Origin of the sequence: Bradyrhizobium sp. CCBAU 53351 (assembly GCF_015291745.1) — a bacterium.
Classification (GTDB): domain Bacteria; phylum Pseudomonadota; class Alphaproteobacteria; order Rhizobiales; family Xanthobacteraceae; genus Bradyrhizobium.
In genome coordinates this window covers 169,619-281,172 of record NZ_CP030059.1, presented here as the reverse complement: position 1 = coordinate 281,172, position 111,554 = coordinate 169,619, and the positions used below count along the sequence as shown (strand labels likewise).

Annotated in this window: 107 protein-coding genes, 1 tRNA gene, 1 pseudogene and 1 riboswitch (2 of these 110 running past the window's edge); of the genes and pseudogenes, 56 read left to right on the top strand and 53 right to left on the bottom strand. The window is 64.9% G+C overall.

The window, feature by feature from the left end; all coding sequences use genetic code 11:
* Nucleotides 1-322, top strand: the 3' end of a protein-coding gene (gene cysD / locus XH83_RS01350; RefSeq protein WP_194405320.1) for a sulfate adenylyltransferase subunit CysD. It extends 641 nt beyond the left edge of the window; the window shows 322 of its 963 coding nt (coding positions 642-963); the start codon falls outside the window, past its left edge; it ends in the stop codon at nucleotides 320-322.
* On the top strand, nucleotides 322-2,217 hold the full coding sequence (gene cysN / locus XH83_RS01345; protein WP_194405319.1) for a sulfate adenylyltransferase subunit CysN: 1,896 nt from the start codon (nucleotides 322-324) through the stop codon (nucleotides 2,215-2,217). The genes cysD and cysN overlap by 1 nt, the downstream gene beginning before the upstream one ends.
* Nucleotides 2,218-2,256: 39 nt before the next feature.
* On the opposite strand, the gene XH83_RS01340 is transcribed toward cysN, so the two are convergent.
* A complete protein-coding gene (locus XH83_RS01340) occupies nucleotides 2,257-2,460 on the bottom strand; it encodes a DUF1674 domain-containing protein (RefSeq protein WP_194405318.1) in 204 nt (67 codons plus the stop codon).
* 189 nt (nucleotides 2,461-2,649) lie between these two features.
* Here XH83_RS01340 and XH83_RS01335 point away from each other — a divergent pair, with 189 nt between their 5' ends.
* The 3 genes from XH83_RS01335 to purH all read left to right on the top strand — a co-directional run bounded on the left by XH83_RS01335 (nucleotide 2,650) and on the right by purH (nucleotide 7,631).
* Complete coding sequence (locus XH83_RS01335) at nucleotides 2,650-3,996, top strand: RsmB/NOP family class I SAM-dependent RNA methyltransferase (RefSeq protein ID WP_194405317.1); 1,347 nt, start codon at nucleotides 2,650-2,652, stop codon at nucleotides 3,994-3,996.
* A 158-nt stretch (nucleotides 3,997-4,154) separates the two neighbouring features.
* The gene (locus tag XH83_RS01330; protein ID WP_194405316.1) at nucleotides 4,155-5,873 is read left to right on the top strand and encodes a heparinase II/III family protein; all 1,719 of its coding nucleotides are present in this window, start codon (nucleotides 4,155-4,157) and stop codon (nucleotides 5,871-5,873) included.
* Between the two features lie 59 nt (nucleotides 5,874-5,932).
* A riboswitch (ZMP/ZTP riboswitch) is annotated at nucleotides 5,933-6,014 on the top strand.
* A 24-nt stretch (nucleotides 6,015-6,038) separates the two neighbouring features.
* Entirely contained in the window at nucleotides 6,039-7,631 is a 1,593-nt protein-coding gene (gene purH, locus XH83_RS01325; RefSeq protein ID WP_194405315.1) for a bifunctional phosphoribosylaminoimidazolecarboxamide formyltransferase/IMP cyclohydrolase, read from the top strand.
* A gap of 128 nt (nucleotides 7,632-7,759) precedes the next feature.
* Here purH and XH83_RS01320 read toward each other — a convergent pair whose 3' ends face one another.
* Nucleotides 7,760-9,145, bottom strand: coding sequence for an MFS transporter (locus tag XH83_RS01320; protein WP_194405314.1), 1,386 nt, complete (start codon nucleotides 9,143-9,145; stop codon nucleotides 7,760-7,762).
* A 103-nt stretch (nucleotides 9,146-9,248) separates the two neighbouring features.
* Between XH83_RS01320 and ggt the strand changes: the two genes are divergently transcribed.
* Together ggt and XH83_RS01310 are read left to right on the top strand one after the other, a co-directional pair.
* Nucleotides 9,249-10,997, top strand: a complete 1,749-nt coding sequence (gene ggt, locus XH83_RS01315) for a gamma-glutamyltransferase (RefSeq protein WP_194405313.1) — start codon at nucleotides 9,249-9,251, stop codon at nucleotides 10,995-10,997.
* Between the two features lie 96 nt (nucleotides 10,998-11,093).
* Nucleotides 11,094-12,389, top strand: a complete 1,296-nt coding sequence (locus tag XH83_RS01310) for an MFS transporter (RefSeq protein WP_194405312.1) — start codon at nucleotides 11,094-11,096, stop codon at nucleotides 12,387-12,389.
* A 119-nt stretch (nucleotides 12,390-12,508) separates the two neighbouring features.
* Here XH83_RS01310 and XH83_RS01305 read toward each other — a convergent pair whose 3' ends face one another.
* Nucleotides 12,509-13,174 carry a glutathione S-transferase family protein gene (locus tag XH83_RS01305; protein ID WP_194405311.1) on the bottom strand — a complete coding sequence of 222 codons (666 nt, stop codon included), beginning with the start codon at nucleotides 13,172-13,174 and terminating at the stop codon, nucleotides 12,509-12,511.
* Nucleotides 13,175-13,320: 146 nt separating this feature from the next.
* Between XH83_RS01305 and XH83_RS01300 the strand changes: the two genes are divergently transcribed.
* From XH83_RS01300 to panE, 4 genes are all read left to right on the top strand, one after another.
* The gene (locus XH83_RS01300) at nucleotides 13,321-13,917 is read left to right on the top strand and encodes a DUF2239 family protein (RefSeq protein ID WP_194405310.1); all 597 of its coding nucleotides are present in this window, start codon (nucleotides 13,321-13,323) and stop codon (nucleotides 13,915-13,917) included.
* An 88-nt stretch (nucleotides 13,918-14,005) separates the two neighbouring features.
* Nucleotides 14,006-15,355 carry an MATE family efflux transporter gene (locus XH83_RS01295; protein WP_194405309.1) on the top strand — a complete coding sequence of 450 codons (1,350 nt, stop codon included), beginning with the start codon at nucleotides 14,006-14,008 and terminating at the stop codon, nucleotides 15,353-15,355.
* A 96-nt stretch (nucleotides 15,356-15,451) separates the two neighbouring features.
* Nucleotides 15,452-16,066, top strand: coding sequence for a 2-hydroxychromene-2-carboxylate isomerase (locus XH83_RS01290; protein ID WP_194405308.1), 615 nt, complete (start codon nucleotides 15,452-15,454; stop codon nucleotides 16,064-16,066).
* A 97-nt stretch (nucleotides 16,067-16,163) separates the two neighbouring features.
* Nucleotides 16,164-17,087, top strand: a complete 924-nt coding sequence (panE, locus tag XH83_RS01285; protein ID WP_194405307.1) for a 2-dehydropantoate 2-reductase — start codon at nucleotides 16,164-16,166, stop codon at nucleotides 17,085-17,087.
* 36 nt (nucleotides 17,088-17,123) lie between these two features.
* Here the strand turns inward: panE and XH83_RS01280 are convergent, their stop codons facing one another.
* From XH83_RS01280 to XH83_RS01265, 4 genes are all read right to left on the bottom strand, one after another.
* Nucleotides 17,124-17,717 carry a c-type cytochrome gene (locus XH83_RS01280; RefSeq protein WP_194405306.1) on the bottom strand — a complete coding sequence of 198 codons (594 nt, stop codon included), beginning with the start codon at nucleotides 17,715-17,717 and terminating at the stop codon, nucleotides 17,124-17,126.
* 210 nt (nucleotides 17,718-17,927) lie between these two features.
* A complete protein-coding gene (locus tag XH83_RS01275) occupies nucleotides 17,928-19,196 on the bottom strand; it encodes a sorbosone dehydrogenase family protein (RefSeq protein ID WP_194405305.1) in 1,269 nt (422 codons plus the stop codon).
* Nucleotides 19,197-19,546: 350 nt separating this feature from the next.
* Nucleotides 19,547-20,533 (bottom strand): NAD(P)-dependent oxidoreductase, encoded by a 987-nt coding sequence (locus XH83_RS01270; RefSeq protein WP_194405304.1) that lies wholly within the window; start codon nucleotides 20,531-20,533, stop codon nucleotides 19,547-19,549.
* Between the two features lie 76 nt (nucleotides 20,534-20,609).
* Nucleotides 20,610-20,684: transfer RNA gene (locus XH83_RS01265), tRNA-Gly, on the bottom strand.
* 275 nt (nucleotides 20,685-20,959) lie between these two features.
* On the opposite strand from XH83_RS01265, the gene trxA reads away from it, so the two are divergent.
* Entirely contained in the window at nucleotides 20,960-21,883 is a 924-nt protein-coding gene (gene trxA, locus XH83_RS01260) for a thioredoxin (protein ID WP_194405303.1), read from the top strand.
* Nucleotides 21,884-21,916: 33 nt separating this feature from the next.
* On the top strand, nucleotides 21,917-22,594 hold the full coding sequence (locus tag XH83_RS01255) for an LON peptidase substrate-binding domain-containing protein (RefSeq protein ID WP_194405302.1): 678 nt from the start codon (nucleotides 21,917-21,919) through the stop codon (nucleotides 22,592-22,594).
* A 32-nt stretch (nucleotides 22,595-22,626) separates the two neighbouring features.
* Here XH83_RS01255 and XH83_RS01250 read toward each other — a convergent pair whose 3' ends face one another.
* The 7 genes from XH83_RS01250 to XH83_RS01220 all read right to left on the bottom strand — a co-directional run bounded on the left by XH83_RS01250 (nucleotide 22,627) and on the right by XH83_RS01220 (nucleotide 28,963).
* Entirely contained in the window at nucleotides 22,627-25,128 is a 2,502-nt protein-coding gene (locus XH83_RS01250; protein WP_194405301.1) for an EAL domain-containing protein, read from the bottom strand.
* A 200-nt stretch (nucleotides 25,129-25,328) separates the two neighbouring features.
* Nucleotides 25,329-25,907, bottom strand: coding sequence for a cytochrome b/b6 domain-containing protein (locus XH83_RS01245; protein ID WP_246776395.1), 579 nt, complete (start codon nucleotides 25,905-25,907; stop codon nucleotides 25,329-25,331).
* Nucleotides 25,908-25,998: 91 nt separating this feature from the next.
* Nucleotides 25,999-26,277, bottom strand: a complete 279-nt coding sequence (locus XH83_RS01240; protein ID WP_063198686.1) for a PepSY domain-containing protein — start codon at nucleotides 26,275-26,277, stop codon at nucleotides 25,999-26,001.
* Between the two features lie 241 nt (nucleotides 26,278-26,518).
* On the bottom strand, nucleotides 26,519-27,331 hold the full coding sequence (locus XH83_RS01235) for an SDR family oxidoreductase (protein ID WP_194405299.1): 813 nt from the start codon (nucleotides 27,329-27,331) through the stop codon (nucleotides 26,519-26,521).
* 3 nt (nucleotides 27,332-27,334) lie between these two features.
* Nucleotides 27,335-27,781: a PaaI family thioesterase gene (locus XH83_RS01230; protein WP_194405298.1), complete on the bottom strand. Its 447-nt coding sequence runs from the start codon at nucleotides 27,779-27,781 to the stop codon at nucleotides 27,335-27,337.
* On the bottom strand, nucleotides 27,778-28,581 hold the full coding sequence (locus XH83_RS01225) for a crotonase/enoyl-CoA hydratase family protein (RefSeq protein WP_194405297.1): 804 nt from the start codon (nucleotides 28,579-28,581) through the stop codon (nucleotides 27,778-27,780). The genes XH83_RS01230 and XH83_RS01225 overlap by 4 nt, the downstream gene beginning before the upstream one ends.
* A gap of 31 nt (nucleotides 28,582-28,612) precedes the next feature.
* Nucleotides 28,613-28,963 carry a hypothetical protein gene (locus XH83_RS01220; protein WP_194405296.1) on the bottom strand — a complete coding sequence of 117 codons (351 nt, stop codon included), beginning with the start codon at nucleotides 28,961-28,963 and terminating at the stop codon, nucleotides 28,613-28,615.
* Nucleotides 28,964-29,068: 105 nt separating this feature from the next.
* On the opposite strand from XH83_RS01220, the gene XH83_RS01215 reads away from it, so the two are divergent.
* Together XH83_RS01215 and XH83_RS01210 are read left to right on the top strand one after the other, a co-directional pair.
* Nucleotides 29,069-29,599, top strand: a complete 531-nt coding sequence (locus XH83_RS01215) for a TetR/AcrR family transcriptional regulator (RefSeq protein WP_194405295.1) — start codon at nucleotides 29,069-29,071, stop codon at nucleotides 29,597-29,599.
* Between the two features lie 59 nt (nucleotides 29,600-29,658).
* A complete protein-coding gene (locus tag XH83_RS01210; RefSeq protein ID WP_194405294.1) occupies nucleotides 29,659-29,856 on the top strand; it encodes a Trm112 family protein in 198 nt (65 codons plus the stop codon).
* 102 nt (nucleotides 29,857-29,958) lie between these two features.
* On the opposite strand, the gene XH83_RS01205 is transcribed toward XH83_RS01210, so the two are convergent.
* Entirely contained in the window at nucleotides 29,959-31,179 is a 1,221-nt protein-coding gene (locus tag XH83_RS01205; protein ID WP_194405293.1) for a ubiquinone biosynthesis hydroxylase, read from the bottom strand.
* 205 nt (nucleotides 31,180-31,384) lie between these two features.
* Here XH83_RS01205 and tesB point away from each other — a divergent pair, with 205 nt between their 5' ends.
* Nucleotides 31,385-32,248 (top strand): acyl-CoA thioesterase II, encoded by an 864-nt coding sequence (gene tesB / locus XH83_RS01200; RefSeq protein WP_194405292.1) that lies wholly within the window; start codon nucleotides 31,385-31,387, stop codon nucleotides 32,246-32,248.
* A gap of 40 nt (nucleotides 32,249-32,288) precedes the next feature.
* Here tesB and XH83_RS01195 read toward each other — a convergent pair whose 3' ends face one another.
* On the bottom strand, nucleotides 32,289-33,179 hold the full coding sequence (locus tag XH83_RS01195) for a DUF4339 domain-containing protein (protein ID WP_194405291.1): 891 nt from the start codon (nucleotides 33,177-33,179) through the stop codon (nucleotides 32,289-32,291).
* 247 nt (nucleotides 33,180-33,426) lie between these two features.
* On the opposite strand from XH83_RS01195, the gene XH83_RS01190 reads away from it, so the two are divergent.
* From XH83_RS01190 to XH83_RS01155, 8 genes are all read left to right on the top strand, one after another.
* On the top strand, nucleotides 33,427-33,765 hold the full coding sequence (locus tag XH83_RS01190; RefSeq protein WP_027535359.1) for a P-II family nitrogen regulator: 339 nt from the start codon (nucleotides 33,427-33,429) through the stop codon (nucleotides 33,763-33,765).
* 129 nt (nucleotides 33,766-33,894) lie between these two features.
* Entirely contained in the window at nucleotides 33,895-35,196 is a 1,302-nt protein-coding gene (locus XH83_RS01185; RefSeq protein WP_194405290.1) for an ammonium transporter, read from the top strand.
* 307 nt (nucleotides 35,197-35,503) lie between these two features.
* Complete coding sequence (locus XH83_RS01180) at nucleotides 35,504-35,842, top strand: P-II family nitrogen regulator (protein ID WP_008142813.1); 339 nt, start codon at nucleotides 35,504-35,506, stop codon at nucleotides 35,840-35,842.
* 38 nt (nucleotides 35,843-35,880) lie between these two features.
* Nucleotides 35,881-37,329: an ammonium transporter gene (locus tag XH83_RS01175; protein ID WP_194405289.1), complete on the top strand. Its 1,449-nt coding sequence runs from the start codon at nucleotides 35,881-35,883 to the stop codon at nucleotides 37,327-37,329.
* Nucleotides 37,330-37,546: 217 nt separating this feature from the next.
* Nucleotides 37,547-37,951, top strand: a complete 405-nt coding sequence (locus tag XH83_RS01170) for a GFA family protein (protein ID WP_194405288.1) — start codon at nucleotides 37,547-37,549, stop codon at nucleotides 37,949-37,951.
* Between the two features lie 282 nt (nucleotides 37,952-38,233).
* On the top strand, nucleotides 38,234-39,448 hold the full coding sequence (locus XH83_RS01165; RefSeq protein WP_194405287.1) for an aminotransferase class I/II-fold pyridoxal phosphate-dependent enzyme: 1,215 nt from the start codon (nucleotides 38,234-38,236) through the stop codon (nucleotides 39,446-39,448).
* 8 nt (nucleotides 39,449-39,456) lie between these two features.
* Complete coding sequence (locus tag XH83_RS01160) at nucleotides 39,457-41,937, top strand: DNA translocase FtsK (protein ID WP_194405286.1); 2,481 nt, start codon at nucleotides 39,457-39,459, stop codon at nucleotides 41,935-41,937.
* A 154-nt stretch (nucleotides 41,938-42,091) separates the two neighbouring features.
* Nucleotides 42,092-42,850, top strand: a complete 759-nt coding sequence (locus XH83_RS01155) for an outer membrane lipoprotein carrier protein LolA (protein WP_194408125.1) — start codon at nucleotides 42,092-42,094, stop codon at nucleotides 42,848-42,850.
* On the opposite strand, the gene XH83_RS01150 is transcribed toward XH83_RS01155, so the two are convergent.
* Nucleotides 42,822-43,838 (bottom strand): transposase, encoded by a 1,017-nt coding sequence (locus XH83_RS01150; RefSeq protein WP_246776394.1) that lies wholly within the window; start codon nucleotides 43,836-43,838, stop codon nucleotides 42,822-42,824. The two genes, XH83_RS01155 and XH83_RS01150, sit on opposite strands and share 29 nt — an antisense overlap.
* A 295-nt stretch (nucleotides 43,839-44,133) precedes the next feature.
* On the opposite strand from XH83_RS01150, the gene xth reads away from it, so the two are divergent.
* On the top strand, nucleotides 44,134-44,949 hold the full coding sequence (xth, locus tag XH83_RS01145) for an exodeoxyribonuclease III (protein ID WP_194405285.1): 816 nt from the start codon (nucleotides 44,134-44,136) through the stop codon (nucleotides 44,947-44,949).
* 25 nt (nucleotides 44,950-44,974) lie between these two features.
* Here xth and XH83_RS01140 read toward each other — a convergent pair whose 3' ends face one another.
* Together XH83_RS01140 and XH83_RS01135 are read right to left on the bottom strand one after the other, a co-directional pair.
* The gene (locus XH83_RS01140) at nucleotides 44,975-45,418 is read right to left on the bottom strand and encodes a cyclic nucleotide-binding domain-containing protein (RefSeq protein ID WP_194405284.1); all 444 of its coding nucleotides are present in this window, start codon (nucleotides 45,416-45,418) and stop codon (nucleotides 44,975-44,977) included.
* A 58-nt stretch (nucleotides 45,419-45,476) separates the two neighbouring features.
* The gene (locus XH83_RS01135; RefSeq protein ID WP_007598630.1) at nucleotides 45,477-46,163 is read right to left on the bottom strand and encodes a response regulator transcription factor; all 687 of its coding nucleotides are present in this window, start codon (nucleotides 46,161-46,163) and stop codon (nucleotides 45,477-45,479) included.
* Nucleotides 46,164-46,400: 237 nt separating this feature from the next.
* On the opposite strand from XH83_RS01135, the gene XH83_RS01130 reads away from it, so the two are divergent.
* Both XH83_RS01130 and XH83_RS01125 read left to right on the top strand, forming a co-directional pair.
* Nucleotides 46,401-46,937 (top strand): L,D-transpeptidase, encoded by a 537-nt coding sequence (locus XH83_RS01130; protein ID WP_246776393.1) that lies wholly within the window; start codon nucleotides 46,401-46,403, stop codon nucleotides 46,935-46,937.
* A gap of 5 nt (nucleotides 46,938-46,942) precedes the next feature.
* The gene (locus XH83_RS01125; RefSeq protein ID WP_194405282.1) at nucleotides 46,943-47,728 is read left to right on the top strand and encodes a 2-keto-4-pentenoate hydratase; all 786 of its coding nucleotides are present in this window, start codon (nucleotides 46,943-46,945) and stop codon (nucleotides 47,726-47,728) included.
* 162 nt (nucleotides 47,729-47,890) lie between these two features.
* Here the strand turns inward: XH83_RS01125 and XH83_RS01120 are convergent, their stop codons facing one another.
* Nucleotides 47,891-48,580, bottom strand: coding sequence for a YggS family pyridoxal phosphate-dependent enzyme (locus XH83_RS01120; protein WP_194405281.1), 690 nt, complete (start codon nucleotides 48,578-48,580; stop codon nucleotides 47,891-47,893).
* Nucleotides 48,581-48,688: 108 nt separating this feature from the next.
* Here XH83_RS01120 and XH83_RS01115 point away from each other — a divergent pair, with 108 nt between their 5' ends.
* Nucleotides 48,689-50,386, top strand: a complete 1,698-nt coding sequence (locus XH83_RS01115) for a diguanylate cyclase domain-containing protein (protein WP_194405280.1) — start codon at nucleotides 48,689-48,691, stop codon at nucleotides 50,384-50,386.
* On the opposite strand, the gene XH83_RS01110 is transcribed toward XH83_RS01115, so the two are convergent.
* The 3 genes from XH83_RS01110 to XH83_RS01100 all read right to left on the bottom strand — a co-directional run bounded on the left by XH83_RS01110 (nucleotide 50,383) and on the right by XH83_RS01100 (nucleotide 53,039).
* Nucleotides 50,383-51,093 carry an HAD hydrolase-like protein gene (locus tag XH83_RS01110; RefSeq protein WP_194405279.1) on the bottom strand — a complete coding sequence of 237 codons (711 nt, stop codon included), beginning with the start codon at nucleotides 51,091-51,093 and terminating at the stop codon, nucleotides 50,383-50,385. The genes XH83_RS01115 and XH83_RS01110 overlap by 4 nt on opposite strands.
* A 59-nt stretch (nucleotides 51,094-51,152) precedes the next feature.
* Entirely contained in the window at nucleotides 51,153-51,872 is a 720-nt protein-coding gene (locus tag XH83_RS01105) for a hypothetical protein (RefSeq protein WP_194405278.1), read from the bottom strand.
* A gap of 120 nt (nucleotides 51,873-51,992) precedes the next feature.
* The gene (locus XH83_RS01100) at nucleotides 51,993-53,039 is read right to left on the bottom strand and encodes a GGDEF domain-containing protein (protein ID WP_194408124.1); all 1,047 of its coding nucleotides are present in this window, start codon (nucleotides 53,037-53,039) and stop codon (nucleotides 51,993-51,995) included.
* Between the two features lie 191 nt (nucleotides 53,040-53,230).
* On the opposite strand from XH83_RS01100, the gene leuS reads away from it, so the two are divergent.
* The 3 genes from leuS (at nucleotide 53,231) to holA (ending at nucleotide 57,562) form a co-directional block, all read left to right on the top strand.
* Nucleotides 53,231-55,867 carry a leucine--tRNA ligase gene (gene leuS, locus XH83_RS01095; RefSeq protein WP_194405277.1) on the top strand — a complete coding sequence of 879 codons (2,637 nt, stop codon included), beginning with the start codon at nucleotides 53,231-53,233 and terminating at the stop codon, nucleotides 55,865-55,867.
* Nucleotides 55,854-56,405, top strand: a complete 552-nt coding sequence (gene lptE / locus XH83_RS01090; RefSeq protein ID WP_194405276.1) for an LPS assembly lipoprotein LptE — start codon at nucleotides 55,854-55,856, stop codon at nucleotides 56,403-56,405. The genes leuS and lptE overlap by 14 nt, the downstream gene beginning before the upstream one ends.
* A 128-nt stretch (nucleotides 56,406-56,533) precedes the next feature.
* Complete coding sequence (gene holA / locus XH83_RS01085) at nucleotides 56,534-57,562, top strand: DNA polymerase III subunit delta (protein WP_194405275.1); 1,029 nt, start codon at nucleotides 56,534-56,536, stop codon at nucleotides 57,560-57,562.
* A 142-nt stretch (nucleotides 57,563-57,704) separates the two neighbouring features.
* Here the strand turns inward: holA and XH83_RS01080 are convergent, their stop codons facing one another.
* The 7 genes from XH83_RS01080 to hemJ all read right to left on the bottom strand — a co-directional run bounded on the left by XH83_RS01080 (nucleotide 57,705) and on the right by hemJ (nucleotide 66,508).
* A complete protein-coding gene (locus XH83_RS01080; RefSeq protein WP_026312464.1) occupies nucleotides 57,705-58,592 on the bottom strand; it encodes a ParB/RepB/Spo0J family partition protein in 888 nt (295 codons plus the stop codon).
* A gap of 154 nt (nucleotides 58,593-58,746) precedes the next feature.
* Nucleotides 58,747-59,607, bottom strand: coding sequence for a ParA family protein (locus XH83_RS01075; protein ID WP_194405274.1), 861 nt, complete (start codon nucleotides 59,605-59,607; stop codon nucleotides 58,747-58,749).
* 27 nt (nucleotides 59,608-59,634) lie between these two features.
* The gene (gene rsmG / locus XH83_RS01070; RefSeq protein ID WP_194408123.1) at nucleotides 59,635-60,267 is read right to left on the bottom strand and encodes a 16S rRNA (guanine(527)-N(7))-methyltransferase RsmG; all 633 of its coding nucleotides are present in this window, start codon (nucleotides 60,265-60,267) and stop codon (nucleotides 59,635-59,637) included.
* Nucleotides 60,268-60,431: 164 nt separating this feature from the next.
* The gene (mnmG, locus tag XH83_RS01065; RefSeq protein ID WP_194405273.1) at nucleotides 60,432-62,312 is read right to left on the bottom strand and encodes a tRNA uridine-5-carboxymethylaminomethyl(34) synthesis enzyme MnmG; all 1,881 of its coding nucleotides are present in this window, start codon (nucleotides 62,310-62,312) and stop codon (nucleotides 60,432-60,434) included.
* 575 nt (nucleotides 62,313-62,887) lie between these two features.
* A complete protein-coding gene (mnmE, locus tag XH83_RS01060) occupies nucleotides 62,888-64,246 on the bottom strand; it encodes a tRNA uridine-5-carboxymethylaminomethyl(34) synthesis GTPase MnmE (protein ID WP_194405272.1) in 1,359 nt (452 codons plus the stop codon).
* A gap of 312 nt (nucleotides 64,247-64,558) precedes the next feature.
* Nucleotides 64,559-65,824 (bottom strand): transcription termination factor Rho, encoded by a 1,266-nt coding sequence (gene rho, locus XH83_RS01055; RefSeq protein ID WP_008133567.1) that lies wholly within the window; start codon nucleotides 65,822-65,824, stop codon nucleotides 64,559-64,561.
* A 249-nt stretch (nucleotides 65,825-66,073) separates the two neighbouring features.
* The gene (gene hemJ / locus XH83_RS01050; RefSeq protein WP_194405271.1) at nucleotides 66,074-66,508 is read right to left on the bottom strand and encodes a protoporphyrinogen oxidase HemJ; all 435 of its coding nucleotides are present in this window, start codon (nucleotides 66,506-66,508) and stop codon (nucleotides 66,074-66,076) included.
* Nucleotides 66,509-66,965: 457 nt separating this feature from the next.
* Between hemJ and XH83_RS01045 the strand changes: the two genes are divergently transcribed.
* The 4 genes from XH83_RS01045 to dnaQ are packed head-to-tail and all read left to right on the top strand — an operon-like array spanning nucleotide 66,966 to nucleotide 69,816.
* Nucleotides 66,966-67,805, top strand: a complete 840-nt coding sequence (locus XH83_RS01045; RefSeq protein WP_194405270.1) for a pyruvate, water dikinase regulatory protein — start codon at nucleotides 66,966-66,968, stop codon at nucleotides 67,803-67,805.
* A gap of 8 nt (nucleotides 67,806-67,813) precedes the next feature.
* Nucleotides 67,814-68,422 (top strand): Maf family nucleotide pyrophosphatase, encoded by a 609-nt coding sequence (locus XH83_RS01040; protein ID WP_194408122.1) that lies wholly within the window; start codon nucleotides 67,814-67,816, stop codon nucleotides 68,420-68,422.
* Between the two features lie 23 nt (nucleotides 68,423-68,445).
* Entirely contained in the window at nucleotides 68,446-69,045 is a 600-nt protein-coding gene (gene coaE, locus XH83_RS01035; protein ID WP_194405269.1) for a dephospho-CoA kinase, read from the top strand.
* A gap of 54 nt (nucleotides 69,046-69,099) precedes the next feature.
* Nucleotides 69,100-69,816: a DNA polymerase III subunit epsilon gene (gene dnaQ / locus XH83_RS01030; RefSeq protein WP_194405268.1), complete on the top strand. Its 717-nt coding sequence runs from the start codon at nucleotides 69,100-69,102 to the stop codon at nucleotides 69,814-69,816.
* A gap of 9 nt (nucleotides 69,817-69,825) precedes the next feature.
* Here the strand turns inward: dnaQ and secB are convergent, their stop codons facing one another.
* The gene (secB, locus tag XH83_RS01025; protein WP_194405267.1) at nucleotides 69,826-70,317 is read right to left on the bottom strand and encodes a protein-export chaperone SecB; all 492 of its coding nucleotides are present in this window, start codon (nucleotides 70,315-70,317) and stop codon (nucleotides 69,826-69,828) included.
* Between the two features lie 412 nt (nucleotides 70,318-70,729).
* Between secB and XH83_RS01020 the strand changes: the two genes are divergently transcribed.
* The 3 genes from XH83_RS01020 to XH83_RS01010 are packed head-to-tail and all read left to right on the top strand — an operon-like array spanning nucleotide 70,730 to nucleotide 73,552.
* Nucleotides 70,730-71,437, top strand: coding sequence for a Tim44/TimA family putative adaptor protein (locus XH83_RS01020; RefSeq protein WP_194405266.1), 708 nt, complete (start codon nucleotides 70,730-70,732; stop codon nucleotides 71,435-71,437).
* The gene (locus XH83_RS01015) at nucleotides 71,415-72,953 is read left to right on the top strand and encodes a murein transglycosylase A (protein WP_194405265.1); all 1,539 of its coding nucleotides are present in this window, start codon (nucleotides 71,415-71,417) and stop codon (nucleotides 72,951-72,953) included. Before XH83_RS01020 ends, XH83_RS01015 begins: the two co-directional genes overlap by 23 nt.
* On the top strand, nucleotides 72,950-73,552 hold the full coding sequence (locus XH83_RS01010) for a Smr/MutS family protein (protein ID WP_194405264.1): 603 nt from the start codon (nucleotides 72,950-72,952) through the stop codon (nucleotides 73,550-73,552). Before XH83_RS01015 ends, XH83_RS01010 begins: the two co-directional genes overlap by 4 nt.
* Here the strand turns inward: XH83_RS01010 and XH83_RS01005 are convergent.
* The 5 genes from XH83_RS01005 to hslV all read right to left on the bottom strand — a co-directional run bounded on the left by XH83_RS01005 (nucleotide 73,549) and on the right by hslV (nucleotide 77,899).
* Nucleotides 73,549-74,673 (bottom strand): hypothetical protein, encoded by a 1,125-nt coding sequence (locus XH83_RS01005; protein ID WP_194405263.1) that lies wholly within the window; start codon nucleotides 74,671-74,673, stop codon nucleotides 73,549-73,551. The two genes, XH83_RS01010 and XH83_RS01005, sit on opposite strands and share 4 nt — an antisense overlap.
* Nucleotides 74,674-74,701: 28 nt before the next feature.
* Entirely contained in the window at nucleotides 74,702-76,006 is a 1,305-nt protein-coding gene (gene hslU, locus XH83_RS01000) for an ATP-dependent protease ATPase subunit HslU (RefSeq protein WP_194405262.1), read from the bottom strand.
* A gap of 53 nt (nucleotides 76,007-76,059) precedes the next feature.
* Nucleotides 76,060-76,677, bottom strand: a complete 618-nt coding sequence (locus XH83_RS00995) for a DUF2585 domain-containing protein (protein ID WP_194405261.1) — start codon at nucleotides 76,675-76,677, stop codon at nucleotides 76,060-76,062.
* A complete protein-coding gene (locus tag XH83_RS00990; RefSeq protein ID WP_194405260.1) occupies nucleotides 76,674-77,159 on the bottom strand; it encodes a GNAT family N-acetyltransferase in 486 nt (161 codons plus the stop codon). The genes XH83_RS00995 and XH83_RS00990 overlap by 4 nt, the downstream gene beginning before the upstream one ends.
* A 179-nt stretch (nucleotides 77,160-77,338) precedes the next feature.
* Nucleotides 77,339-77,899 carry an ATP-dependent protease subunit HslV gene (gene hslV, locus XH83_RS00985; RefSeq protein ID WP_194405259.1) on the bottom strand — a complete coding sequence of 187 codons (561 nt, stop codon included), beginning with the start codon at nucleotides 77,897-77,899 and terminating at the stop codon, nucleotides 77,339-77,341.
* Nucleotides 77,900-78,092: 193 nt separating this feature from the next.
* On the opposite strand from hslV, the gene hisB reads away from it, so the two are divergent.
* The 8 genes from hisB to XH83_RS00945 all read left to right on the top strand — a co-directional run bounded on the left by hisB (nucleotide 78,093) and on the right by XH83_RS00945 (nucleotide 83,180).
* Nucleotides 78,093-78,686 carry an imidazoleglycerol-phosphate dehydratase HisB gene (gene hisB, locus XH83_RS00980; protein ID WP_194405258.1) on the top strand — a complete coding sequence of 198 codons (594 nt, stop codon included), beginning with the start codon at nucleotides 78,093-78,095 and terminating at the stop codon, nucleotides 78,684-78,686.
* Nucleotides 78,687-78,743: 57 nt separating this feature from the next.
* Nucleotides 78,744-79,274, top strand: a complete 531-nt coding sequence (locus XH83_RS00975) for a DUF2628 domain-containing protein (protein ID WP_194405257.1) — start codon at nucleotides 78,744-78,746, stop codon at nucleotides 79,272-79,274.
* Entirely contained in the window at nucleotides 79,271-79,921 is a 651-nt protein-coding gene (hisH, locus tag XH83_RS00970; RefSeq protein ID WP_194405256.1) for an imidazole glycerol phosphate synthase subunit HisH, read from the top strand. Before XH83_RS00975 ends, hisH begins: the two co-directional genes overlap by 4 nt.
* A complete protein-coding gene (gene hisA, locus XH83_RS00965; RefSeq protein ID WP_194408121.1) occupies nucleotides 79,918-80,655 on the top strand; it encodes a 1-(5-phosphoribosyl)-5-[(5-phosphoribosylamino)methylideneamino]imidazole-4-carboxamide isomerase in 738 nt (245 codons plus the stop codon). Before hisH ends, hisA begins: the two co-directional genes overlap by 4 nt.
* A 10-nt stretch (nucleotides 80,656-80,665) precedes the next feature.
* Nucleotides 80,666-81,439, top strand: coding sequence for an imidazole glycerol phosphate synthase subunit HisF (gene hisF / locus XH83_RS00960; protein WP_194405255.1), 774 nt, complete (start codon nucleotides 80,666-80,668; stop codon nucleotides 81,437-81,439).
* Nucleotides 81,440-81,528: 89 nt separating this feature from the next.
* Nucleotides 81,529-81,855, top strand: a complete 327-nt coding sequence (locus XH83_RS00955; protein WP_194405254.1) for a phosphoribosyl-ATP diphosphatase — start codon at nucleotides 81,529-81,531, stop codon at nucleotides 81,853-81,855.
* Nucleotides 81,856-81,882: 27 nt separating this feature from the next.
* On the top strand, nucleotides 81,883-82,839 hold the full coding sequence (gene coaA / locus XH83_RS00950; RefSeq protein WP_194405253.1) for a type I pantothenate kinase: 957 nt from the start codon (nucleotides 81,883-81,885) through the stop codon (nucleotides 82,837-82,839).
* A 101-nt stretch (nucleotides 82,840-82,940) separates the two neighbouring features.
* Nucleotides 82,941-83,180 carry a hypothetical protein gene (locus XH83_RS00945; RefSeq protein WP_194405252.1) on the top strand — a complete coding sequence of 80 codons (240 nt, stop codon included), beginning with the start codon at nucleotides 82,941-82,943 and terminating at the stop codon, nucleotides 83,178-83,180.
* Nucleotides 83,181-83,184: 4 nt separating this feature from the next.
* On the opposite strand, the gene XH83_RS00940 is transcribed toward XH83_RS00945, so the two are convergent.
* From XH83_RS00940 to XH83_RS00920, 5 genes and pseudogenes are all read right to left on the bottom strand, one after another.
* Nucleotides 83,185-84,243, bottom strand: coding sequence for an AI-2E family transporter (locus tag XH83_RS00940; RefSeq protein ID WP_194405251.1), 1,059 nt, complete (start codon nucleotides 84,241-84,243; stop codon nucleotides 83,185-83,187).
* Between the two features lie 125 nt (nucleotides 84,244-84,368).
* Nucleotides 84,369-85,013 (bottom strand): annotated as a pseudogene (locus XH83_RS00935) (histidine phosphatase family protein).
* A gap of 104 nt (nucleotides 85,014-85,117) precedes the next feature.
* Entirely contained in the window at nucleotides 85,118-87,343 is a 2,226-nt protein-coding gene (locus XH83_RS00930) for an ATP-binding protein (protein ID WP_194405250.1), read from the bottom strand.
* Between the two features lie 116 nt (nucleotides 87,344-87,459).
* Nucleotides 87,460-87,927, bottom strand: a complete 468-nt coding sequence (locus XH83_RS00925) for a hypothetical protein (protein WP_194405249.1) — start codon at nucleotides 87,925-87,927, stop codon at nucleotides 87,460-87,462.
* A gap of 109 nt (nucleotides 87,928-88,036) precedes the next feature.
* Nucleotides 88,037-89,575, bottom strand: a complete 1,539-nt coding sequence (locus XH83_RS00920) for a YifB family Mg chelatase-like AAA ATPase (RefSeq protein WP_194405248.1) — start codon at nucleotides 89,573-89,575, stop codon at nucleotides 88,037-88,039.
* Between the two features lie 228 nt (nucleotides 89,576-89,803).
* Here XH83_RS00920 and XH83_RS00915 point away from each other — a divergent pair, with 228 nt between their 5' ends.
* Both XH83_RS00915 and XH83_RS00910 read left to right on the top strand, forming a co-directional pair.
* Complete coding sequence (locus XH83_RS00915; RefSeq protein WP_011083489.1) at nucleotides 89,804-90,049, top strand: PilZ domain-containing protein; 246 nt, start codon at nucleotides 89,804-89,806, stop codon at nucleotides 90,047-90,049.
* Nucleotides 90,050-90,129: 80 nt separating this feature from the next.
* Nucleotides 90,130-90,906 (top strand): tetratricopeptide repeat protein, encoded by a 777-nt coding sequence (locus tag XH83_RS00910; RefSeq protein ID WP_194405247.1) that lies wholly within the window; start codon nucleotides 90,130-90,132, stop codon nucleotides 90,904-90,906.
* 14 nt (nucleotides 90,907-90,920) lie between these two features.
* Here XH83_RS00910 and XH83_RS00905 read toward each other — a convergent pair whose 3' ends face one another.
* From XH83_RS00905 to rsmI, 7 genes are all read right to left on the bottom strand, one after another.
* Nucleotides 90,921-92,210, bottom strand: coding sequence for an AAA family ATPase (locus XH83_RS00905; RefSeq protein ID WP_194405246.1), 1,290 nt, complete (start codon nucleotides 92,208-92,210; stop codon nucleotides 90,921-90,923).
* Nucleotides 92,207-92,941: a CpaD family pilus assembly protein gene (locus XH83_RS00900; protein ID WP_194405245.1), complete on the bottom strand. Its 735-nt coding sequence runs from the start codon at nucleotides 92,939-92,941 to the stop codon at nucleotides 92,207-92,209. Before XH83_RS00900 ends, XH83_RS00905 begins: the two co-directional genes overlap by 4 nt.
* Nucleotides 92,942-92,993: 52 nt before the next feature.
* Nucleotides 92,994-94,511: a type II and III secretion system protein family protein gene (locus XH83_RS00895; RefSeq protein WP_194408120.1), complete on the bottom strand. Its 1,518-nt coding sequence runs from the start codon at nucleotides 94,509-94,511 to the stop codon at nucleotides 92,994-92,996.
* Between the two features lie 10 nt (nucleotides 94,512-94,521).
* Nucleotides 94,522-95,334, bottom strand: coding sequence for a Flp pilus assembly protein CpaB (gene cpaB / locus XH83_RS00890; RefSeq protein ID WP_194405244.1), 813 nt, complete (start codon nucleotides 95,332-95,334; stop codon nucleotides 94,522-94,524).
* Nucleotides 95,335-95,615: 281 nt separating this feature from the next.
* On the bottom strand, nucleotides 95,616-96,560 hold the full coding sequence (gshB, locus tag XH83_RS00885) for a glutathione synthase (protein WP_194405243.1): 945 nt from the start codon (nucleotides 96,558-96,560) through the stop codon (nucleotides 95,616-95,618).
* Between the two features lie 10 nt (nucleotides 96,561-96,570).
* The gene (locus XH83_RS00880; protein WP_194405242.1) at nucleotides 96,571-96,972 is read right to left on the bottom strand and encodes a YraN family protein; all 402 of its coding nucleotides are present in this window, start codon (nucleotides 96,970-96,972) and stop codon (nucleotides 96,571-96,573) included.
* A complete protein-coding gene (gene rsmI, locus XH83_RS00875; protein ID WP_194405241.1) occupies nucleotides 96,959-97,909 on the bottom strand; it encodes a 16S rRNA (cytidine(1402)-2'-O)-methyltransferase in 951 nt (316 codons plus the stop codon). The genes XH83_RS00880 and rsmI overlap by 14 nt, the downstream gene beginning before the upstream one ends.
* Nucleotides 97,910-98,249: 340 nt before the next feature.
* Here rsmI and XH83_RS00870 point away from each other — a divergent pair, with 340 nt between their 5' ends.
* Nucleotides 98,250-99,482, top strand: coding sequence for a penicillin-binding protein activator (locus XH83_RS00870; RefSeq protein ID WP_194405240.1), 1,233 nt, complete (start codon nucleotides 98,250-98,252; stop codon nucleotides 99,480-99,482).
* A 4-nt stretch (nucleotides 99,483-99,486) separates the two neighbouring features.
* Here the strand turns inward: XH83_RS00870 and hemW are convergent, their stop codons facing one another.
* Genes hemW through rph form a run of 3 tightly spaced genes read right to left on the bottom strand, consistent with a single transcriptional unit; the run spans nucleotide 99,487 to nucleotide 101,987 of the window.
* Nucleotides 99,487-100,641, bottom strand: a complete 1,155-nt coding sequence (hemW, locus tag XH83_RS00865) for a radical SAM family heme chaperone HemW (protein WP_194405239.1) — start codon at nucleotides 100,639-100,641, stop codon at nucleotides 99,487-99,489.
* The gene (gene rdgB, locus XH83_RS00860; RefSeq protein WP_194405238.1) at nucleotides 100,628-101,263 is read right to left on the bottom strand and encodes an RdgB/HAM1 family non-canonical purine NTP pyrophosphatase; all 636 of its coding nucleotides are present in this window, start codon (nucleotides 101,261-101,263) and stop codon (nucleotides 100,628-100,630) included. Before rdgB ends, hemW begins: the two co-directional genes overlap by 14 nt.
* 10 nt (nucleotides 101,264-101,273) lie before the next feature.
* On the bottom strand, nucleotides 101,274-101,987 hold the full coding sequence (gene rph / locus XH83_RS00855; RefSeq protein WP_194405237.1) for a ribonuclease PH: 714 nt from the start codon (nucleotides 101,985-101,987) through the stop codon (nucleotides 101,274-101,276).
* Nucleotides 101,988-102,192: 205 nt separating this feature from the next.
* On the opposite strand from rph, the gene hrcA reads away from it, so the two are divergent.
* Together hrcA and grpE are read left to right on the top strand one after the other, a co-directional pair.
* Nucleotides 102,193-103,281, top strand: a complete 1,089-nt coding sequence (hrcA, locus tag XH83_RS00850; RefSeq protein ID WP_063198796.1) for a heat-inducible transcriptional repressor HrcA — start codon at nucleotides 102,193-102,195, stop codon at nucleotides 103,279-103,281.
* A 95-nt stretch (nucleotides 103,282-103,376) separates the two neighbouring features.
* Nucleotides 103,377-103,994: a nucleotide exchange factor GrpE gene (grpE, locus tag XH83_RS00845; protein ID WP_194405236.1), complete on the top strand. Its 618-nt coding sequence runs from the start codon at nucleotides 103,377-103,379 to the stop codon at nucleotides 103,992-103,994.
* A 120-nt stretch (nucleotides 103,995-104,114) separates the two neighbouring features.
* On the opposite strand, the gene pncA is transcribed toward grpE, so the two are convergent.
* On the bottom strand, nucleotides 104,115-104,837 hold the full coding sequence (gene pncA / locus XH83_RS00840) for a bifunctional nicotinamidase/pyrazinamidase (protein WP_194405235.1): 723 nt from the start codon (nucleotides 104,835-104,837) through the stop codon (nucleotides 104,115-104,117).
* A 175-nt stretch (nucleotides 104,838-105,012) separates the two neighbouring features.
* On the bottom strand, nucleotides 105,013-105,954 hold the full coding sequence (locus XH83_RS00835; RefSeq protein WP_194405234.1) for a hypothetical protein: 942 nt from the start codon (nucleotides 105,952-105,954) through the stop codon (nucleotides 105,013-105,015).
* A gap of 395 nt (nucleotides 105,955-106,349) precedes the next feature.
* On the opposite strand from XH83_RS00835, the gene dnaK reads away from it, so the two are divergent.
* From dnaK to pyrF, 5 genes are all read left to right on the top strand, one after another.
* On the top strand, nucleotides 106,350-108,251 hold the full coding sequence (dnaK, locus tag XH83_RS00830; protein WP_092251376.1) for a molecular chaperone DnaK: 1,902 nt from the start codon (nucleotides 106,350-106,352) through the stop codon (nucleotides 108,249-108,251).
* Between the two features lie 245 nt (nucleotides 108,252-108,496).
* The gene (dnaJ, locus tag XH83_RS00825; protein WP_194405233.1) at nucleotides 108,497-109,624 is read left to right on the top strand and encodes a molecular chaperone DnaJ; all 1,128 of its coding nucleotides are present in this window, start codon (nucleotides 108,497-108,499) and stop codon (nucleotides 109,622-109,624) included.
* 88 nt (nucleotides 109,625-109,712) lie between these two features.
* A complete protein-coding gene (locus XH83_RS00820; RefSeq protein WP_027534962.1) occupies nucleotides 109,713-110,312 on the top strand; it encodes a class I SAM-dependent methyltransferase in 600 nt (199 codons plus the stop codon).
* Nucleotides 110,313-110,369: 57 nt separating this feature from the next.
* The gene (locus tag XH83_RS00815; RefSeq protein WP_194405232.1) at nucleotides 110,370-110,948 is read left to right on the top strand and encodes an NADPH-dependent FMN reductase; all 579 of its coding nucleotides are present in this window, start codon (nucleotides 110,370-110,372) and stop codon (nucleotides 110,946-110,948) included.
* Nucleotides 110,949-110,954: 6 nt separating this feature from the next.
* Nucleotides 110,955-111,554, top strand: partial view of an orotidine-5'-phosphate decarboxylase gene (gene pyrF, locus XH83_RS00810; RefSeq protein ID WP_194405231.1) — the 5' portion only. 111 nt of this gene lie beyond the right edge of the window; the window shows 600 of its 711 coding nt (coding positions 1-600); the start codon lies at nucleotides 110,955-110,957; its stop codon lies off the right edge, out of view.

The window sequence follows — 111,554 nt, the reverse complement described above, 5'->3', positions numbered from 1 at the left end:
CTACATCCTGCTCGAAGACATCCCGATCGTTCCGCTCTATCTGGCGGCCTCGCGTCCGGTGGTCGAGCGCGACGGCGCGTTGATCATGGTGGACGACGAACGGATGCCGCTGCTTGCAGGCGAACAGCCGCAATGGCGCTCGGTCCGGTTTCGGACCCTGGGCTGCTATCCGCTCAGCGGTGCCACGATCTCGACGGCGGCAACCCTGCCCGAGATCGTGCGGGAGATGACGGCCTCACGCACCTCCGAGCGGCAAGGACGCATGATCGACCGGGACAGCCCGGCATCGATGGAGCGCAAGAAAGCGGAAGGCTATTTCTGATGTCCTATCACGAGGCCCCCACGATCGCCGCCTCCGGTGCGCCGCGGCTGGATCAGGACGACCGCCCGACGCTGCGTTTCGTCACTTGCGGCAGCGTCGACGACGGCAAGAGCACGCTGGTCGGCCGACTGCTCTACGATTCGAAGACACTGCTCGACGACCAGCTCGACGCGCTGGCGTCCGAGAGCAAGACCGTCGGCACCACCGGCGGCGATCTCGATTTCGCGCTGCTGGTCGACGGCTTGCAGGCCGAACGCGAGCAGGGCATCACCATCGACGTGGCCTACCGCTTCTTTGCCACCAAGCTGCGCCGCTTCATCGTCGCCGACACGCCAGGCCATGCGCAGTACACGCGCAACATGGCCACCGGTGCATCCAACGCCGAGCTCGCCGTGGTGCTGGTCGACGCCCGCAAGGGCGTGATCACGCAGACGCGGCGCCATAGCCACATCCTGTCGCTGCTGGGTATCCGTCACGTCGTGCTCGCCGTGAACAAGATGGACCTGATCGGATTCGACGGGGATCGCTTTGCGGCCATCACCGCCGAATATCTCACCATGGCCGGACAGCTCGGAATCTCGCAGGTCCAGTGCATTCCGATCGTCGCGCCCGACGGCGACAACATCGTCGCGCCGAGCGCGCGGATGCCCTGGTACAGCGGCCCGACCGTCACGGCCTATCTGGAATCGGTTGACGTCTCCGGCGCGGTCTCGCAGCAGCCGTTCCGGCTGCCGGTGCAATGGGTCAACCGGCCGAACGCCGAATTCCGCGGCTTCTGCGGGCGGATCGCCAGCGGAACGATTGCGACCGGCGAGACGGTCGCGGTGCAGCCCTCGGGCCGTCAGACGCGCGTCGCGCACATTCTCACGCCTGGTGGCGAGCGCGAGCGCGCGGCGGCGGGCGAATCGGTCACGCTCACATTGGCCGACGAGATCGACGTCAGCCGCGGCGACGTGCTGACGGCGGGAGCCGCGCCGCAGGTCTCGGACCAGTTGGCCGCCCATCTCGTCTGGTTCGACGACGAGGCCATGGTCGCGGGCCGGCGCTATTTGCTGAAATGCGGCGCGGCCTCGACCGGAGCGGTGATCACGACGCTCAAGCACCGCATCGCCATCGACACCATGGCGCAGGAAAGCGCCGAGACGCTCGGTGCCAACGAGATCGGCTACGCCCATCTCAACCTCGACCGTCCATTGGTGTTCGAGGCCTATCGCGACAACCGCGACATGGGCAGCTTCATTCTCATCGATCCGATCAGCCACCGCACGGCCGCCGCGGGAATGATCGACCTTTCGCTCCGCCGCGCCACCAACATTCATTGGCAGCGGCTGGCCGTGGACAAATCGGTGCGGGCGCGGCTGAAGCAGCAACGGCCCTGCGTGCTCTGGTTCACGGGGCTGAGCGGTGCCGGCAAATCGACGATCGCCGATCTCGTCGACCGCAGGCTTGCCGAGCTCGGCCGCCACGCCGCGCTGCTCGACGGCGACAACCTTCGCCACGGCATCAACCGCGATCTCGGCTTCTCCAGCGCGGACAGGGCGGAGAACGTCCGGCGTGCCGCGGAGATCGCCGCGCTGTTCGTCGACGCCGGCATGATCGCGCTGGTCGCGCTGATCTCGCCGTTCCGCAGCGAGCGCGAGCTGGCACGCCAGCGGGTCGAGGCGGGCGAATTCATCGAGATCCACGTAGCGACCCCGCTCGCCGAATGCGAACGCCGCGATCCCAAGGGACTCTATCGCAAGGCACGGGCAGGCGAGATACCGGCGTTCACCGGCATCGACGATCCCTATGAGAGGCCGCAAGCGCCGGAGATCACCATCGACACCTCGGAGCTGTCGACCGACGCGGCCTGCGATCGCATCATCCGTTACCTCCGCGACAATCACTATCTGTAGCGTCCGGAGGCAGGCACGATCGGCGGGATCGGCAACGGCTCAGAAGTCGGAGGCGATGCCCTTGCGCTCCCAGTCGCCGTAGCGGGTCGGCTCGGGTCCCTTCGGTCCCTGCAGCTCCTTCGCCTTGGCCTCGCCGTTGGCCTCCGCGGCGGCAGCCTGCCGGCGTGCCTCGGCTTCGGCCAGCGCGCGCTGGGCGGCCGGCGACAGCTGCTTGCGATCGGGGACGGGAGGCTGGTCACTCATCGTCCGGTCTTCTAGCGCAGGACGCGCCCCATTGCGACGGGCAATAACGCATTCCTGAAATCAGGCCCGGAGGGCTGAAAAAGCCGGAAGGGATTCTTACATTTGGCATATTCGCGTGCCAGAGATCGCTTTCTCAAGGCATGCGCCCATTGCGGCGGAACTGCCGCTCGCTCAGAACCTTGCTTCCGCATGCCATCTCAACGTTTTGCCCCTCCGTCCGAAGTGCCAGGCCTTGCGGCACGTCGGATCGCCGCCGATATCGTCGACGGCGTGCTGCACAAGCACCGCACGCTCGACGATCAGCTCGACGGCGGCGGCGCCCATCCCGGACTGAAGACGCTGGCCGACCGCGACCGCGCGCTGATGCGGCGTCTGGTCGCCACCGTGCTGCGCCGGCTCGGCACGCTCGGCCACGTGCTGTCGCGCCTGCTCGACAAGGGCATTCCCTCCGAAGCGCCGCGCGCACAGAGCGCGCTGCTGATCGGTGCGGCGCAGATCCTCTGGATGGACGTGCCGGATCACGCGGCCGTCGACCTCTCCGTTCGCCTTGTGCAATCCGACCGGCGCGCCGCGCGCTATGCCGGCCTCGTCAACGCCGTGCTGCGCCGCTGCGCGCGCGAGGGCAAGGCGCTGGTCGAGGAGGTCGCCACGCAATCGCTCGACCTACCGCCGTGGTTGCTCGCGCGCTGGAGCGCGCATTATGGCGAGGCGACCGCGCGCGAGATGGCGCTGGCGCTCGGCCACGAGCCCTCGCTCGATCTCACCGTGAAGTCGGATCCCGCGCAATGGGCGAGCCGCCTGCACGGCGAGACGCTGCCGACCGGGACGGTGCGGATGCTGCTGCACGGCGCGGTGACCATGCTGCCAGGCTTCGCCGAGGGACAATGGTGGGTGCAGGACGCCGCCGCCGCGCTGCCGGCCCGGCTGTTCGGCGACGTCAAGGGCAAGTCCATCGCGGATCTCTGCGCCGCCCCCGGCGGCAAGACCGCGCAACTGGCGCTGGCAGGCGCGCATGTCACGGCGATCGACCGCTCGCCGGCCCGGGTGGCGCGACTGCGCGAAAACCTGGCGCGGCTGTCGCTCCAGGCCGAGACCGTCGTCGCTGACGCCGTCGAATGGGCCGGTCCCGCCGAGGGCTTCGACGGTATCCTGATCGATGCGCCCTGCACCTCGACCGGCACGATCCGCCGCCATCCGGACGTGGCCTGGCTGCGGCAGGAATCCGACATCGCCGCCCTGACCGCGCTCCAGCAAAAACTGCTGCGAAAATCGGTGTCGCTGCTCAAGCCGGGCGGGACGCTGATCTACTGCACATGCTCGCTGGAACCCGAAGAGGGCGAGCAGGCCGTGGCAACGCTGCTGGCGGCCGAGCCTGCGCTTCGCCGCGTCCCGATCACGGCGTCGGAGGTCGCGGGCCTGGACGAAATCCTCACGCCGGAGGGCGATCTGCGCACCCTGCCCAGCCATCTGCCGAACGCCGATCCCAAGCTCGGCGGTCTCGACGGATTTTTCGCGGCCCGGCTCGTTAAATCCTGATTTTGCACTGGATTTTGCGACCACGGCGCTGATTCGCACACGTTCAAGGTGGTGTCAGGCGTCCGATTTTGGGATTAATAGGGATTCGTCGGAATCCCTCTCCCCCTTCAAGGCAAGGCGTGTCGGTCGCTCAACGCAGACGTATCTCGACGCTCGTCATGAACCGCTTCGCGCGGAACATGCTCGCGCGCGCGAGCGGCGGTTCCGTTGCGCTGTCGCGGGTCTGGCCCGGCCGCACCGACCGCCTGATCATCGCGCCGCACGATCTGCGCACCGCGGATGCGACCCGCGCCGCCGAAATCTATGCCGGCCGCTTCGTCTTCGCCGGCAAGATCGTCAATTGCCACGGCCGCTCGATCTTCGATCTCGAGCCGCCGTCGGAGGACTGGGAGGTCGCGCTGCTCGGCTTCGGCTGGCTGCGCCATTTGCGCGCCGCCGACACCGCGCTGACACGCGCGAATGCGCGCGCCCTGATCGAGGACTGGATCGCCAACCCCGCCAACAAGCGCCGCCCCGTCGCGCGCCGCGCCGACGTGCTGGCGAGGCGCGTGATCTCGCTGCTGTCGCAGGCGCCGCTGGTGCTGAACGAGACCGACAACAAATTCTACCGCCGTTACCTGCGTGCCCTCGCACGCGAGATCCGCTTCCTGCGCTTCGCCATGGTCGACATTCCGGATGGGGTGCCGAAGCTGCAGGTGCTGATCGCGCTGTGCTATGCGGCGCTGTGCCTTGCCAACCAGGCGCGCCACATCCGCAGCGCATCGAAAAAGCTGTCGGACGAATTGCAGCGGCAGATCCTGCCCGATGGCGGACACATCTCCCGCAACCCCGGCGCGCTGATCGAGCTCCTGATCGACCTCTTGCCGCTGCGGCAGACCTTCGCCGCGCGCAATATCGCGCCGCCGCCGGCGCTGCTCAACGCGATCGACCGCATGATGCCGATGCTGCGCTTCTTCCGGCACGGCGACGGCAATTTCGCGCTGTTCAACGGCATGAGCGCGACATCCTCGGATCTGCTCGCCACGCTGCTCGCCTATGACGACACCCACGGCGCGCCGATGGCGAACATGCCGCATACCGGCTTCCAGCGCCTCGACGCCGGCCAGACCACCGTGATCATCGACACGGGGCCGCCGCCGCCGGCCGGCGTCAGTCACGATGCCCATGCCGGCTGCCTGTCGTTCGAGCTGTCCTCCGGCATCAGCCGCATCGTCACCAATTGCGGCATGCCGACCACGGGCCGCGACAATTGGCGGCCGTTCGCACGCAGCACGGCGGCGCATTCGACGCTGACCTATCACGACACCTCGTCCTGTCAGTTCGTCGAGATGTCGGCGATGAAGCGGCTCCTGCACGGCTCGCCCGTCACCAGCGGGCCCGTTGAGGTCGAGAGCTACCGCGAGATCGTGCAGAACGGCACGCTGCTCACGGCCTCGCATGACGGCTATATCTCCAAGTTCGGCGCGATCCATCGCCGCGTGCTGATGATCGCCAATGACGGCGCGCGCATCGATGGCGAGGACACGCTGTCGCCGCCGCAGGGTGGACGCTTCAAGGGCGCGGATGCCGATTTCGCGCTGCGCTTCCATCTGCATCCGGCCGTGAAGGCGAGCCGGTTGTCGGATGCCCGCGGCGTCATGCTGGTGCTGCCGAACCGCGACGTCTGGACCTTCGAAGCATTGGACGACAAGGTCGACCTCGAGGACAGCGTGTTCCTGGCCGGCAATGACGGCCCGCGCCGCACCGCGCAGATCGTGATCCGGCAGGATGCACGCCAGGCGCCCTCGATCCGCTGGAGCTTCGTGCGTTCCACGGCCTCGCCGGCGGTGACCAATGCCCGCCGTAACGCGCGGCGGGAGCCGGAATTGCCGCTGTAAACAGCCGCGATTCGGCGTGATCTAGCCGTTGAGAAGAGGGCCAAAAGCTGCTATCGAGCCCTCGCTCGCGCGACTGGCGACCTTGGATGGAGCACCATCGGGAAGCGCGACACATATCTGCCGCGCGCCTGGGCATAGACACTCCCTGAACAGAGGATCTTGCTCATGACTGACCACCCCCGCCGCGTCACCCGCGCTCTGCTCTCCGTCTCCGACAAGACCGGCCTGATCGATTTCGCCAGAGCGCTGGCCGCGCATGGTGTCGAGCTGGTCTCGACCGGCGGCACCGCGAAAGCGATCGCCGCGGCCGGCCTCGCAGTGAAGGACGTCTCCGACCTCACCGGCTTCCCCGAGATGATGGACGGCCGCGTCAAGACGCTGCATCCGAAGGTCCACGGCGGGCTGCTCGCGATCCGCGACAACAAGGAGCATGCGGAGGCGATGAAGGCGCACGGCATCGCGCCGATCGACCTGCTCGTCGTCAACCTCTATCCGTTCGAGGCGACCGTCGACAAAGGCGCGGGCTTCGAGGATTGCATCGAGAATATCGACATCGGCGGCCCCGCGATGATCCGCGCCGCCGCCAAGAACCATGACGACGTCGCCGTCGTGGTGGAAGCCGAGGACTACAAGGCCGTGCTCGACGAGCTTGCCGCCAACAAGGGCGCGACCACGCTGAAGCTGCGCCGGCGGCTTGCCGCAAAGGCCTATGCGCGCACCGGCGCCTATGACGCCGCGATCTCGAACTGGTTCAACCGGCAGATCGAGATCGACGCGCCCGACTTCCGCGCCTTCGGCGGCAGGCTGATCCAGTCGCTGCGCTACGGCGAGAACCCGCATCAGACCGCTTCGTTCTACGCGACGCCGGACAAGCGCCCGGGCGTCTCGACCGCGCGGCAGCTCCAGGGCAAGGAGCTCTCCTACAACAACATCAACGATACCGATGCCGCCTATGAATGCATCGGCGAGTTCGACACCAAGCGCACCGCGGCCTGCGTCATCGTCAAGCACGCCAATCCCTGCGGCGTCGCGGAAGGCGCGAACCTCGTCGAGGCCTATCGCAAGGCGCTGGCCTGCGATTCCACCTCGGCCTTCGGCGGCATCATCGCGATGAACCGCGCGCTCGACGCCGACACCGCACGCGAGATCACCAAGATCTTCACCGAGGTGATCATCGCGCCCGACGCCACCGAGGAGGCGATCGCCATCATCGGCGGCAAGAAGAACCTGCGCCTCTTGCTCGCCGGCAGCCTGCCCGACCCGCGCGCGCCCGGCCTCACCGCCAAGACGGTTGCCGGCGGCCTGCTCGTGCAGAGCCGCGACAACGCCGTGGTTGACGACATGACCTTCAAGGTCGTGACCAAGCGTGCGCCGACAGAGGCCGAAATGCGCGACCTCAAATTCGCGTTCCGGGTGGCAAAACACGTCAAGTCCAACACCATCATCTACGCCAAGGATCTCGCCACCGTCGGCATCGGCGCTGGCCAGATGAGCCGGGTAGACTCAGCGCGGATCGCGGCGCGCAAGGCGCAGGACGCGGCGAACGAGCTGAAGCTTCCCGAGCCGCTCACCAAGGGTTCGGTGGTGGCCTCGGATGCGTTCTTCCCGTTCGCCGACGGCATGCTCGCCTGCATCGAAGCCGGCGCCACCGCCGTGGTGCAGCCCGGCGGCTCGATGCGCGACGACGAGGTGATCAAGGCCGCCGACGAGCACGGCATCGCCATGGTGTTCACGGGGACGCGGCACTTCCGCCACTGAGTTCGCCGTCATTCCGGGGCGCGCGCAGCGCGAACCCTGGTGCGCAATTGCGCACCTGAGAATCTCGCGCCACAACTTCTGGATTCCGGGTTCATCGCTCCGCGATGCCCCGGAATGACGATGGGGTGCTACTCCCGCACCCGCATCAACAGCCCCAATCCCGCGACGAAGAACACCACCAGCACCGCCATGCCGGCCTTCTGGCTCGCCGTCGCAGCGGTGATCATGCCGATCAGCAGCGGTCCGATGAAGGACGTCACCTTCCCGGTCAGCGCGAACAGACCGAAATATTGCGCGATGCGATCTCTCGGCGCGAGACGGATCAGGAGCGTGCGTGACGCCGCCTGCAGTGGACCACCGGCCGCGCCGATGAGGCAGCCCAGCACCAGATAGGCGCGTTCCGCGGCGCTCGAGAACATGGCGGCGCCTGCTTGCGGCGGCGCGACCTTGACGAACAACACGCTATCCTTGTCGACGAGGAGAATCGCTGCCACCGACAGCAGCAGCAACAGCAAGCTTCCGGCGATGACGCGCTTCGGCCCGAGATGATCGTCGAGCTTGCCGCCGAGCCATGCGCCGAACGTGCCTGTTATCGCGAGCATGATTCCGAAGGTGCCGATCTGTATGGTGTGCCAGCCGAACGTGCCCGCTGCATAGATGCCGCCGAAGGCGAACAGCGACACCAGGCCGTCGGTGTAGATCATGTTGGCGAGCAGGAATGCCGCGAGCGACTTCTGCTTCGGCAGGCTCTTGATCGACCGCTTCAGCTCCGCCAGTCCTTCGTGCAGCGCTTCGCGCAGCGGACGCTTCGCCGGGTAATCCGGCGTGAACAGGAACAGCGGCGTCACGAAGATCACGAACCACAGCCCGGTTAGCGGTCCGACGATGCGATCGCCCTGATGGCTGACCGGATCGAGCCCGAACAACGGCGTCAGGCCCAGCAATGTGCGGCCGGTCTCGGGATTGGCGGCGAGCAGGCCGAGCACGATGATCAGGCTGACGATGCCGCCGATATAGCCGGTCGCCCAGCCGGTGCCGGAGAGCCGGCCGATCCGCTCTGGCGGCACCAGCGTCGGCATCATCGCATTGTTGAAGACGGTGGCGAATTCCGCTCCGACGCTGGCGAGCGCGACCGCGGTGAGCAGGGGCGGAATGACCGAGGGATCACCGGGCTTGCCGATCCATAGCGTGCACGATGCCAGCACCAGCAACGCGCCGAATCCCGCAATCCACGGCTTCCTTCGGCCGGAGGCATCCGCGATCGCCCCCAGCACCGGCGACAGCAGCGCGATCGCAAGTCCCGCAGCCGCCATCGCAAATCCCCACAGCGATTGGCCGGCTGCGGGGGTCGGTGCAATGCTGGTGGCGAAATACGGCGCGAACACGAAGGTCGTGATCAACGTGAAATAGGGCTGCGCGGCCCAATCGAAGAAGATCCAGCCGACGACGGCGGCGCGTGGCGGATAGGTCCGCTGCGCATCGGCCATGCGCGCATCCGGGGCGATCGTCGTCATCACGCAGTCCTCATCACGAACAGTTTTGCCTCTGTTGGGGCAAACCGTATAGCATTGCAGCGAGGCGTGTGAACCAGTCCGAAGCCCCTGCGGAAACTTGATCATGTCGTCATATTCGACCCGGCGGACGTTTTTCGCCTTCGTAGCCGTTCTGACGTTCGGTCTTGCACCCGCAGCCGCCCAGGACGCACGGCAGGGCTACGTCCCACCCGCTCGCGACGCCGTGCGCGCCGTCGCGGCCGAGCATGGCATGGTGGTCGCGCAGGAGAAGATCTCCGCGCAAGTTGGCGCCGAGATTCTGCGGCGTGGCGGCAATGCGGTCGACGCAGCGGTCGCGACCGGCTTTGCGATGGCCGTGACCTATCCGCGCGCCGGCAATATCGGCGGCGGCGGCTTCATGGTCATCCATTCCGCTGACCGCAATGAAGACATCACGATCGACTACCGCGAGACGGCGCCGGCGGCGACCACACCGCAGATATTCCTCGACGCCGACGGCAAGCCCGATACGGCGAAGTCACGAGATTCCGCGCTCGGCGTCGGCGTGCCCGGCACGATTGCCGGTCTTTCCCTGGCACTGGAAAAATACGGCTCCGGCCAGTTCACGCTGGCGCAATTGCTCGAGCCTGCGATTGCGCTCGCGCGCGACGGCTTCGTGATCAGCGACGACATGGCCGATACGCTGCCGACCTGGTACCGGCGACTGGCACGCTGGCCTTCGTCGGCCAAGATCTTCTCGCGGCCCGATGGCTCGCCGCTTCGTGAAGGCGACAGGCTGGTGCAGGGCGATCTCGCCGAAACGCTCTCGGCCGTCGCCGCACAGGGGCCACGCGGCTTCTATGAGGGCGTGGTTGCGGAAAAGCTCGCCAAGGCGGTGGCTGATGCGGGCGGCATCATGACGCCGGCCGATTTAAAAGCATATCAAGCCGTGATCCGCGCGCCGGTTCGCGGCAGCTATCGCGGCTATGACATCGTCTCGATGCCGCTGCCTTCGTCCGGCGGCATCGTATTGGTGGAAACCCTCAACATTCTCGAAGGCTTCCAGCTTGCCGATTCGAAGCAGGGATCGCCGGCATCGCTGCATCTGCTGGTCGAGGCGATGAAGCGCGCTTATGCGGACCGCGCGCGCTATCTCGGCGATCCCGCCTTCGTCAACGCGCCGATCGAGACGCTCACCGCGAAGGACTACGCCGCCAAGCTGCGCTCCGGCATCTCTGCCGAACGCGCTACGCCGTCGAAAGAGCTCGCATCCGCGGCCCCCTCGCCGCGCGAGGGCAGCAACACCACGCATTTCTCCGTGGTGGATTCCCGCGGCAACGCGGTCAGCAATACGTATACGCTGAACTTCAGCTACGGTGTCGGCCTGGTTGCCGAAGGCACCGGCGTGCTGCTCAACAACGAGCTCGACGACTTCACCGCCGCGGTCGGCGCCTCGAACGCCTATGGCCTCGTTGGCTTCGAGGCCAACCTGCCCGGCCCCGGCAAACGTCCACTCTCCTCGATGTCACCGACCATTGTGCTCCGGGACGGCAAGCCGGTGCTGGTGACGGGTTCGCCCGGCGGCAGCCGCATCATTTCCAGCGTGCTGCAGGTGATCGTCAACGTGCTCGACTACAGGATGGACGTTGCGGCCGCCGTCGCGGCGCCACGGCTGCATCATCAATGGCTGCCCGACGAAGTGCGCGTCGAGCGCGGCTTTCCCGAGGACGTGTTGCAGGGGTTGAAGGCGATGGGCCACACGATCGTCGAGCCGATGGGGCAGACATCGGCGAATTCGATTCTCGTGACGCCGAACGGGCCGCTCGGCGCGCCCGACCCCCGCACGCGGGGCGCAGAGGCGGCGGGGCACTAGCCACACCGTTTGCATGGCACGGGAGCGCCGGCCCGCTAGCTCTCGCGGCCACGCGTGCTACCAAAGGGCAGCCAAAAAAACTGCCGGGGAAACGCCATGACCACGACCGATCCGCTCCAGAACATCGAGCGCGCCGAGATCGAGGACACCAGCCTTCTCGCGTTCTATCGCGACATGAACGCGCCGGAGCGCCGGACGTTCTGGGCCTGCGCGGCGGGCTGGGCGCTCGACGGCATGGATTTCATGATCTATCCGCTGGTGATCGGCACCATCATCGCGCTGTGGAAGGTCGATGCGGCCTCCGCCGGCCTTGCCGGCACGGTGACGCTGCTGGCGTCCGCGATCGGCGGCTGGCTCGGCGGCTATCTCTCCGACCATATCGGGCGGGTGCGAACGCTCCAGATCACCATCATCTGGTTCTCGTTCTTCTCGCTGGTCTGCGCGGTCGTGCAGAATTTCGACCAGCTCCTGATCGCGCGTGCCGTGCTCGGCCTCGGCTTCGGCGGCGAGTGGGCCGCAGGTGCCGTGCTCATGGGTGAAGCCATCCGGCCGCAATATCGTGGGCGCGCGGTCGGCTCGGTGCAGTCTGGCTGGGCAGTCGGCTGGGGCCTCGCGGTGCTGTCGCAGGCGATCCTGTTCTCGGTCTTGCCGCCGGAGACGGCATGGCGCTGGATGTTCGTGATCGGCGCGCTGCCAGCACTTCTGGTGTTCTACATCCGCCGCTCGGTCACCGAGCCGGAGATCTCGGCACAGGCCCGCGCTAGGCAGGCTGCGAGCGGCGACCGCCCGGCGCTGTGGGAGATCTTCTCCGGCCCGATCCTGAAGACCACGATCCTGGCCTCGCTGATGGCGACGGGCTGCCAGGGCGGCTACTACGCCGTCACCTTCTGGGTGCCGCAATTCCTGACCAAGGAGCGGCACCTGTCGATCGTCGGCTCGACCGGATACCTGTCGACGCTGATCATCGGCTCCTTCATCGGCTATCTCACGGGAGCCTGGCTCGCCGACCGGATCGGGCGGCGCAATCTGTTCCTGATCTTCTCGATCGGAGCCATCGCGGTGGTGCTGCTTTATACGCAGATGCCGCTCACCAACGAGATCCTGTGGGTGCTCGGTTTCCCGCTCGGCTTCTTCGCCTCGGGCTATTTCTCCGGCGTCGGTGCTTTCCTGACCGAGCTTTATCCGACGCGGCTGCGCGGCTCCGGCCAGGGCTTCTGCTACAATTTCGGCCGCGGCATCGGCGCGCTGTTTCCCTTCCTCGTCGGCGCGCTGTCGGCGACGACGTCGCTGGCGAATGCGATCGCGATCTTCGCGGTGGCGGCCTACGCGGTGTTCTTCATCGCCGCCTTTGCGCTGCCGGAGACACGCGGACGTGTGCTGCACGCGCATTAACGGAGAGATGTCGTTCCGGGGCACGCGAAGCGTGAACTGTGGTGCGCAATTGCGCACCTGAGAATCTCGAGATTCCGGGTTCGGCGCTGCGTACCGCCCCGGAATGACGGGGCAGATAACTACCGCCCCACCTGGTACGGCCCGCCCTTTTCCAGCGCACGCGCATAAGCCGGCCGCGCGTGGATGCGCTCGAGGAACGCCATCGCCTTGGGATGGCCCTGCTCGAGCCCGCCGCGCGCTTGCGCCGCTTCCAGCGGAAAGCTCATCTGAATGTCGGCTGCGGTAAACTCGTTGCCGGCGAACCACTCGCTTTTGCCGAGCTCGCCTTCCCAGTAATCCATGTGCTGCTTGAGCTGCGGATTGACCAGCGTGGTCAGCGCCTGGTTCGAGACCTTGCGCACCAGCGGACGAAGCAGCGCGGGCGCACGCTTCGGCATCAGCGTGAACAAAAGCTTCAGCAACAGCGGCTGCATCGCAGAGCCCTCGGCATAATGCAGCCAATAGGTGAAGCGCAGCCGCTCCGGTGTATCAGGCGGCGGGATCAGCCGGCCGTTGCCGTAAGTCGCGATGAGATATTCGATGATCGCGCCTGATTCGGCGATGGTGTTGCCGTTGTCGGTGATGACAGGCGATTTGCCGAGCGGGTGGATGGCGCGGAGCTCCTTCGGCGCGCGCATGTCCGGCTGGCGCTGGTAGCGCACGATCTCGTAAGGCACGCCCAACTCCTCGAGCAGCCACAGCACGCGTTGCGAGCGGGAATTGTTGAGGTGGTGAACGGTCGGCATCGGTAGGTCCCCAAAGCTTAGGCGTGGTCAGTCGGCGTTCGTGCCAGCCTGGAAACACAATGTCGAGCCGTCCAGGCAGATATTTTCACCCGGGTATATTGACCTCGCAAATTTACCCGGATATTAAGACGGATAACAACGTCAATATGGCAATGATTCCAATGCAGAAGATTTTCACCGCCTTCCAGGGGCCGCGCCGCCTGGTGTCCGGGCCGGCCGGCGAGGTCGCACTGGTCGTCAAGCGGGTGGCGACCCGGCCGGACGAGCCGATCATCATATTCGAGGACGCCACGGGCCGACCGATCGACTTCGATCTGCGCGGCGGCGATCGCGAGGTCTTGGCGCGATTGGCCAAGCTTGTCCCGCCTCCTGTCGAGGAAAGCACGCCACCGAGCGAGCCGCGCGGCCGCGGGCGGCCGAAGCTCGGCGTGGTCGCCCGCGAGGTGACGCTGCTGCCGCGGCACTGGGAGTGGCTCGGCGCGCAAGCTGGCGGCGCCTCGGTCGCGCTGCGCAAGCTGGTCGACGAAGCCAGGCGCGCCAGCGGCGACAAGGATCGCGAGCGGCAGGCACGCGATGCGGCCTATCACTTCATGTCGACCATGGCCGGCAATCTGCCGCAGTTCGAGGAAGCTTCGCGCGCGCTGTTCGCAGATGACCGGCGCCGCTTCACCGCACTGATCGCGGACTGGCCGACCGACATCCGCGACCATATCGTCAAGCTCGCCTACAGCGACCGGGCGTAAGCCGCGCACCGCTCTTCACAACCCCATCGACGGCCGAACCGCGCCTTGCGCGGTAACGGCGTCGCACGCCCTGATGAAAGGCACATCCATGTCCGCCGCCACGCCACTCTGGAAGACGTTCCTGCGCTTCCTCGCGCCATTGATGCTGAGCAACGCGCTGCAATCGTTGTTCGGCACCGTCAGCAACGTCTATCTCGGCCAGATGATCGGCGTCGATGCGCTGGCGGCGGTCTCGGTGTTCTTCCCCGTGATGTTCTTCCTGTTCGCCTTCGTCATGGGCCTCAGCACCGGCGCAACCGTCTTGATCGGTCAGGCCTACGGCGCGGGCGAGCACGACAAGATCAGAAGCGTTGTCGGCACCACGCTTGCGATCGGCCTGCTGCTTTCCATTTCGGTGGCGTTGATCGGCGGGCTCTTCAGCCGTCAATTGATGATGGCGCTCGCCACGCCAGCGGACATTCTCGCTCCCGCCAGCGCCTGTGCGCGGATCATGCTGTTCACCCTGCCGCTCGGCTTCGTCTTCCTGCTGATGACAGCGATGATCCGCGGCGTCGGCGATGCGCTCACGCCGCTGCTGGCCCTGGCGTTGTCGACGGCGATCGGCCTGATCCTGACCCCGATGCTGATCCGCGGATCGTTCGGACTGCCGGCGGCCGGCATCACCAGCCCGGCCTGGGCGGCGGCGATCGCGAACGCACTCACCTTGATCGCACTGGCCGCCTATCTGCGGCGGAAGAAGCACGCGCTCGCGCCCGACGCGGCCCTGCTGCGCCAGCTGCGACTCAACCGCGCTATGCTCGGCAAGATTCTCGGCATCGGATTGCCGAGCGCCGTCGGCATGGTCGTGATGGCGATCGCGGAGCTGGTTCTGCTCGGCCTCGTCAACGGTTTTGGATCGGACGCCACCGCAGCCTATGGCGCCGTCAACCAGGTGATGGGCTACACGCAGTTCACGGCCATGTCGATTTCGATCGCGGTCTCGATCCTGGGCGCACAGGCGGTCGGCAGCGGCAACAGAGACCGGCTCGACGGCATCGTGCGGACCGGCCTCGCTTTCAACTTCGTCCTGATCGGCGGGCTCGTGACACTGATCTATCTCACGCCGCGAGCCATCCTCGGCATCTTCATCACCGACGCCGCCGTGCTCGATCTGGCGAAGGGCCTGCTCGACATCGCCTTGTGGAGCTCGGTGCCGTTCGGCCTCGCCACGGTGTTTTCCGGGGCGATGCGCGCAGCCGGCGTCGCGCTAACGCCGATGCTGCTCTCGATCCTCGCGATCGTTGCGATCGAGCTGCCCGCTGCGATCGTCCTGAGCCGCATCATTGGCCTTCAGGGCGTATGGGCCGCTTATCCCATCCTGTTCTGCGCCATGCTTGTTTTGCAGATGGGCTATTACTTGCTGGTGTGGCGCAAGCGGGCGATCCGGCGCCTGGTCTGATGCCCAGAGTATTATGATCATCATTAAACGGTGGACCTGTGGACCGCCCTGCGCCACAATAGATCAAAGCCAGATCAAGAAGTCAGGTCAGGGAGAATGAGTTTGACCCGCAAAGAGCCGCAATTCCTGTTCGATTTCGGCAGCCCGAACGCCTATCTCAGTCATCTCGCGATTCCCGCGATCGAGCGGCGCATCGGCGTCAAGTTCGAATACGTCCCGATCCTGCTCGGCGGCATCTTCAAGTCGACCAACAACAAGTCGCCGGCCGAAACGCTCGCCGGCGTCAAGAACAAGCGTGAATTCCTGCAGGTCGAGACCGAGCGCTTCATCAAGCGCTTCAAGGTTCAGCCCTATGTCTGGAATCCGCACTTTCCCGTCAACACGCTGAACCTGATGCGCATGGCGATCGCGGCGCAAGCGGAGGGCGTGTTCGAGAAATACGTCGAGGCCGCTTTCCACCACATGTGGCGCGAGCCGAAGAAGATGGACGATCCTGAAGTCGTCGCGAAGGCGCTGGCGTCCTCGGGGCTCGATGCCCAGAAGCTGTTCACCCGCGCGCAGGAGCCCGACGTGAAGGGCAAGCTGATCAAGAATACCGAGGAAGCCGTGGCTCGCGGCGCGTTCGGCTCGCCGACCTTCTTCGTCGGCAACGAGATGTTCTTCGGCAAGGAGCAGCTCCGCGAGGTCGAGGAGATGGTGTCGGGAAAGTGAAGCGCGCAAATGGCGGGTAGCGAATAGCGAGTGGAAATCGCGCCTGCTATTCGCTACTCCCTATTCGCCATTCGCCAAGAAAAGAACGGAGCATCCCATGCGTATCCTCGTGGTCGGCGCCGGCGCCATCGGCGGCTATTTTGGTGGCAGGCTGTTGCAGGCCGGCCGCGACGTCACCTTCCTGGTCCGGCCGCGCCGGGCCAGCGAGCTCGCGAGCGCCGGGCTCGTCATCAAGAGCCCCAATGGCGATGTGACCTTGACGAATCCGCCGACCGTGCAGGCCGACGCGCTCAAGGACAAGTTCGACGTCGTGCTCCTGAGCTGCAAGGCGTTCGATCTCGACGACGCCATCACATCGTTTGCCGCGGCCGTCGGGCCGGACACCGCGATCATCCCGATGCTCAACGGCATGCGCCATCTCGACATCCTCGACGGCAAGTTCGGCAAGGAGCGCGTGCTCGGCGGCCTCTGCGCCATCGCGGCGACCTTGAACGAGAAGCGTGAGGTGGTGCAGCTCCAGCCGATGCAGGCGATCAGTTACGGCGAGCGCGACGGCAAGCTGTCGGATCGCGTCAAGGCGATCGATGAAGCCTTCAAGAGCGGCATCACCGGCGCCGCCGCCAGCCAGAACATCATGCAGGACATGTGGGAGAAGTGGGTGTTCCTGTCCTCGCTCGCAGCGTCCACCAGCCTGATGCGGACCTCCGTCGGCAACATCCTCGCAGCGCCCGGCGGCCGGGATTTCCTGCTCGGCATGCTGGATGAGACCAGTGCGATCGCCACTGCGTCGGGCTATCCGCCAGGCGGGCCGTTCTTCGAACGGGTGAAAGGCAACCTCACCGCTGAGGGATCGCCGATGACCGCCTCGATGTTCCGCGACATCAAGGCCGGCCTGCCGGTCGAGGCCGATCACGTCATCGGCGACCTCATCGCGCGCGCAGACGCCGCCAAGGTGCCGGTGCCGAAGCTGCGCATCGCGTATACCCATTTGAAGGCGTACGAAAAGCAGCGGGCGGGGTAGTGGCCCGCCACACACTCGGTGTGGCGTTTGCGGCAACTATTTCAAATGCGCGAGATAGTGCGAGACGGCGGTGATTTCCTCGTCGCTCATGTGATAGGCGACGTCGGCCATCGCGGCGACGCCGCCGCCGACGCGCTGGCCCGCCTTGTAGTCATGCAGCGCCTTGACCAGATATTCCTCGCGTTGACCCGCGAGCCGCGCGACTGCCTTGGTGCCGGCGAAGCTGTCCGTGTGACATGAAGCGCAGCGGCGGCCGGCGGCAACTTGCGCACCCTTGTTCGACAGGTCCGGATCGCCGTCGTCCGCTGCCTTCGGCGGCGTCATCTGGGAGAAATAGGCGCCGAAGCTGCGGATGTCCTCGTTGGTGATCTCCTCGACAATCGGCTTCATCTGGTCGTTCTTGCGCGAGCCGGCGCGGAAGAACACCAGCTGCCACTGGATGAATTGATCGGGCTGCCCGGCCAGCGAGGGGATGTTCTCGGTCTGCGAAATGCCGTTCTCGCCGTGACAGCCGGAGCAGACCGAGGCCTTCTCCTTGATCGCGGAATTATCGGCGGCCTGGGCCGGGATGAAGGCTGGCGCTGCGAGCAATAGCGCACCGATAGCGTACGACAAAAACTGACGGCGCATGATGAGGATCCGATTTAACGAGCCCGTCATTCCGGGGCGTGCGGAGGGCGAGCTCCGATGCGCGATTGCGCATCCGAGAATCCATAACCACCAGTCGGGGTTATGGGTTCCGGGGTTGCGCTGGCGCGCGATCCGGAACGGCAGTGAAGGACCTTGTCATGAAAGAGGCTGCGGCCGTCACCCGGTCGCAGCCTCTTCGCAACGTCGCGCTTACTTCTTGCTGTAGCTGATGCGATAGATCGCGCCGGCCCAGTCGTCGGCAACCAGGATCGATCCATCCTTGGCAAGGATGATGTCGTCAGGACGGCCGAGATAACCCTGGTCGCCCTCGATCCAGCCGGAGGCGAACACCTCCTGCTTGGGGTTCTTGCCATCAGGCCCGACGATCACGCGCATGATGCGGCCGCCCTGATATTTGTGCCGATTCCAGGAGCCGTGCTCGGCGATCAGGATGTTGTTCTTGTACTCGGCGGGGAACTGGTCGCCGGTGTAGAACTTCATGCCGAGCGGAGCGACATGGGCGCCGAGATTCAGCACGGGCGGCGTGAACTCGGAGCACTTGTGGCCCATCGCGAACTTGTCGTCCGGCAGATTGCCCTGGTGACAGTAGGGATAGCCGAAATGCTCGCCGATCTTGTTGATCATGTTCAGCTTGTCTGAGGGCAGATCATCGCTGATCCAGTCGCGGGCATTCTCGGTGAACCAGTACTTGCCGGTGCGCGGATCGACGTCTCCGCCGACCGAGTTGCGCACGCCGAGCGCATAGATCTCCGCGTTGCCGGTCTTGGGATCGACACGCCGGATCTGCGAGACGCTGGTCGGCGGGATGCCGATGTTGAAGGGCGGTCCGAACGGAATGTAGAACCAGCCTTCCTTGTCGACCGCGATGTACTTCCAGCCATGCGCGGCATAGGACGGCATGTCGTCATAGACGACCTTGCCCTCGCCGGGATTGTCGAGCTTGTTTTCGATGTCGTCGTAGCGGATCAATTTGTCGACCGCGATGACGTAGAGCGCGCCGTCCTTGACGGCGAGGCCGGTGGGCATGTTCAGCCCCTTGAGGATGGTCTTGACCTCTTTCTTCCCGCCATTGTCCTTGATGGCATAGACGTTGCCGAGGCCGAACGAGCCGACGAACAGCGTGCCCTTGTCACCCCAGGCCATTTGCCGCGCAGCCAGCACACCGGAGGCATAGACCTCCATCTTGAAGCCCGGCGGCAGCTTGACCTTCTTGATGATGTTGGCGAGCTCGGCGTCGGAAGCGCCGGTCGGCGGGCCGGACGGCGGCGCTAGGCCCTTCTGCGCCTCGGTCTCGTCGCCAAGGAACCAGTCATCCGGCGGATGGGTCCAGAACTCCTTGGTGCCGGATTCGTATTTCTTGAGTGGCTTGCTCTTGTCTTGCGCGCTGGCAGCACTGGTCCCGGCAAGAAGGGCCACGGCTGCAAGCGCCAACACGGATCGATGGAACACCGATGTCATCGCGTCACTCCCCTAAGGCAGCCGTCAGGGCTGCGATTTATTTTATTTTGCTAGTCGAGAGGCGAAGTTTTGGGTCCGTCGGGACGACAGACGCAAAAAGGTTAGCACATCTGCGAGCGCTGAGAAGCGCGGCGCACGCACCGCAGTTGCGCCGCATAAAAATTGAGACGGAGTGTCAACAAGCGAACGGCGTGACGACAGGGCTCTCGCTGCAACGCGGAATCAAGGCCGAGAACGGGAAAACAAAAAACGCGAAAACAACCCCATGCACAGTAGAACGGCGCAGGTCGCGCCGCGCGGGGCGAGCCCCGCAGGCAGTTGACTCGTCGGGCAAAACAGCAATCGCGCGCTTACCCGGCGACGGGGTAGGGTCCATCGTCGAACACCATGTCGTGATAGCCTTTCGCGCCGATCTCGCGCGCCAGCCTACTGCGAAAATCGCGGCTCTCGCGCAGGCTGCGCAGCACATGCGCGAAATCATACTCCGGCCGCCAGCCCAGCTCGCGACGCGCGCGTTCGTTGACATAGACACGGTCGATCTCGCGGAACAGGGTCCAGCCCCGCGCCGCATAGAGCTCCGCGCAATCCGGATAGAGCTCACGCACGACACCGGCCGCATCGCGCGCCAGCGCCACGAGATGACGCGGCTCGAACGGGCTGGTGGCCGAGACGATGTAACGGCCAAACCCGATCTTTGCCGCGCGCTCGACGGCGAGCAGATGAGCGCTCACCGCGTCCGCGATATCCAGCCGGCGATAGAGCAGCTCATTGGCCTGCGCGTTGTCCAGCGCGTAAGCCGACCGCATCGCGGGATCATCGTCGTCCTCCGGAAAGAAGCGCGAGGTTCGCAACACGACCACCGGCAGGCCGCGCTCGCGAAAGAACAGCTCGCACAGATTCTCCGCCATCAGCTTTGTGGTGCCGTAGATGTTCTTCGGGACCGACGGCAGATCCTCGGTGACCCAGACCGCAGCCTGTCCGGCCCCGGACCGAAGCTGCGAGCCGAACGCGCTGGTGGTGCTGGTGAAGACGAAGCTGCGCACACCGGCAGAAGCCGCCGCCTCGAGCAGATTGAGCGTGCCCGTGACGTTGGTGTCGACGAAGTCCCGCTTGGTGTGGGTCGCCACATGCGGCTTGTGCAGCGTCGCGGTGTGGATCACCGCGGCAACGCCGGCCATCTGGCCCCACACGAAGCCGGGATCGACGATCGAGCCGACGGCATCGGTGAACCGCGAGGGCTTCAGGTCGATCCCGCTCACGGGCGAGCCGCGCCCACGCAGGGTGCGGATGATGGCTTCACCGAGATGGCCGGCGCTGCCGGTGACCAGGATTGTCATTGCGCCCCCAAGACAGCCGCCAGCCGCGTGGAGAACCACGATTCTGTACGGTTTGGCTGGATGCTCTGGGAAAATTTGGAGCGGGCGAAGGGGCTCGAACCCTCGACCCCGACCTTGGCAAGGTCGTGCTCTACCACTGAGCTACACCCGCATCCTGTGTCGGTCGCGTGACGCGCCGGCAACGGCTGTCGTATGCCAAAAGCGGGAGGGGAATGCAACAGCTACCGGCGGCATCAATTGGCATTCGAGGGCGCTATTTGGGGCCCTCCTGCGGCCAAACGGCCCGAAAAGGTCCCGGAACCGCCGAATCGGCCGCGGTGGATTGAAATTCGGCCCATTCGGCCCAATTTAGGAGCCGACAGCAAAGCACAGGAAGCGGCGACGTGCTAAAGAGCCGCCATTTCGGACATCAGACGAGGGGATCCCGTGACGATCATCGACCAGGGTAACGGAGCCGCGAACCCAGCCGCCGCCGATCTGATCAAGGACACCACCACCCAGACCTTCGTGAAGGACGTCATCGAGGAATCGAAGCGCCAGCCGGTGCTGATCGATTTCTGGGCGGAGTGGTGCGGCCCCTGCAAGCAGCTCACCCCCGTGCTGGAAAAGGCGGTCAGGGCGGCCAAGGGCAAGGTCAAGCTGGTCAAGATGAACATCGACCAGCACCCCGCGATCCCGGGCCAGATGGGCATCCAGTCGATCCCGGCCGTGATCGCCTTCGTCAACGGCCAGCCGGCCGACGGCTTCATGGGCGCGGTGCCCGAGAGCCAGCTTAACGCCTTCATCGAGAAGCTGACCAAGGGCGTGACCGCGCCGGGCGAGCCGAATATCGCCGAAATCCTGCAGGAGGCCGAAGCCGTCCTCGCGGAGGGCGACGCCGCGGCCGCCGCGCAGATCTATGCTGAGGTGCTCCAGTACGATTCGACCAACATCGCCGCGCTCGCGGGCCTCGCAAAATGCTACGCCACCTCCGGCGCGATGGAGCAGGCCAAGCAGACGCTGGCCATGGTGCCGGAATCCAAGCGCAACGACCCCGCGGTGAAGGCCGTGCAGACCACGATCGATCTCGCCGAGCAGGCGCAATCGCTCGGGCCGGTCGCGGAGCTGGAACAGAAAGTCGCCGCAAACCCGCTCGATCATCAGGCCCGATTCGACCTGGCGACCGCGCTCAACGCGAAAGGCGACCGCACGGCTGCCACCGCGCAGCTGCTCGAGATCGTCAGGCGCGACCGCAAATGGAACGACGACGGCGCCCGCAAGCAGCTGGTGCAGTTCTTCGAGGCCTGGGGCGGCACGGATGATGCAACCGTCGAGGGACGCAAGCGTTTGTCGACGATCCTGTTTTCGTAAGGCGCGCTGGCAAGGCCAGGGGGGACCGGGCAGATGCCGATCAACATCGAATATCGCGGGCCCGCCGACCTTCCGGAGATCATTCCGGTGTTTCCGCTGCCGGGCGCGCTGCTGCTGCCCCGCGGCCAGATGCCGCTCAACATCTTCGAGCCGCGCTACCTTGCGATGGTCGACGACAGTTTCCGCGACGGCCATCGGCTGATCGGCATGATCCAGCCCGACGTCGCGCATTCCCCGAAGGATTCCGACAAGCCGACCCTGTTCCGGGTCGGCTGCGTCGGCCGCATCACCCAGCTCGCCGAATCCGGCGACGGCCGCTACATCCTCGAGCTCACCGGCGTCTCGCGCTTCAAGGTGGTCGAGGAGCTCGAGGTGCTCACGGCCTACCGGCAGTGCAAGGTGGATTTCTTCGCCTACGCCAATGACTTCACCGCGCGCATGGGCGAGGAGGAGGTCGACCGCGAGGCGCTGCTTTCGGTACTCGCGGACTTCCTGAAGGCCAACAATCTCAAGGTCGACTGGGAGGGCGTCGAGAGCGCGCCCAATGAAGCGCTCGTCAATGCGCTGGCGATGATGTCGCCCTATGGCCCCGCGGAGAAGCAGGCCATGCTGGAGGCGCCCGACCTGAAGACCCGCGCCGAGATCCTGATCGCGGTCACCGAGATGGACCTCGCCAAGAAGCGTACCAGCGGCGATCCGCCGCTGCAGTGAGGGACGGCGATTCAGCCTGATCGCATCGCGCTTCAGGCTGCGCAGATGGCCGCTTCGGCCTCCCGCTGCGCCGGTTGCGCGATCCCTGAGGCCTGCATGGGCCGGCTGAAATAATAGCCCTGCGCCTCTGCACAGCCCTCCTCGCGCAGAATGGCCAGCTGCTCCTGGGTTTCGACGCCCTCGGCGGTCGTCGTCTTGCCGAGGCTGACGGCGAATGCAACCACGGCGCGGGCGATCCGATGCGCCTCTTCGCCCTCGCTGGCGAGCTCGCTGACGAAGCTGCGGTCGATCTTGACCTTGTCGAACGGAAATTTCTGCAGGAAGCTGAGCGACGAATAGCCCGTGCCGAAATCGTCGAGGGCAATTCGCACGCCGAGCTCACGCAACTGTTCGAGGGCTGCGAACACCGCTTCGCTGTCATGCATGATGACCGTCTCGGTGATCTCGAGCTCGAGCCTTTGCGGACCAATCCCCGAGGCCGCGAGGGCGCCGACGATGATGGAGACGAGCTCCTTGCTCCTGAACTGGGCGGGAGACAGGTTGATTGCGATCGTGAGATCGGAAGGCCAGTTGGCGGCTTCAGTGCAGGCCGCCCTCAAGACCCACTCGCCGATAGGCAGGATCAGGCCGGTTTCCTCCGCGAGCGGAATGAACTCGCCAGGAAGGACCAGACCGCGCTCGGGGTGATGCCACCGCAACAACGCCTCATAGCCGCAGATCCGTCCGCTCTCCACGCTCACGAACGGCTGGTAATGGAGCTCGAATTCGCCCCGCGCCAGCGCTTTCCGCATATCTTTTTCCAGGTTGCGCCGGACGTGGATGAGCTGGTCCAGCTCCGGCTCGAAGAAGCGGAATGCGCCGCGTCCGGCGGCCTTCGCCGCGTAGAGGGCGAGATCGGCGCTCTTGAGAATGACATCGGAATCGACGCCATCGCGGGGCGCAACGGCTATGCCGATGCTGGCTCCCACCGTGACTTGATGGTCGCCAAGATCAAAGGGCTCGCAGAGCGCCGCTTTGATCGTCTCTGCGAGGGTGGCCGCCTCCACGACCGGATTCGTCACATAGTCCACGACGGCGAACTCGTCGCCGCCGAGTCGGGCAATCAACGTCGTTTCTCTGCTGCACTCGCGCAAGCGCGTCGCCACCGCGCGCAACAGCAAATCGCCCGCCGGATGTCCAAGCGTGTCGTTGACCTCCTTGAAGCGGTCGAGATCGAGCATGAGGACCGCCAGATGGAGGTCTCCATTGCGCGTGATGGCAGAGGCCTGGTCCAAACGCGCCCTCATCAGCACGCGATTTGGCAATTCCGTCAGCGCGTCGTGCTGCGCCATATAGGCGATCTTGGCTTCGGACCGGCGTTGCTCCGTGACATCGAGATGGGTTGCCACCCAGCCGCCGCCGGCCATCGGCTGCCGTGTCACGCAGATCAACCGGCCATCGGCGAACTCGTCGATCCGGCTCGACACCGCATTGACGGGCAGGGCATCGAGCTTCGAGATTTGCTGCTCGGCGGCGGCGGCGCTGGTATCGCCCTTGAGTGTGCCGCTGATGATGCGATGCCTGATGATATCGCTATGCGGCGTTCCCGCGCGCAGCAGCTCCGGCGGCAGACGGTACAAATTGGCGTAACGCTCGTTGCAAATCACGAGCCGTTTGTCGGCGTCGAACATGCAAAGGCCCTCGACCATATGGTTGATCGCCGTATCCAGCCTCAGCGTCTGCTCCTGCAATTCGTGCTGCGAATCTTCGAGCTGCTGCCGGGCGTCGGAGAGCTGGCTGATGATCCCCTCGAATTTGGCGGTTCTGCTTGCAAGGCGGCGATCGGCCAGCACGCCGATCAGGCTCATGCCCAGCACGGACAGTGCTACTCCGGCGATGGCCACCGCGAGCACACCCGGAGACAGCGACAGGGCGTCCGTCGCACGCGTCGGATCCGGCGTGATGTGCACGGCACCCATCGCAGTGAAATGATGCGAGATGATGGCTAGCGTCAGCAGGACTGCCGCCGCGAGCGTTCCCTGGTAGTGCCGATACTTGATCGCGACGGCCAGGGCGGCATAGCCGAAGCACACGCCGAGTGTGATCGAGACCAGCACGAGGTCCAGCGACCACGCGACGCGGCCCGGCACTTCAAGGGCCCACATGCCGAGATAGTGCATGCTGGCAATGCCGCCACCGATGATGACGCCGCCTGTCTCCGGGCGCCACCGGCCGGAATCGCCGGCCGCAACGCCGAAGCCCACCGACGTCAGCAGCATTGCGGTCGCCAGCGAAAGCGATGTCAGCACGATGCCGTAGCCGGTCGCGACTCCGGGCTCGTAGGCGAGCATGGCGACGAAATGCGTCGCCCAGATTCCGTATCCGATCGCAGCGCCGGCGATCGCGATCCAGATCAGGCGCGTTCTTGCGCGCGCCGCGATCGCACGGTGGAAAATACTGACCGCGACGATGCTCGCGACGAAGCAGACCAGACCAGCGAGCAGGACCAGCCGCCAATCGTGCTCAACGGTAAGACAGGAGAAAATGCGGAACATCCAGTACCGCTCCATCGTCAATATGGTCGATCGTGGGCCGGCTAAGCGTCCTTTGCGTTAATCCCGTGCAATGTCCGGTTGCATGCTTACCGGCACGTTAATGCTTCGGATTCGATTCGAATTTGCCTGGCATTCCTATGCCTCCTGTCGCAATCCCGCCCAAACTGGGCGAAGGGCGTGCAACGATCGGCAACGAATATCTAGGGACGATTGCGAATGTGCTTGCGGCCGGTGAGCATTGCGCGGATCAGATTCTCGCGCTGGAGAATCCCCATCAGCAGCACGCCGAGCACATGCAGCACGACCAGGACGATGGCCGCGTCCGATGAATAATGGTGGGTGTCTTCGACCCACCAGACGCCGAAGAAGGTGACGGTGACCGACATCGCGCCGGTGACCGCCGAGACGGTGAGCGAGACCAACAGCGCCACCAGCATCAACGTGCCGGCGGGATTGAGTCCGATATAGCGGCCGGTGATGCCGCGGCGCAGATTCCAGAGATAGCCCGGCGCGGCGCGGAGCCGAGCCCTGATCATGCGGAAGCGCGAATAGCGGCTTCCCCAGAAGCCCCAGACGAAGCGGAAGGCGAGAAGGCCGAGCACCGCATAGCCGACGATGCGGTGAAGCCGATCATAGACGGTGGGCGTGAACCACGCGGCCAGGACGCAGGCCGCGAAAGCCCAGTGCCAGAGGCGCAGTGGGAGGTCCCAGACTACGACCGTCCGCGAAGCGGTTCGGTCCGCGGGGGTCCTGTCGGACGCCCCGCGCGCTTCTGGCATCGCTTCTTCAATCAAGCAAAGACCATCCTCGAGCCCTGCTTTGCGCAGATCAATTCGCGCAGCCGATTTACTTGGCTATTTGCTTGGCTATTTACTTGGCGATCGTGTGCTTCAGGCTGAGATCTTCGGGGCTGTAGAACAGCTCGTAAAGCTTGCCTTCCTTGACGCCATAGACCTCGTAGCACGAGCCTTCGATCTTGGAGCGGCGCACTTCATAGCCGAGCGCCTTGGCCTTGGCTTCGGCCTCGCTGGCCGGCTTCCACGACGCCTTGTCGAGCTTGGTGCAGTCCTTGAAACCATCGGCCATGGCCGCCGACCCCATGCCGATCCCGACCGTCAGTGCAATGGCAACAACACGAATGACCTTCACGAACATCTCCTCTTCTGTCGTGCGCGCTACGCGAGGTGCGAAGCGGGAGTGAAGGAAGCAAAGGGGATGATGAAGTCAATCCGGTACGGGCACGCCGCGCTTTAGATAAGTTCTATTGTTGAGTTTAGACTGGTTCTAACATGGACGAAAACGTGAGCGCGCTCTGAGGAGAATGCGGATTCGGCCGACCAGTGCGGCCTTACGCCTCACGGTCCGGATAAACGGCCGGCCTCACCAGCTGTTACGCCGCGCTTCGCATTCCCGGATAGTTGTGCTGCAGCCAGTCCGTCCAACGGAGACGTCCGCGCACACCCTGGCTGACGACGAAGCCCATGTCGCGCGCCTTCGCCTCGGACAGGCCGATTGGCAGGATTTTCCGGTGCAGTTGCCTTGCATCCCGGTATTGGCGGGCGAAGGCAACGAGATCGAGAGCTTCGGGGCCACCAATCTCGGCACGTACGCCGCGCTCCCCGTCGAACGCGCAGGTCATGACGTGATCGGCGACATCCGATGTATCGACAGGATTGAACAGCGTGGTCGGCACCGGCCATACCGGGAGCCAAGCGAGGCTCGAGAGCAATTTGTCGAGCAGGTAATAGAACGGCATCGCGCGAACGATGGACCAGGACAAGGCCGAGGCACGCACCAGCTGTTCGCCGGCGAGCTTGATCCGTGCGTAGGGCAGGATTGCCTGCTCGAGCCCGACGATCGAAACATGCAGAAAATGCCGTGCATCGGCCTCCCTGCAGAGCGACAGCAGCCGCTCCGTTCCCTCGACATCCACGGCGGAAGGCGATCTGAAGAAATCGATCGGACGAACGCCGCCGCGCCGTGCGATCGGCGAATAGGTCGCCGCATTGATCACCGTATCGACGTCATGCAGGGCGTGCCGCAACCCCGCGCCTGTGGCGAGATCGCCTGTGGCCCATTCGACGTCCGTCCGTAGGCCGGGCGATCGTGCAAACACCCGAACGCGACGTCCGTCGCGAACCAGGCGATCGACGATATCCCGACCGAGATGCCCTGTACCTCCGGTGACGAGCGTCAGCGCCATGATTCAACTCCCGTCGGTCTTGCGCGACGGCTCGCCAGTGGGGACGAGCACGGTCTCGCCTGTCGCGACGAGGGTCAACGCATCTTGCTCATCGGCCGCGAACAGTTCGGCGCGGGCGAACACCTGCCTGCGCCCTGTGCGGAGCGTCGTTCCCTTGGCGAGGAAGGAGCGACCGATGGCCGGCCTCAGGCAGTTCATCGAGAAATGCGATGCGGTGACCGCGCCCACGAGCGTTGCTGCGGCGAACCCGCAGGCCGTGTCGAGCAGGGCCGCGATCAGGCCGGCGTGGAGATGCCCGGAATACTGGGTGAGCTCGTCGCGCCAATTCATGCGAATGGTCGCCTCGCCCTTGCCGGCCGCAACAACGTCGAAGCCCGCGGCGCGGTTGAACGCCGCGGACGCGTTGACCGCCTCGAGCGCTGGCAGGTCGAATCCGTGCGGCATGCTCATGCGCGGCTCCATCGTGGGGTACGGCCTTCGAGGTTGCTCCTGACCGCTTCGACATGATTGACGGAGCCGAGCAGCGCCGCCTGTTCGGCAGTCTCGGCGGCGAGACCGGTTGCCACCTGGCAAGTTGCGGACAGTTTGAGCAGCCGCTTGGCGGCACGAATCGCATCAGGGCTGCGGCCAGCCATCTCACGCGCCGTTGCCAGTGCCGCGGCCACGGGATCATCGACGAGCCGCGTTGCAAAGCCGTAGGTTACCGCCTCGTCGGCCGAGAAAACGCGCCCGGTATAGGTCAGCTCACGCACGATATCCTCGCGCGCGAGATGGCGCATCAATTGCGTGCCGCACATATCCGGCACCAGCCCCCATTTCGTCTCGATCACCGCGAGCTTCGTATCGGGCGCGAGGTAGCGCAGGTCCGCGCCGAGCGCGAGCTGGAAACCGCCGCCGAAGGCAATGCCGTGCACCGCTGCGATCACGGGCACCGGCAGCTCGCGCCAGAGCCAGACAAGGTGCTGGGCATAATTCGCGACGCCGTGGGTTCGCTGCGTGAGATCCACGGGCGGAAGCAGCGGCTCGCCTCGCGTCGTGGCGACAAGGCGCTCCAGGTCGAGGCCCGCGCAGAATGCGCGTCCCTCGCCGGAGAGCACGACGGCCCGAATCTCCGGGCTGTCGCGCAGGTCTGCGCCGGCTTCGATGAGCGCCGCGAACATCGCGGGATCGAGCGCATTCATCTTGTCCGGACGGTTCAGGCGGACGTGGGCCACGTCATCCACGACAGTCACACGGACGCGATCAGTCATCGTGCTCCTCCTTTGGCGCGGGCCGGCAGCCTCAATATCCGGCGACGGCCAGCGCGACCACGGCCGCGAGAGCCTTCCAGCCGAAGCCGCGTCCGCGCGACCACCACGCGTTGGCGACGGCCGCAAAGCCGTAGACGGCGACGATGGTCGCAACGATCCAGTGCCGCGCGCTGTCCGATCCCAGCATGGGCGCCGCAAGCAGCAGCACGCCGCCGCCGATCCAGGCGACCGCCCCGGCCTGCCAGACCAGGCGGATCAGCATGCGCAGGCTTTCCGGGGTGATGGTCGCCCTGGCGAACACCTTGGTTTCGCCCAGCACGCCATGGATCAGGGCGACAACGATTCCCGCGACGCCGGCACATTGCAGCAGCAGATCACGCATCGGCAGACCTCGCCTCCTCCGTCCATACAGTACCGTATGGAGAGATAGGCGCTGGTCTGCGTCCTGTCAATACACTAGTGTATGGTCAAATTCCGGGAACCCGACATGACCGACCAGCTTTCAGCCGACGACTGGATCAAGGCAGGCCTCAAGGCGCTCGCCAGCAGCGGCTTCACCGCGCTCAAGGCCGACCCGCTGGCAAAGGCCATGGGGGTGTCGCGCGGCAGTTTCTACTGGCATTTCGCCGATCTCGGCGCGTTCCACGCCGCCGTGCTGAAGCGCTGGCGCGAGATCGCGGCGGAGCAGATCATCGCCGACGTCGAGGCCGCCAGCGACGAGCCGTTGAAGGCGCTGCTGCGCAGGACGTTCGGCGCGCGGCTTGATCTCGAACGCGCGGTGCGCAATTGGGCGGCTTTCGATGCCGCTGCGCAAGGGGCCGTGCGCGCGATCGACCGCCGCAGGCTCGACTATATCGAGCAGCTGCTGGGAAAGCGCGGGCTCGGAGCGGCGACGGCGCAGGCCCGCGCACAGATTCTCTACTGGACGTTTCTCGGCTTCGCGCTTTCAGGCGCGCCGGTGCCGGCGGCACGGCTGCAGCCCATGCTCGACGAGGTCTTAACGATGGTCTCCGCTTGAGCCCGCGATGGGCGGTGGCGAATTTCTGTGCTAGAGGCAGCCGAACGCCGGAGACCAAAATGAATACGCCCACCGAACGTCCCGAAGCCAGCGTCGATCCCAAATTGCTGGAGATTCTCGTCTGCCCGCTGACCAAGGGCCCGCTGGAGTTCGATTCCGCCAAGCAGGAGCTGATTTCGCGCAGCGCCAAGCTCGCTTATCCGATCCGCGACGGCATCCCGATCATGCTGCCGGAAGAGGCGCGGAAGATCGATTGAGTTTCTCGTAGCCCGGATGGAGCGCAGCGCAATCCGGGAATCCTTGCGCTGACGGTGCAGCGACCCCGGATTACGCTGCGCTCCATCCGGGCTACGAAAATCCTACAACGCCTCGCCCTTCAACAGCCGTGGCACCTCGCCCGTGAGCCCGGCGGCCTGGCGGATGAAGAGGTTCTTCAGCGGCGGGGCGCGGTCGACGAGTCCGAGACCGATGTCACGGACGGTGCGCAGCAGCGTCGATTGGTTGGAAAACAGGAAGTTCAGCGAGTTGGTGGCAACGCCCATCGCCATGGTGTCGAAGCGGCGCCAGCGCTGGTAGCGCTCGAGCACGTCGGCGCCGCCGAGATCCATGCCGAGCCGCGCGGCATCGACCACGACTTCGGCCAAGGCCGCGACATCCTTCAAGCCCATGTTGAGGCCCTGGCCCGCAATGGGGTGGATGACATGGGCGGCATCGCCGACCAGCGCGAGGCGGGTGGCGATGAAGGAGCGCGCGACGAAATAGGACAGCGGAAACGCGCGCGGCTTGTCGAGCGCCTTGACCTCGCCGAGATGCAGGCCGAAGCGCTGCTCGAGCTCGGCGTGAAATTCCTCGTCGCTGAGCGCAACGATGCGCGCGGCCTCAGCCCGGCGCTCGGTCCACACCAGCGAGGAGCGCTTGCCGGAGAGCGGCAGGATCGCGAAGGGACCAGCCGGCAGGAAATGCTCCTCGGCGCGGCCCTCATGATCGCGCTCGTGGCCGACCGTGACGACGATGCCGGATTGATCATACTCCCAGCCATGAGTCGCGATGCCCGCGCGTTCGCGCAGCTTTGAGCGCGCGCCATCGGCGGCGACCAGAAGGCCGGCGGCGATCACGCTGCCGTCGCCCAGCGTCACGTCGATGCCTTCGGGCCGCGCATCGTAGGACGCCACGGTGGTGGCACGGAGATCGATGCCCTCGGCTTCCGCACGCGCCGTCAGCGCATCGATCAGCCGGCGGTTCTCGACCATATGCGCAAAGGGCTCGCCCGGCGCGACGTCGCCCGCGAAATTGAGGAAGACCGGACGGGTAGCGTCCTCCAGCTTGGAGTCAGTGACGACCATGTCGAGGATCGGCTGCGCCTCGGCCTTGACGTCCTCCCAGGCGCCGATCGCCTCGAACAGGCGGCGGCAGGCGGCCACGATCGCGGTCGCGCGGGGGTCGCGGCTGGGACGTGTCGCGAGCGCGGGATCGGCGACGATGACGGGGATCTCGGGGCCGAGCCCCTGGCGTAACGCCAAGGCCAGCGCGAGGCCGGCAAACGCGCCGCCGCCAATGACAATGCTTCCCTGTACCGACATACCCAAATTCCCGGTCAATTCTCGGTCTTGCTAGCAGACTTGAGCTGGGCGAAACAGTGCGGTGAAACAAGGGCGGCGAGCCCTTCGTTCCCGTCATTCCGGGGCGCGCAATGCGCGAGCCCGGAATATCGAGGTTATCAGCTCGGGATTCCGGGTTCATCGCTGGCGCGATGTTCCGGAATGACGAGACAATTGAAAGCACCCGATGTCCAAGAGCCTGATCGACCTCATTTCGATCCTCGACCTCGAACAGCTCGAGGTGAACCTGTTCCGCGGCAACAGCCCGAAGACGAGCTGGCAGCGCGTGTTCGGCGGCCAGGTGATCGGACAGGCGATGGTCGCGGCCTGCCGCACCGTCGAGGGGCGGCTGCCACATTCGCTGCATTGCTATTTCATCCTGCCCGGCGATCCGCAGATCCCGATCATCTACCAGGTCGAACGTCTGCGCGACGGCAAGAGCTATTCGACCCGCCGGGTCACCGCGATCCAGCACGGCAACGCCATCTTCTCGATCATGGTCTCGTTCCATGCCGAGGAGGAAAGCGCCTTCGATCACCAGGACAAGATGCCCGACGTGCCACCACCGGAGAAGCTCACGGCAGAGGAGGTGGCGAAGCAGCCGATGTTCAAGGAGATGCCGGAGTTCATCCGCCGCTATTATGAATCGGACCGGCCGATCGAGCTGCGTCCGGTCGAACTCGGCCGCTATTTCGGCCAGAAGATCGACGACGGCCGCATCCATGTCTGGATCAAGACCGCCGCGAAGCTGCCCGACGACCCGGCGCTGCACATGTGCGCGCTCGCCTATGCCTCGGACTTCTCGCTGCTGGATGCGATCATGGCGCGCTATGGCCGCACGCTGTTCGACAAGCGCATGATGCCGGCGAGCCTCGATCACGCCATGTGGTTTCACCGCCCATTCCGCGCCGACGAATGGCTGCTCTACGCCCAGGATTCGCCGAATGCGCGCGGCGGCCGCGGCTTGACCCGCGGCTCGATCTTCAAGCCCGACGGCACATTGGTCGCCTCCGTCGCGCAGGAAGGCTCCGTGCGCGAGCGCAAGGGATGATCACCTCGAACGCGAGGTCTCGCGTTCGAGGCTTTCGAGATCAAGCACCAAGAGACCCGCGCGGAGCGAGCTCGGTCTGCGACGCGAACCAGTTCATGATCCAGCGATACACCCACGGAATCGGGATGATCAGGCTGCTCAGGATCGCAGCGACGATGCCGCGCCAGAGGATGTCGAGGCCCGAGCCCTTGAACACGATCTCGCGCCGCGTGCCCTCGATGCTGCGGCAGAACCAGCGCATCTGGGCTGCGGCGACCCAGGCCCAGCCGATGATGGTGATGATGGAAATCGCAAACAGCAAATTCCAGCCGATATAGGCCCAGACCGAGCCGGTGAAGCTCAAGCCCAGCGGCTGCCCGCTGGAGGCGAGGTTGGCGATCATCCATTTGACCAGCAGCCAGTAGAGCACGATCTGGACGATGAACAGCAGATTGCTCAGCAGCTGGCTGCCGACGAAACCGATCGCGATCGCCAGAACGATGAAGCCGAAGAACCATGGCACCAGCGTCATCGCAGTGCCGGTGAAGCTGAGATTCGGCCGTCCGGGGACCTTCACGCAGGGCACGATCCAGTTCAGGTACCAGACAAATAGCCACGGCACCGGGATGATGAAGCACGAGCCAATCACGAAGACGAGCGTGCGCCAGGTGAACTCGAGGATGCCGAAATCGACGGCCAGCGATCCGCCGCCGGCGTCACCAGCAGAAACACGGGAGCCCATCATCGGCGGGCCGCCCGCCGGGATCATCGGCGGCGCGCCGCCGCCCCCGACCAGGCCGGGGATTTCGGCGGCCTTCTGCCAGCCGGCCATGCCCTCGGTCCACACCAGCGTATCCGGGCGCACCACACCCTGGGCAACGAGGTCGCGGAATTGCCCTTCCGGAAAGGGCCCCTGCTGCTTGCCCTCGGATGCGTAGAACCAACTCGCCATGAAGCGTCCCCTCAAAATACTTATGTACCGCTCGGCCGGCCCGGGTTCACCGTAATCCATGCCAAAAATGCATTGTGAAGGATGAACGGTTGCCCTGTACAGAGGCGGCCGTTCACATGACCGCCCTTGGCCAAACGTTTTTGCGCTTCAATCTGCAAGTTTTTTGTGCCATTTGCCCGGAAAGATGCCAGATTGACGCAGCGCCGGGGACATACGGCGCGGCGCATCCCGGGGAATAGGCCTGACCATGAAACTCGTCGTCGCGATCATCAAACCCTTCAAGCTCGATGAGGTCCGCCAGGCCCTGACGGCGATCGGCGTCCACGGCATGACTGTGACCGAGGTGAAGGGTTATGGCCGGCAGAAGGGCCATACCGAGATCTATCGCGGCGCCGAATATGTCGTGAACTTCCTGCCCAAGCTGCGCATCGAAATCGCGGTGGCCTCCGACATCGCCGACAAGGCCGTCGGTGTGATCACGGCCTCCGCCCGCACCGGGCAGATCGGCGACGGCAAGATCTTCGTCACGCCGATCGATCACGCGCTGCGCATCCGCACCGGCGAAACCGACAGCGACGCGCTTTAGATTCTTGTTTTGACGCGTTTTCTTCACGCGAACCGGTATCCACTTCGCGCGAAAACACTTTGATCTTCTTCGATCGCACCAGCAACGACGCTAGCTTGTGTGACGCCAATTGATGCCGGGGGGAACGATATGGCGGGATTGTTGCGCCGCGCAGCTGTCATGGCTGCGCCGATCGGAATTGCGTTGGTCATGGCCGCGCCGGCGCAAGCCGCGACAAGTGAGATCAACGCCGCCGATACCGCCTGGATGATCGTCGCCACCGCGCTGGTGCTGATGATGACGATCCCGGGCCTCGCCCTGTTCTATTCCGGCATGGTGCGCAAGAAGAACGTGCTCGCCACCATGGCGCAGAGCCTCGCCGCGGTCGCGCTGATCTCCATCCTCTGGGTCGCGTTCGGCTATTCGCTCTGCTTCGTCGGCGATGGCCCGTGGATCGGCACGCTCGACCGCTGGTTTCTCGCCGGCATGACCATGGACAGCGTCAATCCGGCGGCGAAGACCATCCCTGAAGCGCTGTTCATGCTGTACCAGATGACGTTTGCCATCATCACGGTGGCGCTGGTCGCAGGCTCGGTCGCCGACCGGATGCGGTTCTCCGCCTATCTTCTGTTCTCCGTGGCCTGGTTCATCTTCGTCTACATTCCGCTGGCGCATTGGGTGTGGGGCGGCGGCTTTCTCAACAGCATGGGCGTGCTGGATTTCGCCGGCGGCCTCGTGGTGCACCTGTCGGCCGGCACCTCCGGCCTCATTGCGGCGAAGGTGATGGGGCGTCGCCAAGGCTACGGCTCCGAAAATCTCTCGCCGTTCGATCTGTCGCTCGCGGTGATGGGCACCGGCCTGCTGTGGGTCGGCTGGTTCGGCTTCAACGGCGGCTCGGCCGGCGCGGCCAATTCACGCGCGGTGATGGCGATCATCGCCACGCATCTTGCGGCCTGCTCAGGCGCGTTGACCTGGGGTGCGATCGAATGGTCGACGCGGCGCAAGCCCTCCGTGCTCGGCATGATCTCCGGCGCGGTGGCCGGGCTTGGCACCATCACGCCGGCCTCCGGCTTCGTGGCGCCCTGGCACGGCATCGTCATCGGCATTGTCGCCGGTGCGGTCTGCTATTGGGCCTGCACCTGGCTGAAGCACCGCTTCAACTATGACGATTCGCTCGACGTGTTCGGCGTCCACGGCATCGGCGGCCTGACCGGGACCCTGCTCGCCGGCGTGTTCGCAACCAGCGCCATCGGCGGCACCGCCGGCCTGTTCGAGGGCCATCCGCAGCAGGTGCTGATCCAGTTGTACGGGATCGCCGCCACCTTCGTCTGGTCGGCCGGCGTGAGCTTCGTCCTGCTCAAGCTGGTCGGCCTGTTCGTGCCACTGCGCGTATCCCGTGAGCACGAGCTCGAAGGGCTGGATATTTCGCAACACGGCGAAGCCCTGCAATAACGCTGACGCTACGTAATTACCTTTTTGCTGCCCGACACATGAGCAACATTGTGTCGGCAGCCTGTCGTGCACTCCTTTTGAGCAGGCATGACCACGTTTTGGGCGCGACGGAATAGCGCACCGCACTGCAATACCCGCCAAACGCGAAAACCCCCGTTTTCATAGTCCATTAGGCAACGCGCCCGATCTGGCACGGCATTTGATTCTATGGGTCCGGCTGTGCCCGCGTAGTGAACTTCTCCCTCGTGGCGAACCAGTCGAGAACGCCCGGCCATGTCCGGACCGGGCCCAAGCGGGGATAGGACCCATGAAAATTGTTATGGCGATTATCAAGCCATTCAAGCTGGAAGAAGTCCGTGACGCCCTGACCGCCATCGGCGTTCACGGTCTCACGGTGACGGAAGTCAAGGGATATGGCCGCCAGAAGGGCCATACGGAAATCTATCGCGGTGCCGAATATGCCGTGAGCTTCCTGCCCAAGATCAAGATCGAGGTCGCTGTCGCCTCCGACCAGGTCGACAAGACCATCGACGCCATCACGTCCGCCGCCAAGACCGGACAGATCGGCGACGGCAAGATCTTCGTCATCAACCTTGACCACGCGGTGCGTATCCGCACCGGCGAGGCCGATGCCGCGGCCCTTTGATTTCGCGCTCAACCATTATCCAATCAGGAGTGAATAATATGACGTTCAAGCGTCCCTATGGCGCGGGATTGGCGGCTCTCGCAGTCGGCCTGTTCGCTGCGACCGCAGCCTACGCCGAGCCAACGGTCAACAAGGGAGACAACGCCTGGATGCTGACATCGACAGTGCTCGTGCTGTTGATGACGATTCCCGGCCTCGCGCTGTTCTACGGCGGTCTCGTCCGTTCCAAGAACATGCTCTCCGTCCTGATGCAGGTGTTCTACACCGTCTGCGTCGTCACCGTGATCTGGGCCGTGTACGGCTACAGCCTGGCCTTCACCGGCGGCTCCGACTTCATCGGCGGCTTCTCCAAGGCCTTCATGATGGGCGTCACCACCGACTCGAAGGCCGCGACCTTCTCGGTCGACGCCAACATCTCGGAGCTCATCTACATGTGCTTCCAGATGACCTTCGCGGCGATCACCCCCGCCCTCATCGTCGGCGCCTTTGCCGAGCGCATGAAGTTCTCGGCGATCGCGCTGTTCATCCCGCTCTGGGTCACGCTGATCTACTTCCCGATCGCGCACATGGTCTGGTACTGGCCGGGCCCGGACATGATCCAGGACGCTGCCAAGGCTCTTGCCGCGGCGACTGACGCGGCGGCGAAGACCGCGGCGCAGGCCAAGCTCGACGAGATCAACGCCGACGCCGGCTGGATCTTCAAGAAGGGCGCGATCGACTTCGCGGGCGGCACCGTGGTGCACATCAACGCCGGCATCGCAGGCCTCGTCGGCGCTCTCCTGATTGGCAAGCGCGTCGGTTACGGCAAGGAGCTGATGGCTCCGCACTCGCTGACCATGTCGATGATCGGCGCCTCGCTGCTCTGGGTCGGCTGGTTCGGCTTCAACGCCGGCTCCAACCTCGAAGCCAACGGCGGCGCAGCGCTCGCCATGACCAACTCCTTCGTCGCCACCGCGGCCGCCGCGCTGTCGTGGATGTTCGCGGAGTGGATCATCAAGGGCCATCCGTCGGTGCTCGGCGTCATCTCCGGCGCTGTCGCGGGCCTCGTGGCTGTCACCCCCGCCGCCGGCTTCTCCGGCGTGATGGGCGCGATCGTCCTCGGCCTCATCGTCGGCGTGGTCTGCCTGTTCTTCTGCACCGTCGTGAAGAACGCGCTCGGCTATGACGACTCCCTCGATGTGTTCGGCGTGCACTGCGTCGGCGGCATCGTCGGCGCCCTCGGCACCGGCATTCTCGTCAACCCCGCCCTCGGCGGCGCCGGCATCATCGACTATACCGCGATCCCGCCGAAGGTCGCCGACTACGACTTCGCGGCGCAGATGATGTCCCAGATCTGGGGCGTCGGAACTACGCTGGTGTGGTCGGGCGTCGGTTCGGCGATCCTCTACAAGGTCGTCGACGTGATCGTCGGTCTGCGCACCAATGTCGAGAGCGAGCGTGAAGGCCTCGACATCACCGAGCACACCGAGCGCGCCTACAACATGTAAGGCTCCTCCCGGGCGCGGTCTCCCCGGAGACCGCGTCCACAACTACGGTCCGGGCACATACCCGGCAATGCCCTGACCGTTGAGGGGCTCCAGCGCAAGCTGGAGCCCCTTTCTTTTCGCGCGGCTGTTTTTGATTTCGCAGCGAAGAAAGGGATTGCCATTCCGCACCGGCGGCGCAGAAATGTCGCCCATAAGAAACAACAAGCGGGAGGTCGTCATGCGTTTGGAAGGCGGATGTTATTGCGGCGAAGTGCGCTACCAGGCCGAGGGCGACCCGATGATGCAGGCCCAGTGTCATTGCCGCGAGTGCCAGTACATCTCGGGCGGCGCGCCCAACACCTTCATCGCGATGCCGGTGGCCGGCTTCAGCTACACCAAGGGTCAGCCCAAGCAGTTCACCCGCAAGGACCTCGAACGCGCCGTCACGCGTGAGTTCTGCGCCGAATGCGGCACCCATCTGGTGACCAAGGTTCCGGGCCTGCCCGCCGTGGTGGTGAAGGTCGGCACGCTGGACGATCCGACCCAGTTCCATCCGCAGATGGCGATCTACACCTGCGACATCCAGGAATTCCATGCGATCCCCGCGGGCATGAAGACGTTCGAGAAACTGCCGGGGCGCTGAGGCCGGGAGGCTTGCCAAGCTCGTCATGCTCGGGCTTGTCCGGGGCATCCAGTTTCTTGAGTGCTGCCCGAAAGGCGTGGATGGCCGGGACAAGCCCGGCCATGACGCAGCCCCCGAACACGCCCGCATCCCGTTGTTATCCGGCCTCAATATTCCAGCTCTGGACGCACCTGCCGACCGATGGTTAATCGCGTCTTAACCTCGCCCTATCTATGGTGAACTGAACCGCTTCCCGCCGGCGCCGTGCTGCGACCGGCTGTTCCAAGAGTACTGGCGCCCAGAATGGTCATGACCGCTTCATCCCGTGCGCCGCAGGCCGGTGGAAGCTCCAACAACGAACGCTCGCCCTTCGTCCGTCTGAACGAGCTGCTGGCGCCGCATCAGCCTGGCAAGCCCTTGATTTCGCTTGCGGTCGGCGAACCGCAGCATCCCGTGCCCGATTTCGTCGGGCCGGTGCTGGCCAAGCACATCGCCGATTTCGGGCGTTACCCGATGAACCAGGGCACCGACCCGTTCCGCCAGGCCGCAAGCGCCTGGATGTCGTCGCGCTTCAAGCTGCCGCGGGCGCTCGACCCCAAGGGCGAGATTCTCGTGCTCAATGGCAGCCGGGAGGGCCTGTTCCTCGCCGCGATCGCAGCCGCGCGCTATGTCGGCCCGCGCCCCGGCAAGCCCGCCATCCTGATGCCGAACCCGTTCTATCCAGTCTATGGCGCCGGCGCTCTCGCTGCCGCCTGCGAGCCAGTCTATCTGCCGACCACGGTCGAAAACGGCTTCCTGCCTGATCTCGACGCCATCGACGAGGCAACGCTGGCGCGCACCGTGGCGTTCTATCTGGCCTCGCCTGCCAACCCGCAAGGCTCGGTCGCCTCGCGCGATTACTTCACGCGCCTGAAGCGCCTCGCCGATCGCTACGGCTTCATGATCCTCAGCGACGAATGCTATTCGGAGATCTACACCCGCGAAGCGCCGGGCAGCGCGCTCGAATGCGCGGGCGCGGATTTCACCCGCGTGGCCGCGTTCCAGTCGCTATCGAAGCGCTCGAACCTGCCGGGCCTGCGCGTCGGCTTCGCCGCCGGCGACAAGATATTCATCGGCATGTTCCTGGAGCTGCGCAACATCGCAGCGCCCCAGGTGCCGGTGCCGCTGCAGCATGTCGCGACCTTCGCCTACGGCGACGAAGCGCATGTCGAGGAGAACCGCAGGCTGTACCGGATCAAGTTCGACCTCGCCGACCAGATCATCGGCAACCGTTACGGCTATCGCCGGCCCGATGCCGGCTTCTGCGTCTGGCTCAATACGTCGGGGATCGGCGACGACGTGTCCGTGACGCTCAAGCTTTTCAAGGAAGCAGGTGTGCGCGTGGTGCCCGGCAGCTTCCTGGCGCGACAGCAACCTGACGGATTCAATCCCGGCGCGGGCTACATTCGTCTCGCGCTGGTGCAGGATGGTGAGACCACGGCGCAGGCGTTGCATCGCCTGGTCGAGACTCTGGGTTAGGCGGGCCCGTGAGCATGTCGGCAATCGAACGTGTCATTCCACTGGTCGGCCATCTGCCGCCATCGATCCGTGAGGGTCTGGCGCGGCGCATGCGCGAACTCTCCGGCCTCGGCCTGATCGCGCTGGCGGGCGTCGCCTCGGCCGCGCTGATGACCTGGTCGGTGCAGGATCCCAGCCTCAGCCACGCCACCTCGCGGCCGATCCGCAACATCCTCGGCTATGCCGGCGCGATCGGCGCCGATCTTGCGATGCAGATCCTCGGGCTCGGCGCGATCATGCTGGTCTTGACCGTCGCGGTCTGGGGCTGGCGCATGATGACGCATCGCCCGTTCGACCGCGAAGCGCTGCGGCTCGGCTCCTGGATTCTCTGCACGGTCATCGCGGCGGGCTTCGTCAGCTGCTGGCCCCATGGCGGCGCATGGCCACTGCCAACCGGCCTCGGCGGCGTCGTCGGCGATGCCCTGGTGCGCGCGCCCGCGGTGATTTTCGGACCGCCGGGCACGATCTATCGCATCGTGCTCGGCACGATCCTGTTCGCTGCGATGGCCGCGACCTTTCTGATTGCCTGCGGCCTCGGCGCCCGTGAGCATGACGACGAGCTCGCGGAGATCGAGGACGACGACAAGCCGCTCGAGGAAGACGATGAGAGCGATCGCGGTTCGGTGTCGCTGGGCTGGCTGTTCCATGCGCTGATGAGCACGAAGGCGCGGCTGATCTGGCTGTGTGGCGCCGCCTACCGTTCGCTGGTCTCGAGCGGACCGAAGACCAAGGCCGTGGCGTTCAGCCGGCAGGAGCCGAATCTCGGAGGCGGGCGCTCCGCGCCCTCGATCTCGCCGCAGTCCGACGACGAAGACGACGAGGATCAGCACGAGGAAGAGGAAGACGAGGAGGAGGAAGAGGAGGAGCCCGTCGCGCGCGCACCGCGCAAGAAGGCTTCGCCGAAGGCCTCCCCCAAGAAATCCTCCGACAAATTCGAGCTTCCGTCCGTGTCCGTGCTGGCCGCGCCCAAGGCCGGCGATCGCCAGCCGCTCAGCAAGGCCGAGCTGGAAGCCAATTCGCGCTCGCTCGAAGGCGTGCTGCAGGATTTCGGCGTGCGCGGCGAGATCGTGAAAGCCAATCCAGGCCCCGTGGTCACGCTGTACGAGCTGGAGCCCGCGCCCGGCATCAAATCCTCGCGCGTGATCGGGCTTGCCGACGACATCGCCCGCTCGATGAGCGCGCTGTCGGCGCGCGTCGCCGTCGTGCCTGGCCGCAACGCCATCGGCATCGAGCTGCCGAACGCGCATCGCGAAAAGGTCTATTTGCGCGAATTGCTGATCGCCAAGGAAGCAACCGACACGGTGGCCAAGCTGCCGCTCTGCCTCGGCAAGACCATCGGCGGCGACCCCGTCATCATCGACCTCGCGCGCACGCCGCACATGCTGATCGCCGGCACCACCGGCTCCGGCAAATCGGTCGCCATCAACACCATGATCCTCAGCCTGGTCTACCGGCTGCGCCCGGACCAGTGCCGCCTGATCATGGTCGATCCGAAGATGCTCGAACTCTCCGTCTATGACGGCATTCCCCATCTGCTCACGCCCGTCGTGACCGACCCGAAGAAGGCGGTGGTCGCGCTGAAATGGGCCGTGCGCGAGATGGAAGAGCGCTACAAGAACATGGCCAAGCTCGGTGTGCGCAACATCGACGGCTACAACACGCGCCTGCTCGAATTGAAGGCCAAGGGCGAGGAGCCGACGCGCACGGTGCATACCGGCTTCGACAAGGAGACCGGCAAGGCGATCTACGAGGAAGAGAAGCTCTCGCTCGACCCGCTGCCCTACATCGTCATCATCGTCGACGAAATGGCCGACCTGATGATGGTCGCCGGCAAGGACATCGAAGGCGCGGTGCAGCGCCTCGCGCAGATGGCGCGCGCCGCCGGCCTGCACGTGATCCTGGCGACGCAGCGTCCGTCGGTCGACGTCATCACCGGTACCATCAAGGCGAACTTCCCGACCCGCATCGCCTTCCAGGTCACGTCCAAGATCGACAGCCGCACCATTCTCGGCGAGATGGGCGCCGAGCAATTGCTCGGCCAGGGCGACATGCTCTACATGGCCGGCGGCGGCCGCATCAGCCGCGTGCACGGGCCCTTTGCGTCCGACGACGAAGTCGAGAAGGTGGTGCGTCACCTCAAGACGCAGGGACAACCGGAATATCTCGAGGCGGTGACCGCCGAAGAGCCGACCGAAGACGAGGACGGCGGCGCCGTGTTCGACGCCAGCGGCATGGGCGCGGACGGCGGCGGCGATCTCTTCCAGCAGGCCGTTGCGATCGTCAAACGCGACCGCAAGGCTTCGACCAGCTATATCCAGCGCCGCCTGCAAATCGGCTATAACCGCGCCGCATCGCTGATGGAACGCATGGAACTGGAAGGCATCGTCGGACCCGCCAACCACGCCGGCAAGCGCGAGATTCTGGTCGAGGAAGAAGACAGCCATATGTGAGGCGAGGAGCCTCGACGAGACATCATTTCACGCAAAATCGATATCTGCTTTTGCCCGAAATCACGCTAAAAGGCGCCTAGACATACAGGACGACGCGTTGATCAGACATCCGGACATTCGATTCGCTGCCAATATCGCTGCGCGAAGCGCGCGCGTGGCCGGCGTGCTGCTCGTCACTGCCGCGATGGTGACCGCGACGTCGTTCGCGCAGACCGTGCCGGTGCCGAAGCCCGCGCCGAAGGGCCGTGATGGTGCTCAATCCGGGGGCAGTGGACCCGCTGTCACCGGCGCGACGCAGACGCCGCCGAATCCAGTGATCCCCGATCCGCGCCGCAACGTGCCGAGCAGCATCTTCCAGACCTTCGATGCCAACCAGAAGGCGCAGGCGGCCAAGGTCAGCGCCTATCTCTCGTCGCTTTCGACGCTGGTCGGGAATTTCGTCCAGGTCGGCCCCGACGGCAGCAAGACGCAGGGCGATTTCTACATCCAGAAGCCGGGCAAGGTGCGCTTCGAATATGACGCGCCGAGCCCGATCGACATCGTCGCGGACGGATCGTCGCTGGTGGTGCGCGACCGCAAGCTCGCGACCCAGGACGTCTATCCGCTGTCGCAGACGCCGCTGCGCTTCCTGTTGTCCGACCGCATCGACCTGATGAAGGACACCAATGTCGTTGGCGTCTCGGCCGACGACGTCTTCGTCAGCGTCACCATCGAGGAGAAGCAGGCGCTGGTCGGCACCAGCCGCCTGCTCTTGATGTTCGGCGCCAAGGACGGCCAGCTCAAGCAGTGGACCGTCACCGATCCGCAGGGCTACGACACCACGATCGCGGTCTACAATCTGGATTCGAGCAAGAAGCTCGATCCCGGCATGTTCAAGATCGATTTCACCAATTACGGCCCGGCGCCGGGCTAGTCCCGTCTCGTGTCCCGGACGCGACGCAGCGCGTAGCGGTGCGGCGCATAGCCGGTCTAGTGTACAGGTACGGCTTTCGATCGCGGATGATGGCGTTGAGGACCGTCAACAGCTTCCTGGCAACGGCAATGAGAGCGAGCTTGGCAGGTTTACGGGCCTGTCGCAGTCGAGCGTAGAAGGCCTTGAATGGATCGGCCCGGCGGACCGCATTGAGAGCGGCCATGTAGAGGGCATCGCGGACGCGCTTTCGGCCCCCGACGATCTTCCGCTTGCCGCGGTAAGCGCCGCTGTCGACGTTGAAGGGAGCCAGGCCGGCGAGCGCGGCCACCTGCTTCGGTCCCACTTTTCCGAGTTCCGGCATCTGCGCGATCAGCTGCATGCAGGTTACGGGGCCCACGCCGGGAAGTGACCGCATCAACTGCGCATCATCGGAGACCTCCGGCTCAGTCTTGATCAGTGCGCTAATATCGGCCTCGATTGCGGCGATCTCATTGTCGAGGACTTCAATGAGCCGACCGATGCGATCGGCCATGGCGCGGTCCTCGGCCTCGCTGCGCCTGTTCTTCTCCTGGGCACGCATGAGAACCAGTTGATCCCGCCGTTTTGCAAGCCCCGCCAGGGCATTGCGGGCAGGATTGGCAGCCTGCTCAGCGGCAGGCTGCATGGCCCGGGCAAAGCTCGCCAGCATCCGGGCATCGATCGGGTCGGTCTTGGCGAGCTGGCCGCTGGCGCGCGCAAAGTCCCGGGCCCGGGCCGGGTTGATCCGGGCAAAGCGGATGCCGGCCTGGCTGAGCGCCTCACGAAGCTCAAGGTCATAGACGCCCGTGGCTTCAAAGACGACCAGCACATCGCAGCGCCAACGCGCCGCGATCTGTGTGATGGCCTGCGGCGCGTTGGCGATGCGCTCCGGCACGCCCAGGCTCTCATCGAAGATATCGAGATATCGTTTGGAGACGTCGATTCCGACGTAACGAGGGCGTATGATCATGGTGCCTGTCCCTGTGATGCGAGGTCTGTTGGCGCAGCCTCGTGCAACTGTTCAGGTTGATAAATGGAACGGGCGGGAGACCGAGCCGGCTCACGGCGTCAAGCGCCAAGGACCCAACGGCTTCCCGCCCACTCCACCATGACAGGATTTCGATACACAGGGACCCAGAATGCAGCGCAGTGGGCCCCGACTCTGCAGCGCGTCCGGGGCACGAGAGATTGTCGTGGATGGCCATAGTCGGTCTATCGCGCACGGGTGCTTTCCCCGCGCCAATCCATGCTAAGACGCATTTCCCATGCGTTTTTCCCTGACAACCTGGAACATCAATTCGGTGCGGCTGCGCATCGATCTGGTCGCGAAATTCCTCAAAAGCGCGCGGCCCGACGTGCTGTGCCTGCAGGAGACCAAGTGCATCGACGATGCCTTCCCGCTGAAGCGCTTCAAGCGACTCGGCTATGAGCACGTCGCGCTGAACGGGCAGAAGGGCTATCACGGCGTCGCCATCGTCTCGAAGATTCCGTTCGAGTCAAAGGACATCCGTACCTTCTGCGACAAGGTGGATTCGCGCCACATCTCCGTTTCGTTCGGCGAGAAGGCGAATATCGCAAAGCCGCTGGTGCTGCATAATTTCTACGTGCCCGCCGGCGGCGACATTCCCGATCCCGCGGTGAACGAGAAGTTCGATCACAAGCTTCGCTTCCTCGACGAGATGAAGGCGTGCGAGCCGCTGCATCCGCGCGGAGAGGATCGCCACATCCTGGTCGGCGATCTCAACGTCGCCCCGCACGAGAACGACGTGTGGTCGCACAAGCAGCTGCTGAAGGTCGTCTCGCACACGCCTGTCGAAACGGAAAAGCTCCAGGCCGCGCTCGAGGCCGGCGAATGGGTCGACGTCGCACGTGACCGCATTCCGATGTCCGAGAAGGTCTACACGTGGTGGAGCTATCGCTCCGCCGACTGGACCGTCGGCGATCGCGGCCGCAGGCTCGACCACATCTGGGTGTCGCGCGCATTGAAGGATGCCGTCAGCGATTTCAAAATCCTGCGCGATGCGCGGAGCTGGGAGCGGCCGTCCGACCATGTGCCCGTGACGGTGACGCTGGACGTATAAGTTCGTAGCCCGGATGGAGCGGTAATCAGGACGTCAGCTTCGCGCCCGCCATCAAGATGTCGCTCGCGATCTGGCTCGAGCGCACCGCGAATTCATCGCGCAGGCGAACGGCAGCAGCGGGGTCACTCTCGAGCACGCGCTGGAACAGGCTGCGGGCGACGCGGATGACGGAGGAGTGCTCCAGAGCGATCGCGCTCGACGGACGCTTCATCGGCACCACCAGCGCGAGCTCGCCGATCAGCGCGCCGGGACCGGCGATCATTTCGGCGCCGGCGCCGTCGTCGACCCGGAACGCGCCGCGCTGGACCACGAAGCCGGCATCGGCGTCGTCGCCGAGATTGAACAGGGTGTCGCCGCGGACGAAGTCACGCTGCTCGGACCCGATCGCCAGCATGCGCAACGAGGCGTCGCCCAACAGGCGCAGTGTCGGGACTCGCTCGAGAAGCGCTACGTCGTCGTCGATTGACATTCAGATCCGAGGCTCAAGGGCATGCGATCTAAAACGATTCGCACGCCCTTCAAGCGTATCACGGCACCAGCTTGTAGCCACCGGCTTCCGTGACCAGGATTTCCGGGTTGGCGGCGTCCTTCTCGATCTTCTGGCGCAGGCGGTAGATGTGGGTTTCCAGCGTGTGGGTGGTGACGCCGGAATTATAGCCCCAGACCTCCTGGAGCAGGGTCTCGCGCGAGACCGGCATCTGGCCGGCGCGGTAGAGGAAGCGGAGGATGGCGGTTTCCTTCTCCGTCAGGCGCACCTTGCGGGCATTGGCCGCGGTGAGCATTTTCGAGCCGGGACGGAAGGAGTAGGGGCCGACCGAGAACACCGCGTCCTCGCTGGCCTCGTGCTGGCGGAGCTGGGCGCGGATGCGGGCCAGCAGGACGGCGAAGCGGAAGGGCTTTGCCACATAGTCGTTGGCGCCGGATTCCAGCCCCAAAATCGTATCGGAATCGGTGTCGTGACCGGTCAGCATGATGATCGGAGCCTTGAAGCCACCCTTGCGCAGGGAGCGGACCACCTCACGGCCGTCGGTGTCCGGCAGGCCGACATCCATCAGAACGAGATCGGGGGCATTGGCCTTGGCGGCGCTCGCGCCCTTGGCGCCGGTATCGACGGCGGAGGCCTCAAATTCTTCGTGTAGCGATAATTGCTCCACCAACGTATCGCGCAGATCGGTATCGTCATCCACGATCAGGATCTTGCGGGCATTGGCCATAGGGGGTCATCCTTTTGGGGTCCGGCTCGGCGCGCATCCAATGCCGCACCCAGCCGTGAGGGGAAGTTTAGGGGTCGCTGTTGTTATTGTTGTTCGTGTTGAAGTAGTGGGCTGTCACCGATTCACAAGCCAGAACCACTCTAACTCAGAATAGCAGGGCGTTTCGATGAATGTCCTGTAATGAATTCGACATTGCACGTTCACATGAAAAATAGAGCTGTTTCAGTCGGTTACACCATGAATCGAAGTGCCGGACCGCTTCGAACGATCCGCGTTAAGCCTGCCGCCGGCAATCCGCGGCGAGGCTGGCTGATCGCGGGCTCGCTGACCATTCCGGTCGCGCTGGGGCGGGGCGGCATCCTGGCCAACAAGCGCGAGGGCGACGGCGGCACCCCCCGAGGCAGCTTCCGTCCCCGGCGATTGTGGTGGCGGGGCGACCGGCACAGCCGTCCGCAGAGCTTCTTGCCGGCCCGGACCATCACGGCAGCCGACGCCTGGTGCGAGGATCCGAAGGACCGCCATTACAACCAGGGAATCCGGCTGAGCGAGGGGCAGGGCGGCGACCGCCTCAAGCGCACAGATCATCTCTATGACTTCATCATCGAGATCGACCACAATACCAGGCCGCGGATTGCCGGCCGCGGCAGCGCGGTATTTTTGCACCTGGCCCGCGACAATTTCGGCCCGACTGCGGGCTGCGTCTCGATGACGAAATCTGCGATGCTGCAATTGGTTCGGCGCCTGGGCCCACAAACAAGAATCATCATCGGGTGAGACCAATGCTCGACAAGGATCAGATCGCGGCCGCATCGCGCGTGCTCGTTCAACATTGGCGCGACGGCTCCAAGCTTGACGCGCTGGAGGCTCCGGTGCGACCGCAGAGCCGAATCGAGGGCTACGCCATCCAAGCTGCGCTCGAAACCCAGTCTCTGGGAGAATTGTTCGGCTGGAAGATCGCAGCCACGAGCGTATCAGGACAGCAGCACATCAATGTCACCGGACCGCTGGCCGGTCGCATCATGAGCGACACGGTCATCGCCGACGGAGGGACTGCGTCGATGAAGGGCAACGAGATGCGCGTGGGCGAGCCTGAATTCACCTTCCGCATGGGACGCGACCTGCCGCCGCGCCCAGCGTCGTACACCGTCGACGAGGTGCTGTCCGCCGTCGACAGCTTCCATCCCGCGATCGAGATTCCCGATTCGCGCTTTGGCGATTTCGCCAGCGCCGGCGAGGCGCAGCTCATCGCCGACAATGCCTGCGCGCATCTGTTCGTGCTGGGCGAGGCGACGGCTGCGAACTGGCGTACGATGGATCTCGTCGAGGAGCGGCCGCAGATCACGGTGCGCGGCGAGCGTTATGTCGGTCACGGCAAGAACGTGCTCGGCGATCCCCGCGTCGCGCTCGCCTGGCTCGCCAATGAGCTCTCCGGGCTCGGCATCACCTTGCGGGCAGGGCAGGTGGTGACGACCGGCACGTGCCATCCACCGCTGCCGATTGCGGCCGGCGATCACATGACGGTGGACTTTGGGGTGTTGGGGACGGTGGCGGTGGGGTTCGTGTAGGCAACTCACACTCTCCTGTCGTCCCTGCGAACGCAGGGATCCATAACCCCAGGGAGAAGTTTGGCGAAGACCGGAGTCACCTAACTTTCGCCGGTACGAACACCGGTGATCAAATGAGAGATCACGCGGTATGGGTCCCTGCCTTCGCAGGGACGACAGCAATCACCTGTGCCCGAAGATCGCACTTCCCACCCGCACATGGGTGGCACCCAGCATGATTGCGGTGGCGAAATCCGCGCTCATGCCCATCGAGAGATTGGTCAATCCATTGCGCGCGGCGATCTTGGCGGTCAGCGCGAAATGCGCGGCCGGCGGTTCGTCGACCGGCGGGATGCACATCAAGCCCGATATCGTCAGCCCATAGGTGTCGCGGCAGCTGGCGAGGAAGGCGTCGGCCTCTCCGGGCGCGATGCCGGCCTTCTGCGGCTCCTCGCCGGTGTTGATCTGGACGAAGAGCTGCGGGTGCTTGTTCTGTGATTTGATTTCCTTGGCTAACGCTTGGCAAATGCTCGGACGGTCCACCGAGTGGATGGCATCGAACAGCGCGACCGCCTCTTTCGCCTTGTTGGATTGCAACGGTCCGATCAGATGCAGCGCGATGCCGGGGTAAACAGACGTTAACGCGGGCCACTTGCCTTTGGCCTCCTGCACCCGATTCTCACCGAATACGCGCTGTCCGGCGTCGATGATCGGGATAATGGCGTCCGCGGCGAACGTCTTGGACACGGCGATCAGCGTCACGGAGGCGCGATCGCGCCGCGCATCCTTGCAGGCGCGTGCAATTTCGGCTTCGACCGCGGCAAGCGCGTTTGGTGAATGGCCGGTTACCGGCGCGGCGTTTTCATCTGTCATGACGTCGACTGATTAAGGACGTAACTGGGGTAAGTCCAATTTTACCGAGTTCAAGAAAGAGTTTTTGAACCCTTCGCTTTACCTTGCCCATCGGGGTGGGTAGCGAAGATGGCAAGCATCAGTCTCAACCGCAAGCGAGCGAAACTCAAGCAGGTTCTCGGGATCCGAGCGCGGCTTGCGTTGCTCGCGGTGATTCTGGTGGCACCCTTGATGCTCGAGCGCATTCGTTCGCTCGAAGACACCCGCGCCCGGCAGATCGCGCAGGCCACGATTGAATTCACCACCGTCGCAAGGCACAGCGCCGACGCGCAGCGCGAGGTGATCTCGTCGGTCGAGACCATCCTGAAGTCGGAAGCTTTCATCCGCGCCTCCGCCGGCGGCGTCAGCAAGAGCTGCGACGTGCTGCGCGCGAGCCTGCCGTCGAATCTGCCCTGGATCCGTACGCTTCTGATCGCAGGCCAGGACGGACGCATCCAATGCGCCACCAACAACATGTATGTCGGCCTCGACCTCAGCGACCGGCCGTATTTTCAGCAGGCCCAGGAAACCGGCCGCTTCGTGCTGAGCGATTTCATCCTGTCGCGCCCGGTGCAGACGCCAACCGTCATGGCGGTCTACCCGGTGTCCGCCTTCAGCGGCGTCGCCGATGCCGTCGTGCTCGCCACGGTCAACCTCGACTGGATGTCGAAGGTGATGAGCAATCTGGGCGGCCGCGCCGGCATCACCGCCGTGCTGGTCGACAGCGCAGGCACCGTGCTGGCCGCGCCGGCCGACCAGCACAGCGCGGTCGGCCGTCCGCTCGACAACATGCCGCTGATGTCCGCCATCGCCGACCGGGCGCTGCGCTCAGACCAGGACGAGGGCGCGCTGTCTTTCCTCGCCGCCGACGGCTCGCGCCGCGCGGTCAGCTACATCCGCATCGCGGGCACCAATGCCCGCCTGATCGCCAGCATCGACGAGGACAAGGTGTCCGCGGCGGTCAGCCGCGACATCCGCACCGCCTATCTCCAGCTCGCTTTCGTCGTGGTGTTCGTCCTGCTCGGCGCGCTGATCGCTGCCGAGAAGCTCGTCATCAAGCCGATCGAGATGCTGGTCGACATGGCCAAGCGTCTCGGCGAGGGCGATCTGTCGGCCCGCGCGGCGCGCAATCGCCTGCCGGCCGAGTTCGTGCCGCTGGCCCGCGCGTTCAACGCGATGGCCGCGCAACTGAGCCAGCGCGAACGCGAGCTGATCGCGAGCAACGACCGGCTGACGGTGATGGCCTCGATCGACATGCTCTCGGGCCTTGCCAACCGCCGCGGCTTCCAGAGCCGGCTCGACTTCGAATGGATGCGCGCGCAGCAATATGGCAGCGACCTCGCGCTGCTGATGATCGACGTCGACCATTTCAAGCTGTTCAACGACACCTATGGTCATCTCGAAGGCGATTCCTGCCTGACCAGGCTCGGCGAATCGCTGTCCGGCATCGCCGCCGACACGATGGGCTTTGCGGCGCGCTATGGCGGCGAGGAATTCTGCCTGCTGCTGCCGAACACCGATGTGAACAGCGCCGTGAAAATCGGCGAACAGGTGCGCGCGGCGGTGCTGAAACTGTGCCTGCCGCACATCACCTCGGCCCATATGATCGTCACCGTCTCGATCGGCGTTGCCGCGACGAAGCCCAACGAGGCCTTGCGTCCCGGCGATTTGATCGAAGCCGCCGACGCCGCGCTCTACGCCGCCAAGCACCGTGGCCGCAACAATGTCGTCGAGCACGGCATCCAGGCGATCGAGAGCGGCGCGGCTGATATGATGATGGCGGGCTAATATCGCCCGGCGGCGGCGGTCAGGCCGGTATCGACAAAGCCTGCCCTTGTCTCGACATACGCGACGCGAAAATCGTCCGGCGACTTGGCAAAGTGCCGGCATCCAGCCGCCTTCAGTTCGTCCTCGGACCCATATCCCCACAGGGCACCAATCGGCAGCACGCCGTTGTCGATTGCCCCGATGATATCGTAGGAGCGGTCACCCACCATCACAGCCTTGCTGCTGTCCGCCTGCGCGGCCGCAAGGGCCCGGCCGACGAGATCGGTCTTGGTATCGGTTTCGGCCAGTCCGGCACCGATCACGCCAGCCACATAGCGATCGAGCTTGAGATAGCTCACCACCTCGATCGCCTGGTTCTGCGGTTTGGAGGTCACCACCCAGATCGCCGAACCGCGCATCTGGATGCTGCGAAGCAGATCAATTACGCCCGGATACAATTCATTGGCAACGATGCCGGTCCGCTCGAAAAGCGCACGGAAGGCCGTCATTCCGTGGTCGATTTCAGCTTGGCTGACGTCGGGGCGCATCGCGCGAAACACCTGAGGCAGCGGCGTTCCCAGGAAGGTCTTGAGCCGGGCGTCCGGCACCCCGTGGACACCGATCACCTCCAGGCCGCGGCGAAACGCAGGATAGAGGCCTGCCCTAGAATCGGTCAGGGTTCCGTCGAGGTCGAAGAAATAGGCCTGCATGCCCCCAATATAGGTCATCGGGCGGCGATCCGAAACCGGCCAATGCGCGGGGGGCTCCGAGAGCTGTTGATGGCCGGCTAAGCAACCTCATCCTCTTCGTCTTGCGACTGCGTCAGCACCGCGGTCAGCAGGCTCGCCATCTTGGCGACATGCCGTTCGTAGTTCTTGCGGGCCGCGCGCAGCAACCCGGCACTGATCAGGAAGTAGATGCCGGCCATGACAAGAAAGCGGCCGAAGCCACCTGCCGAATCGAAGATGCCGTTGATGAAGGCCGAAATGACGAGCGCGAGAAAGACGGCGAGGAAGGAAATCAGAAGATTGAGCTGAAACTCCAAATGATACCAGTACTGCTCCCGGACATAGGCCAGCTTTTCGGGACCAATCCTCTCGACCAGGATGATCTCGGGATCGGTCCACTGATCGAAGCTTTCCTTCAACGTGGCGTCGTTCAGTCCGAGCACCGTCCAGCTCTTGTCGCGCAGCATTTGCGAGAGTCTGGCGTGCAGCGCGGACAAATCGCTGTTCTTGATCTTGAACGGATTGCGCACGAGCAAGTCGTTCAATCCCATGAAGACGATGATGTTGGACAGCAATCCGACGAAGATCGACGCCGGGAATGCGATGATCAACAGCGTCGAGGCCTGACTGCTGTTACCGAGAATCTTCAGGACATAGGATTCGTAGCCCCTGTACTGAGCGATGTCGGCTTCGACGATGCCAAATGCACACAGCCACACCAGACCCGGAAGGAAGGTCTTGATCAGGCTTCCAAAGGTGACGGCGCCGAAAATGTTCATTGCGCGGCTCAGCCTGACTGGAGGGCTTGCCTGTACAACCTAAGGTAAAATGAATCGAATGGGAATACCCGATACGCTGTTGGCACGCCGGCACGGAATGATCGTGTCCCGGCCCGGGCGCTATCCTGGAGCTCCCGCGCGATCGAGCTCGATCTCCGTCACCACGCGATTGCGGCCGCTGCCCTTGGCGAGATAGAGCGCGCGATCGCAGCGCTCGATGAGATCGGTGATCGCTTCGCCGGGCCGGTACTGTGCCACGCCGATCGACACGCTGATATTGGGCAGGGTCTCGCCGGTCGAGCGGCGCGTGATCGTGCATTCGGCGAGCGCACGCCTGATGCGTTCGGCAATCTCGGCGCAAGTGGCGAGATCGGCGTCCGGCAGCACCGCGATCAGCTCCTCCCCGCCATAGCGGGCCGGCAGATCCTGCGTCCGGACCTTTTCCCGCAGCACCTTCGCCATCAGGCGCAGCACCTGGTCGCCGACGCCGTGGCCGAAATTGTCGTTGAAGGTCTTGAAGTGGTCGATGTCGAGCATCAGCACGCTGAGCGGCTCGCCCCAATCCGCAGTCCCCTGCGCCTTGCGCAGGAATTCGTCGAGCGCCCGCCGGTTTGCAAGGCCCGTCAGGGTGTCAGTCCGGGCGCGCTGCTCGGACCGCGAGAGCGAATCCCTGATGACATCGAGCTCGCGGGTTTTTTCCGCAAAGCCCGCTTCCAGCCGCGTCGCGCGTGTGGCGGCCCGGGCCAGCTCGTTCATGAGCTGGGCGACCAGCGCCTTCGGATCGACGCCAGCCTTGCTCTCGTCGGCCACCTGGCTGATGGCCTGCATCTGCGAATGGTTGTCAGCGATCGCGGTCGCCAGAAATTCCTTGGCCGCTCCCATCAGGGCCTGCAGCCGCTCGGACGTGTCGACCACGATGGCGCTGACCTGGGGCGCGACATAGGTCTCGAACAGATCCTGATTGGTACGGGCGTCGAACGGACGATTGTGGTCGATCAAGAGATCGATCGCGTTGCGCAGATCGTCGTGGCTGCCCGCGAAATATTGGTACCAGACCGCGAAATTAGCCGGCGTCGGCGCAATCCGCTGTTCGGCCATGCTGCGCATCGCCCGTCCGGCGATGGAGGCGGCATAATCATAATCGGGATCGTCGAAGCTGGAATCCATTGCGCTCATGCGGTCTTATTGGGCCGCAAATTGGCATCGACCCCTTAATCACACGCCAACGCAGGCCCTCGTAGTTATGCGGAGGCGCGCGCAAAGTTCCAAATCGCGGCAACCCATTGACCCCTTGAGGACTTCTATGGCCTAGTCCGCCGTCTTGAGACGGCCGAACCCATGAAAACCCCAACGATTCCATGACCTCCGAACGCTATAACGCCCGCGACGCCGAACCGCGCTGGCAACGCCTCTGGGACGAACAGGCGATCTTCGTCTCCAAGAACAACGATTCGCGGCCGAAATACTATGTACTCGAGATGTTTCCCTATCCGTCCGGGCGCATCCATATCGGTCACGTCAGGAATTACACGCTCGGCGACGTGCTGGCCCGCTTCATGCGCGCCAAGGGGTTCAACGTGCTGCACCCGATGGGCTGGGACGCGTTCGGCCTGCCGGCCGAGAATGCCGCGATCGAGCGCAAGGTCGCGCCGAAGGCCTGGACCTACGACAACATCGCCGCGATGAAGAAGCAGCTCCGCTCGATCGGGCTGTCGCTGGACTGGAGCCGCGAATTCGCGACCTGCGATCCCAGCTACTACAAGCACCAGCAGAAGATGTTCCTGGACATGCTCGCCGCAGGTCTCGCCGAGCGCGAGAAGCGCAAGCTGAACTGGGACCCGGTCGACATGACCGTGCTCGCCAACGAGCAGGTCATCGACGGCCGCGGCTGGCGCTCCGGCGCAATTGTCGAACAACGGGAAATGAGCCAGTGGGTCTTCAAGATCACGAAGTACTCGCAGGAATTGCTGTCGGCGCTGGATGGTCTGGACCGCTGGCCCGACAAGGTGCGCCTGATGCAGCGCAACTGGATCGGCCGCTCCGAGGGCCTGTTGATCCGTTTCGCGCTGGATGCGGCGACGACGCCGGCTGGCGAGAATGAGCTGAAGATCTTCACGACGCGCCCTGACACGTTATTCGGCGCGAAGTTCATGGCAATCTCGGCGGATCATCCGCTGGCGCAGGCAGCAGCCGCGAAGAACCCGAAGCTCGCGGAATTCATCGCCGACATCAAGAAGATCGGCACCGCACAGTCGATCATCGACACCGCAGAGAAGCAGGGTTTCGACACCGGCATCCGCGCGGTGCATCCGTTCGACCCGAGCTGGAAGCTGCCGGTCTATGTCGCCAATTTCGTGCTGATGGAATACGGCACCGGCGCCATCTTCGGCTGTCCGGCGCACGACCAGCGCGACCTCGACTTCGTCAACAAGTACAATCTCGGCAATACGCCCGTCGTGTGCCCGGAGGGCCAGGATCCGAAGACGTTCGTGATCACCGACACCGCCTACGACGGTGACGGCCGCATGATCAATTCGCGTTTCCTCGACGGCATGACGATCGATCAGGCCAAGGACGAGGTCGCAAAGCGCCTGGAGACCGAGCTGCGCGGCAACGCGCCGGTCGGCGAGCGGCAGGTCAATTTCCGCCTGCGCGATTGGGGCATTTCGCGCCAGCGCTATTGGGGCTGCCCGATCCCGGTCATCCATTGTCCGAAATGCGACGTGGTCCCGGTGCCGGACGCCGACTTGCCGGTGGTGCTGCCGGAGGATGTGAGCTTCGACAAGCCGGGCAACGCGCTGGACCATCATCCGACGTGGAAGCACGTCACCTGCCCCAAATGCGGTGGCAGCGCTAACCGCGAAACCGACACCATGGACACCTTCGTGGATTCGTCCTGGTATTTTGCGCGCTTCACCGATCCCTGGAATGAGACCGCGCCGACGACGCCCGCGGTCGCCAACCGGATGCTGCCGGTCGACCAGTATATCGGCGGCGTCGAGCACGCGATCCTGCATCTGCTCTACAGCCGCTTCTTCACCCGCGCGATGAAGGCGACCGGGCACATTGCGCTGGACGAGCCGTTCGCCGGCATGTTCACGCAAGGCATGGTGGTACACGAGACCTACCAGCGGGCCGACGGTACCTATGTGCAGCCGGCCGAGGTCAAGGTCGAGGTTGGCGGCAACGGGCGCCGCGCGACGCTGCTCAGCACGGGCGAAGACATCCAGATCGGCCCGATCGAGAAGATGTCGAAGTCGAAGAAGAACACGGTCGACCCCGACGACATCATCGAGACCTACGGCGCCGACGTCGCCCGCTGGTTCATGCTGTCGGACTCCCCGCCCGACCGCGACGTGATCTGGAGCGACGAGCGCGTCCAGGGCGCCTCGCGCTTCGTGCAGCGGCTGTGGCGACTGGTGAACGATTCCGTGGAGCTCGGCAAGGCAGCGCCCGCGGCCCGGCCGGCCAGCTTCGGCCCCGACGCCACCGCCCTGCGCAAGGCCGCCCATGGCGCGCTGGACAAGGTGACCACCGGGATCGAGCGGCTGCACTTCAACGTCTGCCTCGCTCATATCCGCGAATTCGCCAACAGCTTCTCGGAAATCCTCCAGCGCCCCGGCCAGCCGTCGTCCGATCTCGCTCCAGATTTGGCTTGGGCGATCCGGGAGGCCAGCCAGATCCTGGTCCAGCTGTTCTCCCCGATGATGCCGCACCTCGCCGAGGAGTGCTGGCAGGCTATGGGCCAGAGCGGGCTGGTTTCCGAGGCCAATTGGCCCCAAATCGAACGCGATTTGCTGGTCGAAGACAGCGTAACCCTGGTGGTCCAGGTCAATGGCAAGAAGCGGGGTGAGGTCACAGTTGCAACAGCGGCCCAGAATCCGGAAATCGAGGCTGCCGTTTTGGCCCTCGATGCGGTAAAGCTGGCCCTGGACGGCAAGCCCGTCCGCAAGGTGATCATCGTCCCCAAGAGGATCGTAAATGTTGTCGGCTAGGATCCGCATCGCAGCCCGCTTGCTGGCGGTCGCCGCCCTGGCCGCGTTGACCGCCGGCTGCTTCCAGCCGATGTATGCCGAGCGAAACGACGGCACCCCCGGCCTGCGCGAGAAGCTGATGGGGGTCGAGCTGCCCCCGATCAGCAAGCCCAACGCCTCCCGCGAGGCTCGCGTCGGCGTCGAGATCCGCAACGCCCTCGCCTTCAAGCTTTACGGCTCGGCGACGGGCATGCCGCCGACCCACCGGCTGGACATCCGCTTCACCACCAACCGTTCCTCGTTGATCGTCAGCACCGCGACGGGACTGCCGACCAACGAAAATCTCGGCATCGACGCCCAATACAATCTGATCGACGTCGCGACCGGCAAATCCGTCATGTCCGGCTCGACCTTCTCGCGCGTGTCCTACGACATGCCGGGGTCCTATCAGCGCTTCTCCCGCAACCGCGCCGTGCGCGACGCGGAGGATCGTGCCGCCAGCGAGATTGCCGAGAACATCACGACCCGGCTCGCCTCGTTCTTTACCGCGGGGACCTGAACCACTCCCGTCATTCCGGGGCACGCACAGCGTGAACCCGGAATCTCGATCAACAATCTCTGGATTCTCAGGTGCGCAATGCGCACCGTAGTTGGCGCTTCGCGCGCACCGGAATGACGATCTAGGCCATGGTCGCGCTGCGTGGAAAAGAGATCGACAGCTTCCTCGCCCGCCCCGATGCGGGCCGTCCGATCATCCTGCTTTACGGTCCCGACGCCGGTCTGGTGCGCGAGCGCGCCGATGCGTTGATCGCCTCCGCCGTCGATGATCCCAACGATCCCTTTGCGATGGTGAAGCTCGACGGCGACGAGCTGTCTGCCGAGCCATCGCGGCTGGTCGACGAGGCCATGACGGTGCCGCTGTTCGGCGGCCGCCGCGCCATCCGCATCCGCGCAGGCTCGCGCAGCTTTGCCAGCGGGATAGACACCCTGGCCGAGATGAACGTCAGGGATTGCCGCATCGTGATCGAGGCCGGCGAGCTCCGCCCGGAATCGCCGCTGCGCAAGGCGTGCGAGAAAGCCAAGACGGCTGTGGCGATCGGCTGCTATCCCGACACCGAGCGCGATCTCGCCAAGCTGATGGACGACGAGCTGCGTATCGCGAATCTGCGCATCGCACAGGACGCCCGTGCCGCGCTAATGTCGTTCCTCGGCGGTGACCGCCAGGCCTCGCGCAACGAGCTGCGCAAGCTGACGCTCTATTCCCACGGCAAGGGCGAGGTCACGCTGGACGACGTGATGGCGGTGGTCGCGGACGCGTCCGAGCTGAAGCTCGACCCGATCGTCGACGGCGCCTTTGCCGGGCGGCCCGATATCGTCGAGACCGAATTCGCAAAAGCCATGATCGCCGGCACCTATCCCGGCGTGATCATCTCCGCCGCGCAGCGCCAGGCGGCGTGGCTGCACAAATCCGCGCTCGCCATCGCCGACGGCCAGCCTGCCTCCGCCGTGCTCGACGGCGGCTATCCGCGCCTGCATTTTTCCCGAAAGCCCGCGGTCGAAACCGCGCTGCGCAATTTCAGCGTGGCGAAGCTCGCCGCGGTGATCGAGCAGCTCGCGGCCGCGGCGCTCGACACCCGCAAGCAATCCACCCTTGCCGCCGCCATCGCCCAGCGCACGCTGATGGCGATCGCCGCAAATGCGAAGCGGCGGGGCTGAGCCCGAACTCTCTCCGCGTATTGCGAGCGCAGCGAAGCAATGTTGAAGCACGCGGCCTTCCCAAGGTCGTCCTGGCGAACGCCAGGACAACACTGAAGGTGTGGCCAATCGCCCGGCTCACAACGCCAGGGCAGGTCGTGGCCTACAGCGCGCCCTTGGCCAGACGCTTCATGACCTCGTCGAGCTGATCGAGGTTGCGGTAGTTGATCTGCACCGAGCCGCCGGGGTCGCGGTGATTGACGGTGACCTTGAGGCCGAGCGCATCGCTGACGCGCTTCTCCAGATCGATCGTGTCGGGGTCCTTTTCCTTGCCCCCCGTGCTGCGCGCCTTTTGCGGCTTGCGCTCCGGCACGCCCTCTTCATGCGCGAGCGCTTCGGCCTGCCGGACGTTGAGTCCCTCCTCGACGATGCGCTTGGCGGCGGCGAGCGGATCCGGCACGCCGATCAGTGCGCGGGCGTGACCGGCCGTCAGCTCGCCGGTTGCGATGAAGGCCTGCACCTCCGCCGGCAGCTTGGTCAGCCGCATCATGTTGGCGACGTGGCTGCGGCTCTTGCCGACGACTTTCGCGATGTCGTCCTGGCTGCGTTTGAACTCGTTGGCCAGCGCGTGATAGCCCTGCGCCTCTTCCATCGGGTTGAGGTCTTCGCGCTGCACGTTCTCGACGATCGCGAACTCCAGCGCATCGCTGTCGCTGATGTCGACCGGCACGATCGGCACTTCGTGCAGGCCGGCCATTTGCGAAGCGCGCCAGCGCCGCTCGCCGGCGATGATCTCGAAGCGATCCTGCGCGCCCTTCACGGGACGCACCACGATCGGCTGGATCACGCCATGCTGCTTGATGGACTCGCTGAGCTCCTTCAGCTCGGTGTCGGAAAAGGTGCGGCGCGGATTGCGCGGATTGGCCTTGATGAATTCGATCGGCACCTTGCGCTGCGCGCGCGGACGATCGACGTGCTGAGCCTCGCCACCGACATCACCGATCAGACTTGCAAGCCCCCGGCCCAGTCGCGAACGCGCTTCATCGGCCATCGCCAGCTCCCTTGGATTCACGGTGCAGCACTCCAGAACTGAATTTCAAATCGTAGGTCGTAGGGCGGATCAGCGCAGCGTAATCCGCCACAGGTTCGTTCGCGGCGAGAGATCGGCGGGTTACGCTGCGCCAACCCGCCCTGCGGATCTCACGTCAATGCGTAACGCGCAGCTCGCGCTCACGCTGGATCACCTCGGTGGCGAGCCTCAAATAGGCTTCGCTGCCGACGCATTTGAGATCGTAGACCAGCACCGGCTTGCCGTAGGACGGCGCCTCCGAGATGCGCACGTTGCGCGGGATCATGGTCTTGTAGACCTTCTCGCCCATGAACTGCCGGACGTCCGCGACGACCTGGTTCGACAGGTTGTTGCGCGAGTCGAACATGGTCAGCACGATGCCGTGGATCGACAGGTTCGGATTGAGCGTCGAGCGCACCTGCTCCACCGTCTGCAGCAATTGCGACAGACCTTCGAGCGCGAAGAACTCGCACTGCAACGGGACCAGGATTGCATCCGAAGCCGCCATCGCGTTCACCGTCAGCAGGTTGAGCGAGGGCGGGCAGTCGATCAGCACATAGGTGTAGTCGGCATCCGGCGAGACGTTGTTGTTGAGCGCGCCGATGGCGTCGCGCAGCTTGAAGGCGCGGCCGGGCGTGGTGCCGAGCTCGAGCTCGAGGCCGGAGAGATCCATGGTCGACGGCGCGATGTGCAGCCGCGGCACCGCGGTCGAGACCACGGCTTCGCGCAGGGGCGCTTCACCGATCAGCACGTCGTAGGTCGAGCAGGAGCGGCTGCGGCGGTCGATCCCGAGGCCGGTCGAGGCGTTGCCCTGGGGATCGAGATCGACGATCAGGACGCGTTCGCCAATCGCGGCGAGCGCCGTGCCGAGATTGATCGCTGTGGTTGTTTTTCCCACACCGCCCTTTTGATTCGCCAGCGCCAGGATGCGCGGGTGGCCGTGCGGCACCTCGCTGGTCGGTTCTTGCGTCTGCTGCGGCTCGTCAATCACGGTCATCGAAAATTCCCCAGTCCCCTGAACGCCTCACCCGCGCCGTTCGGCCGCATCCAGCTCCACGATCCAGCCGTCACCCGTGCGGCTTTGGTGGAGCTGAGGCGCAATATTCCAATATTTAGAGGCTTCGGTCAATTCAGCCTCTACATCTTGACCCTTGAGAAACAACGCCTTTGCGCCCTGGCGCATCAGCGGCTCCGCAAAGCCGATGAGTTGATGTAGCGGAGCCAGCGCACGCGCGGTGACGCAATCGACGGGGCCGGTGATTCTATCCACATTATCCCCGATCTCAGCGAGATGTACGACTCCCGGAGATGTGGTGACGCGGATCGCTTCGCGCAAAAAGGCGGCCTTCTTCGCGATTCGCTCGACGAGATGAACCCTCGCATCCGGCGTACCGGCCATGGCGCAGGCGAGCACCACGCCGGGAAAGCCGCCGCCGCTGCCGAGGTCGGCCCAGCGTTTTGCCGTAGGCGCGAGCTCGACCAGCTGAAGCGAGTCGGCAATGTGCCTGGTCCAAAGCTGTGGCAACGTCGAAGGTGCGACCAGATTGGTCTTGGCCTGCCACTCCCGGAGCAGCGCGATATAGCGATCGAGCCGCTCCTCGGTTTCACGTGAAACGGGCGCGAGCTTCAACGCCGCCCGCTTGTCCGCGGCGATGATGGAATCGAGTGCGGGATCGTTCGCGCTGGCTTTGTCGATCTTCGGCTTGGCGGGCCCCGGATCAGATCGATGACCCGCGCCCTCACCTGTGCCGGGTCGTCGCGATAACGGTCTGTCTCCGCCCGGTCCGCGCTGTTTCACGTGAAACGCCTATTGCAATTGGCTTATGCGATTGCCTTGGAAGTCTTCCGTGCCTCGCGACGAAGATAGGCCGCGAGGATGCCGAGCGCCGCTGGTGTCATGCCGTCAATCCGGCCGGCCTGGCCGACCGTAAACGGCCGCGCCTTCTCCAGCTTGGCGCGGACCTCGTTGGACAGACCGGGCACGAGGCTGTAGTCGACCTCCGACAGCACCATCCCCTCGTCGCGCCGGAAAGCCTCGACGTCGGCGCTCTGGCGCTCGAGATAGACATCGTATTTGGCGTCGATCTCAAGATGGGTCGCGATGACGGGATCGATGGCTGATAGCTCAGGCCAGATCGTCCGGACCTGGCTCCAACCGATCTCCGGATAAGCCATCAGCTCGAAGGCCGACCGGCGCTGGCCATCGCGGTTCAGGGACAATCCGTGCTTGATCGCCTCGTTCGGGGTGATGGTCAGCGACTTCGAGAGCGTCCGGGCTGCGTTCAGGGCGTCCATCTTGGCGCGATAGTGCAGGGTTCGGCCGCTTCCAACACACCCCAGGGCGATGCCCTTCTCCGTCAGACGCTGATCGGCATTGTCCGCCCGCAGCGTCAGCCGGTACTCGGCCCGCGAGGTGAACATCCGATAGGGTTCGCTGATGCCGCGGGTGACGAGGTCGTCGATCATCACCCCGAGATAGCCATCGGCACGATCGAACACCGTCAGTGCCGCTCCGCTCGCAGCAAGCGCCGCATTCAGACCGGCCACGATGCCCTGCCCGGCCGCTTCTTCGTACCCGGTAGTGCCGTTGATCTGCCCGGCCAGGAACAGCCCACGCAGACGCTTGGTCTGCAGGGTCGGATCGAGCTCCCGGGGATCGATATGGTCGTATTCGATGGCGTAGCCGGGACGGACCATTTTCACCCGCTCCAGGCCCGGGATGGTGGCGAGGATCGCGAGCTGGACCTCCTCGGGCAGCGACGTCGAGATGCCGTTGGGATAGACCGTGCTGTCGTCGAGTCCTTCCGGCTCCAGGAATATCTGGTGACCGTCACGGTCGCCGAAGCGGACGATCTTGTCCTCGATCGAGGGACAATAGCGCGGACCGGAGCTCTTGATCTGGCCGGAGTACATCGGGGAGCGATGGACATTGGCCCGGATCACTTCATGCGTTGCCGCGGTGGTCCGGGTGATCCCGCATTGGATCTGCGGGGTCGTGATCCGCTCGGTCATGACCGAGAAGGGCTCCGGCGGTTCGTCACCGGGTTGCATTTCGACCGCGGACCAGTCGATCGTGGTGCCATCCAAACGCGGCGGAGTGCCGGTCTTGAGCCGTCCCAAGGTGAAGCCGGCCCGCTCGAAGGAGGCCGACAGACCCATCGCGGGGGCCTCGCCGACCCGGCCGGCCGGCCAATTCTTCTCACCGAGATGGATCAGACCACGGAGAAAGGTGCCGGTGGTGACGACAACGGCCCCTGCCCGGAGCTCCCGGCCGTCAGCCAAGCGCAATCCAGTCACTCGGCCATCGGTCACGATCAGCTCGTCGGCTTCGCCTTCAATGATGAAAAGGCCCTCGGTCTCGCGGATCGCGGCCTGCATCGCAGCGGCATAAAGCTTCCGGTCCGCCTGGGCCCGGGGACCGCGGACAGCAGGACCCTTGCGGCGATTGAGGACGCGAAACTGGATCCCGCCGGCATCGCCGACCCGGCCCATCAGACCATCGAGAGCGTCGACTTCTCGGACGAGATGGCCCTTGCCGAGACCCCCGATAGCGGGATTGCAGGACATCGCGCCGACGGTCGAGAAACGGTGCGTGACCAGGGCGGTCGCCGCGCCCATCCGGGCAGACGCAGCCGCGGCTTCACAGCCGGCATGGCCGCCGCCAATCACGATGACGTCGAAGCTCTCTCGCTCTGTTCGCATGGGCGGACTTCTAGCTCAGAGGCGGGAAAGCCGGAAGCGGAAACTGGGGCGCACGGTGTTTCACGTGAAACATGTGCCGGGCGGGGCGGCAAAAACGATTTTGCGAAAACAACCCCATGCAAAGTAGGAAACCTTGGGAGGGATGCTGTTTCACGTGAAACGGAATGCCCATGCCTGAAGCGCCGGGGCCAAAGCCCGGCGGCGGCAGGCCCGGCCGTTGGGAGCGCAGCGAAGCAAGCCAGCCCCTGTCTCCCTGAAGGCGGTCCGGATCGCTTCGTTTTAGGAGCGCCTCTTAATGACGGGATCGCGAGCACACCGATCGTTTCGACGGTTGCGCTTTCCGACTGGCTAGCGGCATGGGGAATCGAGACCGGTCCGGCCGTCACCTGTTTCACGTGAAACGACCGGAACCCCACTGGAGGAAGCGCCCGGGAAGCTCGTTGGCCCGGCTATGACCGGCCCGGGTTGCGCTTCGCTCCATCCGGGCTACGAGGCCGGAACTTCTAAGCGGGACCACGTTTCACGTGAAACACAAGAAATGGAACAAGCGCTAGTTCTACAATGAAGAACTAGCCCTACTTTCCGATGCAGAATTTCTGAAAAATGGCGCCCAGGACATCCTCGACGTCCACCCGACCCAGCAGCCGGCCCAAGGCATAAGCGGCGGCACGCAATTCCTCGGCGGCCAGCTCTTCGCCTTGTTCTACAAGCTCGAGGCTCCGGCGCAAGCTGTCCGACGCGCGGCTCAACAGGTCGCGTTGGCGCGCCCGGGTCACAACGCCGTCCTCGCTGGCTCCGAAGAACTCGGCCGCGAATTTGACGAGGGCCTCGACCAGCTCGGGGATGCCATCGCCTTCACGCGCCGAAATCGCAAACTCGCCCGGCGCGGCGGAGCCTCCGGCTCTGCTGAGGTCAATCTTGTTTCGGACGATCCACACCGGGCCGCCGGACCGATCGCTCTCAGTCCCGGAATTTTGAAGCGACTGCAACGGCACCGGATCAACGGCTTGCTCGGGTTCGACCAGCCATAACACGAGGTCGGCGTCTTCGGCCCGCGCGCGGGCGCGGCGCACGCCCTCCTGCTCGACCGGATCGTCGGTCTCGCGAATGCCGGCGGTGTCGATCATCGTGACCGGATAGCCGTCGAGATCGAGCTGTACCTCGATCACGTCGCGCGTCGTGCCGGCATGCGGCGAGACGATCGCGACCTCGCGGCGTGCGAGCTGATTCATCAACGTCGACTTGCCGACATTCGGCTCGCCGGCGATCGCGACCACGAGCCCGTCGCGCAGACGTTCAGAATGTCCCTGCGTCGCAAGGACTTTTGCAATTTCGTCATGCAACGCTTTGATGGCGCTGATCGCCGGCGCCATCAATTCGGCGGGCACGTCGCCTTCATCGGAAAAATCGATGCCGGCTTCGATCAGCGCCGACGCCTCAATGATGCGCTCGCGCCAGTCGCGCGCGCGGTCGCCGAGCAGGCCCTGCAACTGGCGCAGCGCCTGGCGCCGCTGCCGGTCGGTATCGGCGTGAATGAGATCGTCGAGACCCTCGGCCTCGGTGAGGTCGAGCTTGCCGTTCTCGAATGCCCGCCGCGTGAACTCACCCGGTTCGGCCGCCCGTGTATTCGGAATAAAAGAAATAGAGGTGAGCAGCGTCGCCAGAACCGCGCGGCCGCCATGAGTATGGAACTCAGCGATGTCCTCGCCCGTCGCACTGGCAGGTCCTGGAAACCAGAGCACCACCGCATCGTCGATCGGCTCGCCGGCCCTATCCCGGAGCAGGCGGCGGCTGGCCTGCCGCGGTGCCGGCAGCTTGCCGGCAAGCATCTTCAGCACCTGGCCGGCCTGCGAGCCCGACACGCGCACCACCGCGATCGCGCTGGGCGCCCGGCCGGATGACAGCGCAAAAATGGTCTGGTCTCGCGGATGCATGGCCCATTTGTCCAGCTGCCGACGAAAAAGCAAATGTGGGCTTCAGCTCCGTCCGCGGCGCAATTTGCTGCAGAAATCCCGCAGCAATTCCTTATTGCACTGCAATATATCCGCCGGATTCTGCTGCAGAAACACCTTCTCGGGCAGCAGTTCGGCCGAGCCGAATTCAAGTATTACCAAGATATATCAACAGATTAATCGAAGGCAGGAATCGGTCGTCCCGCCATCGCTCATGCTGCGGCTTTTCCGCAGCAACAACGCACAACAAAAAGGGCGCCCGAAGGCGCCCTCTGATCTTATGCTGCACTGCACTCAAGTATTCATGGAGTCGAAGAACTCCGAATTGCTCTTGGTCGAACGCAGCTTGTCGAGCAGGAAGTCGATCGCGTCCATCGTCCCCATCGGATTGAGGATGCGGCGGAGCACGTACATCTTCTTGAGCACCTGCGGGTCGGTGATGAGCTCTTCCTTGCGGGTGCCGGAGCGCGAGATGTCGATCGCCGGGAAGGTGCGCTTGTCCGAGACCTTGCGGTCCAGGATAAGTTCCGAGTTACCGGTGCCCTTGAACTCTTCGAAGATGACTTCGTCCATGCGGCTGCCGGTATCGACCAGCGCGGTCGCGATGATGGTCAGCGAGCCGCCCTCCTCGATGTTGCGGGCGGCACCGAAGAAGCGCTTCGGGCGCTGCAGCGCGTTGGCGTCGACACCGCCGGTCAGCACCTTGCCGGATGACGGCACGACGGTGTTGTAGGCGCGGCCGAGGCGCGTGATCGAATCGAGCAGGATGACGACGTCGCGGCCATGCTCGACGAGACGCTTGGCCTTCTCGATCACCATCTCGGCGACCTGGACGTGACGCACCGCCGGCTCGTCGAAGGTAGAAGAGACGACCTCGCCCTTCACCGAACGCTGCATGTCCGTGACTTCTTCCGGACGCTCGTCGATCAAGAGCACGATCAGGTAGCATTCGGGATGATTGTGCGTGATCGAGTGCGCGATGTTCTGCATCAGCACGGTCTTACCCGTGCGCGGCGGCGCAACGATCAATGCGCGCTGGCCCTTGCCGATGGGAGCGACGATGTCGATCACGCGTGCAGACAGGTCTTTCCGCGTCGGATCGTCGATTTCCATGCGGAAGCGCTGATTCGGAAACAGCGGCGTGAGGTTGTCGAAATTGACCTTGTGCTTGGCCTTTTCCGGATCCTCGAAATTGAGCGTGTTGACCTTCAGCAGCGCGAAATAGCGCTCGCCCTCTTTCGGGCTGCGGATGTGGCCTTCGATGGTGTCGCCGGTGCGCAGGCCGAAACGGCGGATCTGCGACGGCGAAACGTAGATGTCGTCCGGGCCCGGCAGATAATTCGCATCGGGCGAACGGAGGAAGCCGAAGCCATCGGAAAGCACTTCGACGACGCCCTGGCCGACGATGTCGGTCTCGGCGAGTGCGAGCTGCTTGAGGATGGCGAACAGCAGCTCCTGCTTTCGCATCGTGCTGGCGTTCTCGACCCCATTCTCCTCCGCAAACGAGACGAGCTCGGCCGGCGTTTTGGACTTGAGGTCTTCGAGTTTAATTTCCCGCATTGGGGTGGTCCTGTGGGGTAACCTGGGGAGGGGGGTGCGAGGAGGCTCTGAAATGCGGACGTGAGAAGAGAAGGTCCGCAGGTCTGGCAAGGTTAAGTGCCGATGAGGCTTCAAACCTGATGCGGTGTCCGGCCTCTGGAAAGCTCAGACACAACCACATCCGCCTGCGTTGGGTGGGATGTCGACAATATAGAAAATCGCTTCCAGCTCCGCAAGAAGAAGCGCTGAGCTATTCGCGAGAGGCCTTGCCTAGAACGGCTTCACGATCACCATGATGACGATGACAATCATCAGGACAGTCGGCACCTCATTGATAATGCGATAGAATTTCTGGGTGCGCGGGCGCCGGTCGGCAGCGAAATCCTTCAGCCAGCGGGAAAAAAAGCCGTGGACCGCCGACATCGCCAGGACCAGTGCCAGTTTTACGTGCAGCCAGCCGAACGAGAACCAATGGCCGGACCAGGCGAGATAGAGGCCGGCGAGCCAGGTGACCATCATGGCGGGATTGATGATGGCCTTGAGCAGCCGACGCTCCATCACCTTGAACGTTTCCGACTGCTTCGAGCCGATCTCGGCCTCGGAATGATAGACGAACAGCCGCGGCAGATAGAGCATGCCCGCCATCCAGGCGATGACGGCGATCACGTGCAGGGCCTTGATCCAGAGATAGACGTCTTCGAACATTTTCGGCCCCGGATTGCTGCCCAGCGAATGGAACTGGGGATAGTAAGAACTCGTTAAGGTCTCACCGTGCACACATATCCGTCCGGTGTGCCTTCCTCAAATCTAGAATCTTAGATTCTTAAGGTTTGAGTCTATGTGACCGTGGATTGGACTCATGCAATTCCATCCGCGGGTTCGCGCGCGCTTGTTCACACCCGTCAACATATCCCCTATCGTTCCTGGCGCTCTGCGATAAGTCGGCCAGCCTCAAAGGCTTGCGCCTTTCTGTCGGCAGCTTATCAAGGGGGTTGTCCGCATAATCCCGTTTCCCGGCGGGCAGGCCGGCGAACTTGTTCAGACGGGCAGCGGTGTGAAGAAAATTGGCACTTGTCCCGCCCCTGGTGTCGCGCAACCCTTTCCGAGGAGTTAAGGTCCACAGAAATCCACAAACCACACCGCCCTCATACAAAGAGTTTTTGTGCCGACCTCGAACAATTATTTCCATCTGCACCTCGTCTCCGACTCCACCGGCGAGACGCTGATCACCGTGGCTCGCGCGGTTGCGGCTCAATACGCCAATGTGACGCCGGTCGAGCACGTCTATCCGCTGGTGCGCAGCCAGAAGCAGCTCGATCGGGTCCTCGATGAGATCGAGGAGGCGCCGGGAATCGTGCTGTTCACGCTGCTCGAGAAGGATCTCGTCTCCAGGCTCGAGGACAAGTGCAAGGGGATCAACGTTCCGAGCCTGTCGATCATCGGCCCGGTGATGCAGCTGTTCGAAGCCTATCTTGGCGCAGCAACCACCGGCCGCGTCGGCGCCCAGCACGTCCTCAACGCGGAATATTTCAAGCGCATCGACGCGCTGAACTACACGATGATCCACGACGACGGCCAGCATGTCGAAGGCCTCGACGATGCCGACGTCGTCCTGGTCGGCGTGTCCCGCACCTCGAAAACACCGACGTCGATTTATCTGGCGAACCGCGGCATCCGGACCGCCAACGTGCCGTTGGTTCCGGGCATTCCGGTGCCCTCGCAATTGGAGACGCTGACGCGGCCATTGGTGGTCAGCCTTCACGCGACGCCGGAACGCCTGATCCAGATCCGCCAGAATCGCCTGCTCTCCATGGGAGCCGAGTCCGGCAGCGACACTTACACCGACAAGCAATCGGTCACCGAGGAGGTCGCGTTTGCGCGCAAGCTCAGCGCCAAGCACGATTGGCCGCTGCTCGACGTCACGCGCCGCTCGATCGAGGAAACCGCGGCGGCGATCATGAAGCTCTACAGCGATCGCCAACGCAACCGGCCTTCCGAATAGTTTTCGCGATGGGTCTGTGGCTCGGCACATCTCCGTTGATCCTGGCGTCGCAGAGCAGCGCGCGGAAAATGCTGCTGGCCAATGCCGGGCTGGAGTTCAGGGCTGTGACCGCTGATATCGACGAACGCGGTATTCAAGGCGCATCAGAGCTTTCAAATCCGCGCGAGATCGCTTTGCTGCTGGCGCGCGAAAAGGCTAGGGCGGTCTGCGCCCGTTATCCCAGGAGCTACGTGATCGGCGCCGATCAGACGCTGGCTCTTGGCAACCGCCTCTTCAACAAGCCCGCGGGCCGCCCGCAGGCCTTGGCGCAATTGCGCGAGCTCGCCGGCAACAGCCATGAGCTAAACTCCGCAGTCGCCGTGGCGCATGACGGCAAGATTGTTTTCGAAGACGTCTCGATCGCCCGCATGACGATGCGTGAGATGACCGAGGGCGAGCTTTCAGCGTATCTGGATGTTGCCGGCGACGCCGTCACGACCAGCGTCGGCGCCTATCAGCTCGAGGGGTTGGGCATCCATCTGTTCGAGCGCATCGAGGGCGATCATTTCACCATTCTCGGTCTGCCGTTGCTGCCGCTGCTTGCGTTCCTGCGAAGCGAACGGCTAGTTGCCGTGTGAATGACAGACATGGCTGTAGGCTGATGCGGATCCTCGGACTGACCGGCTCGATCGGGATGGGCAAATCGACCACCGCAAAGCTGTTCGCGGAGGCGGGCGTGCCCGTCTACGACGCCGATGCCGCCGTGCATCAGCTCTATGAAGGTGACGCGGCGCCGGCGATCGAGGCCGCCTTTCCCGGCACCACCGTGAACGGCAAGGTGGACCGGCCAAAATTGTCGGCGCGCGTGGTGCACGATCCCGCCGCCATCAAGCAGCTCGAGCAGATCGTGCATCCGATGCTCGGCGCCTCCCGGCAAAAGTTCTTTGCCGAGGCCGAGGCTGCCAAGGCGCCGGTCGTGGTGCTGGACATCCCGCTGCTGTTCGAGACCGGCGGCGAGAAGCGGGTCGATGCGGTGGTCGTGGTCTCGACCTCGCCGGAACTCCAGCGCGAGCGGGTGCTGGCGCGCGGCACGATGGACGAAGCCAAGCTGGACGCCATCATCGCCAAGCAGACGCCCGATGCCGAGAAGCGCAAGCGGGCCGATTTCGTGGTGGATACCTCGCACGGACTCGAGCCGGTGCGGGCGCAAATCGCGCACATCCTGGCCGAGGTCGTTAAGATGCCGCAGCGGCGAACCTGATTCGCCGCCTCGCCGGCTTTCAGCACTCCGACCTCAACTTACTGATCTCAAGTCATGCGCGAAATCGTTCTCGACACCGAAACCACCGGCCTCGATCCGCTCCGCGGCGATCGTCTGGTCGAAATTGGCTGCGTCGAGATCTTCAACCGCATGCCGACCGGCCAGACCTATCACGTCTATATCAATCCTGAGCGGGACATGCCGGCGGAGGCCTTCGCGGTGCACGGGCTGTCGGCCGAATTCCTGTCGACCAAGCCGCTGTTCCACGAAGTCGCCGATGCGTTTCTGGAGTTCATCGGCGATGCGCCGCTGGTGATCCACAATGCCTCGTTCGACATCGGCTTCATCAACGCCGAGCTCGACAGGATCAAGCGCGCAGCGATCCCGCGTGAGCGGCTGGTCGACACGCTGCTGCTGGCGCGACGCAAGCATCCCGGCGTGTCGAACCGGCTCGACGATCTCTGCTCGCGCTATGCGATCGACAATTCACACCGCACCAAGCACGGCGCGCTGCTGGATGCCGAGCTGCTGGCCGAGGTCTATGTCGATCTGGTCGGGGCGCGGCAGTCGCAGCTGCTTCTGGCGTCGGAGAGCGAAGAGATTCGCATCAATGCTGCGGGCGATACGCCGCGGCGGCAGCGCCTGGTGCCGCTTGCGCCGCGGGTTTCGGATGCCGAGCGGGAGGCCCATCGGGCCTTCATCGCAACGATGGGCGAAAAGGCGATCTGGAACGAGTATCTCGTTGCTCCAGTCGCCTCTCCGGCTGGTTAAGGCTGTGAGTTAGGCCTGGCCGGTCTGGCCGCCGCCCTGGGAGGCCATTTGCCGCTCCATGTTCTGGCGATAGAGACCGACGAAGTCGACCGGATCCAGCATCAAGGGCGGGAACCCGCCGTCGCGCACCGCAGTCGCGATGATCTCGCGTGCGAACGGGAACAGCAGGCGCGGGCACTCGATCATGACCAGCGGATGCAGATTCTCCTTCGGCACGTTGGCGATGCGGAACACGCCGGCATAGGCGAGCTCGAACGAGAACATGATCTTGCCCGCGGTCTCGGCCTTGCCCTCGACCGACAGCGTCACCTCGAACTCCTGTTCGCTGAGATTGTTGGCGCTGACGTTGATCTGGATGTTGATCTGGGGCGGCTGGCTCTGCTGCTGGAGCGAGCTGGGCGCGTTCGGATTTTCGAACGACAGGTCCTTGGTATATTGCGCCAGCACGTTGAGCTGGGGAGCCTGGGCCGCCTCGGGAGGGGTGCCGTTACCGTTGGTCATGAGAGTCTCTCCTTACCCGATTTGGGCTGAATTTCGCGGCGGTTGGCTAACATAGGGCTGCCTCGTTCCACAAGGACGAACGGTCCCGGGGTGGGATTTCCGGCCGCGCCAAGCCTTGCGGCGGTCATCCGGCCTTTTCGGCAAAATAGCGCCTTAAACGATTGAAGATGCGCGATTTCCGGGCAGGATCGGGTTTCCCCTTAAGCATAAAACGCGCTACACTCGGTGCTGTGCCAAAAGGCGCCATTGGCCGGGCAAGATTTCGTGCCTACATCCCCAGGACCTGACGTGGACCTAAAATGGTGATGTAGACTTGCCGTTCCCGTGTGGAACGGTCTACTGGCCGGATTGATTTTCCCGGCGACGACCCCAAAAGCGAAGACCCAGGCAACGGCCAGAAAGCGAATACGACGTGGACATCTACACCATCATCTTCCTGGCGCTGGCGGTCTTCATCTTTCTGCGGCTGCGCAGCGTGCTCGGGCAGCGAACCGGCAACGAACGGCCGCCGTTCGATCGGACCGCCGCTCGCAATGCGCTGGGAGGTGCCCAGGACAACAACGTCGTGACCATGCCGGGCAAGGTGATCGACCAGGCCCCGCTGGCGCCGACCGCCGACCCGACCCCTCCCTCCGACCGCTGGAAGGGCCTCGCCGAACCCGGGACCACGCTGGCGCAGGGCCTGGATGCCATCGTCGAGAAGGATTCCACCTTTGACCCGCGTCATTTCATCTCGGGCGCCCGCGGCGCCTATGAGATGATCGTGCTGGCCTTCGCCAACGGCGACCGCCGCGCGCTGCGCGACCTGTTGTCGCCGGACGTCTATGACAGCTTCGACGCGGCGATCAAGGAACGCGAGAAGAACGAGCAGAAGACCGAGACCCGCTTCGTCTCGATCGACAAGGCCGAGCTGGTCGGCGCCGAGCTGCGCGACCGGACCGCCCAGCTCACGATCCGTTTCGTCTCGCAGATGATCTCGGCCACCCGGGACAAGGCCGGCAACATCGTCGACGGCAGTGCCGACACGGTTGCCGACATCACCGACATCTGGACTTTCGCCCGCGACATCACCTCTCGCGATCCGAACTGGAAGCTGGTTGGCACCGGAAGCGCGAATTAAGATCCTATTGAAGAACAGCGCGACCGCGCTTTGCGCAGGCGTCGTCGTGCTGTCGTCGTTTTCGCTCGGCGCCGAGGCGGCGCGGCGCCACTACCGCAACCATCACCATCATCTCCCGCACTTGCCCGCTGCTCCGCCGCGGGCCTTGCCCTATCCGCAACTCCCCCTGCCGCTCGAAATATCAGGCGCGCAATACATGCCGCTGGCCTGGGCGGACGTGAAGGGCTGGGGCGACGACAATCATCTCGCCGCGTTCAAGACGTTCCGCGCGAGCTGCAAGTCGATCAATGCGCAGACCGGCGCGACTGAACCGAAAGCGCTGGCGGGTTCGCTGAACGAGCCTTGCAAGGTCGCGAAGACGCTCGAGCTCAGCGACGACGCGAAAGCAAAGACCTTCTTCGAGGAGAATTTTGCGCCGCTGCGCATCTCGCGGCTCGGCGAGCCCGATGGTTTCGTCACCGGCTATTACGAGCCGGTGCTGGAGGGATCGCGCACCCAGACCGACATCTACAACGTTCCTGTCTACCGCCGCCCTTCGAATCTGTTCGTGCGCGGCTACAAGCAGGATTCGGTGAGCCTGCCCAACAAGGGCCCGGTCTATCGCAAGATCGGCCGCCGCAAGCTGGTGCCCTATTACGACCGCGGCGAGATCGAGGACGGCAAGATCGCCGGCCGCGGACTGGAGATCGCCTGGCTGAAGGATCCCACCGATCTGTTGTTCGCGCAGATCCAGGGTTCAGCGCGCATCAAGTTCGACGACGGCAGCTCGGTCCGGCTCAACTACGACGCCTATAACGGCTATCCCTACACCGCCGTCGGGCGCATCCTGATCGAGCGCGGCATCATCCCCAGGGAAGAGATGTCGATGCAGAAGATCAGGGAGTGGATGACGCAAAACCCTGACGGCGCCAAGGAGCTGCGCCGCGCCAACCGCGCCTACATCTTCTTTCGCGAGGTCAATTTGTCCGACAAGGACGAGGCGGTGGGTGCGCAAGGCATTCCGCTGACGGCGGGACGCTCGATCGCGGTCGACAAATCGCTGCATGTCTACGGCACGCCGTTCTTCATCGAGGGCGAGCTGCCGATCGAATCCGACCGCGCGAAAACACCGTTCCATCGGCTGATGATCGCGCAGGATACCGGCTCGGCCATCATCGGGCCTGCGCGCGCCGACCTGTTTTTCGGTGCTGGCCAGGAGGCCGGCCGCATCTCCGGCCGACTGCGCCATCCCATGCATTTCGTGATGCTGGTGCCGAAGGGGCTCGATCCCTCGGTTCGCGCCGCGCGCCTGCCGGTGCCTGATCCGCGTCCGTCGGAGAAGATCGCAAAGCTGTTTCCGCAGACCGATCCGGGCAAGGGGACGACGAAGCCGGCAGCCGCCGCCGCTTCAGCGGACAACAAGACGGAAACAATTGCCACCGCAGGTCCGGTCCCGCTACCGGTGCCGCGCCCCGCGATCGAGCCCGCTCCCGAACCGCAGCGGCCGGTGAAGAAGCGTCCCCATCGGCAGCAATGAAGCGATCGTCTCGTCCGCCCGTGCTGGAGCCTCGCCCCTCGCCGCGTCGTCGCGCGCTGAGCGAGGAGGAGCGCGAGCTGTGGGAGACGGTCGCCAAACAGGTCAAGCCGCTGCGGAAGCACCGCGTGGCCAAGGTGGTGGTCAAGGCGCACGCCGCGCCGCTCGCTGGACCTTCACTGGTAGCCCCGGCGCTGCGGCCCTCGCCACCGCCGAGGCCGGTGGCTGAGGCCCCGGCGCCGCGTATCGCGAAGCCGCAAGTCCCGCCCTTGGCGCCGCTTGGCAAGCGCGAGCGCACAAAGCTGTCGCGCGGCCGCAGCGAGATCGAGGCGCGGCTCGACCTGCACGGCATGACCCAGACGCGCGCCCATCGCGCGCTGACCGGCTTCCTGCACCGCGCCCATCATGACGGCCTGACCTTCGTGCTGGTCATCACCGGCAAGGGCCGCAGCGGCGGCGAAAGCGGCGTGCTGCGCCGCCAGGTGCCGGAATGGCTGAGCCTGCCCGAATTCCGCGCCTTCGTCGTGGGATTCGAGACGGCGCATATCGGCCATGGCGGCGAGGGCGCGCTGTATGTGCGGATCAGGCGGGCCAGACTCTAGAACGGCCGGATGATTCCGACGCGCGGGATCAGGGTGATGATCAGGCCGAAGATGTTTGTCTTCCGGTCGTCAGGCGGAATCAGCGCGGTCTCGTGCGCCGCCGGCAGCATCTTCACCGCATGCAGGATCAGGAACATGCAGACCGCCCAGTTCGAGATCCAGCGCGAATAGTCGAACACCATCGCAAACATCACGAGATAGGCGAGGCTGATTCCGATCAGCGCCGCGATGACGAGGCGGCGGTGCATCTCGCTCGCGAGCGTGCCGATCAGCTTCGCGAGGAAACGCCACAGCGGCGTGTGCAGCCAGATCAGCAACGCGAACACAGGTATACCGAGGCTGTTGTGCGGCAGGCGGCCCCAGGTGTCGGAAACTTCCTTCGCCAGCGGCTGGTACCAGATATAGGCGAATTGCAAGAGATCGGTGCGCGAGGGATCGGCCATGCGCGTTTTCAAATAGGTGACGAAGTCCGCCTCCGGGATCGGCATCGTTCCCCAGAATTGCGCGGCGAAGAACAGCGCGGAGACGATCGCGAGGGCGACGATACCGAACGCGACATTGCCGCGATCAAGCCCGTAAGCGAGATAGTGCCTGATCACGACGATGGTGACGATCGTCGGCACATACATCAAGAGATGAATGTGGTGGATCAGCACGAGGATGACCGAGAACAGCGCTGCCGTGGCGACGAACAGCAGCGAGCGCGCGGGCATCAGCAGCAGGATCATGGCCAGCGCACAGCCATAGATGTCGAAATGGCCGAGCGTGTGCATGAAATTCTTCAGGAAGAACGGCGAGCCCGCGATGAAGACGAACAGCGGCAGCGTCTTCGCGGTGAAGCCGAAGGTCTTCTGGAACAGCTTTGCGTACAGCCCCAGCGTCGCCAGCCACGTCACCCCGCCCAGCGCGAACACCAGCCAGACCGGCACCTTGTCGGTGAGCAGCGCGACCATCGCCCCGATCAGTGCGCGCTTGATGAAGCCGAAATGGTAATCGACCAGGAGGTGGATGTAGGGGACGTAAGGCGGCAGCTGGATCTTGTGCACGAACACGCTGACGATCACCGCCGCGTTGATCGCGAGCAGCAGGCGCCAGGGATTTTGCAGGATGCGTACGGTCACGCCGCATCCATAGCGTGACCGCCCCGAATTACAAAATAAACCGGCTCAAATCCGCGTTCTTGGCGAGATCACCGACGTGCTTCTGCACGAAATCGGCATCGACCTTGACGGTCTCGCCGCTACGGTCGGGGGCGGTGAAGGAGATCTCGTCCAGCACCCGCTCCATCACGGTCTGCAGCCGCCGCGCGCCGATGTTCTCGACGGTCGAATTCACGGCGACCGCGACGTCGGCGAGCGCGTCGATGGCGCTGTCGGTGATGTCGAGCGTCACACCCTCGGTCCGCATCAAGGCGACATATTGCTTGATCAGCGAGGCCTCGGGCTCGGTCAGGATGCGGCGCATGTCGTCGCGGGTCAGCGCCTGCAATTCGACGCGGATCGGCAGGCGGCCCTGCAATTCCGGCAACAGGTCGGACGGCTTGGCGACGTGGAACGCGCCGGACGCGATGAACAGGATGTGGTCGGTCTTCACCGCGCCATGCTTGGTCGAGACCGTGGTGCCTTCGATCAGAGGCAAGAGATCGCGCTGCACACCCTCGCGCGAGACGTCGCCGCCGACGCGGCCGTCACGGGCGCAGATCTTGTCGATCTCGTCGAGGAACACGATGCCGTTGTTCTCGACCGCGCTGATCGCCTCCAGCGTCAGCTGATCATTATCCAGCAGCTTGTCGGATTCCTCGTTGACGAGGATCTCGTGCGAGCCTTCCACGGTCAGGCGCCGCGTCTTGCTGCGACCCCCTAACTTGCCGAAAATGTCGCCGATCGAGATCGCGCCCATCTGCGCGCCCGGCATGCCCGGGATCTCGAACATCGGCATGCCGCTGCCGGAGGATTGCGTCTCGACCTCGATTTCCTTGTCGTTGAGCTCGCCGGCGCGCAGCTTCTTGCGGAAGGATTCCCGCGTCGTGGAAGAGGCATTGGCGCCGACCAGCGCATCGAGCACGCGCTCCTCGGCGGCGAGCTGTGCGCGGGCGTGCACGTCCTTGCGCTTCTTCTCGCGGACCTGGGCGATCGCGACCTCGACGAGGTCGCGCACGATCTGCTCGACGTCGCGGCCGACATAGCCGACCTCGGTGAATTTGGTCGCCTCCACCTTCAGGAACGGCGCGTTCGCGAGTTTTGCCAGTCGCCGCGCGATTTCGGTCTTGCCGACGCCGGTGGGGCCGATCATCAGGATGTTCTTCGGCAGCACCTCCTCGCGCAAGGAGCCTTCGAGCTGCTGTCGCCGCCAGCGATTGCGCAGCGCGATCGAGACGGCGCGCTTGGCATCGGCCTGGCCGACGATGAAACGGTCGAGTTCGGAAACGATTTCACGCGGAGAGAAGTCTGTCATGGGACCTTAGCTAGGGTCAGTTGCGGAGGAGGACAAGCCGCTTTTTTCGGCCGTCAGATGATCGGCGGGCCCGATTGCCATTGCTTCACCGCCTCGATCGGATGGATCAGCATCAGGATGTTGAGCGTCAGATTGTCGCGAATGTGCAGCGCCAGCATGATCTCGAAGGCGAGGCCGATCAGAACGGTCATCGAGACCGGCAGTGCGCGCGCGACGAGGAACCCGAGCACCATGGCCAGATTGTCGGAGACCGAGTTGACGATGCTGTCGCCGAAATAATCCAGCGAGATCGTGCCGGCGCGGTAGCGCTCGATGATGAAGGGCGAGTTCTCGACGATCTCCCAGGCACCTTCGATCAGCATCGCGGTGATCAGCCGAGCAGGCCAGGACAAGCTGAGGAACGGCAGGCGCGCGAACAGAAGCCAGGTCAAGCCATAGAACAGGAAGCCGTGCAGCACGTGCGAGAAGGTGTACCAGTCGGCGATGTGCTGGGAATTCTCCGAGCTGTTCACCACGCCGTGCCACAGCTTGACAGTGCCGCAGGTGCAGATCGGCACCCGGCCCATCGCAAGCAGGATCGCGGCCTGCAGAGCCAGCAGCGATAGCGCGATGCCGGCCCAGGCAAGTGGTGAAAACGCGGTCTTGCTTGCGCGCGCGTGAACCAGCGTCATGCTTCGCGCACCATTAATAGGGCCGCTCCGTCCGGCGTCTCGACCAAGCGGTCGCGGACGAAGCCTGCCTTCTCATAGGCGCGCAGGGCGCGCGCGTTGAGCGGATCAGGATCGGTGACCATGCGCGGCAGGCCGCTGCGAAACTGCTCATCGACAAACTGACGGATTAACGCCGAGCCATGGCCGCGTCCGATCATGTCGCTCTCGCCGATGAACTGGTCGATCCCACGCGTGCCCTCCGGTTGCAGCCCGAAGCCCGTATTCCAGGCGGTCAGGCGGTAGCACTGAAGATAGCCGAAGGGCTTGTCGCCGGCCAACACGATGAACTGGTCCATCGCTGGCTCGTCGAGGTCGCCGCTGACGAGCGCATACTGCTCGTCCGGATCGCCCCACCATTCCCGCACATGGGCCTCGCCCAGCCACCGCTGGATCAGCGGCAGGTCGGCCGCTGTCATCGGACGGAACGTGTAGGTAGGCGTCATCGCGCGCCGGTGCGCTCCCTCTCCCGCTTGCGGGAGAGGCCTGGGGAAAGGGGATCTCTGCAATGGGATAGCCCCCAAGGGGGGAAAGCCCCCACCCGGCGCTTCGCGCGGACCTCCCCCGCAAGCGGGAGAGGTTGCACCGTGCATGTGGATAGGCTTTCGGACAAATGACCTCCGCCCTACCCTGTCGCCAGGCTCTCGATGGTCAGATTCCGGTTGGTGTAGACGCAAATATCCGCGGCGATGTCCATGGAGCGGCGGACGATGGTTTCGGCGTCCTTGTCGGTGTCGAGCAGGGCCCGTGCCGCCGCCAGCGCGTAATTGCCCCCGGAGCCGATCGCCATCACGCCGGCTTCGGGCTCCAGCACGTCGCCGGTGCCGGTGAGCACCAGGGAGACGTCCTTGTCGGCCACGATCATCATGGCCTCCAGCCGCCGCAGATAGCGGTCGGTGCGCCAGTCCTTGGCCAGCTCCACCGCGGCCCGGGTCAGCTGCCCCGGATATTGCTCGAGCTTGGCCTCCAGCCGCTCGAACAGGGTGAAGGCGTCGGCGGTCGCGCCGGCAAAGCCGCCGATCACGTCGCCTTTGCCGAGCTTTCGGACCTTCTTGGCGTTGGACTTGATCACGGTCTGGCCGATCGAGACCTGACCGTCGCCGCCGACCACCACCTTGCCGCCCTTGCGGACCGTCAAAATGGTGGTGCCGTGCCAGCCCGGGGAGCTGTTTTGGGAATCCTGCATGAATGATCCTCGTTGTCCGGCCTGATTTAGGCGGTCGACAACCGGGGCACAACAGGCCGTTCCGGGCCGAATTTCGCTCACCATAGGCAGAAGTAGAGGGCCGGCCGGCCGTTCCCGCAGTAGCGAAGGGGGCATTTGGCTGTTAATAGACTGGCGTTTTCGGCTCCCTAGCTAGGATGAAAGCCAGTTTTCAATGCGCACCGCGACGATCAAGCGCAAGACCAAGGAAACCGACATCGAGGTCACCGTGAACCTCGATGGCACCGGCGTGGCCAATATCGCGACCGGCATCGGCTTTTTCGACCATATGCTCGATCTCCTCGCCCGCCATTCCCGCATCGACCTCACGGTCAAGGCGGTGGGCGACCTGCACATTGATTATCACCATACCACCGAAGACACCGGCATCGCGCTCGGCCAGGCGGTCAAGCAGGCGCTCGGCAACATGGCGGGCATCACCCGCTATGCCGGCGTGCACATGCCCATGGACGAGACGCTGTCGCGCGTGGTCATCGACATCTCGGGCCGCCCGTTCCTGGTATTCAAGGCCGACTTCCCCCGCGACAAGATCGGTGAGTTCGACACGGAGCTGGTGCGCGAGTGGTTCCAGGCCTTCGCCATGAACGCCGGCGTGACTCTCCATGTCGAGACCCTATATGGCGATAATAGCCACCATATCGCCGAGTCCTGCTTCAAGGGTCTGGCGCGGGCGCTGCGCACGGCGGTCGCGATCGATCCGAAGGCTGTGGGCGAGATCCCGTCCACCAAGGGCTCGCTCGGCGGCTGACATTCGGCCGGCGGCACACGCCGCCTATCACTGAATTCCGAGGAACGGGGCATCACCATGCCTGTCTACACAGTTCACGCTCCCTCCCCTGCCGGAGCCGATCTGCGCGCGACCGACAAATTCGTCTTCGTGCGCGACGGCTTTCATTTCTGGGCGATGATCTTCGGACCGCTCTGGCTGCTGTGGAACAGGCTGTGGCTGGCGCTGATCGGCTATCTGATCTTCGTCGCCGCGTTCAATGCGGGGCTGTCGAGCCTCGGCGTCGGACGCTCGTCGATCTTCTTCGCTGACCTCATCGTCGCCCTCTTGATGGGTCTTGAGGCTGCGAGCCTGCGCCGCTGGACGCTGTCGCGCGGCAATTGGCGGCAACTCGACGTGGTGGTTGCCGACGACGAGGACACGGCCGAGCGCCGCTTCTTCGAGCGCTGGAGCAAATCCCAGCACGGCATCGTCAATGATCAATGGGCCGTCGATCGCGGCGGCCCGCCGCCGACCCGCAGCGTGCCGGGTCAGCCATTCTCGAACCCGCCGCCGATTCCGGCCGGCGGCATCATTGGATTGTTTCCAGAACCGGGAGGGTCAAGATGAGCGTCGCCATCATCGATTACGGTTCCGGCAATCTGCATTCCGCCGCGAAGGCCTTCGAGCGCGCCGCGCGCAGCCTGGAGAACCCGCAAAAGGTCTTTGTTACCAGCGATCCGGACCAAGCTTACGAAGCCGACCGTCTGGTGCTGCCCGGCGTCGGCGCTTTCGCCGATTGCCGCCGCGGGCTCGATGCCGTCAACGGCATGGTCGAGGCGATCACCGAAGCGGTGCGCGTCAAGGCGCGCCCGTTCTTCGGCATCTGCGTCGGCATGCAGCTGATGGCGAGCCGCGGCAAGGAGCATGTCGTCACCGAAGGCCTGAACTGGATCGGCGGCGACGTCGAGAAGATCACGCCGCGCGACGAGAGCCTGAAGATCCCGCACATGGGCTGGAACACGCTGGAGGTGCTCAGGGAGCATCCGGTGCTGAACAAGCTGCCGCTCGGCCCAAAGGGCCAGCACGCTTACTTCGTTCACTCCTATCACCTCAACGCCGCCAACGAGGCGGACGTGCTCGCGCGCGCCGATTACGGCGGGCCTGTCACCGCGATCGTCGGCAAGGACACCGCCATCGGCACGCAGTTTCACCCCGAGAAAAGCCAGCGCTTCGGCCTCGCTTTGATCTCGAACTTTTTGCGATGGAAACCGTGATTCTCTTCCCCGCGATCGACCTCAAGAACGGTCAGTGCGTGCGCCTCGAGCAAGGCGACATGGCGCGCGCGACCGTGTTCAACCTCAATCCGGCCGCGCAGGCGCAGAGCTTTGTCGAGCAGGGCTTTGAGTATCTGCACGTCGTCGACCTCGACGGCGCCTTCGCCGGCAAGCCGGTGAATGCCGAGGCCGTCGAGGCGATGCTGAAGACGATCAAGATTCCGGTGCAGCTCGGCGGCGGCATTCGCGATCTCCAGACCGTCGAAGCCTGGCTCGACAAGGGCATCACCCGCGTCATCATCGGTACTGCCGCGGTGCGTGATCCGGAGTTGGTGAAATCTGCCGCGAAGACATTCCCCGGCCGCGTCGCGGTCGGGCTCGATGCGCGCGACGGCAAGGTCGCGGTCGAAGGCTGGGCCGAGACTTCGCAGGTCACGGTGCTCGAAATCGCCAAGCGTTTCGAAGATGCCGGCGTCGCCGCGATCATCTTCACCGACATCGCGCGCGACGGCCTGCTCAAGGGCTTGAACCTCGACGCGACCATTGCGCTCGCCGATGCCATCTCGATTCCCGTGATCGCCTCGGGCGGCCTCGCCTCGATCGAGGACGTCAAGGCGATGCTGACGCCGCGCGCGAAAAAGCTCGCCGGCGCGATTGCGGGCCGCGCGCTTTACGACGGCCGGCTCGATCCCGCGGCTGCCCTCACCTTGATCCGCAACGCGCGCACCGCCTAGGAGCCGACACATGTTCAAGGTGCGCGTGATCCCCTGCCTCGACGTCAAGGACGGCCGCGTCGTCAAGGGCGTCAACTTCGTTGACCTGCGCGATGCCGGCGATCCCGTCGAGGCCGCCATTGCCTATGACGCCGCCGGCGCCGACGAGCTCACCTTCCTCGACATCACCGCCACTCACGAAAACCGCGGCATCATGCTCGACGTGGTCCGCCGCACCGCGGAAGCCTGTTTCATGCCCGTCACCGTCGGTGGCGGCGTGCGCGAGGTCAACGACATCAAGACGCTGCTGCGCGCGGGGGCCGACAAGGTCTCGATCAACAGCGCCGCGGTGTCGCGGCGTGAGTTCGTCAAGGAAGCGGCCGAGAAATTCGGCGAGCAGTGCGTCGTGGTCGCGATCGACGCCAAGCGGGTCAAGCGCCCGGGCGGTGAGCGCTGGGAGATCTTTACCCATGGCGGGCGCAACTCGACCGGTATCGATGCGATCGAATATGCCCAGGAAGTGGTCTCGCTCGGCGCCGGCGAAATCCTGCTCACCTCGATGGACCGCGATGGCACGAGGAAAGGATTCGACATCCCGCTGACCCGGGCGATCGCCGACAGCGTGCCCGTTCCGGTGATCGCCTCGGGCGGCGTCGGCAATCTCGACCATCTCGTCGACGGCATCCGCGATGGACACGCCACGGCTGTGCTGGCGGCCTCGATCTTCCATTTCGGGGAATTCACCATCCGCGAAGCCAAGGAGCACATGGCCCGCCGCGGACTGGCGATGCGCCTCGATGCCTGACGACTCCCGTTCGTAAAAGTGCTACATGAGGTAGCGGGGATGGCCTCCGTAGCCAAGTCTGCTGCCAAGCGTGTTTTCGAGTAAGTCCGATGCCGCGTTTCACGATCCACGATCTGGCCGAGACCATCGACGCCCGCGCGGCGGCCGGCGGCGAGGCGTCCTATACCCGCAAGCTCCTCGACAAGGGCGCCGAGCATTGCGCCAAGAAGTTCGGTGAGGAAGCAGTCGAAACCGTAATCGCAGCAGTCGAAAACGATCGCGCGCATCTGATCGCTGAAAGTGCCGACCTGCTCTATCACTTCCTTGTCTTGCTCAAGGCCCGCGGCGTAAAGCTGGAGGAGGTCGAGGCGGCGCTGGACAAGCGGACGAATATGTCTGGGTTGGAAGAGAAAGCGTCACGCAAGAGCGGCAGCTAGTCAGGCTCTCAACGGAAAGGTCGCGTCATGGATATCCGCGCACCCGAGCAGCAGTATAATCCGTACCGCGTTTATACGCGCGAAGAGTGGTCGCGACTGCGCGACGACACGCCGATGACGCTGGAGCCGGGCGAGTTCGACCGGCTGCGCTCACTGCACGACCGCCTTGACCTTCAGGAGGTCGAGGACATCTACCTTCCACTGTCGCGCCTGCTCTCGATCTACGTCGATGCGATGCAGCGCCTGTATTACGCCGAGCGCCAGTTCCTGAACATCCGCGACCGCAAGGTGCCCTACATCATCGGCGTCGCCGGATCGGTCGCCGTCGGGAAATCCACCACGGCCCGCGTGCTCCAGGCGCTGCTGGCGCGCTGGTCACCGCGTCCGAAGGTCGAGCTGGTCACCACCGACGGGTTTCTCTATCCCAACGCGGTGCTCGATCGGCAGGGCATCATGCAGAAGAAGGGTTTCCCTGAAAGCTACGACCTGCCGCTGCTGCTCAGCTTCCTCTCCGATATCAAGTCCGGCCGGCGTCATGTGCGCGCGCCGGTCTATTCGCATCTGACCTACGACATCGTGCCGAACCAGTGGGCCGAGATCGACCAGCCCGACATCCTGATCGTCGAGGGCGTCAACGTGCTGCAGACCGGCAAGCTGCCGCGGGACGGCAAGGCGGTGCCAGTGGTCTCCGACTTCTTCGATTTCTCGGTCTATATCGACGCCGACGAGGCGGCGCTGCGGCAATGGTACATCAAGCGCTTCCTGGCGCTGCGCGACACCGCGTTCACCAATCCAAAATCCTACTTCAACCGCTATGCGTTGCTCTCGGACGATGAAGCCACCGCCACCGCGATCGCGATCTGGGAGCGCACCAACCTCGCCAATCTCGAGGACAACATCCTGCCGACCCGTCCCCGCGCGACGCTGATCCTGAAGAAGGGCGCCGACCACACGGTGGAGAGCGTGGCGCTCAGGCGGCTGTGATCGCATCGGTTGAGCAGCGCTGGTCTGTTCGGGCAAAAAGTGTCTTTTGTTGCAGACCGGCAAGCGGTATTCGGCTATGACCTTCGAAATGCGAGGGCTCCATGGTTGATCGTCTCAGAAGTGCCGCCGAGCATCTGGAAGCGCCGACCTGCCCGGATTGCCATATCGAGATGAGATGGTGGCGATCCGAACTGCTCGCGGACGAGCCGGTTCCGATCATCGCGCACCTCTTCGTCTGCCCGCATTGCAAGCGCGCCGCGCAGGCGGATACCATCTTCAAGGAAACTCCGGGGCCGCCTGACAGGCTCTCCGCGCCGCGTTTTGTGGCTCACGCCGCGTAACGGGTCACTTGCGGATCTGCTGCCGCTCTTTCGAACCGATGAAGATCTGCCATGCCGTCAGGAACATCGCGGCGACGAGCGGGCCGATGACGAAGCCGTTCGCGCCAAAGGTTGCAAGGCCGCCGAGCGTGGCGAGCAGCACGACGTAGCTGGGCATCCGGATCGACTGTCCGACTAGGACAGGACGCAGAAAATTGTCGGCAAGACCGATCACGAAGGTTCCGAAAGCGAGCAGGATGAGCCCCTTCGTGACGGAACCGGACACAAGCAAATAGAGTCCGGCGGGCGCCCAGACGAGGGCGGAGCCAAGCACGGGCAGAAGCGAAAGCAGCGCCATGATGGCGCCCGCCAGCAGCGGCGCGGTCAGCCCGAGCAGCCAGAAGATCAGCCCGCCAAGCGCACCCTGGATCATCGCAACCAGGATGATGCCCTTGATCGTCCCGCGAACCGCCAGCGTGAACGCGTCCAAGATCTCGGCGGTTTGGCTCGCGCGCAGCGGCAGCGCGTCGCGGATCCGCAGGTTCAGCTCGTCGCCGTCGCGCAGGAAGAAGAACAGCAGGTACAGCATCACGAGCAGGCTCGCGACGAACTCCAGCGTCAATTGGCCGAGGTTGATCGCGTGCCCGGCGAGCTGCTGGCCGGCCGGCACCACCAGGCTCGACAGGCGTTCCTTCAGTGCGGTCAGATCGATGCCGGCCAGGCGATCCGATATGGAGGCGGCCCAATCCGGCAGCGCGGCTTTCAGCTGCTGCAGGGGATGAGCCAGATTGATCTCGCCGGTCTGAACGCGCTGGTAGAGCTCGCCGCCCTGGTCGATGAGCGACGCGATCACGATCCCGACGGGGATCAGGACCATGACGACCACCACGATGACGGTGGAGAGCGCAGCAAGGTTGCGCCATTCCGGAAACATTTCCAGGGAGCGTCGATAGACCGGCGCGAAGATGATCGCCAGCAGCGTGGCCCACAATACCGCGCCGGAGAACGGCCAAAGCAGCCAGCCGAACACGAGGGTGATCGCGCCGAGCCAGACGAGGAATGAGCGGTCTTCCGATGTTCTCACGTGTCGCCGGCCTCCAGTCGCACCTTACCGGACGTTGCTAGCACAGGACCGAGGCGGAGCGGCAAGTCATGGTCGCAAGTCACGCCCCGCCTCCGTCGCGCCGCCGGCCGGATGGATGCGGCCTGTCACTTGCCAGCCTTCGCGGTCCAATCCGCGATCTTGATGCGCCCCGCAAAGATGGCGGGGCCGGAGCCACCGGCCTTGTAAACGAAGGCTTCGCCCTCCTAGGCTTCGCCCTCCTGCACGTCGCCGGCCTCCTTGCCGAAGGCATCGGCGATGTTTGTCTTGTGGGTCATCAGGAACGTGTTGGTGCCGGCTTTCGGCGGCGCATCGACGAGTTGACGCACGGCCTGTCCCGCCTTGGCATTGGCGCCGGTCGGGTTTGCCATTCCCGACGCGCTGGCATTGCTGCTGTCCGTCAGCGCATCGACCGGCTTGACCTCGTGGCCGGAGATCAGCTTGCCGGCCTCGATCGCGCGGTTCAGCCGGCTGGTATAGACATCGCCGATCGGGATCGCGAGCTCCTTGATTGCCGCCCCGATCTGGCGCGCCATGTCCCTGCCCTTGTCGCTGAGCTGGCGCTGCGCGCTCATATCGTCGAACTTGAAGGGATAGACGTCCTTTTGGCTGTCGTCGGTGGCGGTGTGCCGGAAGATCAGCACGTAGCCGCCTTGCTTGAGCGAGGCGATGAGATCAGGCGTATCGGCCGCGGCATGTCGGGAGAAGCCGGCGAGCAGGACAATCAATGTGAGGCGGCAAAGCACGTTCATGCGCAAAATCCTCGATTGCCAATGCCCCCGAGGATGGTGACGCGCAAACCGCTCGACTTCAATTATCGAATGCTGACCGACCCGGGTTCCCGCGAGGTTCCCGATCAGACGGCCAGCCGCCGCGCGGCCGCGAGCCCTGCCAGCGCTTCGTCGAGCTTGTCGCGATCGAGCGGCTTGATCAGAAAGCCGGTCATGCCGGCTTCGAAGCAGGCATAGCGATCCTCCACCAGCGTATTGGCGGTGAGCGCGAGGATCGGCGTGTGGTGGCTGCCCGTGGCGGCCTCATGCGCGCGGATCCGCTTCGTCGCCTCGATGCCGTCGAGCTGCGGCATCTGGATATCCATCAGCACGAGATCATAGGGCGTACCGGCCGATGACGCTGCGAGCCAGGATTCCAGCGCGGCCTCGCCGTGCACGGCGATCACGACGCGATGGCCGAGCTTCGTCAGCAGCGAGCGCATCAACAGCGCGTTGATCTCGTTGTCCTCTGCGACGAGGATCGACAGGCCCTTTGCTTGTGGTGCGCCCGTAGCTTCAGCCGGTGGTTCCGGCGCGAGATCGGGCGAGGCGACCTCCGGCGCTAGCGAAAGGCGCGCGGCGAGCGAGGCCGCCCGCAGCGGCTTCACCAGAAAGCCGGTGAAGGCCGGCGACTGCTTTTCATGGCGCGAGCTCGACGTCAGCAGGACGAGGCGCTGCGGCGCATGCGCGCGGGCCATGTCGCCCAGCTGGTCGGCCAATTCAGGGCCGATCGCGCGATCGATCAGCACGACGTGCCATGAGCGCTCGGGCAGCAGCGCTTCGGCGACGGCGGCGTCCGCAACCATGCAGGTCTGGCCGCCCCAGCGCTCCAGGCGCCGCGCAATCAGCGAGGCTTCGATGCCGTCGGCGACGAGCAGGATCGACTTGCCGGCGAGGTCGGGGCTCGGAAAGGCCGTCTGTCCCGCGCTGGCTTGCGACGGCGGAAGCGGCACCGCGATCTCGAAGGTCGAGCCCTTGCCCGGCTCGCTTTCGAGCGTGATCCGGCCGCCCATGCGCCTGACGATGCGTTCGCTGATGGCAAGCCCGAGCCCGGTGCCGCCATAGGTGCGGGCGATGCGCTCGTCGGCCTGCTCGAACTCGCGGAAGATGCGCTGCTGCGCTGCCGGCGCAATGCCGATGCCGGTGTCGCGGACCAGGAAGCTGATCTCGTTCGGCCAGATGCCGGGCTCGACGATCAGCGCGACGCCGCCGCTGCCCGTGAACTTGATGGCATTGCCGGCGAGGTTGAGCAGCACCTGGCGCAGCCGAGCGGCGTCGCCGACCACTTCCAGCGGCAGCCGCTCGTCGACATAGGCGGCGATCTCCAGCGACTTTGCCTGCGCGCGCGGCGCCAGCAGCTCGGTGATCTCCTCGACCAGGACCGAGAGCGCGAAGGGGCGCTGCTCGAGATCGAGCTTGCCCGCTTCGATCTTGGAATAGTCGAGCAATTCCTCGATCAGCGCCATCAAGGCCTCGCCCGAGGTCTTGACCGCTTTGGCATAGGTTGCCTGCTCCGGCGTCAGATTGGTGTCGAGCAGGAGCCCGCCCATGCCGATGATGCCGTTGAGCGGCGTGCGGATCTCGTGCGAGGCCATCGCGAGGAAGCGCGATTTGGCGCGGTTGGCGGCGTCGGCCTGGTCGCGCGCGTCGGATAAGGCGCGCTCGGTTTCGGTGCGGTCGGTGACGTCGCGCCCCACGCTCTGCAATTCGGCGGGCTGGCCGGCATCGAGGCGGACATAACCCTCGCGCCAGGCGATCCAGCGCGCGCCGAGCGGGGTTGCGATCTTCTGGTCGTGGATGCGCGTGCCGTTGCTCTCGCGCGCGCTGTCGCCCTGCTCCAGCACGTCGAAATTAAAACGCGTGCCGACCAGCGCGCTGCGCTTTTGTCCCGCGAGCGCGCAATAGGCCTCGTTGGCAAAGGTGATGCGGCCGTCGGTCGCGCGCAGCACGATGAGATCGCCCTGCTGCTCGAACAGGCTGCGGGCGCGTTCTTCCGCTTCCTTCAGCTCCCAATTGCGGTCGATCAGGGTTTCGTTGTGGGCGGCGAGCGTCCGCAGCCGCTTGGCCACGAAGCGCAGGCGCATGCTGAGCGTCGCAAGGCCGAGGCAGGCGATCGCGAACAGCAGGCTCGCGCCGATCGCAAAGGCATGGGGATCGTAGCCGGAGTTTTCCGACCGGCTGCCGGAGACGAAACCATAGGCGCCGCCGAAGGTCGCCGAGAAGATCATGAAGGAGCGGATCGCGAAGGCTATGCGGGGGTGCTGCCGCCTGAAACGGCGCATGCGCACCTTGATCCGGAACGTCCGACCCATCGCCAACCGACCTTTGTCTCAAACCCGCCGCCGCGTGCGACGATGTCGCCTCGACCTTGCGAACAGTTTGAGGCTTTGCTGCTGCCTCCAAACAGGGTTGATGAGGTGTTAACCCCTCAGAGCGAGGCGGCCTGGAGATGGCGATGGCTGCCGCGGGCGCCGACGATCAGCGCCGCCGCCTCGCGCTGCGAGAACGACTTCGAGCGCACATAGATGCGGTAGTCCGCCGGCCCTTCGGTGGAGAGATAGATCACCTGGCCGCCATCGACGGGCTGCGCGGCAATCGAGACGAGGCGCGTGGAGGGATTGGCCTGGCAGGAATCCGGCTCGGAACCGAGGCCGTCGTCCACCACGGTGAAGTCCGCAGCGTCGGCATCGTCGGTGACTTGCACCCGGACCGTGGCCCGTTCCGGATCATCGGTGAAGGCGACATGCACGCCGGCGGTCCAGAACAGCGACGTCAGCTCGACCGAGGTGTCGCCGAGGGCGATGCAGGGATGCGAGACCGATCCGATCTCGGCCCGGGCAAACACCGCCGCCGCCAACAGGGGAACAACCGAGGCCAGGATCTTGAAACGCAACATGACACTCTACTCGCCGGGCCCTCGGGGAACTCGAAACCGAAATCAGCGGGCCTTATGGTTTGCAGAGCGTAAAGGAAACTCGTTACCGCCGGGTTGATGTGCGGAATGATCAAGCCAGCTGCCGCACATCCTCCGCGAGTGCGCGATAGGACAGCGCTTCGGCGAGATGCAGCCGGCCGATCTTGTCGGCATGATCGAGGTCGGCCAGCGTGCGCGCCACCCGCAGCACGCGGTGATAGCCGCGCGCCGACAGCCGCATCGTCTCGGCGGCGTCGCGTAGCAGTTTTGCGCCTTGCGCATCCGGCTTGGCGATCTCCTCCAGCACCGACGCAGGCGCCTCGGCATTGGTGCGGACGTTGGGCAGGCCGGCATCCGCGTAACGCGCGAGCTGGATGTCGCGCGCCGCGGCCACGCGCGCCGCGACTTCGGCGGAGCCTTCCGCCGGCGGCGGCAGGATCAGATCGGCCGCGGTCACGGCCGGCACTTCGATGCGCAGATCGATGCGGTCCATCAGCGGCCCCGAGATGCGCGCCTGGTAGTCGCCGGTGCAGCGGTCGATGCGGCCGCGCTTGCAGGCATAGCCGGGCTCGAACGCGTTGCCGCAGCGGCACGGATTCATCGCCGCGACCAGCATGAAGCGGGCAGGGTAGGTGACGCGGTGATTGGCGCGTGACACCGCGACCTCGCCGTTCTCCAGCGGCTGGCGCAGCGAATCCAGTACGCGCGGATCGAATTCGGGAAGCTCGTCGAGGAACAGCACGCCCTGATGCGCCAGCGAGATCTCGCCGGGCTTGGCGCGCATGCCGCCGCCGGTAAGCGCGGCCATGCTGGCGGAATGATGCGGCGAGCGGAACGGCCGCCGCGCCGTCAGCGCGCCGCCTTCGATCTCGCCGGCAACGGAGGCGATCATCGAGACCTCGAGCAGCTCGCCCGGCGACAGCGGCGGCAGGATCGATGGCAGGCGCGCGGCCAGCATCGACTTGCCGGCGCCGGGCGCGCCGATCATGAGCAGATGGTGCCCGCCGGCCGCCGCGATCTCCAGCGCCCGCTTGGCGCTTTCCTGACCCTTGATGTCGCGCAGGTCGAGCGTGGACGCAGCAGGCTCGTGCACCTTCGGCAAGGGCCGCGACAACACCTGCGTGCCTTTGAAATGGTTGGCGATCTGGATCAGCGAGTGGGCTGCGATGATCTGGATGTCCGGGCTCGCCCACGCCGCTTCGGAGCCGCAGGAGGCCGGGCAGATCAGCCCTTCCTCGCGCATATTGGCGCCGATCGCGGCGGGCAGAACGCCGGCCACGGGTGCGATCGAGCCGTCGAGACCGAGCTCGCCGAGCACAGTGAAGCCCGTCAGCGCATCCGGCGGAATCGCCCCGATCGCCGCCATCAGGCCGAGCGCGATCGGCAAATCGTAATGGCTGCCTTCCTTGGGAAGGTCGGCCGGCGCCAGATTGACGATGATCCGCCGCGCCGGCAGCGCAAGCCCAGAGGCGATCAGCGCCGAACGCACCCGCTCGCGCGCCTCCGACACCGCCTTGTCCGGCAGGCCGACGATGGCGAAGGCCGGCAATCCAGGCGCGACCTGCACCTGCACGTCGACCGCGCGGGCCTCGATCCCCTCAAAGGCGACGGTGGAAACCCGCTGAACCATGCTCAAACCAGCCTGCCCCTCTTGTGCAATTAGGGGTAGCAGAGCTTGGTCCTCTCCGCAAGAACAATACAGGAACATTCGAGGAGGGCGAGCAACCCCTAACCGATCGTAAACGCCGGACCGACACACCACCTCAAATGCGAGCTTCTCCCCTCAGCACATTCCAACGAATGTCCGTTACTCCTAGGGCTGCGGGATGGGCCGTGGTCTAACGGGTGAACAATTCAAATGCTTGCAAATCGCCGGAGAAGCGAACGTCGGGTGTGCAGCCGGCTCGCCAAGATCCATTTTGGCGCGGGCTCGCTGCCGCGGGACTGCACGATCACGGATATCTCGGATGGCGGCGTGAAGGTCGTGGCGGAGTTTCTGGAAGTGCCGCCGCAATTCACCATCATCTTCGCGCCCGACTATTCCCGGCAGTGCCGGCTGCGCTGGCGCATCGGCTGCGAGTTCGGCGCTGAATTCACCGATTGAGACGCAAGGGCCCCTCGTCCTTAACGGGACTTTAGCGTTAATCGGTAAGCATCTCTGATCAGTTGCCGAGTGATCAGAGTATGTCCAAGCGTTCGTCCCTCGCCTTCTCCCCGGCGAGATTGCTACTTCCCGCCCTCCTGGTGCTCGGCCTCGGCGGCTGTCAGACCACTGGCATCGAGGACGTCACCGGGGCGCTCGGCGGCAAGCAGGAATCCGCCGCCAAAGCCGACGCCAGGCCGGAGATGGACGCGCTTCGCGAGCGTTACCGCGCCAAGCCCAGCGATCCCGCCATTGCGCTCGAATACGGCAAGGCGCTGCGCGACACCGGCCAGCGCGCGCAGGCGGTTGCGGTGCTGGAGCAGGCCGTGCTCGCCCATCCCAGCAACAAGGCGCTGCTCGCCGGCTATGGCCGTGCGCTCGCCGACAGCGGCAATTTTCAGCAGGCCTTCGACGTCCTCAGCCGCGCGCATACGCCTGAAGATCCCGACTGGCGGATATTATCGGCGCAGGGCGCCGCGCTCGATCAGCTCGGCCGCAATGAAGAGGCGCAGCAATATTACGCAAGCGCGCTGAAGATCGTGCCTGATGAGCCGCAGGTTCTGTCCAATCTCGGCCTGTCCTACATGCTGCAGAACAAGTTGCCGCGGGCCGAACAGGTGCTCGGCCGCGCCCATCAGCGCAATCAGAAAGATGTGCGGATCCGTGCCAACCTCGCCCTCGTGCTGGGATTGCAGGGACGCCAGGCCGAGGCTGAAATCCTCGTCAAGGCGGATTTGCCGCCGGATCAGGCGGCGGAAAAGGTCACGGCGCTGCGCCAGCTTCTGGCGAAGAAGCAGCAGCAGCGGGCCGAGAAGTAGCCCGGCCTTCTTGCCTACGAGGCCTTGCGATGCGGGGCCGATGGGCGGCCCGACCGGCCCTTCAGCTTCTTCAGCAGCGGCTCGAGCAACGAGCGCTTCGGCTTCTTCACCTCGCCGCGGCCCGCGAGGCGGTTCGCCATGTTCTGAAACAGCTCGGTGGTGCGGTGGTTCTTGGAGACTTCCGCGATCATCTGGCCGTTATTGGCCGCGGTCGAGAACAGCTTCGAATCGAACGGGATCACCGCGATCGGCTGGCTCTCCATGGTTTTGGCGAAGGCCTTGACGTCGATCTCCGCGCGCTTGTGCATGCCGACCTGGTTGAGGCAGTACAGTGGCGGCCGGTCGTTTGGTCGCGCCGCTTTCAGCACGCTCAGCATGTTCTTGGTGTTGCGCAGGTTCGCAAGATCGGGCTCGGCGACGATGACGATGTCGTCGGCGTTCACCAGCGCGCGCCGCGTCCAGCCGGACCATTGATGGGGGACGTCGAGCACGATGCAGGGCGTGGTCATGCGCAGCGTGTCGAACACGGCGTCGAAGGCTTCGGCGCCGAAATCGTAGACGCGGTCGAGGGTCGCCGGCGCAGCGAGCAGGCTGAGGCGCTCGGTGCATTTGGCGAGCAGGCGCTCCATCAGCGCCGTATCCGGCCGGTCCTGCGACAGCACCGCATTGGCGATGCCCTGCACCGGATCCTGGTTGTAATCGAGGCCCGCGGTGCCGAAGGCGAGGTCGAGGTCGATCACGACCGAATCGAGCGACAGGTCACGGGCGATGGTCCAGGCCACGTTATGCGCAACGGTGGACGCGCCCACGCCGCCCTTGGCGCCGACCACTGCGATGACGCGGCCGGTGATGATGGTCTCGGAGGCCGAGAACAGGCTGCAGATCGAGCGGACGACGTCGAGGGTCTCGACCGGTCCGACCACATAGTCGTTGACGCCGCGGCGCACCAGCTCGCGATAGGGCGCCGTGTCGTTGGGATTGCCGATCACCACCACGCGGGTGCCGGGGTCGCAGACGCCGGCGAGGTCGTCCAATCCCTCGAGAATGTCGCGCGTGCCGTCGGATTCGATCACGATCACGTTCGGCGTCGGCATCGACTCATAGACTTCGATCGCCGCGGCAAGGCCGCCGTCCTTGGCGGTGAGATGCGCCTTGGCAAGCCGGCGGTCCTGACCGGCCGCGGTCACCGCCTTGAGCGTCTGCTCGGTCTCGCAAAAGGCCTGCACCGAGATGCGAGGAACCGGCGCGATGTGTTCCTCGGGATGTAGCGAATCGTCCGCTTCTTCGTCGTGGATGCCCGTCATTTGCCTGTGTCGCTCAGCTTTGCCTTGTCGGCGTCGGGATTGGGAGTCGAGATCGCCGTGCCCTTGCGATAGCGCTCGAACGCGATGTCGCGCCGCGCGGTATAGGCCGGCGTCTCGGATCGTGGCTGCTCGAGATCGGCGGGGTTGTCGATCATTGCCGCGAGGTTGCGCTGGCTGGCGCAGCCGAGATTGAAAAAGGGCCGGTTCTCGTTGTAGCCGGGGTCGAGGATGTTGGGCCCGACGTCTTCCGGCCACAGCCCGCAGGGGCCGGCCACCGCGGCCATCCTGGAATAGCTCAGGCGAATCGTGGGCAGCAGCCCGGGATCTTCAGGGCGATAGGGATGCTGCACGATGGCACGCGACGGCACGCCGCCGGATGCGAGCACAGAGCGGATCTCCTGATAGGTCGCGGCCGCCGCGCGCGAATTCGCGCTGTCGACGGGAACGTCGACGACGACCGAGCCGGTGCCTTCGCGCACCCAGTCCCGCGCAATGCCCGCGACATCCGAATGCTGCGGGGCAGAGAGGCCGCCCCGCGCCTTGCCGACGAAGATCACGATCGACTTCTTGCCCTCCTGCACCGCGATCGGGTGACGCTGGCGGTAATCGGTCGGGACCGTCTGGGTGACGATGTCGCCGGTGGTGTTGCAGGCACCGAGCATGACGGACAGGCCCGTCAGTGCCAGCACGATCCCAAAGCCGCGACGTCGATCGGCTGATGTTGTCGTCATCGCCTGGTCCCCTCTTGCCCCGTTCCTTGCCCCGATCCCCAGACCGTTCGTCTCAGTCGATGATGAACCCGAAATCCCCGGGCGTGCCGGCGACCGGATCGACAGGGCCCGCGACGCCGTAGAGGCGATTGACCCGGCCGAGCAGCGCCCTTTGTGCGTCCGAGGCCGGCGCAAAGCCGTCGTCGGGCCGTGACAATTCCTTCTGGGCGACTGCGCGCACCACATAGGGCGTGACGATCACCATCAGCTCGGTCTCGTTGTTGACGAAGTCCTGGCTGCGGAACAGCGCGCCGATGATCGGTACCTGGTCGACGCCAGGCAGTCCGTTGATTGCCTGCTTGGTCTGCTGCTGGATCAGGCCGGCCATCGCCATCGAGCCGCCCGAGGGAATTTCCAGTGTGGTCTCGGCGCGGCGGGTCTGGATCGAGGGAATGGTGATCGAATTGCTCGAGGTCGAGGACACCGCCTGGGTCAAGGTGATCGAGTTGGTGTTCGACAGCTCCGAGACCTCGGTCATCACGCGCAGGCTGATACGGCCTTCGCTGAGCACGACCGGGGTGAAGTTCAGCGAGATGCCGAACTTCTTGTAGGTGACCTGGGTGGTGCAGACGTGAGTGACCGGATCGCAGGCATAGCCTCCGGGAATCGGGAATTCGCCGCCGGCAACGAAAGTGGCGGATTCGCCCGAGATCGCCGTCAGGCTCGGTTCGGCCAGCGTGCGCATGACACCGGCACTTTCCATCGCGCGCATGGTGGCGCTGACGGTGGCGATGCCCTTGGCGAGCCCGGCGACGCCGAGCCCGTTGCTGCCGACGATCGGCCCGCCCGAGACCGAGAACGGGTTGGAATTGTTGAAATTCACCACCGCCGTGCCGGCGTTCAGGCTGGCGCTGAGATCGACGCCGAGCTGCTTGACGATGTCGCGGCGCACTTCGCCGACGACGACCTTGAGCATCACCTGGTCGCGGCCGCGCACGACGATGTTGTTGACGACCTTGTCCGATCCGCCGACCAGCTTTGCGGCGACGTCGCCGGCCTGCTGCGCCTCGACCGGGCTCGACACCGAACCGGTCAGCATCACGCTGTCGCCGACACCTTCGATCTGCACGCCCGGCAGCGACTGGCGCAGGGCCGCGCGCATGCCGTTGAGATCGCGCTTCACCGCGATGTCGTAGGAGGCGACCTGCTGGCCGTCGGCGGCGAAGAACACGACGTTGGTCTGGCCGACCTGACCGCCGATGATATAGGCGCGCTGAGCCGAGCGGATGACCGCGTTGGCGATCTTGGGATCGGCAACCAGCACGTCCTTGACCTCGCGGGGCAGGTCGATGACGACGGATTTGCCGATACCGAGCGAGAGAAAACGCGTCCGCGCCGACGCCATCGTCGCGACCGGCGACACGCCGAGATCCGGCGCCTGCATCGGTGCCTGGTCGCCGACCGGCGCGTCCGCTGCCCTGACGCAGTCGGGGGCTGCGAGCAGCCCCAGCACCAGCACCACCCCCGTCCAGAACGAGCGTGCGCGCTTCCCCCGAATGCACGCGCCCGTCCGATTGTCCCCGTACTTCATCATGTCCCCATCACTTCTGTGACGTCAGTTGCCGCGTTTGCACGCCGTAGCGGATGACGTTGACGCCTCCGGAGCGCTTGGCTCCCTGGTCCTCGACCGTGACTTCCGTCGCGTTGGCATCGACGATGCTCCGCAGCGCAAGCTGCAGCGTGCCGCCCTGGCGCGCGGCCGACAGCGTGGCGACCTGGTCGGGCTTGAGCTCGAGCGTGACGGTCTTGCCGACCACCGCGTTCTGACCGTCCTTCTCCTTCGGCGCCTGGTCGATCGCGAGCACGCGGATATTGGTCAGGATGACCTCGGACAGGATGAGGTCGTTGCCGCCGGTCGGGCCGTTGGTATCGGGATTCTTCAGGCGGCGGGTCAGCACGATGTCGACGCGGTCGTTCGGCAGGATGAAGCCGCCGGCGCCGGTTTCGGCTGAAATCTCGGTTGAAACGGCGCGCATGCCGGAGGGCAGGATCGCGGCCATGAAGCCGGAGCCTTCGGCCTTGACCAGCTTCTGCTCGCGGATCGGCTCGCCCTGCATCAGCGGGACGCGCGCGATCGAGCCGGCGATCTGGCTCGCGGCCTCGGGCCTGCTGTCACGGCGGATGAAGGCGCTGCTCGCAGTCGCCGCCGGCCAGGTCTGCCATTGCAGATCGTCGGGCTTGAGCGCCTGGCCGAGCTGGATGTCGTTCTTGGCGATGAGGACTTCGACCGTCGGCAGCTTCTCGGCGACGGCCGCAACGGGCGCGGGGGCATTCTGATAGCCGCTCGCCAGATAGGCAGCGACGCCGCCGGCGGCCAACGCGATGACGAGAACGACAATGCGTGCGGTGTTCATACGCTTTACTCATACGCGGGGCACTCGAACCGCACCTGGCGGGTCCCCCGTGTCGATGAGTAGGGAGTAAAAGTATAAGGGGTCTTGCGAGGCCGAACGCGCCCGCCGGTCACGCCGGGGTCTTTCGGCAGATGGTGAACGTCCCGTTAGCCGGTCGGCCAGCGACCCCGTAGATTCACGTAAGCGCACTCGTGCGTTCGCACGAGCGGGAGCGCGTCATGGTGAACGGGTGGTTAGTGAGGGGACGGCGTGGAGAGAGAGTGCGGGCTCTCCAGTAAGATTCACTTCTTCCGCTTCTCTTCGATCACGTCCCAGATCTTCGCCGCGACATCCGGGCCGCCGAGCCGCGCAATCGCGCGGATACCCGTGGGCGAGGTCACGTTGATCTCGGTGAGGTTGCCGTTGATGACGTCGATGCCGACGAACAACAGGCCGCGCTCGCGCAAGGCCGGGCCGACCGTGGCGCAGATCTCGCGCTCGCGCGGGGTGAGCTCGGTCTCCTGCGCCGCGCCGCCGCGCACCATGTTGGAGCGGAGGTCATCGGCGGCCGGCACCCGGTTCACCGCGCCCGCGAATTCACCATTGACCAGGATGATGCGCTTGTCGCCGTGCTTCACCTCGGGGATGAACTGCTGGATCACCCACGGCTCCCGGAACGTCACCGAGAACATGTCGAACAGCGAGCCGAAATTCATGTCCTGCGGCATCACGCGGAACACCGCCGCGCCGCCATGGCCGTGCAGTGGCTTCATCACGACGGCACCATGCTTGTCGCGAAACGCGTTGATCTCATCTAAGTCGCGCGAGATCAGCGTCGGCGGCATCAGCTGCGGAAAGTTCATCACGAACAGCTTTTCCGGCGCGTTGCGCACCGAGGCGGGATCGTTGACGACAAGCGTCTTCGGATGGATGCGCTCGAGCATGTGCGTCGAGGTGATGTAGGCGAGATCGAACGGCGGATCCTGGCGCAGCAGCACCACGTCGAAACCGTTGAGCGCTTCGCGCCGGGGCTCGCCGAGGGTGAAATGATCGCCGGGCTCGTCGCGCACGGTCAGGAGCTGAACCGGCGCGACGATCTCCTCGCCGACCATCGAGAGCTTGTCCGGCGTGTAATAGGACAGGCCATGGCCGCGCTTCTGCGCCTCCAGGAGCAGCGCGAAGGTGGAATCGCCCTTGATGTTGATGCGGGCGATGGGGTCCATCTGGACGGCGACGTTCAGTTTCATGGTCTGCCTTTCAGGTCGAGGCGTCGAATGCCGCCAACACATGGCGCGGAAGTGAGCGCGGCGCAATCAGCATGGCGTCGAATCGCAATTCGAATTCGGCATGCTCGGGATGCGCCACGAGCCAGCCTTGCGCGGCGTCGATGATGCGCTGCTGCTGGCGCGGCGTCACGGCGAAGGCGGCATCGTCGAGGCTGGCGCGTGCCTTGACCTCGACGAAAGCGATCAAGTTGCGGCGGCGCGCGACGATGTCGATCTCACCATGCGGCGTGCGGTAGCGTTTGGCGAGGATGCGGTAGCCCTTGGCCATGAGATAGGCGGTGGCGCGGCTTTCCGCGGAGATGCCGGTGCGGAACGCGGCGATGCGCTCGGGCGAGGCGACCTTGGGTTCCCTCGGCGTCTCAGCCTTCGCCATTGCCGCCCCGCAAATCTTTTGCGAGCTCGAGCGCGCGGGCATAGACCTCGCGGCGCGGCCGGCCTGAGAGCGCGACCGCATGCGCCACCGCGTCCTTGACGCTGTGCGCGGCCAGCTGCTCGCGCAGGAGCTCGTCCAGCGCATCCGGTGTCAGCACCTCGGCGTCATCAGCCGGCGGCGCGATCACCAGCACGAATTCGCCGCGCGTCTCCAGCCCGTCGGCATCGCGGGCCAGCTCGGTCAGCTTTCCCCGCGAGATCTCCTCATGCAGCTTGGTCAGCTCGCGGCAGATCGCGGCCTCGCGTGTGCCCATGATCTCGGCGAGCTCGGCGAGCGTGTCCTGCACCCGGTTGCCGGAGTCGAACATCACCAGCGTCGCGTCGATGCGGGCGAGCTCGGTCAGGCGGGCGCGGCGCGCGGCGGATTTCGCCGGCAGAAAACCCTCGAAGAAGAACCGGTCGGTCGGCAGCGCCGCGACCGACAGCGCCGCCAGCACCGAGGACGGCCCGGGCAGCGCATAGACGGCGTGGCCCGCGGCGCAGACCTCGCGCACGAGCTTGAAGCCGGGATCGGAGATCAAGGGCGTGCCGGCGTCCGAGACCAGCGCGACCGAGCCGCCCGCCGCAAGCGCCTCCAGGATTTTGGGCCGGGCGGCCTCGGCGTTGTGCTCATGATATTGCTTGAGCTGCGCGGTGATGGCGTAGCGCTCGGTGAGGCGCCGGGTGATGCGGGTGTCCTCGCAGGCGATGACATCGACGCCGGCCAGCGTCTGCAGCGCCCGCAGCGTGATATCGCCGAGATTGCCGATCGGGGTTGCGACCAGATGGAGGCCCGGTGCCGCCTTCGGCGCCGGGAGCCGATGGGCATCAATGGAGAAGCCGCGCGAGGCGGCGTCTTGGGCTTCAGGCGTATTTATCGGGGCCGGCTTTGCGCGCATAATGAAGTCAACTTAGGCACGATCCGCAGGGCTTGGAACCAGCTCCTGGAAAAAGATCGTACCGAGGTGAGGGGTGAGGAAGGACTGGAATGTGATCCGACAGGCATCACATTCGAAGGGAATGAAGCATCAGCGTCATATTCACGGCGAAAACGCCGCCTTGATGCTGGATGACGGACGGTGGACAGCTAGCCAGGACTTTGGGGTGCGGCCGCGTTAAGCGATCATTATCCTTTTGTTTTAGTTAACTATTTGCCGACAATATGCCTGAATCCGCGGCCTTAGTCGCGGGACGAGTGTTGTGACCGGCTGGCGATCGCTGGTCAGAAGAGAAGCTGCCATGGTGGGCCCGCGCGATTTGAAGTCTCCCGTCCAGGGGCCCCCGATGTCAGGGGCGACCCGCCGGAGCGCGCTCGGCCTGTTGCTTGGCGCGCCCCTGCTGTCGGCCTGCGCCGGCGTGCAGCAGAGTCTCAGCCAGTTCTCCAACCCGTTCTCGAGCTCGGCGCCGCCCGCCCAGCCGGCAGGTCCCCCGCAGCAGGCGACCACCGCCGGCACCGGCGGCGTGAAGGTCGCCGTGATCCTGCCGCTGTCGGCGGCCGGCAATGCGGGCCTGGCCGCGCAATCCATGCGCAACGCTGCCGAGATGGCGCTGGCCGAGTTCCAGAACCCGAACATTCAGCTGCTGATCAAGGACGACAATGGCAGCCCGCAAGGCGCACAGGCGAGTGCGCAGCAGGCCGTCGACGAGGGCGCCGAGATCATCCTCGGACCGCTGTTCGCGCAGTCGGTGCCGGCGGTGGCGCAGATCGCGCGCACGCGCGGCATCTCGGTGATCGCGTTCTCGACCGATTCCAGCATTGCCGGTCGCGGCGTCTATCTGCTCTCCTTCCTGCCGGAATCCGACGTCAACCGCATCGTTGAATATTCCGCCGGCATCGGAAAGCGCTCCGTCGCCGTGCTGGTGCCCGACAACGCCTATGGCAATGTCGTCGAGGCCGCGGTGAAGGCGGCGGTGCCGCGCCGCGGCGGACGCATCGTCGCCTTCGAGAAATACGGCGCCGATCGCGCCACGCCGGCGCGCACCGTGGCGCAGCAGCTCGGCAGTGCGGACGCGCTGTTCATTGCCGATGACGGCGATGCCGTGGTGACGGTCGCCGATGCGATGACCGCCGCGGGCGCGAACCTGCGCAACATCCAGCTGCTCGGCACCGGCCTGTGGGACAATCCGCGGGTCTATGCCAATGCGAGCCTGCAAGGCGGCCTCTACGCCGCGCCCGATCCGGCCGGTTTTCGCGCCTTCTCGGGCCGCTACCGCACCAAATACGGCGCCGAGCCGATCCGCACCGCGACGCTGGCCTATGACGCCGTCGCCCTCGTTGCCGCGCTCGCGCGCACGCAGGGCACCACGCGCTTCTCGCCCGACGTGCTCACCAACCCCTCGGGTTTCGCCGGCATCGACGGCCTGTTCCGTTTCCGCGCCGACGGCACCAATGAGCGCGGGCTCGCGGTAATGAAGGTGACGCAAGGCGGCGGCGTTGCTGTCGCGGGTTCGCCGAAGAGCTTTGGGGCGTAGCTCGCTACGCCGCGAGATCCGCGACCACTGCATCGAGCACCGGAAATCCGCTGCTGGTCACGCGCAGCCGTCCCGTCGGATCCACAATGATCGCGCCTTCCTCGCGCAGCAGCGCGATGCGTTTGGGATCGAGCCGGCGGCCGGAAAGGGTTCTGTAGCGCTCGGGATCGATGCCTTCGGCAAGCCGCAACCCCATCAGCAAAAATTCGTCTGCGCGCTCCTCGCTGTTGAGGAGATCGTCGGTGACGACGCCATGGCCGTTGGTCTCGACCCGCATCAGCCAGGCTTCGGGACGCTTCTCGGTGGCGGTCGCATGCCTGACGCCGTCGATGTCGAGGCGGCCGTGCGCGCCGGGGCCGATGCCGGCATATTCCTCGCCGCGCCAATACACGAGATTGTGCCGGCACTCGGCGCCGTGCCGCGCGTGATTTGAAATCTCGTACGCGGGCAGGCCGAGCTTGTCGCAGGTTTCCTGCGTGACGTCGTAGAGCGCGCGCGCGACCGCCTCATCCGGCGTCTTCAATTTGCCGGCCTGGTGCAGGCCGAAGAACGGCGTGCCTTCCTCGATCGTCAATTGATAAAGCGACAGATGCTCGGCCGCTTCATCGATGGCGAGACGCAGTTCATCGGCCCACATCGCCGGCGTCTGGTCGGGGCGGGCATAGATCAGGTCGAATGAGTAACGGTCGAACGAGCGTCGCGCGATGGCGACGGCATCGAGCGCCTCGCGCGCGCTGTGCAGCCGGCCCAGCGCCTTGAGCGAGGCATCGTCGAGCGCCTGCACGCCGAGTGAGACACGATTCACGCCGGCGGTGCGATAGCCGGCAAAGCGCGTGGCTTCGACGCTGGTGGGATTGGCTTCGAGCGTGACTTCGACGTCGCCTGCCACGCTCCAGTGCTTGCCGATCGCATCGAGCACCGCGCCGACGGTCGCGGGCTGCATCAGCGACGGTGTGCCGCCGCCAAGGAAGATCGAGGTGACCTCGCGGCCGGGCGCGCGCTCGGCGGTCGCTGCGATTTCGCGCGCGAAGGCGGAAGCGAAGCGCACCTCGTCGATCGGGGCGTGGCGGACATGACTGTTGAAGTCGCAATAAGGACATTTCGACAGGCAGAACGGCCAGTGCACGTAGACGCCAAAAGCTTCGTTAGCGCGGCTCAAGGCAGATCTCCGCCAGTTTCACGAAGGCGCGGGCACGGTGCGACAGGCCGAGACCGAGCGGCGGCAGGCCGTGCTTCTCGATGCTCTCCATCTCGCCGAAGGTGCGGTCGTGGCCGTCGGGCAAGAACATCGGATCGTAGCCGAAACCGGCGGTGCCCCGCGGCGGCCAGACCAGCGTGCCGTCGACGCGCGCCTCGACCTCTTCGAGATGATCGTCCGGCCAGGCCACGCAGAGTGCCGAGACGAAATGTGCCTTGCGCTTGTCCGGTGTGGTGGCGCCGCGCTCCTGCAGCAGGCGCTCGATCTGCGCCATCGCGGCGTTGAAGTCCTTGGCCGGGCCGGCCCAGCGCGCGCTGTAGATGCCGGGCGCACCGTCGAGCGCGTCGACCACGATGCCGGAATCGTCGGCGAAAGCAGGAAGCCTGGTCGCCTGGGCCGCCGCGATCGCCTTGATCGCGGCATTGCTGCGGAAATCGTTGCCGGTCTCCTCCGGCTCGGCGAGGCCGAGCTCACCGGCCGACACCGCCTCGACGCCGTGGGGCGCGAGCAGCTCCCGCATCTCGGCGAGCTTGCCGGGATTGTGGGTGGCGATGACCAGCTTTCCGGTGATTCGGCGGTGCATGGCTTATTGACTACGCTACGGCCAGTTTCTGCAAGTCCACCAGACGCGCGATGCCTTTCTGCGCCAGGGCCATCAGCTTCAGGAACTCGTCCTGCGTGAACGGTTCGCGTTCCGCGGTGCCCTGCACCTCGATGATGCGGCCATCGCCGGTCATGACGAAATTGGCGTCGGTCTGGGCTTCCGAATCCTCGGCATAGTCGAGATCAAGCACCGGCGTGCCGTTATAGATACCGCAGGAGATCGCGGCGACGTTGTCGCGCATGACATTGGCCTTGATCATGTTGCGCGCCTTCATCCAGTTGACGCAATCGGCCAGTGCGACCCAGGCGCCGGTGATCGAGGCGGTGCGCGTGCCGCCGTCGGCCTGCAGCACGTCGCAATCGACCGTGATCTGGCGCTCGCCGAGTGCTTCGAGGTCGACGATGGTGCGGAGCGAGCGGCCGATCAGGCGCTGGATCTCGACGGTACGGCCGCTCTGCTTGCCGGCGGCGGCCTCGCGGCGGGTGCGTTCGGAGGTTGCGCGCGGCAGCATGCCGTATTCGGCGGTGACCCAGCCGCGGCCCTGGCCCTTCAGCCACGGCGGCAGTCGGTCTTCCAGCGTGGCGGTGACGAGCACATGGGTGTCGCCGAACTTCACCAGGCACGAGCCTTCCGCATATTTGACCACGCCGCGCTCCAGCGTCACGGGGCGCAATTCATCGGGCGCACGGCGGCTTGGCCGCATGGGAAATCCTCCAAAATTCACGGGATAAGGCTGTTGGCGGTGCTTGTAGGTGGGGTGAGGGTGGGCGGCAAGGGCTTATTCATCCCCCGATTTCTCCCTCGATTCCTCTCTCGATTCCTGCCCTGATTCCGGGTCCGCAAACGCCACGCTTGTCAGACGCCTCGGGGATAGACAAATTATGAGTATCTGAGAGGAGTTACAGTCTGTGGCCCATCACGATCCGATCCATCTGATCGCGCCGCGCGCAGGCCTTGCCCAGCTCAACGAGCGTTCCCGCGACATTTTTCGTCAAATTGTAGAAAGTTATCTCGCGACCGGTGAGCCCGTGGGCTCGCGCAATATCTCGCGCCTGATCGCGATGCCGCTGTCGCCGGCCTCGGTCCGCAACGTCATGGCCGACCTGGAACAGCTCGGCCTGATCTATGCGCCGCACACCTCCGCCGGCCGGCTGCCGACGGAACTCGGCCTGCGTTTCTTCGTCGACGCCCTGATGCAGGTCGGCGACCTCAACGAGGCCGAGCGGCAGTCGATCCAGAGCCAGCTCACATCCGTCGGTCAGGCCCACTCGGTCGAGGCCGCGCTGGACCAGGCGCTGACGCGGCTGTCCGGCTTGACCCGGGCCGCCGCGGTGGTGCTGACGCCAAAATCCAATGCGCGGCTGAAGCACATTGAATTCGTCCGTCTGGAACCGGAGAAAGCGCTGGTCATCCTCGTCGGTGAGGACGGCCAGGTCGAGAACCGGGTGCTGACGCTGCCGCCCGGAGTTCCCTCCTCGGCGATCACCGAAGCCGGCAATTTCCTCAATGCGCGAATCCGCGGCCGGACCCTGGCGGAAGCGCGGCTCGAGCTCGAGACGGCGTTGGGCGAGGCCCGCGCCGAGCTCGATCAGCTGGCACAGAAGGTGATTTCCGCCGGGATCGCCAGCTGGTCCGGCGGCGAGAACGAGGACCGCCAGCTCATCGTGCGCGGCCACGCCAATCTGCTGGAGGATTTGCACGCGCTGGAGGATCTGGAGCGGGTCCGCCTGCTGTTCGACGACCTCGAGACCAAGCGCGGCGTGATCGATCTGCTCGGCCGGGCCGAGACGGCCGAGGGCGTGCGTATCTTCATCGGCAGCGAGAACAAGCTGTTTTCGCTGTCGGGGTCTTCCACCATCATCTCGCCCTATCGGGATGCCGCCGGCCACATCGTCGGTGTCCTGGGCGTGATCGGGCCGACGCGGCTGAATTATGCCCGCGTGATCCCGACTGTGGACTACGCCGCTCGCATCGTCAGCCGCCTATTGGGGGGCTGATCGGGTTCGATCCGATCACGGCCGCTTGATTTTCGCGGCTCAAAGCACGATATCCGGACCAACAATCCCTGGAAACGAGTTCGAGATAAGAGCCGATGACCGATCGAGACCGGCAACCCGAAGACGCGGCCGCGCCGACTGGCGAGCCCGTGGTGTCGAAGCCCTACATCATGCCCGACGATCCCGAGCCAGGCTCGGTCGAGAGCCTGCAGAAGGAAGTCGCCGAGGCGCGCGATCGCACGCTGCGGACGCTGGCCGAGATGGAGAATTTGCGCAAGCGCACCACCAAGGAAGTCGCCGACGCCCGCCTCTACGGCATTACCGGCTTTGCCCGCGACGTGCTCGACATCGCCGACAATCTCCAGCGCGCGCTCGATGCCGTTCCACCCGAGGCTCGCGCCGCGGCGGATCCCGGCCTGATCTCGCTGATCGAGGGCGTCGAGCTCACCGAGCGGTCGCTGCTCAACGCGCTGGAAAAGCACGGCGTGAAGAAGCTCGATCCGCAGGGCCAGAAGTTCGACCCGAATTTCCACCAGGCGATGTACGAAGTGCCCGATCCGTCGGTGCCCTCTGGCACCGTGGTCCAGATCATGCAGGCCGGCTACACCATCGGCGATCGCGTGCTGCGTCCGGCCTTGGTCGGCGTCGCCAAGGGCGGTGCGAAGCCCGCGCCCGCCGCGAACAACAACGAATCGAGCGGCGCGCCGAACTGAGTTGGGTTGTCATTCCGGGGCGATGCGCAGCATCGAACTCCAGTGCGCACTGCGCACCGGAGGATCTCGAGATTCCGGGTTCGGCACTTCGAGCCGCCCCGGAATGACGACGCGAAACGCCTAGGCCCCCACCGCGATATCCGCAGACTGAATCCGCTTCACGCCGGCCTTGGCCATGTCGGCCCAGGCCTTTACGAGCGAGCCCTGCGTGTCGATGCCGCGGCAGGCGTCTTCCACCACATAGACTTCGAAGCCCGCCTTGCGCGCGTCGAGCGCCGTCCAGGCCACGCAGAAATCCGTCGCCAGGCCAGCGACGAAGACGCGCTTGATCTTGCGCCCCTTCAAATATCCGGCGAGGCCGGTCGAGGTCTTGCCGTCGGCTTCGAGGAAGGCCGAATAGCTGTCGACGTCCTTGTGAAAGCCCTTGCGGATGATGAGCTCGGCGTGCGGGATCGCGAGATCCTTGGACAGCGCCGCGCCGTCGGTGCCCTGCACGCAATGATCAGGCCACAGCACCTGCTTGCCGTAGGGAAGGTCGACGGTCTCGAACGGCTTCTTGCCGGAATGGACTGAGGCAAACGAGACGTGGCCCGGCGTGTGCCAGTCCTGCGTCATCACCACGTTCGCAAACGCCTTCGAGATCTTGTTGATGACAGGCACCACCTGCTCGCCCTCCTTCACGGCGAGGCTTCCGCCCGGCAGGAAGCAGTTCTGTACGTCGATCACGAGCAGCGCCGAGGTCTCGTCCGGCTTGATCGATGCCGCTGCAAGCAGTGCGGTCGGCGCGAGAGTCGCCAGCGCCGTCGTTCCAAGCATTGCCAAGACTTGTCGTCGATCCAGCATTGTTCGCCTCCCCTCAGGATGATCCAACGGAGCGAAGCCTAGTTCTGCGCGGCAGCGAACAGAAGCCCGAAAATGCAGCCGGTGTTGGTGAGGGGTTGGGCGTGCAGCCCCAACCTCGCTGTCGACCCTGCGAATGCGGGGGATGACAGCAAGTGTTTTGCGCGGCCGTCGCGCTTCAGCCCTTCGGCTGGATCCCGTCGCGCACGGCGCGGAAGCGGGTGAAAGCTGCTTGCCACTGGTCGCGCGGAGCGCTGGCGATGATGCGCAGCGAAGCGCCGCCGCTCGAGAAGCGGATCCACTGCACCACGGTCACCGGCGTCTTGTCCTTGCCGCTGACGCCGTCGATCCGGGTCTCGAAGCCCTGCTGGCCGTTGATGCGGATCGGCTCCGACATCGTGACACGGGATTCGCGCACGCCGGGGATCTGGAGCGCGGCCTCCTGGGCGAAGCGGGCGCGGTCGTCGGCGGCTTGCGGGGTGGCGCCGATCACGCCGAGGATCATGAACGGCTTCGATTCATAGCCCGTGCTCTCGTCGCCGTCGGCCAGGATGATGCTGCTGCCCGGCGCCAGCGTGCGGATGTCCTTGAAGTCGGCGAGATCGGTGATCTTGAACGGCATCAGTGCGATCTGCTCTTCCGCCGAGACTTGCTTGCGCGTGGTTGCGCTCGCGAACATCTGGCGCACCGCCTCGTCGGTGTAGATCTTGGTCGCGTTCTCGGGGACCTGCACCGCGACATAGCCGGAGAAGCCGGCGCCCGGCACGATCATCGAATAGCGCTTCACCGGGGTGTCGCCGGCCTTGCCGCTTTCGGTGGTGAAATAGGCCAGACCCGCGGGGGTCTCGACCTTGTCCTGCTTGACGCCGTTCGTTCCGGCCGGATTGGCATTGAAGGCGCTCACGACCTCGCCGTAGGCAGCCGGCGGCAGCTCGGTGATCAGCACCTTGACGCTGCCATCCTCACTCTCGAAGCCCGGAAAGGTTTTTGCGGTGTTGAGGCCGACCAGCGGCACCATGCCGAGGCGCAGGCCGGGTGGAAACACGGCGTCGGCGGCGAGGGCCGGAAGCGCGGAGGCGGCGAGAAGGGCGAGCGCGGCGAGGGGGCGGATCAGCTTCATGGGCACTCTGATTGGTTCACATTGAGGCCGTTCGATGGTCGGCCACCGGGCCGCTTTGTCGCGCGGAGCAGCTGTGGCGGCTGCCCGGCCGGCCCGCCTTTTACCGGGTTTGGGCCCGAGGCAACAGGGCGGGCGGGGCTCGCGGTAGCGGGGGCTTGCTGATGCCTGAACCTGTTAATGATTCCTCACCCGCAAGGGCGGTGGAGCCCGGATATGATCTTCCAAAACCCAATGTTTTCACGGCTCAAACTTGCGTTCGGTCCTTGCGGGCCCCTCCCCCCCTCCTATATGAGCCTCAACCATCGCAATATCGCGAATGTTTGATCTTAGGGGGTTTCGGTTCGGGTGCCTTCTGGGCCCAGCCAACCTGCCGCAAAAAGAAGGATATCAGGACCATGGGAAAGGTCATTGGGATCGACCTCGGCACCACGAATTCGTGCGTCGCCGTGATGGATGGCAAGAACGCCAAAGTCATCGAGAATTCCGAAGGCATGCGGACGACGCCTTCGATCGTCGCCGTCACGGATGACGGTGAGCGCCTCGTCGGCCAGCCGGCCAAGCGCCAGGCCGTCACCAATCCCGAGCGCACCTTCTTCGCAGTGAAGCGCCTCATCGGCCGCCGCTACGACGACCCGATGGTCGAGAAGGACAAGAAGCTCGTCCCCTACAAGATCGTGAAGGCGTCCAACGGCGATGCCTGGGTCGAGGCCGACGGCCAGACCTACTCGCCCTCGCAGGTCTCGGCGTTCATCCTGCAGAAGATGAAGGAGACCGCGGAAGCCCATCTCGGCCAGAAGGTCGATCAGGCCGTCATCACCGTTCCCGCCTACTTCAACGACGCCCAGCGTCAGGCGACCAAGGACGCCGGCAAGATCGCGGGCCTCGAAGTGCTGCGCATCATCAACGAGCCGACTGCGGCCGCGCTCGCCTACGGTCTCGACAAGACCAAGACCGGCACGATCGCGGTGTACGATCTCGGCGGCGGCACGTTCGATATCTCGATCCTCGAGATCGGCGACGGCGTGTTCGAGGTGAAGTCGACCAACGGCGACACCTTCCTCGGCGGCGAAGACTTCGACATGCGCCTGGTCGGCTATCTCGCCGACGAATTCCAGAAGGAGCAGGGCATCAACCTGCGCAACGACAAGCTCGCGTTGCAGCGCCTGAAGGAAGCCGCTGAAAAGGCCAAGATCGAGCTGTCCTCGACGACGCAGACCGAGATCAACCTGCCGTTCATCACCGCAGACCAGACCGGTCCGAAGCATCTGACGATGAAGCTCACCCGCGCCAAGTTCGAGGCGCTGGTCGACGACCTCGTCCAGAAGACCGTCGAGCCCTGCCGCAAGGCGCTGAAGGATGCCGGCGTCACCGCCGGTGAGATCGGCGAAGTCGTTCTGGTCGGCGGCATGTCGCGCATGCCGAAGGTCCAGGAAGTCGTCAAGCAGCTGTTCGGCAAGGAGCCGCACAAGGGCGTCAACCCGGACGAAGTCGTGGCGATCGGCGCTGCGATCCAGGCCGGCGTGCTTCAGGGCGACGTCAAGGACGTGCTGCTGCTGGACGTGACCCCGCTGTCGCTGGGCATCGAGACGCTGGGTGGCGTGTTCACCCGCATCATCGACCGCAACACCACGATCCCGACCAAGAAGAGCCAGGTGTTCTCGACCGCCGAAGACAACCAGAACGCGGTCACCATCCGCGTCTTCCAGGGCGAGCGTGAAATGGCGGCCGACAACAAGATGCTCGGTCAGTTCGACCTGATGGGCATTCCGCCGGCTCCGCGCGGCATGCCGCAGATCGAGGTGACCTTCGACATCGACGCCAACGGCATCGTCAACGTGTCGGCCAAGGACAAGGCCACCGGCAAGGAGCAGCAGATCCGCATCCAGGCCTCCGGCGGCCTGTCGGAAGCCGACATCGAGAAGATGGTCAAGGACGCCGAGGCCAATGCCGAGGCGGACAAGAAGCGCCGCGAGGCCGTCACCGCCAAGAACGAGGCGGATGGTCTGGTGCATTCGACCGAGAAGGCTTTGGCCGAGCACGGCTCGAAGGTCGGCGAGACCGAGCGCCGCGCGATCGAGGACGCCGTCGGCGACCTCAAGGAAGCGCTGAAGGGCGACGATGCCGAGGCGATCAAGGCCAAGACCCAGACGCTGGCCCAGGCTTCGATGAAGCTCGGCGAGGCCATGTACAAGCAGCAGGCCGAGGCCGATGCCAAGAAGGACGCGGCCAAGGACGACGTCGTCGACGCGGAATTCACCGAGGTCGACGACGACAAGAACAACAAGAAGTCCGCTTAAGCCCCAAGAGGGTGATGATGCGGACGGCTTGGACCCCACACGCACCAAAGGCCTCCTCCCTCGCGGGGGAGGCCACGGTGTCGGGCTCAGCGGGACCGATACCCGCAACGATCGATCAATTCCCAGCTGTTATGCTGAACGCCGCCGTGCCGGCTTCCGTCGCGAGGCGGAAGGGCGCTTATGTCGTCGCGCAGCGGCATCGTTTCGCTCCGACTTGATTCGCGATTGGATAGACCGAGCTCATCATGTCCACGTCCACCAAGCGCTGCTACTACGAGACTCTCGAAGTCGAACGTGATGCCGACGAAGGCAAGCTGAAATCGTCGTTTCGCAAGCTGGCGATGAAGTTCCACCCCGACCGTAATCCCGGGGACGACACCAGCGAAGTCAAGTTCAAGGAAATCAACGAGGCCTACGAGGTTCTGAAAGACAAGGACAAGCGCGCCGCCTATGACCGCTACGGTCATGCCGCTTTCGAGCAGGGCGGTGGCGGCGCCGGGTTCGGTGCGGGCTTCGCGTCCTCTTTCTCCGACATTTTCGAAGATTTGTTCGGCATGGCCGGGCAGCGCGGCCGCGGCGGCCGCGAGCGCGGCGCCGACCTGCGCTACAACATGGAAATCACGCTCGAGGAAGCCTTTGGCGGCAAGACCGCGCAGATCGAGATTCCGGTCTCGGTCACCTGCGAGGCCTGCTCGGGCATCGGCGCCAAGGCCGGAACCAAGCCGAAGACCTGCTCGACCTGTGGCGGCGCCGGCCGCGTGCGGCAATCGCAGGGCTTCTTCACGTTGGAGCGGACCTGTCCGGGCTGCCAGGGCCGCGGCCAGATGATCGAGGATGCCTGCCCGTCCTGCTCGGGCCAGGGCCGCGTCACCCGCGAGCGCAATCTGTCGGTCAACATTCCCCCCGGCGTCGAGGACGGCACCAGGATCAGGCTCGCCGGCGAAGGCGAAGCGGGAGTCCGCGGCGGTCCGCCCGGCGACCTCTACATCTTCCTGTCGCTGGCCCAGCACCAGTTCTTCCAGCGCGACGGCGCCGATCTGCATTGCCGTGTGCCGATCTCGATGGTGACGGCCGCCCTCGGCGGCGAATTCGAGGTGCCGACCATCGAGAACAGCAAGGCCAAGGTGAAGGTGCCGGCCGGGACCCAGTCCAACCGCCGATTCCGCATTGCATCAAAAGGCATGCCGGTGCTGCGGTCGCGCCAGATGGGCGACATGTATGTTCAGGTCGTGGTCGAGACCCCGCAGAACCTCACCAAGAAGCAGCAGGAATTGCTGGCCGAGTTCGAAAGGCTGTCAAGCGGCAACACCCAGCCGGAATCCGAGGGTTTCTTCGCCAAGGTCAAGGATTTCTTCGGTAATCGGGCGAGTTGACTCGGCTTGACCGTACCGCCTTCGGCCTATACGTCTTTATGACCATTTTCTGACACGCCGCGGTCCTGCGGTCCCGTCCGGTCCAGACATGCCATTGCCATCGTCCGCGCGTGCGTTGAAGAAGCCTCGTCTCGACGACGAGGTGCGCTTTCTCAGATCGTGGATCGAAAAGCCGCTGCACATGGGTGCGGTGATGCCGTCGGGCAAGCTGTTGGCCCGGACCATGGCCCATTACGTCGATGTCGATTCGGACGCGCCAGTGGTCGAGCTCGGGCCCGGCACCGGTGCCATCACCTCCGCGCTGGTCGAGCGCGGCGTCGACCAGAAGCGTCTCGTTCTCGTCGAATACAATCCCGGCTTCTGCGCGCTGCTGCGCGACCGCTATCCGCAGGCCAAGGTGGTGCAGGGCGATGCCTATCGCCTGCGCGACACGCTCTGGAACGTGCTGAGCGCGCCGGCCAGCGCGGTCGTCTCCGGCCTGCCGCTCGTGACAAAGCCGATGCTGACGCGGCTGCGGCTGATCCGCGATGCCTTCACGGCGCTGGCGCCCGGCGCGCCCTTCGTCCAGTTCACCTATGCGGTGGTGCCGCCGATCCCGAAATCGCTGCCCGGCGTGTCCACAGAGGCTTCGGAACGGATCTGGATGAACCTTCCGCCGGCCCGCGTCTGGGTGTATCGCAAGGACTAATCCCGCCGGCTTCCTTCTATGCGCGGCGGGCTCGTTTCGCCGAACGTATGGAAGTGGATGTCCGCACCGAAAATCCTGGTCATTCCCGGCTCGCTGCGCACCGGCTCGCACAACGCGAAGCTGGCGGCGGTCATCGCCTATGAATTTGCCCGGGCCGGCGTCGATGTCACCCGCATCTCGCTCGCCGATTTTCCGCTGCCGATCTATGACGGCGATCTCCAGGCCAAATCCGGCGTGCCCAAGCACGCGATCAACCTCAAGCGCATGATAGGCGCGCATCATGGCGTGCTGTTCGTCACGCCCGAATACAACGCCTCGGTGCCGCCGCTGCTCAAGAACGCGATCGACTGGGTCAGCCGCGTGCACGAGCTGAATGAGGCGCGCGGCGACGTGTTTCGCAACCGCGCCTTCGCGCTTGCCGGGGCGTCACAGAGCCGGCTCGGCGCGGCGCGCGCACTGCAGGCGCTGCGGCTGATCCTGACCTCCTGCCACGCCAATGTGATTGCCAGTCAGCTCACGCTCGGCTTTGCCGACCAGGCCTATGACGATATGGACAGGCTCAAGAACGAGGGCGACATCGCCGCGTTGAAGGAGCTCGTCGCGCAATTGATCGACATTTCCCAACGCATGATGTGAGGTGACATGACGCCAGCCGAGATCGCTCCAAAAGACCGCCTGATCGTCGCGCTCGATCTGCCCAGCGTCGATGCCGCGGAGGCGACGATCAACCGTCTCGGCGACAGCGTCACCTTCTACAAGATCGGCTATCGCCTCGCTTATGCCGGCGGATTGCCGCTGGTCGGCAAGCTCGCCGACAAGGGCAAGAAGGTCTTTCTCGATCTCAAGCTGCACGACATCGGCAACACCGTGACGCAAGGCGTCGAGAGCATCACCAGGCTCGGCGCCACCTTCCTGACCGTGCACGCCTATCCGCAGACCATGAAGGGCGCGGTCGAGGGCCGCGGCAATTCGAGCCTGAAGATCCTCGCGGTCACGGTGCTGACCTCCTATAACGACGACGATCTGCATGCGGCAGGTTTCCGGCTCGGCGTCTCCGAGCTGGTCGAGGCGCGCGCGCAGCAGGCGCAGGTGCTTGGCGTCGACGGGCTGGTGTCCTCGCCGGAGGAAGCTGCAGCGCTCCGCAAGATCGTCGGCCACCAGATGTGCCTCGTCACACCGGGCATCCGGCCCGCCGGCTCGTCGACCGGCGACCAGAAGCGCATCATGACGCCGGGCCGCGCG

What these genes read in the sequence shown, in the direction of transcription:
- tesB (WP_194405292.1), top strand. Translation starts at nt 31,385, where the DNA reads ATGTCCAAGAGCCTGATCGACCTCATTTCGATCCTCGACCTCGAACAG.
- XH83_RS01150 (WP_246776394.1), bottom strand. Translation starts at nt 43,838, where the DNA reads ATGATCATACGCCCTCGTTACGTCGGAATCGACGTCTCCAAACGATAT.
- coaE (WP_194405269.1), top strand. Translation starts at nt 68,446, where the DNA reads ATGCGGATCCTCGGACTGACCGGCTCGATCGGGATGGGCAAATCGACC.
- grpE (WP_194405236.1), top strand. Translation starts at nt 103,377, where the DNA reads ATGACCGATCGAGACCGGCAACCCGAAGACGCGGCCGCGCCGACTGGC.
- XH83_RS01275 (WP_194405305.1), bottom strand. Translation starts at nt 19,196, where the DNA reads ATGACATCGGTGTTCCATCGATCCGTGTTGGCGCTTGCAGCCGTGGCC.
- XH83_RS00990 (WP_194405260.1), bottom strand. Translation starts at nt 77,159, where the DNA reads ATGACGCCTACCTACACGTTCCGTCCGATGACAGCGGCCGACCTGCCG.
- XH83_RS01225 (WP_194405297.1), bottom strand. Translation starts at nt 28,581, where the DNA reads ATGACTGATCGCGTCCGTGTGACTGTCGTGGATGACGTGGCCCACGTC.
- XH83_RS01195 (WP_194405291.1), bottom strand. Translation starts at nt 33,179, where the DNA reads ATGGCGAGTTGGTTCTACGCATCCGAGGGCAAGCAGCAGGGGCCCTTT.
- XH83_RS01255 (WP_194405302.1), top strand. Translation starts at nt 21,917, where the DNA reads ATGCCGATCAACATCGAATATCGCGGGCCCGCCGACCTTCCGGAGATC.
- hslU (WP_194405262.1), bottom strand. Translation starts at nt 76,006, where the DNA reads ATGACAGACTTCTCTCCGCGTGAAATCGTTTCCGAACTCGACCGTTTC.
- XH83_RS00925 (WP_194405249.1), bottom strand. Translation starts at nt 87,927, where the DNA reads ATGTTGCGTTTCAAGATCCTGGCCTCGGTTGTTCCCCTGTTGGCGGCG.
- gshB (WP_194405243.1), bottom strand. Translation starts at nt 96,560, where the DNA reads ATGAAACTGAACGTCGCCGTCCAGATGGACCCCATCGCCCGCATCAAC.
- XH83_RS01220 (WP_194405296.1), bottom strand. Translation starts at nt 28,963, where the DNA reads ATGCGTGATCTGCTGCTGCAATGTGCCGGCGTCGCGGGAATCGTTGTC.
- XH83_RS01245 (WP_246776395.1), bottom strand. Translation starts at nt 25,907, where the DNA reads ATGCCAGAAGCGCGCGGGGCGTCCGACAGGACCCCCGCGGACCGAACC.
- XH83_RS01280 (WP_194405306.1), bottom strand. Translation starts at nt 17,717, where the DNA reads ATGCGCCGTCAGTTTTTGTCGTACGCTATCGGTGCGCTATTGCTCGCA.
- XH83_RS00900 (WP_194405245.1), bottom strand. Translation starts at nt 92,941, where the DNA reads ATGACGACAACATCAGCCGATCGACGTCGCGGCTTTGGGATCGTGCTG.
- hslV (WP_194405259.1), bottom strand. Translation starts at nt 77,899, where the DNA reads ATGCAGGATTCCCAAAACAGCTCCCCGGGCTGGCACGGCACCACCATT.
- mnmE (WP_194405272.1), bottom strand. Translation starts at nt 64,246, where the DNA reads ATGCATCCGCGAGACCAGACCATTTTTGCGCTGTCATCCGGCCGGGCG.
- XH83_RS01165 (WP_194405287.1), top strand. Translation starts at nt 38,234, where the DNA reads ATGGTCATGACCGCTTCATCCCGTGCGCCGCAGGCCGGTGGAAGCTCC.
- purH (WP_194405315.1), top strand. Translation starts at nt 6,039, where the DNA reads ATGACTGACCACCCCCGCCGCGTCACCCGCGCTCTGCTCTCCGTCTCC.
- XH83_RS01215 (WP_194405295.1), top strand. Translation starts at nt 29,069, where the DNA reads ATGACCGACCAGCTTTCAGCCGACGACTGGATCAAGGCAGGCCTCAAG.
- XH83_RS01300 (WP_194405310.1), top strand. Translation starts at nt 13,321, where the DNA reads ATGGCAATGATTCCAATGCAGAAGATTTTCACCGCCTTCCAGGGGCCG.
- dnaQ (WP_194405268.1), top strand. Translation starts at nt 69,100, where the DNA reads ATGCGCGAAATCGTTCTCGACACCGAAACCACCGGCCTCGATCCGCTC.
- XH83_RS01235 (WP_194405299.1), bottom strand. Translation starts at nt 27,331, where the DNA reads ATGGCGCTGACGCTCGTCACCGGAGGTACAGGGCATCTCGGTCGGGAT.
- XH83_RS01110 (WP_194405279.1), bottom strand. Translation starts at nt 51,093, where the DNA reads ATGACCTATATTGGGGGCATGCAGGCCTATTTCTTCGACCTCGACGGA.
- leuS (WP_194405277.1), top strand. Translation starts at nt 53,231, where the DNA reads ATGACCTCCGAACGCTATAACGCCCGCGACGCCGAACCGCGCTGGCAA.
- XH83_RS01305 (WP_194405311.1), bottom strand. Translation starts at nt 13,174, where the DNA reads ATGCCGACCGTTCACCACCTCAACAATTCCCGCTCGCAACGCGTGCTG.
- XH83_RS00930 (WP_194405250.1), bottom strand. Translation starts at nt 87,343, where the DNA reads ATGGGTCGGACGTTCCGGATCAAGGTGCGCATGCGCCGTTTCAGGCGG.
- XH83_RS01190 (WP_027535359.1), top strand. Translation starts at nt 33,427, where the DNA reads ATGAAACTCGTCGTCGCGATCATCAAACCCTTCAAGCTCGATGAGGTC.
- XH83_RS01075 (WP_194405274.1), bottom strand. Translation starts at nt 59,607, where the DNA reads ATGACCGTGATTGACGAGCCGCAGCAGACGCAAGAACCGACCAGCGAG.
- XH83_RS01205 (WP_194405293.1), bottom strand. Translation starts at nt 31,179, where the DNA reads ATGTCGGTACAGGGAAGCATTGTCATTGGCGGCGGCGCGTTTGCCGGC.
- coaA (WP_194405253.1), top strand. Translation starts at nt 81,883, where the DNA reads ATGGATATCCGCGCACCCGAGCAGCAGTATAATCCGTACCGCGTTTAT.
- XH83_RS01115 (WP_194405280.1), top strand. Translation starts at nt 48,689, where the DNA reads ATGGCAAGCATCAGTCTCAACCGCAAGCGAGCGAAACTCAAGCAGGTT.
- XH83_RS01290 (WP_194405308.1), top strand. Translation starts at nt 15,452, where the DNA reads ATGAGTTTGACCCGCAAAGAGCCGCAATTCCTGTTCGATTTCGGCAGC.
- XH83_RS00870 (WP_194405240.1), top strand. Translation starts at nt 98,250, where the DNA reads ATGGTGGGCCCGCGCGATTTGAAGTCTCCCGTCCAGGGGCCCCCGATG.
- XH83_RS01320 (WP_194405314.1), bottom strand. Translation starts at nt 9,145, where the DNA reads ATGACGACGATCGCCCCGGATGCGCGCATGGCCGATGCGCAGCGGACC.
- XH83_RS01040 (WP_194408122.1), top strand. Translation starts at nt 67,814, where the DNA reads ATGGGTCTGTGGCTCGGCACATCTCCGTTGATCCTGGCGTCGCAGAGC.
- XH83_RS01340 (WP_194405318.1), bottom strand. Translation starts at nt 2,460, where the DNA reads ATGAGTGACCAGCCTCCCGTCCCCGATCGCAAGCAGCTGTCGCCGGCC.
- XH83_RS01310 (WP_194405312.1), top strand. Translation starts at nt 11,094, where the DNA reads ATGACCACGACCGATCCGCTCCAGAACATCGAGCGCGCCGAGATCGAG.
- hisF (WP_194405255.1), top strand. Translation starts at nt 80,666, where the DNA reads ATGTTCAAGGTGCGCGTGATCCCCTGCCTCGACGTCAAGGACGGCCGC.
- XH83_RS00975 (WP_194405257.1), top strand. Translation starts at nt 78,744, where the DNA reads ATGCCTGTCTACACAGTTCACGCTCCCTCCCCTGCCGGAGCCGATCTG.
- pncA (WP_194405235.1), bottom strand. Translation starts at nt 104,837, where the DNA reads ATGCTGGATCGACGACAAGTCTTGGCAATGCTTGGAACGACGGCGCTG.
- XH83_RS01180 (WP_008142813.1), top strand. Translation starts at nt 35,504, where the DNA reads ATGAAAATTGTTATGGCGATTATCAAGCCATTCAAGCTGGAAGAAGTC.
- XH83_RS01130 (WP_246776393.1), top strand. Translation starts at nt 46,401, where the DNA reads ATGAATCGAAGTGCCGGACCGCTTCGAACGATCCGCGTTAAGCCTGCC.
- xth (WP_194405285.1), top strand. Translation starts at nt 44,134, where the DNA reads ATGCGTTTTTCCCTGACAACCTGGAACATCAATTCGGTGCGGCTGCGC.
- XH83_RS00835 (WP_194405234.1), bottom strand. Translation starts at nt 105,954, where the DNA reads ATGAAGCTGATCCGCCCCCTCGCCGCGCTCGCCCTTCTCGCCGCCTCC.
- secB (WP_194405267.1), bottom strand. Translation starts at nt 70,317, where the DNA reads ATGACCAACGGTAACGGCACCCCTCCCGAGGCGGCCCAGGCTCCCCAG.
- XH83_RS01080 (WP_026312464.1), bottom strand. Translation starts at nt 58,592, where the DNA reads ATGGCCGATGAAGCGCGTTCGCGACTGGGCCGGGGGCTTGCAAGTCTG.
- XH83_RS01125 (WP_194405282.1), top strand. Translation starts at nt 46,943, where the DNA reads ATGCTCGACAAGGATCAGATCGCGGCCGCATCGCGCGTGCTCGTTCAA.
- panE (WP_194405307.1), top strand. Translation starts at nt 16,164, where the DNA reads ATGCGTATCCTCGTGGTCGGCGCCGGCGCCATCGGCGGCTATTTTGGT.
- cysN (WP_194405319.1), top strand. Translation starts at nt 322, where the DNA reads ATGTCCTATCACGAGGCCCCCACGATCGCCGCCTCCGGTGCGCCGCGG.
- hemJ (WP_194405271.1), bottom strand. Translation starts at nt 66,508, where the DNA reads ATGTTCGAAGACGTCTATCTCTGGATCAAGGCCCTGCACGTGATCGCC.
- holA (WP_194405275.1), top strand. Translation starts at nt 56,534, where the DNA reads ATGGTCGCGCTGCGTGGAAAAGAGATCGACAGCTTCCTCGCCCGCCCC.
- dnaJ (WP_194405233.1), top strand. Translation starts at nt 108,497, where the DNA reads ATGTCCACGTCCACCAAGCGCTGCTACTACGAGACTCTCGAAGTCGAA.
- XH83_RS01210 (WP_194405294.1), top strand. Translation starts at nt 29,659, where the DNA reads ATGAATACGCCCACCGAACGTCCCGAAGCCAGCGTCGATCCCAAATTG.
- XH83_RS01335 (WP_194405317.1), top strand. Translation starts at nt 2,650, where the DNA reads ATGCCATCTCAACGTTTTGCCCCTCCGTCCGAAGTGCCAGGCCTTGCG.
- XH83_RS00820 (WP_027534962.1), top strand. Translation starts at nt 109,713, where the DNA reads ATGCCATTGCCATCGTCCGCGCGTGCGTTGAAGAAGCCTCGTCTCGAC.
- XH83_RS01140 (WP_194405284.1), bottom strand. Translation starts at nt 45,418, where the DNA reads ATGTCAATCGACGACGACGTAGCGCTTCTCGAGCGAGTCCCGACACTG.
- XH83_RS01270 (WP_194405304.1), bottom strand. Translation starts at nt 20,533, where the DNA reads ATGACAATCCTGGTCACCGGCAGCGCCGGCCATCTCGGTGAAGCCATC.
- XH83_RS01010 (WP_194405264.1), top strand. Translation starts at nt 72,950, where the DNA reads ATGAAGCGATCGTCTCGTCCGCCCGTGCTGGAGCCTCGCCCCTCGCCG.
- XH83_RS00920 (WP_194405248.1), bottom strand. Translation starts at nt 89,575, where the DNA reads ATGGTTCAGCGGGTTTCCACCGTCGCCTTTGAGGGGATCGAGGCCCGC.
- cpaB (WP_194405244.1), bottom strand. Translation starts at nt 95,334, where the DNA reads ATGAACACCGCACGCATTGTCGTTCTCGTCATCGCGTTGGCCGCCGGC.
- hisB (WP_194405258.1), top strand. Translation starts at nt 78,093, where the DNA reads ATGCGCACCGCGACGATCAAGCGCAAGACCAAGGAAACCGACATCGAG.
- XH83_RS01105 (WP_194405278.1), bottom strand. Translation starts at nt 51,872, where the DNA reads ATGAACATTTTCGGCGCCGTCACCTTTGGAAGCCTGATCAAGACCTTC.
- ggt (WP_194405313.1), top strand. Translation starts at nt 9,249, where the DNA reads ATGTCGTCATATTCGACCCGGCGGACGTTTTTCGCCTTCGTAGCCGTT.
- XH83_RS00915 (WP_011083489.1), top strand. Translation starts at nt 89,804, where the DNA reads ATGCTTGCAAATCGCCGGAGAAGCGAACGTCGGGTGTGCAGCCGGCTC.
- XH83_RS00815 (WP_194405232.1), top strand. Translation starts at nt 110,370, where the DNA reads ATGTCCGCACCGAAAATCCTGGTCATTCCCGGCTCGCTGCGCACCGGC.
- hisH (WP_194405256.1), top strand. Translation starts at nt 79,271, where the DNA reads ATGAGCGTCGCCATCATCGATTACGGTTCCGGCAATCTGCATTCCGCC.
- XH83_RS00880 (WP_194405242.1), bottom strand. Translation starts at nt 96,972, where the DNA reads ATGGCGAAGGCTGAGACGCCGAGGGAACCCAAGGTCGCCTCGCCCGAG.
- XH83_RS01330 (WP_194405316.1), top strand. Translation starts at nt 4,155, where the DNA reads ATGAACCGCTTCGCGCGGAACATGCTCGCGCGCGCGAGCGGCGGTTCC.
- XH83_RS00910 (WP_194405247.1), top strand. Translation starts at nt 90,130, where the DNA reads ATGTCCAAGCGTTCGTCCCTCGCCTTCTCCCCGGCGAGATTGCTACTT.
- XH83_RS01120 (WP_194405281.1), bottom strand. Translation starts at nt 48,580, where the DNA reads ATGACAGATGAAAACGCCGCGCCGGTAACCGGCCATTCACCAAACGCG.
- XH83_RS01230 (WP_194405298.1), bottom strand. Translation starts at nt 27,781, where the DNA reads ATGAGCATGCCGCACGGATTCGACCTGCCAGCGCTCGAGGCGGTCAAC.
- rdgB (WP_194405238.1), bottom strand. Translation starts at nt 101,263, where the DNA reads ATGCACCGCCGAATCACCGGAAAGCTGGTCATCGCCACCCACAATCCC.
- XH83_RS01135 (WP_007598630.1), bottom strand. Translation starts at nt 46,163, where the DNA reads ATGGCCAATGCCCGCAAGATCCTGATCGTGGATGACGATACCGATCTG.
- XH83_RS00955 (WP_194405254.1), top strand. Translation starts at nt 81,529, where the DNA reads ATGCCGCGTTTCACGATCCACGATCTGGCCGAGACCATCGACGCCCGC.
- rph (WP_194405237.1), bottom strand. Translation starts at nt 101,987, where the DNA reads ATGCGGCCAAGCCGCCGTGCGCCCGATGAATTGCGCCCCGTGACGCTG.
- mnmG (WP_194405273.1), bottom strand. Translation starts at nt 62,312, where the DNA reads ATGCGAACAGAGCGAGAGAGCTTCGACGTCATCGTGATTGGCGGCGGC.
- XH83_RS01175 (WP_194405289.1), top strand. Translation starts at nt 35,881, where the DNA reads ATGACGTTCAAGCGTCCCTATGGCGCGGGATTGGCGGCTCTCGCAGTC.
- XH83_RS01100 (WP_194408124.1), bottom strand. Translation starts at nt 53,039, where the DNA reads ATGGATTCCAGCTTCGACGATCCCGATTATGATTATGCCGCCTCCATC.
- XH83_RS01185 (WP_194405290.1), top strand. Translation starts at nt 33,895, where the DNA reads ATGGCGGGATTGTTGCGCCGCGCAGCTGTCATGGCTGCGCCGATCGGA.
- XH83_RS00995 (WP_194405261.1), bottom strand. Translation starts at nt 76,677, where the DNA reads ATGACGCTGGTTCACGCGCGCGCAAGCAAGACCGCGTTTTCACCACTT.
- rho (WP_008133567.1), bottom strand. Translation starts at nt 65,824, where the DNA reads ATGCGGGAAATTAAACTCGAAGACCTCAAGTCCAAAACGCCGGCCGAG.
- XH83_RS00945 (WP_194405252.1), top strand. Translation starts at nt 82,941, where the DNA reads ATGGTTGATCGTCTCAGAAGTGCCGCCGAGCATCTGGAAGCGCCGACC.
- dnaK (WP_092251376.1), top strand. Translation starts at nt 106,350, where the DNA reads ATGGGAAAGGTCATTGGGATCGACCTCGGCACCACGAATTCGTGCGTC.
- XH83_RS01295 (WP_194405309.1), top strand. Translation starts at nt 14,006, where the DNA reads ATGTCCGCCGCCACGCCACTCTGGAAGACGTTCCTGCGCTTCCTCGCG.
- XH83_RS01170 (WP_194405288.1), top strand. Translation starts at nt 37,547, where the DNA reads ATGCGTTTGGAAGGCGGATGTTATTGCGGCGAAGTGCGCTACCAGGCC.
- XH83_RS01250 (WP_194405301.1), bottom strand. Translation starts at nt 25,128, where the DNA reads ATGTTCCGCATTTTCTCCTGTCTTACCGTTGAGCACGATTGGCGGCTG.
- rsmI (WP_194405241.1), bottom strand. Translation starts at nt 97,909, where the DNA reads ATGCGCGCAAAGCCGGCCCCGATAAATACGCCTGAAGCCCAAGACGCC.
- XH83_RS00895 (WP_194408120.1), bottom strand. Translation starts at nt 94,511, where the DNA reads ATGAAGTACGGGGACAATCGGACGGGCGCGTGCATTCGGGGGAAGCGC.
- lptE (WP_194405276.1), top strand. Translation starts at nt 55,854, where the DNA reads ATGTTGTCGGCTAGGATCCGCATCGCAGCCCGCTTGCTGGCGGTCGCC.
- XH83_RS00905 (WP_194405246.1), bottom strand. Translation starts at nt 92,210, where the DNA reads ATGACGGGCATCCACGACGAAGAAGCGGACGATTCGCTACATCCCGAG.